The sequence below is a fragment of the Mucilaginibacter oryzae genome (assembly GCF_003148845.1).
GTDB lineage: Bacteria > Bacteroidota > Bacteroidia > Sphingobacteriales > Sphingobacteriaceae > Mucilaginibacter > Mucilaginibacter oryzae.
This window is the reverse complement of the sequence record NZ_QGHA01000002.1, coordinates 197586-312928: the sequence shown is the minus strand read 5'-3', so window position 1 is coordinate 312928 and position 115343 is coordinate 197586. Positions and strand designations below refer to the sequence as shown.

Below are 115343 nucleotides of genomic sequence, written 5' to 3'. Positions count from 1 at the left end.
AAGCGGAAGATATTTAATCATAAAGCATTGCCAAGGCAATGCTTTATGATTTTGATGCGCTTCAGCCCCACCTTCAGGTGGTGGGAGGGGTTCTTTGCCTCACTGCCTCATACAAAATAATCCCCGTGGATACCGATACGTTCAACGATTCGATCTCGCCGAACATAGGAATTTTAGCCAGGTGATCCGAAATGCGGATAATTTCGTTGCGGATGCCGTCCTCTTCTGAGCCCATTACTATTGCAGTTGGTACGGTGTAATCGGGTTTATAAATATTATCGCGGGTTTTTTCGGTACAGCAAACCAGTTGCAGGCCCGATTCCTGTAAAAATCTTACCGTTTGCATAAAGTTATCATGACGGCAAACCGGGATTTTATATAACGCGCCGGCCGACGTTTTAATAGCATCCGGGTTAATCTGCGCCGAACCTTTTGCCGGGATCACAATAGCGTGTACACCCGCGCACTCGGCTGTGCGGGCAATAGCGCCCATGTTACGTACATCGGTAATGCTATCCAAAACCAATACCAGCGGGGTTTCGCCTTTTTCAAATACATCCGGAATGATGTTCTCTATTTTCTGGTACACTATGGGCGAAATCACCCCGATTACTCCCTGGTGATTTTTCTGGGTGATCCGATTTAATTTTTCAACCGGTACCTGCTGGGCCGTGATCTGGTATTCGGCCATCAGTTCTTTAAGCTCCTGGATCAACCCGCCGCTTATGCCCCGTTGGATAAATAATGCCTCAATCTCTTTTCCGGAGCGAATAGCCTCCACTACCGCCCTGATACCAAAAACCATCTGGTTGCTTTCGCGCTGAGGTCTTGAATTAAATGCCATTTTATTAACTGAATTTTAGCAAAAGTAGCTATATTAATCGATTAAGCACTTATTGAACTGGTAACCCTAATCGGTTTACCGGCTATTACCCATCTGCACTATTAACATTGCAAAACTTTATTAACAAAGGTTTAAAATATTGTAAATCAGCTTAAAAAAAGTTAAATTAACATATTTTCCACATCAAGGTGTTAATTAAAAAGCTTCAAATTATTGTGCTGTGTATGATTATTTTAAATTATCGATACACTATGTTGATGGTTTACTTCGCCCCTTAAAACATTTTTTGTATATTTTTGTACCCTTATGAGTTTTGATAATAACAACCAGTACAACAAGCCTAACACTTTTGAACGCCGGGGCCGGATAGCTAATCCAAGTCCTTTCCCGGCAGGCGCCAAGCTCCCGCCGCAGGCTACCGATCTGGAAGAAGCCGTTTTGGGTGCGCTGATGCTGGAAAAGGATGCCCTTTCATCAGTTATTGATGTTTTAAAGCCGGAGGTTTTTTATCAAACCAACCACCAGAAGATCTTCTCTGCCATAAAAATACTTTTTGAAAAAACACAGCCGGTAGATATCCTTACCGTTACTGCCGAATTACGCAGGCAGGGCGAACTGGAGATGGTTGGCGGCGCTTATTATATTACCGAGCTTACCAGCCGTGTGGCGTCGGCTGCCAATATCGAATTCCACTCGCGTATCATTATCCAGAAATTTATCCAGCGCGAACTTATCCGCATTTCTACCGAGGTGATCAATAATGCCTACGAAGAAACCAGCGACGTATTCGACCTGTTGGATATGGCCGAGAAAAACCTCTTTGAGATAGCGCAAAGTAACCTGCGCCGCGATGCCCGCAATATGGACGATCTTGTGCGCGAGGCCCTGCGTGATATTGAGGCGCTGAAGGATAAAAAGGATGGTTTAACGGGTGTCGCATCCGGGTTTACCAACCTTGACCGGATGACCTCGGGCTGGCAAAAATCCGACCTGGTGATCATCGCCGCCCGCCCTGCGATGGGTAAAACGGCATTCGTATTGAGTTGCGCGCGTAACGCGGCGGTTGATTTCGACAAGCCTGTTGTGGTGTTCTCGCTCGAGATGTCGTCTGTACAACTGGTTAATCGTTTGATTGCCGGCGAGGCCGAAATTGAGCAGGAAAAGATTCGTAAAGGCACTTTAGAAGAGTGGGAATGGCAGCAGGTTCACTCAAAAATTGGCCGGTTAGAAAAAGCCACATTTATTATTGACGATACCCCGGCCCTTAACATTTTTGAATTCAGGGCGAAGTGCCGCCGCTTAAAATCACAATATGACATCCAGCTCATCATTATCGACTACCTGCAGCTGATGCATGGAAAGGCCGAAGGTAAAGGAGGCGGAGGTAACCGTGAGCAGGAGATCAGCAGTATCTCGCGTGCGCTTAAATCGGTTGCTAAGGAGTTGAACGTGCCGGTGATCGCGCTTTCGCAGTTAAGCCGTGCCGTTGAGAGCAGGCCGGGCAACTCAAAACGGCCAATGCTTTCAGATTTACGTGAATCGGGCGCTATTGAGCAGGACGCGGATATGGTATTGTTCCTGTACCGTCCGGAATATTATGGTTTAACCGAAGATGAGGAAGGCAACCCAACGCAAGGTGTAGGTGAAGTTATTATAGCCAAACACCGTAACGGCGAAACAGGTACCGTCCGGTTAAAATTTGTTGGCAAATATGTAAAATTCACCAACCTGGAAGAAGACATGAGCGGCTTCCCGCCGCTGGCAGGTAACGCCTTTTCTGGCCTCGCCCCATCCCAGGATTTTGATAAGCAAAGTAATTTTATTATCCGCCCATCAAGGATGGATGATATAGATGATGAAGCGCCGTTTTAGCCCCCCGGCTCCCTAAAGGGGGTGTTTATATACATGGGGACCTATGCGGTCAGAAAGTACAATCCTTGCGCTCGTTTTCAACGAGTGCTTAATATGGTTTGGCGATTGCATCGCCAGTCGCGTTACAAACGCGAAGCCGGGTTAAGCACTCGTTGAAAACGAGCGCAAGTTTTTCAGTTGAAGTATTCGGTTAAGCTCCCCCTTCAGGGGGCCGGGGGGCTAAAAAATCATTCCCAGCACCACACCGATAATAATCACTATCGGTGTTTTTATTTTGGTAAAATGCAGTAGCAAAAAAGTTGCGGCCATTAGTAAATAGTCTGTCCAGTTTAATCCAAAAGGGCGCACCAATAAAATGAGCGCCGTTGCCATAAAACCTACCGCTACGGCGTTTATACCGCTCAGGGAATTTTTTATCCGGGTAATCTTTTTCAAATCTTCCCAAAACGGCACTATAAACAGGATCAGGATCAAACCCGGCGTATTGATACCAATAACCGCTACCAGACTCCCGATTATCTGCCCCCAAACATTATAGCCTTTATTACCGAGTGTTATTCCTCCTAAAAAAGAGGTAAAAGAAAATGTAGGCCCGGGTAAAGCCTGCTGTAAGGCGTATCCGGAAAGAAATTCTGACCTGCCCAAATAGTGCTTCACTTCCACAAACTCGGTATACATCAGCGGAACCAAAACCTGTCCGCCTCCAAAGATCAGGATACCGTTGCGGTAAAAATTCTCAAACAAACGGATAGGTAAACTAAATGGCGAGGTTTGATTCACTACCGCGCCTAAAGCGGCAAAAAACAGCAGGATACCGATAAAATAGGCAACCTTATTAGGGTTAACATTGGCATAAAGCTTTACGCGCAACTCGTTTTCCTGCTGATGGGTTTCCATTGCCGATGATATGATGCCGCCAAGCAATATCAATATCGGGAAAGCATAGGCATTATGCAAAATCAGCGTAACCAGCAACGAGCCGATGGCCAGCATCCGGCTTACCCTGGTTTTTAAAAATTTATTGGCAAAATTATAGGTAGCATAAGCAACTATACCTACTGCCATCGGCTGCACATAACTGATAACGTGGGCAAATTTGGCTTTGTTGGCAAACATGTTATAGCTGATAGCAGCCGCACACATGATAGCCGCCGATGGCAAAATCCAGATCAAAAAAGTAATGATCGCTAACCTAAGCCCACCAACCTTCCAGGCTATACCAACCAGTGTTTGTGTTGATGATGGCCCCGGCAACACCTGCGACAAGGCATTGAGTTCCATCAGTTCATTCTCTGTGATGTATCCGCGTTTTTCTACAAATTCGCGCAACAAAACGGCAATATGGGCCTGCGGCCCGCCAAAAGCCGTGAAAGTATAGATCAAAACATCCCTAAGGAACAGGAGCTGCCGTTTTTTCATTTGCTAAAAAGGTTCATGGATCATGGTTGATAGTTCATAGATCATGGTTCATAGTTGATAGATTATAACAGATAGTGCTTATAAAGCTAAAAGCCGAAAAAGCTACTCCGCAGATACCATGAACTAAGAACCATCAACTATGAACAAAAGATCAATAATCGTCATCATCGTCTTCAAAACCAACGGCCTGGCGGTAAACTGCCAAAAGTTCTGAAAACGCGTGATTATCGCGTTTCTCTTTAGTGATCTTCATGCCTGTTTCGTAGGTTTTAATGGCATCGTCTTTACGGTTCAGGGCTTCATAAAGTTTGCCGAGGTGATAATAGGTACCCACATAATTGGGGTGATTGTTTACCAGGTCTTCATAATAGGCCAGTGCCTTATCTGTCTCATTTAAACGCAGATACTCCGTTGCCAGCGCGTATTTCAGAAACTCATCATCCGGTTCATTTTTTATAAACTCCAACAGCTTATCCAATCTGCTTAACTCCATTTTAAACTCTCTCTTTTTTAACTAAATTTGCAAAAACCTATTGATATGAAGATTTTGGTATGTGTAAGTAATGTTCCTGATACCACCACAAAAATAACTTTTACCGATAATAACACGCAATTTAATACAAACGGGGTTCAATTTATCCTTAACCCTTATGATGAAATAGCTCTTGCCCGGGCCATCGAATTAACCGATGGCGGTAAAGGTACGGTAACTGTAATTAATGTTGGCGAGGCTAATACCGATGCTACAATCCGCAAGGCACTGGCTATTGGCGCTACCGATGCTGTACGCGTTAACGCTAAACCGCACGATGCCTGGTTTGTAGCTTACCAGATTGCCCAATACGTAAAAGCTAATCCTTTTGATCTCATCCTCACCGGGCGTGAATCTATCGATTATAACGGTTCGAAAGTTGCCGGTATGCTTGGCGAATTGCTTGATCTTCCATCGGTATCCATCATCAAAAAATTAGAAGCGGGTGACAGTGAAGCTACGGTTGAACGTGAGATAGAGGGCGGCAAAGAAGTATTAACTATCCCCTATCCTTTTGTGGCAGGCGCTGCCGAGGGTGTTGCCGAACCAAAAATCCCCAATATGCGCGGTATTATGGCAGCCCGTACCAAACCGCTAACCGTTATTGAACCGGCCGAAGTAAAAACCCTTTCGGAAATTGTGAGCTACGAAACTCCTGCCCCTCGCGGCCAGGTTACGTTAGTGTCGGCTACCGATACTGCAAAACTGGTAGAGTTGTTGCATGCCGAAGCGCGGGTTATATAATCTCATCTACTTAAAAATAAACAGATAATATGTCAGTTTTAATATATGCGGAAAATGCCGGGGGCAAATTCAAAAAATCGGTTTTCGAAGCCGTTTCTTATGCCCGCGCCATTGCCGATCAAAATAACACTACCCTTACCGCCGTTTCGATAGGCAACGTTGATACCGCCGAACTTGCCGCATTGGGAAAATACGGGGCCAACAAAGTATTGAATGTATCGGGTGATAAGCTGAAAAATTTTGTAAACCAGGCCTATGCTTCGGTTATTGCCGAAGCTGCCAAAAGCGAAGGCTCGGACATTGTTGTATTGTCCAATACCTTTTCGGGCCGCGGTTTAGCGCCCCGCGTTGGTGTTAAGCTCGAGGCAGGTGTTGCAGATAGCTCGGTGGCGCTCCCGGTACAGGATGGCGGCACATTCAAAGTAAAAAAAACCGCCTTTTCGGGCAAGGCTTTCGCCACAGTCGAACTTACTTCGGCAATTAAAGTGATCTCGCTTGTGCCTAACTCCTACAAAGTTGTTGAAACCGGCGAAATAGCCGAGGTTGTTGACTTTAAAGCAGAAACTAAAGATTCGGACTTTAAGGCGATGATCAAAGATATTGTTCGTGCAAGTGACAAGGTTTCTTTACCGGATGCGGAAATCGTGGTTTCGGGCGGCCGGGGCATGAAAGGCCCGGAAAACTGGGGATTGATTGAAGAACTGGCATCAATTTTAGGTGCGGCTACGGCCTGTTCAAAACCTGTATCAGACGCCGGCTGGCGACCGCATAGCGAACACGTTGGACAAACCGGCATAGCTGTAAGCCCAAATTTGTATATTGCAGTCGGAATTTCGGGCGCTATCCAGCACCTGGCCGGGGTAAGTTCATCAAAAGTTATTGTAGTGATAAACAAAGATCCCGAAGCGCCGTTTTTCAAGGTAGCGGACTATGGGATAGTGGGCGATGCGTTTGAAGTATTGCCACAACTAATTGCAGCCGTTAAACAATATAAAGCTTCGGCATAAATACTGGTGATGGGGAATAACATGAAAAAAATTAAGCTGGATATTGTTGGATTATCGTACAGCCAAACGCAGTCCGGCGCGTACGCGCTTGTATTAGGCGAGGTTAGCGGCAGGCGGCGGTTGCCTATTATTATCGGTAGCTTCGAAGCCCAGGCGATAGCTATCGAGATAGAAAAAATGACACCAAGCCGTCCGCTTACGCACGATCTTTTTAAAAGCTTTGCGCAGGCTTACCACATCGAGGTGCAGGAAGTGATCATTTACAACCTTGTTGACGGCATATTTTACGCCAAGTTGATTTGCAGCGACGGTAAACGCAATGTAGAGATTGATGCCAGGACATCTGACGCTATTGCCGTAGCTGTACGTTTTGATTGCCCTATTTTCACCTACGAGTTTATTCTTTCAACAGCGGGTATTGTAATTGAGGGCAACGATTTTGTTTATCTTGAAAACATTAACGATACCCCGGAAGAAAAAACAGCAACTTCATCGGTAAGCGGATATTCATCCATCAGTACCGACGAGCTGAAAACCAAATTACAGGAAGCTTTAGCCGAAGAATCGTACGAGAAAGCCGCTAAAATCCGCGATGAACTGAACAGAAGGAAGGCATCCTGATTTCAGCTATTGCATTTGGGACGTCGGATTTTGAATCTCCTTTTTATTAAAATTTATTATTTAGTATTCTCAATTAAATAAAATAACAGAATCTGTGGACAGGTTTCTATTTATCGGGTGTAATTTCTGTAAGTGTAGTTTTCTCATTTACATTTATTTCACTACTTTCCGCTTTTAATTTAACACTGATCTGAATTTTTAAACCGGGTACCATATGAATATTAAGTTCCGCTTAATACTAATGAATTTTATGCAGTTTTTTATCTGGGGGGCCTGGTTGTTAACCGTGGGTGCTTACTGGTTTCAAAACAAAGGCTGGTCGGGCGCTCAATTCGGGATCATATTCTCTACAATGGGTATATCATCTATCTTTATGCCTGCCATAGCGGGTATAGTATCTGACAGATGGGTACATGCCGAAAAGCTATACGGCACCTTACACATTTTAGGTTCCATTGTATTATTTTGCGTGCCATTGGTAACAAGCCCGGGTGTATTTTTTTGGGTGATATTGCTAAACATGATCTTCTACATGCCAACCCTATCCCTATCTATAAAAGTTGCGTATTCGGCATTGAAAGAGCAGGGCAAAGATGTAGTTAAGGTATACCCGCCCATACGTGTTTGGGGTACGGTTGGTTTTATAGCCGCCTTGCTGGTGGTTGATGTTACAAAAAGCGAAACAAGTCCAAATCAATTTTATATTGCCTCTGGTGTAGCTTTGGCTTTAGGCTTATTTTCGTTTACGCTGCCCAAATGCCCTCCGCTGTTGGGTAAAGGCGGCACAAAAACATTAAAAGACGCCCTTGGCCTTAACGCGTTCGAATTATTCAAAACATCTAAATTTGCTATTTTCTTTGCGTTTTCGTTGCTTTTGGGTGCGGCCCTTCAGCTTACCAACGCTTACGGAACCACCTATATTTTAGATTTCGCTAAAAACCCGGCTTACAAAGGCCTGTTCGCGGTTGAGCATTCGGGTGCCATTATCTCCATCTCGCAGGTATCAGAAACCCTTTTTATTTTAGCGATCCCTTTCTTTTTGCGCAAATTTGGTATCAAGAATGTGATGTTATTTAGTATGATTGCCTGGGTGCTGCGTTTTGGCTTATTTGCATTCGGCAATCCCGACAATAGTTTGTGGATGATTATTTTATCCTGCATTGTTTACGGCATGGCCTTCGATTTTTTCAATATTTCGGGTTCGCTGTTTGTTGAAACGCAAACCACGCCCGAAATAAGGGGCAGCGCGCAGGGCTTGTTTATGATGATGGTAAACGGTTTCGGCGCCCTTTTCGGAAGCATTGCCAGCGGTTTTATTATTGATAAGTTCTTTATCCATGCCGATGGAAGTAAAGACTGGCATGGCATCTGGTTAACCTTCGCGGCCTATGCTTTGGCTATCGCTATTGTTTTCCCATTTGTATTTAAATATAAACATAATAAAGCCTTGGAAGAGGCTATCAGGCATGCATAGCTGAACCTGGATTTTTGGGAGATTTTTGGAATAGTTGGATTCTTTTAACCCCATGACATAAAAAAGAGGGCTTTCGAAATATCGAAGCCCTCTTTTTTATTTTTTACAAAAATCCGGTACCTAAACCAAAATCCTGGTTCTCATTACCTTTTTCGTCCCATAGCGTATTTGATCCCGCCTAACAAATGCTCCAAATACAGCGGTTCTGAGTAAGATGCATCAGTATGTCCAAGCGCGGTATAAAAAGCCCGGCCACCATCAAAATTGTGATACCAGCTCATGGGATGATTTTCGCCGTTTTCGCCTCCTTCATAGCTTTTCTCATCTATTTTGATGAGTACGTGCAGGTCATCGCCAATCCATTTGTAGTTGTACCATTCGTCGAGGCGTTTCCAGGTTTCGGGCAAGTGTTTGGTGGCAATAAAATTTTTATCAACAACATTCAACACGGCTTCCTGTTGTTGCTTAGGATGGCTTTTAAAATAAGCCCCTACCAGTTTGCCATACCAGGGCCAGCCGTATTCAGTATCGGTTGCCGAGTGTACACCTACAAATCCGCCGCCGTGTTTAATGTATTGTTCAAACGCTGTTTGCTGGGTATCGTTCAATACGTCGCCGGTTGTACTTAAAAATATTACGGCTTTGTATTGCTTCAAATTATCGGCAGTAAATTTCTCAGCATTAGCTGTAGTATCAACATCAAAATTGTTCTCCTGGCCCATTTTTATAATGGCTGGTATGCCCACCTGTATTGAAGCGTGCTTAAATCCAGCTGTTTTGTAAAATATCAGTACTTTATCTTTAGCCATTGCCTGGCTTAAAGCTGTGCCTATTAAAAGGCATATGGTTAGTAGTTTTTTCATGGTTAATTATTTTGTAGTGAGTGGCTGCTTGGGTTAATAAGTGAGTCGTTGTCGGGCAAATGGAACTGAACCACTCACTCAATCAACCACTCACCTAATCAACTCATCTATATATTCCCTTTTTTTAATTCATCTACAGCGAAATGTGCAGCGCGCGCGGTCATGGCCATATAAGTTAATGACGGGTTTTGACAGGCCGATGAAGTCATAGCGGCGCCATCGGTAACAAAAACGTTTTTGGCATCCCAAACCTGGTTATTGCCGTTTAGCACCGAAGTTTTAGGGTCGCGGCCCATGCGCGCGGTTCCCATTTCGTGAATGCCGTCGCCAACGTTATGTCCGCGATCATGTGTTTCAACATTTTTAACCCCGGCGCTTTCCAGCATCGCTTTAGCCTCGCGAACAATGTCAAAACGCATTTTCTTTTCGTTTTCCTTGATTTCGGCATCCATGGCCAAAATGGGCAAGCCCCATTTGTCTTTACGGGTTTTATCAAGCGTGATCTTATTTTCGTGGTAAGGTAACAGTTCCCCGAAACCGCCGATGCCGATAGTCCATGGACCGGGTTCCGTTAGCGCTTCTTTATATTGAGCCCCTATATTTAATTCGGCAATTTCCCGGCTCCAGCCCATACGGCTTGCCGCGCCCTGGTAGCCAAAGCCACGCAGGTAATCTCGCTTATCGCCAAACAAGTTGGTGAAACGCGGTATATAAATACCGTTAGCCCTTCGGCCATAATAGTATTTATCCTCAAAGCCTTCAACCAGGCCGCTTGCACCAAGGTTATAGTGATGATCCATAATGTTATGACCCAACTCGCCGCTGCTGCTGCCCAAACCATCGGGCCAGATGTCGGTAGCCGAGTTCATCAGCACCCAGGCACTGTTTAAGGCCGAAGCATTTACAAACACAATTTTTGAATAAAACTCATAGGTATGATTGGTTTCGGCATCCAGCACCTCCACTCCTTTTGCCTTCTTCGTATCTTTATCATACAAGATTTTCGTAACGATGGAATATGGCCTTACCGTCAAATTACCTGTAGCCACAGCGGCAGGTAAAGTTGAAGATTGTGTACTGAAATACCCGCCAAACGGGCACCCCTCCCAACACCGGTTCCTGAACTGGCAAGCCGTACGGCCCGGGATAGCCGCCGTTAAATTAGCCGTACGACCAATGATCATGTGCCTTGTGCCGTTGTAATTTTTCCTGATGCGGGCAGCCACATCTTTTTCTACCACATTCATATCCATGGGCGGCAGGTAATGGCCATCGGGCAGTTGGGGCAACCCCTCCAGCGAACCGCTGATGCCCGCGAACTTCTCCACATGGTCATACCATGGCGCGAGGTCTTTATAGCGGATAGGCCAATCTATCGCCCACCCGTCCTTGGCGTTGGCTTCAAAATCAAAATCGCTCCAGCGGTAACTTTGCCTTCCCCATAAAATGGAACGGCCTCCTAACTGGTACGATCGCCACCAGTTAAAAGGTTTGATCTCGGTATAAGGAGCCGCCTGCTCGTCTGTCCAGTAATCCATAATAGGCTCGTAGGCGCCCCAGTTACGTGATATCACGGGGCGCTCTTTACGCTGGGCCTGCGTTGGCGAACCCGCATGATGGCGGTCCCACGGATCCTGGCTGGCAGTTTTGTAGTCTTTAATATGCTCAAAATTTCGCCCGCGTTCAAGCATAATGGTTTTAAGGCCCAGTTCGGTGAGTTCTTTGGCAGCCCAGCCCCCGCTGATGCCCGAGCCTATCACAATCGCGTCGTACGTGTTGTTTTCTTTAGCCTTGCCGTTTATATTGGTTGATGGCATAATATTACTTTAGGTTATTTAATTAAAAAGATCGGTTTGTAGGAATTGGTTAAAACAAGTATATCAATTTAAATTAATTATTGCAATCGATTGAGAAAATTAACAAATCCATCATTTTGTCTGAACTCGAATTTATAGAATTTGAAAATTAACAGAATTGATGGATGTTCGGGTATTCTAAAATTCCATAATTCTGTAAATTCTGATTCAGACAACAAACCACAAATCATATTTTTGCACATGCTCCAGATCAGCCAACTCTTCATCTATCCCATCAAATCCCTCGGGGGTATATCCCTGCAAAGTGCAGAAGTCACCACCCGCGGTTTACAATACGACAGGCGCTGGATGCTGGTGAATGAACACGGCCATTTCATGACCCAGCGCGAATTTGCCAACATGGCTTTGCTTAAAACGGCTATTGAAGAAGCAGGTATTCGGGTTATCGCTCAAAGTGGCAATAATGTGTTAGTTCCTTTTGATATCGAGAAAAAGCCCCTCCATCAATTTGCTGTTTGGGATGATATCTGTATGGGTCAATATGTTAATGACGAGATTGATGATTGGTTCACCGAAACCCTCGGAATCAAATGCCGACTGGTTTATATGCCCGATGACAGCGAGCGCGAAGTGGATCAGCGCTATGCCCAACCCGGCATGATCACCTCTTTTGCTGATGCTTACCCTTTTTTACTGATAGGCCAGGCATCCTTAAACGACCTGAACAAACGCATGGCGTTGCCCCTGCCGATGGATCGCTTTCGCCCCAATATAGTTTTTACCGGCGGCGGGGCATACAGCGAAGATTTAATGAACCGGATAGAAATAGCAGGCATTACCTTTTACGGAACCAAGCTTTGCGCACGCTGCGTGCTGACCACTATTGATCAGCAAACGGCGGCAAAAGCTAAAGAACCTTTAAAAACCCTTGCCTCCTACCGGATGAAGAACAACAAGATCATGTTCGGGCAAAACCTGGTGCATGAAAATACCGGAACAATCTCGGTAGGCGATGAACTTAAGGTACTGAGTCAACATACCGAAGAGCGGTTTATCATTAAATAAAAAACCAGCCAAAACAGCGTGAAACCAAACATCACCATAGAATACTGCCCTAAGTGCAACTGGATGATGCGGGCTGCCTATATGGCGCAGGAATTGCTTACTACCTTTACTGATGATGTGCATGGCGTAACGCTTGTACCCAGCGAAGTAAGCGGCAGATATACCATCAGCGTTGATCATGAGATCTTGTTCGACAGGAAGCGCGACGGGTATTTTCCCGAAATAAAAGCGTTAAAACAGGCCGTTAGGGATAAGGTTGCACCGGGCAAAAGTATTGGCCATTCCGACCGTTAATTTTATCATTTTGATAAAATTAAGTCTGTATAAAATATGCTTTCTATATAATCTATAATATTACTCGAAAAAATCGTTAGTTTAGTAATATCTTTATTTAACTTTGTAAGTTTTATTATAGAAAATGCTTTCGAAAAAAACTAAGTATGCAATAAAGGCGCTTGTGGTATTGGGTAAAAACATGGATCAGCCGCCTATGCAAATATCCAGGATCGCCGAGTTAGAGCGCATCCCTAAAAAATTCCTCGAACAGATCCTGCTTGATCTTCGTAACGCCGGTTTTTTGTACAGTAAAAAAGGCGCGGGTGGCGGCTACAGCCTAAACCGCGACCCAAAAGAAATATTCCTGGTAAGTATTATGCGTATTACCGATGGGCCAATAGCCATGGTTCCCTGTGCGAGCTTAAATTTTTACCATAAATGTGATGAGTGCCACCAGGAAAGCACTTGCGGCATAAGGGATGTATTTGTTGATGTAAGGGATGCCACACTCAAAATATTAAGCGAAACCAGCATCGCCGATATCATCAAACGAGAAAGTACCCTCATCAGCGTTTAAATTTCAAAACTTCAGCAAACTGTCATAACGCAGTTTTTTTTAATAAAATGCTACCATTTCCGTATACTATATATATATTTGGGAAATGAATAGTGAGAGAATTCATCAAATTTACGTTAACCTGTTGATCTGTTGCTGCATGTGCAACAAAACTCAGGGGCTATAAACGTAACTTTTAACCATATACGCCTCTTTAGCTATTGCCAAAGGGGCTTTTTTATAAAATATTAATACATTCAGTATGCAAAGCTTCAGAACCGAACTGGAGAACCCCATTGTTGAGAAGGATATCATCGATCTTGAAAAAAAGATCCGTGCTTTTCGTGAAGGCAAAATACATGATGAAAAGTTCAGGAGCCTGCGTTTGGCGCGCGGCGTATACGGGCAGCGCCAGCCGGGCGTACAAATGGTGCGTATTAAACTCCCGTTTGGTAAGGTTAGCTTTAAGCAATTGCTCAAAATAGCAGAAATATCTGACGAGTTTGGCAGCAGCAACCTGCACCTTACAACCCGCCAGGATATCCAGATCCATTATGTTAGTCTTGACCGTACGCCCCAACTTTGGGCAAAACTTGAGCAGGATGATATTACCCTACGCGAAGCCTGCGGCAATACCGTACGTAACGTAACAGCTTCACCAACCGCCGGCATCGACCCAAAAGAACCATTTGATGTTTCGCCTTACGCCTATGCTACGTTCGATTATTTTTTGCGCAACCCTATTTGCCAGGAAATGGGCCGTAAGTTTAAAATAGCCTTTTCATCAAGCGATGAGGATACCGCTTTCTCTTATATTCATGATATTGGCGCCATCCCTAAGGTAAATGCTGCAGGGGAGCGGGGCTTTAAAATTATGCTGGGCGGCGGTTTAGGCGCGCAGCCTATCCTGGCCAATATTGTTGAGGAGTTTTTGCCCGAGGATCAACTGATCCCTTACATCGAATCGGTGATCCGTGTTTTTGACCGGTACGGCGAACGCAACAACCGTAACAAGGCCCGGATGAAATACCTGATCCAAAAACTTGGGTTGGAAGAGGTATTGCGCTTAACCCGGATTGAACGCACCGCCAACAAAGTAAAATCTTACCCTATTAACCGCGATGCCGTTGATGCCCCTGCCCTGCCACCTACCGATACCTATCCGGAAGTAACTATAGGCAACCCGCTGCGCTACGAGCAATGGTTGGCTACCAACGTGTTTGAGCAAAAGCAAAAAGATTTTTACGGCGTATATATTAAAGTGCCTGTAGGTGATATCTCATCAGACACCGCCCGCGCTTTAGTTAAAACATTGGAGCCATTGGTTGGTAACGAAATCCGCATTACCCAAAACCAGGGCTTGCTGTTAAAATATGTTCGTAAAGAAGCGTTGCCTGCTTTGTACGAAGGTTTGGCCAAATTAGAGTTGGCCGCGCCAGGCTTTGACAGCATTGCCGACGTTACCACTTGCCCGGGTACAGATACCTGTAACCTCGGGATCTCGAACAGCATGACCATGGCCCGTGTGCTGGAAGACCTGATTTACAACGAATATGAAGATTTTATATACAACCGCGAGATCAAGATCAAAATCAGCGGCTGTATGAACTCGTGCGGGCAGCATGGTTTGGCCCATATCGGTTTCCACGGAAGTTCATTAAAAGCCGGCACCAAAGTATTGCCCTCTGTACAGGTAATGCTGGGCGGCGGAACCGTAGGCGATGGTGTTGGCCGTGCTGCCGAGCGGGTAATTAAAGTGCCTACCAAACGTGCTACTGATGTGCTTCGTTTGTTATTAAATGATTACAAAGCGTTTTCGCCGGAGGGTGAAACTTACCACCAATATTACGACAGGCAAGGTAAAGATTATTTTTACCGCCTGCTGAAACCGCTTGCTGATCTGACCACCCTGACCGACGATGAATATATTGACTGGGGCCACCAGGAAACCTTTGTTACCGCTATCGGCGTTGGCGAGTGCGCCGGCGTTGTGATAGACCTGGTTGCTACGCTGCTCTTCGAATCTGAAGAGAAAATGGGTTGGGCCAATGACGCCTTTGCTGACGGCCGGTGGGCTGATGCAATTTACCATGCCTACAACGTATTTGTAAGCTCGGCCAAAGCATTGCTGCTGGATAAAGGGGTAAACAGCAGCACACAGATCGGTGTGATTCGCGAATTTGATGCCCAATACGTTGAAAAAGGCGAATTTGAACTGGCGGGTACATTTAACGACCTGGTACTACAGATCAACCAAAACGAGCCCTCGCAGGAATTTGCCACAACATACCTGGCGCAGGCCACAGATTTTTTAAGCAGAAGTAAGAATAAGAGAGAGGCGCTTGTACAATAATGACAGATACTAATAAAAACATAAAAGAACCACGCATAACCTTAGTAGGCGCAGGCCCGGGCGATGCCGACCTGATCACTGTAAAAGCCATTAAAGCATTAAAAACGGCCGATGTAGTTTTATATGATGCCCTGGTTAATGAAGAAATATTGGATTATGCTCCCGAAACAGCTACCAAGGTTTACGTAGGCAAACGTTCGGGCGACCATTCTTTTTCGCAGGCAGCTATCAACAACCTGATGGTTGATTACGCCCTGAACTACGGGCATGTAGTGAGGTTAAAAGGCGGCGATCCCTTTGTATTCGGTCGGGGATATGAGGAGCTGATTGTTGCTGCCGAATATAATATCCCGGCGTGTGTTGTTCCGGGCATTTCAAGCTCCATAGCCGTCGCCGAATTGCAGCAGATCCCGCTTACCCACAGGGGCTTAAGCGAAAGCTTTTGGGTAGTAACGGGCACTACTGCCAGCGGTAAGATCTCTGACGACCTGATCGAAGCCTCGCGTTCAAACGCTACCGTGGTAGTGCTGATGGGGATCCATAAACTTGCCGCGATTGCCGAAGTATATAAGTTGCAAGGCAAAAATAAACTGCCCGTAGCCGTAATTCAAAGCGGGTCGACCGAGAACGAAAAAGTTGCTGTCGGTACCGTTGATACCATCGTCAGCGCTGCTCAAGAACACAATATCTCATCACCAGCCATTATTGTTTTGGGTGAAGTGGTATCGTTACACCCTAAATTTCAACTGATAAAAGAGGTTTATGACGTTGTTACCCAGGGATAATAGTTTAACCAATATTCAGGACCAGAAACGGGATGGCAACCAGCTTTTCCCGGTTTTTTTGAAGCTGAATAACCTGCACACCGTGCTTATTGGCGGCGGCAATGTGGGTTTGGAAAAACTTACCGCGGTGCTCAATAACAGCCACCATGCCAGGGTAACCGTAATCTCGCGCGAGTTTTTGCCCGAAGTTCATAGCCTCGCGGCCCAATATCCCGGCATTCGCATTGTGCAAAAATCATTTACCGATGATGATCTGAACGATGCAGATATCGTTATCGCTGCTACCAACGATAGTGAGCTGAACAACTACATACGCAACGCGGCTCACGACCGCAAATTACTGATTAACGTAGCCGATAAACCCGCGCTGTGCGATTTTTATTTAGGATCGATTGTGCAAAAGGGCGACCTGAAACTGGCCATATCAACCAACGGTAAATCGCCAACCGTAGCTAAACGGTTAAAAGAAGTACTGAATCAAAGCCTTCCTGCTGAACTTGATACTACCCTACAGCAAATGAGCGAACTGAGAAACACCCTTGAAGGCGACTTTGCCGACAAGGTAAAAAAACTGAATAATGTAACCGCCGTGCTGGTTGAGCCCAAAGCCCCCAATAAAAAAGGCCTCATCTGGTTAATCTGGTCAACCATTGTTTTATCCTTAGCCATCGGGATTACGGCGCTGTACTTTAAAGAGCCAAACTTTAAGGCCTTTGTAAGCGGCATTGACCCAATGTTTTATTACTTTTTAGGAGCGGGATTTTTGTTTGCCATGATAGATGGGGCCATCGGTATGTCGTACGGCGTAACCTCAACCTCATTTTCGTTAACAATGGGCGTACCTCCGGCAGCGGCAAGTATGGGTGTACACCTGTCTGAAGTAATGAGTTGCGGTATAGCAGGCTGGATGCACTACCGTATGGGTAATATCAACTGGAAATTATTTAAGCTTTTGGTTGTACCGGGCATCATTGGCGCATTTTTAGGAGCCTACATCCTTTCATCACTTGAACATTATGCCATGTATACCAAACCGGTTGTATCGCTTTATACATTGATACTGGGCATTGTAATATTCAGAAAAGCATTCAACACCAAAAAGAAAAAATCGGCAGATAAAGTAAAACGCATTTCACTGCTTGGCTTAGGCGGCGGTTTTATTGATGCTGTTGGTGGCGGCGGTTGGGGATCAATCGTGTTATCAACGTTAATTGCCGGGGGCCGTAGTCCCCGTTTCTCGCTGGGCACAGTTAAACTATCCCGTTTTTTTGTGGCGATGGTTGGTTCTATAACCTTTGTGGCCATGGTTAATGGTCATAACTGGCATTCTGTGGCAGGCCTGGTATTGGGCAGCGCTTTGGCCTCTCCTATCGCAGCGCGCATCTCTAACAAAATCTCGGCTAAAACTATTATGGTTGCTGTATCTGTGATTGTGATCCTCATCAGCATCCGTTCTATTCTTAAATTTTTCGTTAAAATTCCATGAGTTTCGCTTTAGAAAATATACAGCAACAAATAGGCGGGCTTGGCCCCGTTGAGGCACTCGCCAAACTCGCTGAACTATATCCGAAAGAAGTGATCTTCTCCACCAGCTTTGGCTGGGAAGATCAGGTGATCAGCCATATGATCTTCGCAAATAACCTGCCGATTAAGGTATTCACGCTGGAAACCGGCCGTCTTTTCCGCGAAACCTATTCGGTTTGGGCCGCTACCCTAAACAGGTACCAAAAGCCTATCCATGCCTACTACCCTAACAACGAATTGCTGGAAGAAATGGTAAGCAAAAAAGGCCCGAACAGCTTTTATGAATCGGTAGAGAACCGTAAGGAATGCTGTGGCATCCGCAAAATAGAACCGCTTAAACGCGCTTTAAAAGGCAACAGGGTCTGGATTACCGGTATCCGTGCCGAACAGTCAGCCAACCGCCACGATATGCACGATACGGAATGGGATGAGCAAAATCAACTGGTAAAGTTCCACCCCATTTTTAGCTGGACTTTAGATGAGGTAAAAGCTTATATTAAACAATATAACATCCCCTACAATTCGCTGCATGATAAAGGTTTCCCGAGCATCGGCTGTATGCCCTGCACCCGTGCCGTAGCAGAAGGCGAAGATTTCAGGGCCGGAAGATGGTGGTGGGAAGATCAATCCAAAAAGGAATGCGGATTGCACGAAGTGACCGCCAAGTAAGTTAAAGACGCTTTTTTTATACGTAGGTCAATTGGTTGAGAGATCGGTTGGCCTTTTTTATTTTGTTGTTTTTTTTGATTAGAGTGATTTCACCGATTTTCTTGTCTGAACCCGAATTTGGGAATTATGAGAATTGATAGAATGTCAATCGTGTACGGCCAATTTGATTTCAATTAACTTCCATTAATCCCAAAAAACAAATAAAAAAATCGGAGTAATCAAATAATCAGTGTAATTCTAAAATAAATCGGTGTAATCAAAAAAACGAAATCGGTGTAATCAAAAACCGTGTAATCCCGGAAATAAAAAAAGGGATGAAGCATATCGCCGCATCCCTTTACAAACTAATATAAAACGTAATAAAAGCGCTTATTTATTGTTATCGCCCGCTAACAACCCATCAAGTGTAACCGATACATAGTACAGGCCGCCGATGGTTGGTCCGCCTGCATACTGGTAATATCTTTTGTTAAAGATATCGGTAGCGCCAACCTTAAATGTTGCGTAGTATTGCGGTACCCGGTAAGTAACCTGCGCATCAACCGTTTTGATAGACGGCACGGTACCGGTAACCAGCGGACTTTCCCACAGATACGATTGCTGCCATTTATAAACTACGTTAAAGCCGAAGTTTTTTACCACCTCGCGATTACCGAATGATATGTTGCCCGACCACTCCGGCGTGTTAAAGCCCGTTACGAAAATATCAGAAGCTTTTTGGGCTTTCAGCTTGTTAAAACTCACGTTGCCCGAAATGGTGTAGTGTTGGTAAAAATTGTAGGTAATACCCGCGGATGAGCCGTAGTTGTGATAAATGTTTTTGGCATTGGTGTACACACGGTAACGGCTCTGGCCCTGGCTGGCCGCGTTACTGGAAGTGCCGGTTGTCGGGTCGCGGTTAATATCAAGCATGGCCAATACAGCGGCGTCCGACCCCACGGTAACGCCATTAGGTACAAACACCTGAACCTGGCCAAGGAAACCATCGTACCGGTTGGTATAGGCATCAATATCAATAAACACCTTATTATCTGCAACAATGCCTTTATAGCCGATCTCGTACGAGGTGATCTGCTCCGGGCGGGCGGGAGGCAAATCAGCAACCTGCAACAGGTTACGGTTAGCCAACGCGGCCTGGTCGCTACCTCCTGCAGCATTTACGGCGGCATTAAATGCTACCACGGATGTTTGGGTATAGCTGTTGCCTAAGTAACCCAAACCTTCGTTAATAAACGGCAGGCTGCCTACACGTTTTACCCTGCCGTTATTTACGTACGATAACGCCTCGAACAATGACGGGAAACGGTAGCCATTCTGGAAGGTAAACCTGAAGTTGTGGTTTTGGTTAACAGTATAAACCGCAGCCAAACGCGGTGTAAACTTAGGATCGAAGTATGGGTTACGGTCCCAGCGGATAGAGCCGAATAGTTTAAGTTTTTCATCAAAAAAGGTTTTGGTAACCTGCGTAAAAGCGCCATACTTTTTGTAGATCACGTCTTTACCAAAACTACCATCAGCAAGCGGTGTATTACGGTCGGCTATCGGGCGGGTAAAATCAACAAAGTTGTTACCATCCGGCGTGATGCTGTACACGCGTACATCGGCACCCACCAACAGGTCGACAACTTTTACTTTATTACTTAAATCCCATTGGGCTTCGCCATTGTACATATGGCTTTTTTGCCATAAAGCGGCACCACCGGTTGCAGGCGCGTTCGGGATCAGGCTCGATTTGATATCCCAGTTGTTAATGCCGATAATCTTTTTGCGCAGGGCATCAAATTCAGGCGTACCCGGCTCCACGCGGCCTTTATCAGCAGCTGCACGGGCGGCTTGCTCGGCAGCAGCCAGGTTGGCCGATGTTAAAACGCCACCATTATAAGCTTTTAATGCATTGCCATATAAAGTTGCCCAGGCCGAGTTGCTCGCATGGTTCAGGTCGAGATTATCGGCCAGTGGTTTTACGTTGAACGAATTGCCGGTATTTTCTATCGATTCATATCCACGCACCAGGAAGTCCTTCCCTTTCAACTCTACTTTATGGTTTTGTACGGTAGCGCCCTGTAACGAAATTTTATTACCGCGCTGAAATACGCCATCCAGCTTACCATAACGGTAAGTATATGATAGCGTAGTGGTTGGCGATAGTTTATAAGCCAGAGTACCATCCAGTTTCAGGTTTTTTACGTGCGGATCAACCAGGTCAACCTCGTTATATCCTGTGCGGGCCACCAATAAATTGGGGCGGGCTTTACCATCAACTGTTATACCTTTAATAGTAACGGTATTACTGCCTGCAAGAGCGTCATCACCGTACTTATTCCAGCCATCGTAAGCCGCGTTGCTTGTTCCGGTTAATTCAGGATAGGCAGGGTTGGCCGATTTCAGATTGGTTGGATTTTGATCGTTACGGGTGTCCGACTGCCAGTCCTGGCCTTGCATGTAGCTGAAATTCACTTTAAAGGCAAACTTATCATTAAATGCTTTGGCATATCTGAAAGCATCCTCTGTTAACGTGCTCGCACCCAACCTGTCTTTACCAACGTGGTTTAAACCCTGCCGATGGTAAACGCTTAGCCCCTGGTATTTGAAAGGATCTTTAGTAAACAAATTTGATAAACCGTTGATAGCGTTGGTACCATAAAGGGCGGCGGCAGCACCGGGTGTGATTTCCAAACTGGCAATGTCCAGTTCGGTTGGCCCAATGGCGTTACCCAGCGGTACACCTAAGGTTGCCGACTGCATATCCACGCCATCAACCAATTGCATAAACCTAAAGTTGTTGGGACTGTTGAAGCCACGGGTATTGGGCACTTTGAGGGTGATACTGGTGGTGGTCATCTGTACGCCTTTCACATTCTCCAAAGCATCATAAAAACTCGGGCCGGGCGATTGCTTCAGCGCTGTAATACTCAGCTTTTCGATTGCTACCGGCGAGCGGAGCAGCTTTTCCTCCTTGCGCGAGGCGGTAACCACCACCTCGTTAACCAGTAATGATTGCGTGGTTAATGTGATATTGACCGCGCTGTTAGCATTTTTAATATAAAATTCCTGTGGTTGATAGCCTATGGCGCTAAAAACCAGAGTATATGGCAACTTGGCGCTGGTGGTTAACGAGAATTTACCCGTTGTATCGGTTGATGTTTTATTGGTAGTACCCTTAATGGATACGGTTGCCCCTACCAGCGGCTTACCCTGGTCGTCGTTTACCTTTCCGCTTAAAATGTATGAGCCGTTTAATTGCGCGTAAGCCAGGCCCGGTAACAGTACCAGGAAAAGCACAATTATCTTAATTGAGTTTGTAAAAATCTTCATGAAACAAGTTAGTGTGGTGGTTATTTAAAAAGTGATGTGGTTTGTTGTGTTATTGTGTGATGAGGGTTGGTTTCAACAACAACACATGGCAGTTAGGCGCTGCATTGGATACATGGATTGAATGGCAATTGCATTAATACGATACATTGTCTATAGAATAAGTAGACAAAAATATAAATTAAAAGCTGACTGTCAATACATTTTTCAAAAAATCTATAATATCTATGATTTTACTCTATTAATTTCAATTTAACAGGCATATTTCGCCGCCAAATTTGTAATATTGAGGCTTCAACCTTCTGCAATTATAATGGCTTTCAATTACCGGCGTATTATTATTAAAATCGGCTCGAACGTATTAACTCAAAAAAACGGCCTCCCCGATCAGCAACGGATAGCGCACCTGGTAGATCAGATCTCGGCCATCAAAAAACAAGGTAAAGAAGTAATATTGGTTTCGTCGGGCGCTGTGGCATCGGGCCGGAGCCTGATTACCGTATCTGAAAAGGCCGATGCCGTGGCCGCACGCCAGTTACTGGCATCCATAGGGCAGGTAAAACTAATCAATACTTATTCGCAGCTATTTGAGAAGCATCAGATCCTGTGTTCGCAGGTATTGGTTACTGCCGAGGATTTTCGCGACAGGAAGCACTATCTCAATATGAAAAACTGTCTCGAAGCGTTATTGCAGCACGAGGTGATTCCGGTAGTGAATGAAAATGACGTGGTATCGGTAACGGAACTGATGTTTACTGATAACGATGAACTGGCAGGATTGCTGGCCTCCATGCTCAATGCCAACGCGCTTGTTATTTTAACCAATGTTGATGGCATTTATAACGGCGATCCCAAAGCCGAGGGGTCAACCGTAATTGATGAGATAAGCGGCAAGGAAATTGATTTTTCTGCCTTTGTTTCCTCTGGCCGCTCGCAGTTTGGGCGCGGCGGCATGATCACCAAATCAACCATGGCGCAAAAAACCGCTCAGTTGGGCATCAATGTACATATAGCCAACGGAACAAGGGAGAATGTACTTACTGATCTTTTAGATAAAAGTGTGATCCATACCCGCTTTGTACCGAGCAAAACCGCATCAGGCAGAAAGAAATGGATTGCACATTCAGAAAAATCGGCCACCGGCAGCGTTTTGATCAACGCCGGCGCGAGGGAGGCCCTGCTTTCCAACAAAGCGACCAGCCTGTTGCCCATAGGTATAGTTGGCATAGTTACCGATTTTAAAAAGGGCGATGTTATCAAGATTATTGACGATAGCGATAAACTGATAGGGCTGGGTATTGCCGAATATGGGGCAGATAAAGCCCGGGAACGTATTGGCCATAAAAACCAGAAGGCCCTGGTACATTATGATTATCTTTACCTGCAAGGCTAAAAAAACATGGAATACAACAGTTATTTTGATAAAGCCCGTGAAGCCGGTCGCAAGCCCGCGCTTGCTACTGCTTTGATAAACGAGGTACTGGAAGATGTGGCGGCCGAAGCCATAGCCCAAACAGCATACATACTGGCCGAGAACCAAAAAGACCTTGACCGCATGGACCCGGCCGACCCTAAATATGACCGACTGAAACTTACCGCCGAGCGGATTAAGGGTATAGCTGCCGACATGATCGCCGTATCCAGACTGGATAGCCCCCTTGGCAAACAGCTTTCCGCAACCGAGATGCCTAACGGGTTATCAATCTCGAAGATCAGGGTGCCGCTTGGCATTGTGGGGGTAATTTATGAGGCCCGGCCTAACGTTACCTTTGACGTATTCGCGCTTTGCTTTAAAACAGGCAATGTCAGTGTACTAAAAGGCGGCAGCGACGCTGATTTTTCAAACAGGGCCATTATATCGGTGATTCATCAAATATTAAAAAAGCATGGTATAGATACTAACGTGGTTACATTGCTTCCGCCGGAACGCGAGGCTACCGCGGCTTTATTAAATGCCATAGGTTACATAGATGTATTGATACCACGGGGCAGCCAATCGCTCATTGATTTTGTTCGCGATAACAGCAAGGTTCCGGTTATTGAAACCGGGGCCGGTATTGTTCATACCTACTTTGACAAAAGCGGGGATCTTGAAAAAGGCGCCCAAATCATCGCCAACGCCAAAACCCGCAGGGTGAGTGTTTGTAACGCCCTGGATTGTTTAATCATACATTCGTCGCGTTTAAATGATCTGCCCCGCCTGGCGCATATTCTCAAACAAAAAGAAGTTGAGATTTTTGCCGATGACAAAGCTTTCAAAGCCCTTGAAGCGCATTATCCCGCCACCTTACTATACCAGGCCCGGCCCGAACATTTCGGCACAGAATTTTTATCCATGAAAATGGCCATTAAAACCGTCGCCTCTTTTCAGGAAGCCTTAGGGTACATTTCCGCAAACAGTTCAAAACACAGCGAGGCTATTATTTCGGAAGATGAGACAAATATCGCGCGGTTTTTGAATGAAGTGGATGCAGCTGCGGTTTATGCCAATGTATCAACAGCTTTTACAGATGGCGCGCAGTTTGGGCTTGGCGCCGAAATCGGGATCAGCACCCAAAAGTTACATGCCCGGGGCCCTATGGGGCTTGAAGAGCTTACCAGTTATAAATGGCTGGTTAGGGGCAATGGCCAAACACGCACCCCATAACAAAATTACTTATAAAATTACTGCATAAAAAAGGTGCCTGCTACGTATAGCAGGCACCTGAAACGTGTTATTCTATATTGTCTGGCGTTACTTTATCAAGTAGTTGGCTGCGGCAATAAAGCAAATAATCACTAAAATCACGCCCTGTAATTTTTGTTCTAAAGTTAGTTGAGTTAACATCGTTTTATTAATTAGGATAAAGCAAATTTATAATGTAATGGGTATGTTACAATAGGCTGGCTTACTTTTACATTATTTTTAATAAATAATGTAACACGTTTTTATAATAGTCACATGTACATTTATAATTTAAATTTTTGTTAAAAAAAACGCACATTCTTTAATTAACGTGTATCTTCTACACTCCATTTCCTGTACAAAAATTCTATTAAAAACGCGGCCAGAGCGCCGATTTTTCTGTTTTTAAAATCCACCTCGTTTAAAAACTAAATTCCCGTTCCCGTTACACTAACCTCCCGATGTTTCGGTGCTTTTTAAAGTAGTTATCAGGCATATTAATATAATGTTAATCATATCTCGACTTAATCGTTTAAAACATATTAGCAAAACATTAAAAGCCGGATTTGACATTTACCACAGCTATAAGTTTTTCTTTATATAGCCTATACAAAATTCTGATTTTCAAATTTTATTAACTTTAGATTAAATCAAAAATCAACCCGTTACATTTTACCCAAACCTGACCAAGCATGCATTAACTTAAAAATCAAATAGGTATCTTTGCAAAATTATGAGTAAGCACGGCAGGATATTAGTAGCCATGAGCGGCGGAGTTGATAGTTCGGTAGCGGCAGTGATGCTGCATGAGCAGGGTTATGAAGTTATCGGCCTTACTATGAAAACCTGGGATTACGCCTCATCAGGCGGTAGTTCTAAGGAAACAGGTTGCTGCAGCCTTGACAGCATCAATGATGCGCGTGCGCTCGCGGTAGGTTATGGCTTTCCCCACTACATTCTGGATATCCGTAACGAATTTGGCGATTATGTGATCGATAATTTTGTTGATGAATACCTGGCGGGCCGTACGCCCAACCCGTGCGTTTTATGTAACACCCACATTAAATGGGAAGCACTACTCAAACGCGCCGATAAACTGGATTGCGAATTTATAGCTACAGGACACTATGCCAACATCCGTTTGCAGGATAATGGCCGCTATGTGATTTCGAAAGGTAAAGACGAAAATAAAGATCAATCTTATGTACTTTGGGGGGTATCGCAAAAAAACCTTGCCCGAACCAAATTTCCTTTAGGCAGCTTCTCGAAACCCGAAATAAGGCAGATGGCTTTGGATATGGGCCAGATTGAGCTTGCCGGCAAAAGTGAAAGCTACGAAATTTGCTTTGTGCCGGATAACGACTACCGCGCCTTTTTAAGGCACAAGGTAGAAGATCTGGACGAACGCATAGGTCCCGGCAACTTTGTGCTTACAGATGGCCGCGTAGTAGGCAAACACCAGGGATATCCTTTTTATACAATAGGGCAGCGCAAAGGATTGGGTGTGGCTTTAGGGCACCCGATGTTTGTAACCCGGATCGATCCGCAAACCAACACTGTAGTTTTGGGCACCGCCGAAGAGCTTGAACGTAAACAAGCATGGGTAAAAAACCTCAACCTCATTAAATATGCATCCATAAATGAACCGCTTGAGGCCGTTACCAAAATCCGCTATAAAGACGCGGGCGCTCAAAGCACTATCTTACAAATGGGCGAGCATATGAAGGTTGATTTTCATCATAATGTTTCGGGCATTGCACCGGGCCAATCGGCCGTATTTTACGAAGGGAATGACCTGCTGGGCGGCGGTTTCCTGATGTGATTTTTTGCCGGAAGGCGGGAGTGTTGGAAGGTTGAAATATTGGAAGGTTGAAAGGTTGGAAGGTTGAAAATTGGCTTCCATAATTTCAACGCTATAACTTTAATAACCTTGAAACGTTACAACTTTCCAACCTTCCAACATTACAACATTACAACATCAAAACCCCTCTCCAAAACATTACATTTTTTTCACTTTTAGCGCGGTGAAACAACCAACTTTGTAACATTTCAACTTTCCAACCTTTCAACTTTACAACATCTTTTATAACATCTTTGCAAAAAACAAATTGGCGTTTCGGTTACTTTATGTTTTATTTGCAAAAACTAACACTGCTTAAATGGCCAAAAACTTACTTATAGTTGAATCACCGGCGAAAGCGAAGACCATTGAAGGGTACCTTGGCAAGGACTTTACCGTAAAGTCGAGCTACGGTCATATCCGTGACCTGGTTAAATCGGAAGACGCTATTGACATCGCTAACAACTTTAAACAAAAATACGAGGTACCTGCAGATAAAAAGCAGGTAGTAAGCGAATTAAAGAAGTTAGCTAAGGAGGCTGAGATGGTTTGGCTCGCATCCGATGAGGACCGCGAGGGTGAGGCCATTTCGTGGCATTTATATGAGACCCTTGATCTGAAAGAGGTAAGCACCAAACGCATAGTTTTTCACGAGATTACCAAACCGGCTATTTTAAAAGCGATAGATACCCCGCGCAAAATAGATTATAACCTGGTTAACGCCCAGCAGGCCCGCCGTGTGTTAGACAGGCTGGTGGGTTTCGAGCTTTCACCCGTTTTATGGAAAAAAGTTAAGCCATCGCTCTCCGCAGGCCGCGTGCAATCAGTAGCGGTACGTTTGATAGTTGACAGGGAGCGCGAGATCAACAAGTTTAAATCTGAAGCGGCCTTTAAGGTTGTTGCCATATTTGGTAAGGGCAAAGAAGCCTTTAAAGCCGAGTTGCCCGAACGTTTCGCCAAACAGGAGGATGCGGAGCAATTTTTACAGGATTGCATCGCCGCCAATTTCGATGTTAAATCGTTAGATACGCGCCCAACCAAACGCTCGCCGGCTGCGCCATTCACTACCTCAACCCTGCAGCAGGAGGCCAGCCGCAAGCTTGGCTACTCGGTTGCCCGTACCATGCAGGTAGCGCAGCGCCTGTATGAATCAGGGTATATCACCTACATGCGTACCGACTCGGTAAACCTGTCGGAGCTGGCTTTAAACTCGGCAGCAAGTGAGATCGTATCAGCCTACGGCGAAAAATATCATCAGCAAAGAAGATATAAAACCAAAAATGCCAGTGCCCAGGAGGCTCACGAAGCCATCAGGCCAACGTATTTTAACAACCATACCATCGACGGCGAATCGGCTGAGAAACGCCTGTACGAACTGATCTGGAAACGCGCCATCGCCTCGCAGATGAGTGAAGCGCAGTTTGAGAAAACCACTGCAAAAATCAGTATTTCAACCCGTAGCGAAGATTTAGTTGCCAACGGCGAAGTGATGAAGTTTGACGGTTTCCTGAAAGTGTACCTCGAATCGAACGATGACGAGGACGATACGCAACAGGATGGAGAAAACACCATGCTCCCTCCCCTAACCCAGGGCCAGCGCCTTGCTTTACAGGAAATATCCGCTACCGAGCGTTTTTCACGTCCGCCCGCACGATACACTGAGGCGAGTCTGGTTAAAAAACTGGAGGAATTAGGGATCGGACGCCCTTCTACCTATGCCCCTACCATCTCCACCATACAGAACCGCGGTTATGTGGTTAAAGAAGAACGCGAAGGCAAGCAGCGTAACTTCAAGGTAATGACCCTTAAAGCAGGTGAAATTATAAAAGAAACTCGTACAGAAAATACCGGTGCGGAACGCGGTAAACTTTTCCCTACCGATATTGGCGCTGTGGTAAACGATTTCCTGGTACAATACTTCAAGGATATTGTAGACTTCAACTTTACCGCCAGCGTTGAGAAACAATTTGACGAGATAGCCCAGGGTTTGAAAGAGTGGACCGATATGCTCCACAATTTTTACAACCCTTTCCATAAAGAGGTTGAAAACACCATCGAAAAAGCCGACAAAGCCACCGGTGAGCGGGAATTAGGCTTCCACCCGGAAAATGGCAAAAAAGTATCGGTACGCATTGGCCGTTTCGGGCCATTTGTACAAATAGGCGAAACAAGTGAAGATAGCGATGAAAAGCCGCTTTACGCGAGTTTACGCAGCGGGCAGAGCATCGAGACGATCAGCCTTGAGGAAGCTTTGGAACTATTCAAGCTGCCAAAAGTTGTAGGCGAGTACGAAGGTAAAGTGATGAAGGTGGCTATTGGCCGCTTCGGTCCCTACATCAGCCACAATAGTGCTTTTGTATCCTTGCCAAAAGAGATCGATCCGCATGATGTTACGGAAGAGCAGGCTATCGAACTGATTAACGCCAAACGTAAAAAAGATGCGGAAAAACTGATCAAAGCGTTTGACGAAGACCCGGAAGTTAAGGTATTAAACGGCCGTTGGGGGCCCTATATAGAGTTCGGTAAGCTTAACGTTAAGATCCCGAAGGATAAAGACCCTAAAACCCTTACCTACGAAGAGTGCAAGGCATTAGCCGATGCCACACCTAAAGATGCCAAAAAAGGCCGCTTTGGTAAAACTGCGGCAGCAGCCAAACCAGCAGCTACAAAAGCACCGGCTAAAAAGAAAGCACCGGCTAAGAAGAAATAACTAAATTTTTTGTAAGGTTGAAATGTTGGAATGTTGGAATGTTTTAAAGTTGGAAAGTTAGAAGGTTAAATGAGCTTTGTTTGCTGATTTCAACGTTTCAACATTTAAACGTTGAAACATTCCAATTTTAAAACATTCCAACATTCCAACTTTAAAACATTCCAGCTTTAAAACATTCCAACTTTAAAACATTCCAACATTCCAACTTTAAAACCTTCCAACTTTACAACAACTAACAAAATGAAAAAAGACCTGCCCGAAAATGATGTAAAGGATATCGCGGTAGCGGTAGCGCTGGAGAGTGAGAGTGTGGAAAGTAAGGTATGGTATGTGTACCTCATCAACCTTAAAAATGAACCTATTGAAAATGTGCTCATCACCTCGAAAGGTTATGGTGAAAAGGATGGCGAACAGGTAAAAACCTCAACACTGAGGCATATGATCCCGGCTATTGAGGGTAAGGCGTATAAGCTTATAGAACCTATAGATGAACAAACCTTTGGCCTTAACAATGAATATTGGGTAAGCTATTATATAGGTAAAACTATCTTCGATAAAAAATTCATTTTCCTTCCGGAGAGCATTGTAGAGATGAATTTCATTAAACTCCCCGTTATCAATAAACCCGGCGTTATGATAAAATAATTTTCGGCAAAGCTTATTTATTGTCATAAAATGTCTAATTTCATCGCAATAAATAAGCCTAACCCATGGAAAACGGATACAGTCATTTCCGCAAGCGCCGTACTTTAATTATTGTAATAACCGCTGCCGTACTTGCCTCACTTATAGCATACCTCGTATTTGCAAAACATAAAAAAACTGCTGTCGATCCCGCTTTCGGCAAGTATATCGAATCATACACCACAGGTGTAATTTCCAAACACAGCAACATAATTATCAAGCTCGCCGGTGATGTGCAGGTAACACACCGCCAGGACGAAGAAATCAACGGCGATGTTTTTAGTTTTTCGCCTTCAGTAAAGGGGAAGGCATTCTGGGTTGATACGCGCACCATCGAATTTCGCCCGGATGAGAAACTTGAGGCAGGAGAAGATTATACCGCCGATTTTAAGCTGAGTAAACTAATTGACGTACCGGGGGATTTCGAACATTTCAAGTTTAATTTCCAGGTAATCCGACCCGATTTCACAGTGTCATTTATCGGCCAGCAAACAGCCAGCAGCACTTCTACCACCGAAATGAAGCTAACCGGCGATGTACAAACTGCCGACGGGGAAACACCGGCGGAAGTAGATAAGATCATATCGCTCAACTATCCATCGCCGGTAAAAATTAACTGGGAACATGATGCCGCCCACAAAAACCACCATTTTACCGTTACCGGCCTCACCAGGCTACCCGGCAAAGCCAACCCGCTTACCGTAAACTGGGATGGCGGCAGCATCGGTGTAGATAAAAAAGGTACACAAAACTTTGATGTACCCGCCATAGGCGATTTTAAGGTTTTGAACATCCGCGCCGTGCAGGATAACGACCAATATGTTGAGGTGCAGTTTTCAGATAATATCATGGTTGGGCAGGAGCTTAACGGCCTTATAGGCGTTAACGACGTTGCCGATCCTGCCTATAGCATAGATGGCAGCCTGGTTAAGATTTATGCTGCCGAACGCATGCAGGGTAATTACAGCGTATTTGTGCATGAAGGTATAAAGAACATATCATCAAAACGCCTAGCCAAAGGCTATACAGGAAACGTATTTTTTGAAAACCGCCTGCCTGCGGTAACTATTCCGGGCAAAGGGGTAATTATCCCCGATTCAGGCCGGATCACCATGCCGTTTGAAGCCGTTAACCTGAACGCGGTGGATGTTACCATCATTAAGATATTTGAAAATAACGTACCCCAATACTTTCAAAACAATGGCTTTGATGGCAATACAGAACTAAGGCAGGTTGCCCGGCCAATAGCACAAAAAACCATCCGCCTGGATGTGGATAAAGGCCTGGACCTTACCAAAAAGAACCGTTTTATGCTGGATATAGACCAGATGGTACGTACAGAGCCGGGGGCCATCTACAGAGTGGTTATCGGTTTCAGACAGTCATATTCATTATTTAACTGCAAGCTGCACAGCGGGAAAGCGCGTAAGGATAACGGCGAAGAAACGGATGAGGAAGAAGGAGGTTATGATTACGATTACAGCGACAACCATTCGAAGGTGAGCGACGAGGACGATGAGTTTTGGAGAAAATACGACAATTACTACACCGAGGGTTTTAACTGGCAGGATCGCGATGATGCCTGTACCCCATCCTATTACAATAAGCAACGCTGGGCCACCCGCAACATCATCGCCTCAAACATCGGCCTGATAGCCAAACGCGGCAATGATAACAGTATGGTGGTAGCGGTAACCGACATTTTAACCGCCGAGCCGATGGATAAGGTTGACGTGGAGATACTGGACTACCAAAAACAAGTGATCTACAAAAACACTACCGATGGCGATGGGTTGATCAAGTTCGACCTGAAACGCAAGCCTTACCTGCTGGTGGCCAAAAAAGGACCACAGCGAGGCTATCTTAAACTGGACGACGGCAGTTCGCTTCCCCTATCGCGCTTTAACGTGGGCGGCGAAGAAGTGCAAAACGGATTGAAAGGTTTTCTTTATGCAGAACGTGGTGTATGGCGCCCCGGTGATTCTATTTATACTTCATTTATTTTAGAGGATAAACTCAAAACACTGCCACCAGACCATCCGGTTGAATTTGAATTGACTGATCCCAGCGGCAAACTTTACAGGCGTATCACGCAAACCAAGGCTTTAGATGGTTTTTATAGCTTTCACACCGGTACCGAAACCTCATCGCCTACCGGCAACTGGACGGCCACGGTAAAAGTTGGCGGGGCAACTTTCAGCAAAAACATAAAGGTAGAAACCATTATGCCCAACAGGTTAAAACTTAACCTATCGTTTGGCGGGTCTACCGAATTAACCAAAGGCAATAATGCCAATGGCAAACTGAGCGCGCAATGGTTGTTTGGCGGGGCGGCGCAAAATCTGAAAGCTAAGGTAGATGCCTTCTTATCGGCACAAAACACCACGTTTAAAAATTACGAGGGTTACGTTTTTGATGACCCTACCCTTGCTTTTAACACGCAAACACAAACCATTTTTGATGGCAAACTGAGCGAAACCGGCACCGCCGATGTAGACGCAAATGTAAACGTAGAGAAACAGGCACCCGGACAATTACGGGCCAACTTTTTGGTAAAAGTATTTGAGCCAGGCGGTAACTTCAGCATCAACCAGGTAAGCATGCCGTACAACGTTTACCCGGCCTATGTGGGTATCAAAACCCCGCAGGGCAGTGATCTGTCGGGCATGCTGGTTACCGATAAAGATCACCTGATTGATATAGCCGATGTTGACGTAAACGGCAAGGCCCTTCCCGGTACCCGCGATGTGCAGGTTGAGCTGTACAAAGTGCAATGGCGCTGGTGGTGGGACCAGACCGGCAACGAGATCAGCAACTTTACACAGGATAAATATAATAAGTTGATCCGCACCGAAACCGTTAAACTCAGCAATGGCGCCGGTAAATGGAAGCTGCACATTGATAAAGCCAACTGGGGCCGCTACCTGATCAGGGTAAAGGATGAACAGACAGGGCACTCAACCGGAAAAATTATTTATGCAGACTGGCCTAACTGGTCGGAAAGGCTGCAATCAAGCAACCCAACCGAAGCGGCGATGCTATCATTTACCTCGGATAAACAAGCATATAAGGTTGGCGACGAAGCTACTTTAACAATACCAACCGGCGAAAAAGGTCGCGCGCTGATCAGCTTTGAAAACGGCAGCAAAGTTTTAAAAACCGTATGGATAGATACCAAAAAAGGGCAAACGCAGTATTCCTTTAAGGTTGATGAACAGATGGCACCCAACGTTTTTGTGAACGTTACGCTGCTGCAGCGCCATTCGCAAACAATTAATGACCTGCCCATCCGCATGTACGGCGCTATCCCGCTGAAGGTAGAAAACCCCGAAACAATCCTGAAACCGGTGATCACCATGCCTGATAAGATCAGGCCCGAAACACAATCGGCAATTACCGTATCCGAAGCGGCAGGCAAGGAAATGACCTATACCATTGCCATCGTTGATGAAGGCCTGCTCGACCTCACCAACTATAAAACCCCCGATCCGCATGATACCTTTTACGCGCATGAAGCATTGGGGGTAAAAACCTGGGATTTGTTTGATTATGTGATAGGGGCTTTTGGCGGCGGGCTGGAACGCATTTTAAGCATTGGCGGCGACGGCAGCCTGGGCAATAATAAAAACGTGCAGGTAAACCGCTTTAAGCCGGTTGTTAAATTCATGGGGCCGTTTCACCTTAACGCCGGTGAAAAACAAACGCTGCGCTTTACCCTGCCGCAGTACATTGGCTCGGTTAAAGCGATGATAGTAGCAGGCCATAACGGCGCTTACGGCATTGCCGAAAAAGCAGTAGCGGTCAAGAAGCCCTTAATGATCCTGGCTACACTTCCTCGGGTACTTGGCCCGTCGGAGAGCATACAGCTTCCGGTTACCGTGTTCGCGATGGAAAATAACATTAAAAACGTGAACGTGCAGGTACAAAGCAATGCCTTCAGCAACCTGGGCGGCAATAATCAAAAAACACTCACCTTTGCCAAACCCGGCGACCAGATGGTGACGTTTGATTTGAACGTGAAAGATTTTGTAGGTGTTGGCAAGGTAAGAATCATTGCCAAAAGCGGATCGGAAACGGCGGCTTACGATGTTGAACTAAATGTGCGTAACCCCAACCCGCCGGTAACCCGCATTATTCAAAAAGAACTGGCCCCGGGCGAGATCTGGAATAGCGCTTACCAGCCGGTAGGCATTAACGGCACCAATAAAGCCACCTTAGAGGTTGCCTATATCCCGCCTTTAAACTTATCAAAACGATTGGATTACCTGATCGAATACCCGCATGGCTGTGTAGAGCAAACTACCTCATCGGCATTTCCGCAGTTGTATTTAGGCCAGTTGCTCGACCTGTCGCCAAGGCAACGGGCCGAAACCGACCGGAATATCAAGGCCACTATTAACAGGTTGAATGGCTTCCAGGTGCAAGGCGGTGGCTTAAGCTACTGGCCCGATGAAGGCGAGCCTGATGAATGGGGCACTAATTATGCCGGTCATTTTATGCTGGTTGCGCAAAGCAGGGGCTACAGCCTGCCGCTGGGCTTTATTGACCGCTGGAAAAAATTTCAGAAACAGCGGGCTCAAAACTGGGCGCCACGCAAAGAACCTTACTATTACGAAGATGATTTGACCCAGGCTTACCGCCTGTACCTGCTCGCTTTAGCCAATTCGGCCGAGTTGGGTGCGATGAACCGTTTGCGCGAGTTCCCGCTGTTAAGTGATGCCGCTAAATGGCGGCTGGCCGCGGCCTACAAACTTGCAGGCAAGCCCGAGGTTGGAATGCAACTGATAGCCGGTTTATCAACCACTGTAAAACCTTATAACAGTATGTGGGGCACTTACGGTTCAGACCTTAGGGACCAAAGCATGATTCTGGAAACCCTCACCCTGCTTGGCCGGAAACAAAAAGCGGCAAGTCTGGTCAATACGGTTGCAGCACGCCTATCGCAGGATGATTGGTACAGCACACAAACTACGGCCTATTCATTGATAGCGCTGGCACAGTTTTACGGGCAAAATAAGCCTACCGGTAAAATGCAGTTCAGTTATCAATCGGGCGGCGCCAAAGGCAATATCAGTTCCACCTCGTACGTATGGCAGGGCGGCCTTGCCCCTAACGGCGGCAACATATATCTAAAAAACACCAGCAGTAATAAACTGTACATCCGTTTAATACAAAAAGGCCAGCCTTCATCAGGCCAGGATGTTGCCAGCAGCATCAATCCGGATGTGTTGGAGCTGCGCGTAGGTTATTTTACGCTGAACGGCAAACCTATAGATCCGTCGGCCTTAAAACAGGGTACCGATTTTGTAGCGCAGGTGAATGTGAAAAATCCGGGCAAACGCGGCAGGTACGAAAACCTCGCGCTTACCCAGATCTTCCCATCGGGATGGGAGATCCTGAACAGCCGGATGCTTAACGCTGAAGCCTTTAAATCTTCAGCCTCCGATTACCGGGACATTAGGGACGATAGGGTGAACACTTATTTCAGCTTAAACGAAGGCCAGGAATCAACCTTTTACGTAATGCTGAATGCCGCTTACACCGGTAAATATTACCTGCCGGCGGTGTACTGCGAGGCCATGTACAATAACCAAATCACTGGGTTACTGAAAGGGCAATGGGTTGAAGTATTGAAGTAATCTCATTTGGAGACTTACGAAGTTTTTAGAACTTCGTAAGTCTCGATTACAACCAAACGGATATCTATAGCTTATTAAATTTTGTAGAAATAAAAACGAATGTCTAAGCCACCCGGATTTTGTTCAAACAAAAAACCCCGCCGTTTACGGCAGGGCTTAATATCGTTTTAAAATCAATTCTTACAACGAGAATAATTTATAAGCCACTGCTAAACTAAATAAGCTAACGCGGGTGTGCGAATTATCATTACCGTATGCAATCTTGTTTAAACCGCCTTCATAACGTAAGTCAATAGAAAGGCTGCTTATATCGACGCCTGCACCTATCTGAATGGCGTAGTTGGCATCTTTATATTTCAAACGGGCAGCTTCAGCTGTGGCACCGGATAGGCTTTGATCTTTATTAACAGTGAACGACATTACCGGCCCTCCGTAAAACCGGCCGCCCAAACCTAAAGCCCCTACTTTACCGCCTAATAACAAAGGTACGTCAACACTGGTAAAATTAGCTTTCGCGGTACCTGTACCATCGTTAGTATTAACAGTTACGTTTTTACCGGTTACATATAATTCAGGCTGAAAAATAAAGCCTAAGCCGCCAATCCGGGCCCATGCACCGGCCTGGTAACCTGCTTTATTGTCATTATTAAAAATACCGTTAGAAGGGAAGGTTGTATAATTTAAACCGCCCTTAAGGCCAAAAGAAAAGCTGGGGATAACCTGCGCTTTGCTAATGTCTATAGTGAATAAAAAAATAACGAATGAGAGTAAAACTACTTTTTTCATTTTCATTACGATTAGTGGTTGATATATGGACTTTTTAAGCCCTGGTTAAAATTAGAATTATCCGGTTAAAACAATAACCACTATGAGTGAATAAAGTTTCAACCGGATAAATCAACGGATTGTCTATAATAAAAATATAACTTTTTACCGTTCTCTCAATGTTACAAGGCTAATTTACCCTGGTAGTAATCTAAAATTTTGTTGTAAATATAACAGTCGTAACGGGCATTGATAAGATTAATTCGCGCCCGGTCGAGGTTATTTTTAGCCACCACATAATCAACCGAAGTTAACACGCCCGCGTTAAAACGGATCTCGGCAGTGCGGAACGACTCAGCGTACGATTTAACCTGCTCAACCAGCACACCCAACCTTTCATAAGCCGATGTCATGTTCAGGTAAGCCGTTTCAACATTTTGCTTCAGCTTAATTTTGGTATTCTCTTCTATGTATTTGTAATTCAGCAGATCAATTTTCGCTTTGGCAACTTTGTTATGATTTTGGAAATAATTTAAAATCGGGATCCTGAGGCTTACACCAAACTGGGTACTGTAGTTGTTTTTAAACTGATCGTAGTAGCCTATGTCTTTATTTATATAGTTGGCTTGCGTAGTTAAAACAGATTGCCTGCCGCCGGGAGTATTGATATATCCCCCGGTACTGACGGTTGACGAATCTTTAAAAACCGAAGTTTGCGCCGCGCTCGAATAATTGGTGTATAAACCGCCATATAGGTTGATGCTTGGCAATAAAGCGCCTTTGGCAACGCTCACGGCTTTTTCGGCGCTTTCCCGGCGAAGTGTGGCAGCTTTTACCAGGGCAAGTTCCTGCAGGGCTGTTTCGTAAATCTGATTAGACGATAAGACGCTTTGCTTCGCTACATCCTGGGCGTTAATGGGCTGCAATACAAAATTTTTGCTGTAAGGTATGTTTAAAATCTGCATCAGGCTTAGTTTGGCATTTTCTAAAGCGCTGTTGGCGTTAACTACGTTCAGCTTGTTATCGCCCAGGGTACCCTGCAAATCGTATAGGTCTGACGGCAGTTTATTGGCGCCATCTTTCTCCAATATAGTTAAACGTTCTACCTGTTTTGCCGATACATCTACCTGGTTTTTAACCGCTGCCAGCAATTCAGTATTATCCAGCACCAGCAGGTAAGCGGTAATTACGTTAATAGTAACCAGATCTTTTGCCTGTTGCAGGTCCATTTTACCGGCCTGGTAAGCCAGCGAGGCTTGTTTAATGGCATTTACATTCTGCAAGCCGCCAAATAACGTAAGGTTTGATTCGAGACTGTAATTACCGTAGGTTAACGATTGATTTACATAGGTATTGGTAAATGGGTTAATGTTACGCCCGTTATTAATACCATGGTTAACGGTACCATTTAAAGTAGGCAGCAAATTTTCTTTAGCCTGGTTAAAATCAATTCGTGCGCTTTGCGCTTTCAGTTCGCTTTGCTTAACATCGAGGTTGTTTTTTATGGCGATGTCGATGCATTTTTGCAGTGTGTATGTAGAATCTGACTGCGCGTAAGCCTTTGCCGAGGATAGCGCAACCAAACCAAAGAATATAAATTTATAGTATCGCATTTTATTAATAAGTTCAGAGATTTCTTGATGATTCGATCCTGCCGTCCAGCAAATCGATAATGCGCGAACCGTATTCGGCATTTTTTTCGGAGTGGGTAACCTGTATAATGGTTACGCCATCCTCTTTATTCAGCTTGCGGAACAATTCCATAATCTCTTCCCCTTGTTTGGAGTTGAGGTTACCGGTAGGTTCGTCGGCAAGTAATAATTTAGGCCTGGCGATCAGGGCACGGGCTATACCCACCAGTTGTTGCTGTCCGCCGGATAATTGCGCGGGAAAAAGATCCTTTTTACCAACAATATTAAAGCGGTCGAGCATATCGGCCACCATGGCTTTACGTTCCGCGCTTTTAAAGTCCTGGTAAATAAGCGGCGTTTCGATGTTTTCATAAACGGTAAGCTCATCAATTAAATGGTAAGCCTGAAAAACGAAACCGATATATTGCTTATATAATGCCGAACGCTGCTTTTCTTTAAGCTGATGCACCGCATGGCCCTCAAAGTAATGATAACCGTCAGACGGTTCGTCGAGCATTCCGATGATATTGAGCAGGGTTGATTTACCCGAGCCTGAAGGCCCCATAATTGATATGAATTCGCCTTCATCAACCTCAAGGCTCAAATCATTCAGGATGATATTTTTGTTGCCCCCTACCTGGAAATACTTTGAAATATGCTGCAGTGATAACATTTTTAATTATTGAATTAGTTTGTTCGTAAATAAATGAGTTAAACAATAATACTCATCATTTGGCGATTAACATATCAATAACATACCAAAGTTATATAACATTAAAAATCAACACATTAAATGATCTTATCAAATTATTACTGTTCGCTTATGTAACAGAATGCGTACGGTTATGATACAGTGCTTTGTGAGGCGAAAGGCGAAGGGAGAACGTTGAAAGGTCTGTAGTGGCTTAATAAAAGCATTTAAACAGCGAAAGCCGAAAGCATCCCAACAATTTGCATTTTTGAGCTACCTTTCAGCTTTCACCTTTTACCTTTAACCTTATAAAATCAGTCTCCCGACCGCAGGCTCTTTACCGGGTTGGCCAATGCCGCTTTTAGCGATTGCACACTAACCGTAACAAACGCTACCAGCAAAGCCGTGGTACCTGCCGCGATAAAAACCCAGATCTGAATACTGATTTTGTAGGCAAAATCCTGCAGCCAGCGGTGCATGGCGTACCAGGCAATTGGCGAAGCGATGATAACCGATATGATCACGAGTTTGAGGAAATCGCCCGAAACCAATCTTACAATACTGAACACACTTGCACCCAATACTTTGCGCACACCAACCTCTTTCACCCGTTGTTTTGTTGAGAATACCGCGAGGCCAAACAGGCCGAGGCAGGAGATGAATATGGTAACCAAAGTAAACGCGGTAAGGATAGAACCTGTACGCTGTTCGGATTTATACATCTCATCAAATTCCTGGTCGAGGAAATGGTATTCAAAGGGCGCCGAGGGTTTAAAGTCGGCCCATTTTTGCTTGATAGCTTCAATGGTTTTGGTAATATTTTGCCCGGAAGTTTTGATCAATATCTTCCCGAAATAAGAATCTGTAAATATTACTATTGGTGTAATTTCTTGGCGGATGGATGCAAAATTAAAATTATGTGCAACCGCGCGAATCTCACCATTCCTGCCGTTAAGGCTTATACGCTTACCGACGGCCTCTTCGGGCTTCCATCCTAAAGCCGCGGCGGCTTTTTCGTTAATAATAAAACCGTAAACACGCTGATTTTCATCTTTCACAGCCAGTTGCTGTTCATCTGCCAGTGTAAAGTCGTGTCCCTGTATCAGCTGAATGCCCAGCGTTTTTATAAAATTACGTTCAACGGGAAGCGCGGTAACAGAGAGCGTGTAATTACTACTTTTACCGTCGGCCTTATTGATGCTGTATCCGCCGCCCACATTTAAAGGCGAATCATAAGACGCGGTTACGTTTAGTACACCCGGCAACTGGCTAACCTCACTGTTAAACGACCGCATTTCATCAAGGGATTGCCAGCTGTTTAACACCATCACCTGGTCGCGGTTAATGCCCACGTTTAAATTTTGAATATAGTGTAACTGACTGCCCGCAATAACCGTACAGATCATGAAAAACACCGAAACCACAAACTGAAAAATAACTAACGACTTGCGCAGAAAACTGCTGCTTTTTGAACCCGACATTTTACCCTTCAGCGTAACCACCGGATTAAATGAGGATAAGTACAACGACGGGTAAGTACCAGCCAAAAAAGTAACTATTACCAGTAGTACAACAGAAGCAATTACCAGCCATGAGGTATTCCAGGTATTAAAACTCAACTGCTGCCCGGAAAAATTGCTAAACCAGCCGAAACTTGACTGAGCCATTAAAAAGCCAACAATAATTGATACGGTTGTAATCATGGCGGCTTCTATCATAAACTGCGTAAACAACTGCATTCTTCCGGCACCCATCACTTTTCTAACACCTATTTCGTGGCCTCTTTCAATGGCTTTTGCTGTAACAAGGTTTAAAAAATTAACACATGCAAGCAACAGCATGATTATGGCTACTACCCCCAAAATATAAAGGGCCTTAATGTTGCCCTGGGGCGTAAGGTTATCAGAAGCCGTTGAATATAAATGAACACGTTTTAATGGCTCGAGGGTGTACCATACATGATATCCCTGCCTGGCGGCATCTTTAAACAGGTTATTTAAAAAACTATTCACCTTATTTTGAACAGATGCCACACTTACACCCGGTTTTAATAACAAGTAGGAATAATCGTTTGCAGAATCCCAGACAAGATTTTTTGACCTTGACGCAATGGCGTATGATCCGAGCAGATCAAATTTGATATGTGAGTATTCCGGTACATCCTCAATAACACCGGTAACCATCATGTTATTATTTCCTTTAACCTTAAGTACCTTCCCCAACGGATTTTCGCTGCCAAAATATTTTTTTGCCGTAGATGCAGTGATCACTACAGCCGATGGATCATTTAACGCGGTAGCAGGGTCGCCCTGCAAAAACTTAAAGCTGAACATCCGGAAAAACGGCTCATCTGCAAGCAAAAACCTTTTTTCGTTAAAAAGTTTATCCTGGTATTTTACACCTACTCCCCCGCTCGAATAATCGTATACCCTTACCGCTTCGGCAACATCCTGAAACTGTTGTTTAAATACAGGAGCCGCTGCTGTAGGCGTTACCCCAACCGATTTTGCCTCGCTATCATCTGCCGATTTGTAGTTATATACTATCCGTACAATACGATCTGCATTAACGTGGAAAGTATCATACCGTAACTCGTTCAATAAGTAAGTAGCCAGTAACATAAAGCAGCCAATGCCAACTGCCAATCCCGCAATACTTATTAACGATGTAACCCTATTCATAACAAGGTTACGCCATGCTGTTTTTATATAGTTTTTAATCATTAGCCCCTCCTTACCTCCCCGGCAGGGAGGAATTTTGAATATTTAATAATGTATTATCGTTTTCCTTTTAAGCCCTCTCTCCGGAGAGGGTTTGGGTGAGGTTTTACTCACTCCGTAAACTTTTAACAGGGTTGGTCACCGCCGCTTTAATAGCCTGGAAGCTTACTGTTGCAAAGGCTATAAGCAACGATACCATACCTGCAATGCCAAATACCCACCAGTTGATCTCGATACGGTAGGCAAAATCCTCCAGCCACCTGCTCATGGCATAAAAAGCTATTGGCCATGCTATTACGTTGGCTATTAACACCAGTTTTACGAAATGACCCGAAAGCAACAGCACAATATTTTGTACTGAAGCGCCCAGCACCTTGCGTACCCCTATTTCCTTAACCCGTTTTTCGGCCGAATAGGATGCCAGGCCGAATAAACCGAGGCAGGATATGATAATAATTAGCCCGGCTAAAATGCTTACCACGGTACTTACCTGATTATCAACGCTGTAAACTTCGTTAAAATGATCGTCCAGGAACTGGTATTCGAAAGGTATGCCCGGAAATTGTTTCATCCAGGTTGAACGGATAAAGGCAACCGCCTCTTTAGCCCTGGCGCCATTAATTTTAACCGACATCAAACTGAAATTTTTCCCGTTTACCATGAAAAGGGTTTCAATTTTGTAATGCAGCGAATTAAAGTTGAAGTCTTTAGCAATACCGGTAATTACCCCTAACGAATCAAACCCGAACCGCTGGCCCAGCAACGATTCCATGTTTTTTCCCTTATGATCTTTCAGCAGTTCTTTCGCCAGTGCTTCATTAATGATATATTGTTTCCAAACGGCCGAAGTATCCTTAGAAAAGTTATCACCCATCAGCAGTTTAATCTTGTACAGATCAAGGTAATTATTATCAACTACCAGTAACGTAGAAGAAAGCTGGCGCAAAGGGGAATCGCCCAGTTTAAACGATACGCCGGTTTGATCAAGGTGGCTGCCCAAAACATCCTGTGATGCCGTAACACCCTGAACAAGGGTATTCGATTGAAGTTCCTGCTTAAACAGATCGTATTTACTCTGCGGGATCAGGTTTAGCGGAACGTTCACAATTTGATCGCGGTTAAAACCCGGATCTTTTTGCTGCATAAACCTCAGCTGTTTAATTACAAATACTGTAGCAATCATCAAAATTACCGCGCTGGTAAATTGCCCCACCACCAAAATATTACGGAGCGGCACCTTGTTGCCCCCCACAGAGGCAAACGCCCCCTTCAATACCTTAACCGGCTGGAACGACGACAGGAACAGCGCCGGGTAAATACCTGATACAATACCTACCAGTACCGTATTGATCAATATCAAGCCAGGCAGCATGCGGTTGTTATGCAGTGGTAGACTAATATCCCGCTGGCTCAAAGTATTAATAAACGGAATGGCAAAGGCTACCAGTACACACGCGAAAACCAGCGCTATAAGCGAGAGCAGCACCGTTTCACCCAAAAATTGCATAGCCAGTTGAAAACGCCCCGCGCCTATCGATTTACGAACGCCAACCTCCTTAGCCCGCTCAGACGAGCGTGCCGTTGACAGGTTGATAAAATTGATACAGGCTATCACCAAAACGATAATGCCAATAACGGTAAAGAGATTGGTGATATGCTTATCAAATTTTTGGTAGTTGATGTAATCCAAGCCGATATCAGCCGAATTTGCATGAACATCTTTAAGGGATAACAAAAACAACTCGTAATTTTTTGAACCGCCCTTGCCCCTGTATTTTTCAAGATAGGCCGGAAACTTTTTTTCGAGTGCAGCCACATTGGTACCCGGAGCCAGTTCAAGGTAAGTATTGAGCCAGTTGCCGCCCCAGTTGGTGAACATCCAGGGTTTATAAATACTGCTGAAGGAGAACAGGCAATCAAACTGTAACTGCGAGTTTTTAGGTGTGTTGGCCAATATACCGGTAACGGCATAACTTATAGTATCTTTACCGTAATTGGTAATGGTTTTTCCCATCGGGTCTTCATTACCAAACATGCGCTTAGCGGCATCCTCGGTTAATAAAACGCTGCGGGGCCTTAGCAAGGCGGTTTCCCTGTCACCCCTGATCAGCTTAAAATCAAACATCTTTAAAAACACCGAATCCACAAAAAACACCTGCGGCATGTACACCCGTTTCATGCCATTATTAAGCGGAAACTTTTGCTGCCAGCGCACGCGGGTAAAATTTTTGATCTCGGGGAAGTCGGCCTTCAGGGTTGGCCCCATGGGAAACATCGATAAGGCTACTTTTTGCGATGCGCCCATCCCCTCAAACTTCTGCACCTCGTTTAAGCGATAAATATTTTTTGTATGCAGGTTATCGAAGCTTTTTTCATAACTCACAAAAAGTACGATAACAATACAGGCTGCCATCCCCACGGCCAGCCCAAAGATGTTAATAGCCGAAAAAACCTTGCTTTTCCAGATATTCCGCCACGCGGTTTTGAAGTAATTTCTTAGCATATTTTATATCATTGATTCATTTGCTTTGCGTCATAGGGTCATTAAGTCATTTTTGCCAGCGCTCAATGACTTAATAATGCGCAGCAAAATGACCTAATGACTATTTATTCGCTCCGTAAACTTTTAACCGGGTTAGCCATTGCCGCCTTGATTGCCTGGAAACTTATGGTTAACAAGGTGATTGCGATAGCAACAACCGCAGATATGACAAACACGCCCGGTCCAACCTTTACCCTATAATCATACTTTTGCAACCAGCCTTGTAAAAAGTAGAATGCCAACGGCGATGCAATTACGCAGCTAATCAACACCAGCAATACAAAATCTTTAGATAATAAAAACCATAGCTGGCTTACCGTTGCGCCCAGTACCTTACGTACGCCAATCTCTTTGGTACGCTGCTCGGCTATGTAAGCCGCTAAGCCAAACAGGCCGAGGCAGGAAATGAAAATCGCCAATCCTGCAAAAATACCCGACAGCTTACCAACCAATACCTCCTGGCCAAACTTGCTGTTGTAATCATCATCAACAAAACGGTAGGTGTAAGGATAAGCAGGGCTGTATTTTGAAAATATCTGCCCTATTTTATCGATGGCTGTATGCGGGTTTACTTTAGCTGATAAACGGTAGATCATGTTTTGATGCGGATCATTGTTATAGATAAACATGGTTGGATCGGCCTCGGCAAAAGGTGATAACATCAGCGCGTTTTTAACTACGCCAATTATTTTAACAGGCCTGCCAGCATAAGTAATTATCTGACTTATAGGATCGCCTTTTAAGCGAAGTCTTTTAACAGCCGCTTCGTTAAAAATAATATTCAACGAATCGGATCCGGCATTACTAAAATCTCTCCCGGCCAGCATTTTCATGTTGGCCGTTTTAAAATAATCGTTGGCAATGGCAACCACGCCCATCTCAACTGTTTCGCCAGCCATTTTACCGGGCCATTGGTCGAGGTTGTTGTGCATATTAATATCCGTAACAGCGCTTGATGCTGTGGAGATGCTTTCTATTGCGCCGCTTTGCAGTAACTCGGTTTTAAATGCCTGAAAATGTTTACCAAGATCTTCATTAGCATTGCTAGCCATCAACCTGTTGATATCGTAACCTGCCGGTCGGTTTTTAGCGTATTGTATTTGCCGATAAATAACAACCGTGCTAATGATCAGCGCTATTGAACAGCTAAACTGCATCACCACTAAAACTTTTCGCGAGTACGATGCCGAACGGCCAACCTGTATGGTGCCCTTCAATACTTTAACCGGATTAAATGATGAAAGATAAAACGCGGGACGGCTTCCGGCGATTAAGGCGGTTATTAATACGCAACCAATAGCAAGCAGCCAAAAGGTTATGTTATTAAAAGGAATGGCGATAGTAGTACCGGTAAGCGCATTGAACGGGGCAAGTGCTATTTGCACAAACAGTATCGAACAAATAAAAGAGATCAAAGTGATTAGGGTTGATTCTGTTAAAAACTGGAAGATGAGATGTTGACGTTGCGAACCGATGGCCTTACGTACACCAACTTCGCGGGCACGCTTTTCGGAACGGGCTGTGGTGAGGTTGATGAAGTTAATGCAGGCTATCAGTAATACCAACACGCCAACAATGCTAAAAGTGCGTACATAATCAATAAAGCCGCCGCCGGCCACACCGTTTTTATAGTCGGAATACAGGTGCCAGTCGGCCATGGGTTGCATAATCACATCCGAGTTTTCAGCATTGATATTATCCTCACCCTTTTCGATATTTTTGATTTTGGGGGCAAGCTGCGCGTAGGTTACGCCCGGTTTTAGTTTGGCAAAAAGTTCGTATGCGTTATTACCAAAACTATCATGGGCCCCTTTCATGTAAGGTTGCTGCTCCATGAGGCTAAACGGAATAACATATTTAAACTGCAGTGTTGAATTTAGGGGCACATCCTGTATTACACCGGTAACTTTCAAATTGTAGTTATTATCAACCTTAACCACTTTATTAATAACGTTCTCCGTACCGAACAGCGCTATAGCGGTAGCTTTGGTCAGTACAATTGAATAAGGATCGTTCAATGCTGATGATCGGCTTCCCTGTAAAAAGTTGTATTCAAACATTTTCAGAAAATCGCTTCCGGCCTGTACCCCATCTATCGATAGCTTTTTATCGCCAACCATCAAACCATGGGTACCACCCCAATCTGTAGATGCCACATATTCTACCTCGGGTAGGGTTTTCAAAACATCAGCAAGCTTTAACGATGTTGTATTGAAGGTAAGCGTTTCGCCGTTACTGTTAAAATTACGGCGAACCTGGTATACCCTATCGGCATTAGGCAAAAATTTATCGTACGAGTATTCGTTGCTAACCCAAAGGGCAATCATCAGGGCAACGGCCATACCTGCGGCCAGTCCTAAAATATTAATCGCTGTATAAGCCTTATTGTTGATGATGTTTCGCCAGGCTATTTTGATGTAGTTTCTAAGCATCTTTTATATCATTGAGTGATTAGGTCATTAAGTCATTTTATGCTTTGCGCTTTTGCCAATGATTTAATGAGGCGAAGCAAATGACTCAATGACAAATTTATTCGGAACGTAAACTTTTAACCGGGTTAGCCAATGCCGCCATCGAGGCCCTGTATCCTACCGTGATCCACGCGATAATAAATGTTGAGAGGATCGACATCACAAATATTTCGGGACCGATACTGATATGGTATTGAAAATCTTTTAAATAATTGTGCATTGCCCACCAGGCCAGTGGCGCGGCTATTACAAAGGCAGTTAACAACAGAATGCTGAACTCTTTACCAAACAACCACAAAATGCTGCTGATATTGGCGCCTAATACCTTGCGCACCCCAATCTCTTTGGTTTTACGTACCGCCATAAACGATACCAGGCCATACAAACCCAAACAGCCGATAATAATAGCAATACATGCAAATGCTTCAACAAGCGTTAACTGGATGTTATCCATTTCATAAAAATGGGCGATTTTATCATCCATAAACTCGTACTTATATAATTCCTGCGGGAAAGTCTGGTTCCAGATCTTATCCAACGCCGCCAATGTGGATTTGGCGCTCCGCATATTTATTTTCACCGCAATTGTTGAAAGATCGCGGTAATTTGGCATAATACATACCGGGGTTATTTCTGTGTGGAAGGAATAGTTATAAAAATCTTTCATCACCCCTACAATAGTGCCCTTGTACGAGCGGCCGTTAACGGCCATTTGCTTGCCTAACACATCCTGCGGTTTGAGGTTTAGCTTTTTAACAAACGTTTCGTTAACAAGGAACTCATGCACCGAATCACCCTTAAAAAAATTCCGCCCTGCAATCAGTTTAATTTGAAATGTTGAGATATAATTTGCATCAGCCTGCTTGGTATTCACACTCCAGTGCTCATCCTCCGTGCGGTTATCAAATTGAACACCCGTATTATCGTTGGAACGCGAAGCCGGCGGGTTTGAGCAAAAAGTTACGTTTTCTACACCTTTTATCTCGCTGATGCGATTGCTGAGGGTGCTCATTTTCATCTTGTCATCCTGCGGAAGCGGCACCAACACTATGGCTTTCTTATTAAAACCAAGATCGGCCGTTTGCGAGTAATGCAGCTGTGATATGATAATGATAGTGCCAATAATCAATACCTGCGATATGGTAAACTGTGTAACAACCAGTACCCTGCGCAAAGAAAAGCCCCCAACATCTTTTTGCGAAAGCTTGCTCTTTAAAGCCTGGATAGGCTGAAACCTCGCGAGCACCAAACCCGGATATGAACCGGACAAAAAAACCACCGCTACGCTGATCAGCACGATAAACAAACTTAACGCCGACCAGTTAAAGGTCATTTGAGAGTGAAAAAGGTTATTGAGCGGGTTTAACGCCAATTGCGATAAACCAACCGCCACTATTACCGCTATTACACTTATGATGGCAGTTTCGGCAATAAACTGCCAGAATAACTGCCGGGGCAAACTGCCTAACACCTTGCGCACCCCTATTTCCTTTGCACGGTTAAGCGCTTGGGCGGTAGCGAGGTTCACGAAATTTACACAAGCCGTTATAATCAGGAACAACCCGATGAAAAATAACGCCCAGAGGTATTTTTTATCCGCATACCCACCCAGGTCACGATCAAAGTGCATTTGGGCAATGGGTTGCAGCTTAAAACGCCATACCTGTAAATCCCTGCCGGTATAATTTTTTTTAACTAATTGCAGCATCCCCTTTTCGGCCTGGGCCTGTGTAACGCCGGGCTTTAGTAAAGTAAACGACTGGCAGCCACTGTAAACCCCTCCCCAGTTATTTTCACGGTCCTTACCGCCATACTCTTCCATACTGGCGTACGAAAGAAAAATCTCCGAACGGCGGTCGGTATTGTTAGGGATATCTTTGAGCACCCCGGTTACCGTAAAATTCATTTGGTTATCCAAGCGAAAAACTTTGCCTATCGGGTCATCATTGCCAAAAAACTTATGCGCTATTTTATCGGTGATCACCGCTTCGTTAACACGCGAAAGGATAGTTTTACTATCGCCTTTTAACAACGGGAAATTCAGGATACTGAAATATTCCGGTTCTGTAAAAGAGATGCCCCCGTCTTCAGCAAACTTTTTAACATCGTTGCCTTTGGTAACGGTAATAAGCGTTCGGTTAAAATCAATTACCCTGGCTGTTTTCTCGCCATAGGGCAGATCATTGCGGAAACCCTTGGCCAGAGGCTGTGGCACAGCACCTATCCGGCTAATGCCATCCTCATGAAACTCGGTATAAAAACGATAAATCCTATCCGAATTGTGATGAAAAGTATCAAAGCTAAGGTGATAGTTAATCAGCGTAAATATCAATACACCGCAGGCCATACCCAAAGCCAAACCAATAACGCTGATACTTGCGTAAGCCTTGTTACGAACTAAATTTCGCCAGGCGATTTTTATGTAATTTCTAATCATGAACCCCTCCTAACCTCCCCAAAGGGGAGGAATTGTTAATTGTGAGTGATATAATATATTTACCCTGTGTTTTTTTAAAGCCCTCTCCTCCGCAGAGGGTTGGCTCAGGCCTTATTCAGACCTCAAACTTTTAACCGGATTAGTCAACGCGGCCTTTATCGCCTGGAAACTTATGGTAGCCACGGCCACTAAAACTGCCAGGACACCGGCCAGTACAAACACCCACCATTGTATATCAATACGGTAAGCGAAATCCTTGAGCCATTGATGCATAAAATACCAGCCTACAGGCATGGCTATTAAACAGGAAATCAATATCAGTTTCAAAAAATCTACCGACAGCAGGTTGACAATACCCGGTACTGAAGCACCAAGCACCTTGCGGATGCCTATTTCGCGGGTACGTTGCAGCGTACTGTATGATGCCAGGCCAAGCAGGCCCAGGCATGAAATAAATATGGCGAGCACGGCAAAATTGAGGAACAGTTTGCCAAAACGCTGCTCGGCACGGTATTGCCTGTCGAAAAATTCATCTAAAAAATAATAGTTATATGGCCTGTTAGGAATAAATTGCTTCCATTTATCCTCTATCCGGGCCAGTGTAGCACTTAAGTTTTGGAGGGATACTTTGATGGTAATGAGATCAAGGTTTTTAAGCTCGATGCGCATGGTGAGCGGCTTGATCACCTCCTGTAATGAGCGGAAATGAAAATCCTTCATTACACCTACTATCTTACCTTCACGCCCCCACTGTTTAAACCGCCTGCCGATAGCTTCTTTAGGCGAACTATAGCCAAACAACTTAACTGCAGCTTCATTAATAAGCATAGCCTGGGCGGTATCGGTACTAAACTGGCGCGAGAACGCCCGACCTGCAACCATTTTTATTTTAAATTGATTTACGTAATCATAATCAACAAAATACAGATCAAGATTGGCAATTTGCAGGTCGCCCTTTTTGTTTTCTATCTCCGAATAAGCGCCACTATTCCCCCCGCCCGGGATACTTGAAGCCGAGGCAGTGGAAACAACGCCGGGAATAGCGTTGATGGCATTTTTCAATGCATCTTTGCCCGCATCACCATTGGTATTCAGCACCAACATCTGATCTTTGTTAAAACCAAGATCGCGGTTTTGCATAAAGCTCATCTGGTTGTACACCACTATTGTACCGATAATAAGCGCGATAGAGATGCTAAACTGTGCAATTACCAGCGTTTTACGTAACGCCCCGCCTTTTTTGCTCCCGGCAAACCGCCCTTTTAAAACCATTACCGGTTTAAAGGATGATAGCACAAGCGCGGGGTATAAACCAGCAACCAGGCCGATACCTACCGATGTTGCAAACAGAATAATAACGTAGCTCAAATTTGAAAAGATACCCGTACTAATGGTTTTACCCGCCAATTGGTTGAACATTGGCAACAGCAAAACTGAAATGACAAGGGTGAGCAAAAAAGCGATGATACACAACACCACCGATTCGCCGATAAACTGGCCTGCAAGCTGACCTTTTTCGGCACCCACAACTTTGCGGATCCCTACCTCCCTGGCGCGTTCAACCGAGCGGGCAGTAGTAAGGTTGATAAAGTTTATACAAGCAATTAACAAAATAAAAGCAGCTACGATACTGAATATGTACACATTACTGATACTGCCAACTTCTGGCCCACCCCTTTTTGAATAAAGATAGGTTGATTTTAAAGGCTCGAGGAAGAGGGTATAAAACATCTGGCTTTTTTTCATGCCTTCGCCATCCCTGTTTTGCAAAAAGGACGGCATTTTAGCCTCAAACGCTTTTGGGTTGGTGCCAGGCTTTAATAACAGATAAGTTGTTGCGCCAAAATTACCCCACTGATTATCGATGCCGGTGTTAAACTTTTGTGTTAACGTAGTCATGGATATAATCATATCGGCTTTAATTTGGGAGTTAGCCGGAAAATCCTTCACTACACCGGTTATCGTGGCCGGGATACCATCTCCTGTCACCAATACGGTTTTACCTACCGGATCGGCGGTACCAAAATATTTTTTTGCAGTTGATTCGGTAAATACGATACTGGCCGGGGCGTTAAGCGCGTTGTTTGGGTCGCCTTTCAGCAACTTAAAATCAAAAACCTTAAAAAATGTCGAATCGGCAAACATCGAGTTTTCTTCCTGGAACTTTACATCCCCCTTGCGCACCAAAAAACTACCTTCACTCGTGCGTACAAAGGCTTCCACCTCGGGCATATCGGCCTTAATATTAGGCGCAAATGCCCACGATGTGATACTGGTATTGATGGTTTCGCTCGGGGTTTTAATATCGGTTACCAACCTGTAAATCCTATCGGCTTTGGTATGAAACTTATCGTAGCTCAACTCAAAGGCAACATACATAAAAATGAAAAAACAAGCGGTTATCCCGATAGAGAGGCCCGTAATATTAATAAACGAAAAGCCCCGGTGCCGCCAAAGGTTCCGGAAGGCTATTTTGATGTAGTTCTTTATCATCTTATTATTTCATTTACTTCGTGTCATTCGCTGCGCGTCATTGAGTCATTAGGTCATTTTGGTTTGTGCGCCATTCAGCAATAACTTAATGACGCACAGCAAATGGCTCAATGCCCTATTCTGATCGTAAACTTTTAACAGGGTTTGCCAAAGCAGCCTTAACCGCCTTGTAACCAACAGTTATCCAGGCAATCACCAACGATGATGCTATGGCTAATACAAAAATCCACACGCTCATGGAAATCCGGTACACAAAGTTTTGCAGCCAGCCGTTCATGATATACCAGGCAGCAGGCATGGCAATGATGAACGAGATACCGATCAATATCATAAACTCTTTAGAAAACAGGAACACGATACTGGTAACTGAAGCGCCCAATACTTTACGTACGCCCACCTCTTTGGTACGCTGAACCGCCATAAATGATACCAGGCCATATAAACCAAGGCACGAAATAAATATGGCTATGCCGGCAAATACCTTGTATACAAGCGCCATCTTATTTTCCTGTTCGTAAAACCTGGCTATGCTTTCGTCAAAAAAATAGCCGTTGTAGGCATACTCCGGGTAGGTACTTTCCCAAAGTTTCTTGAGTTCGGCTACTGTTTTACTTAGGTTACCGGTTTCAATTTTAATACCTACCTGTGCTTCATAACCTTTGGAAGATGATATGACCATGGGCTTGATGGCATCCCTAAGCGAATTAGTTTTAAAATCCTGGACAACCCCTACTATAGGTTTCCAATGGCCGCCCCCAAGGCGCACCATTTTACCAATCGCCTCTTCGGGGTTTTGAATCCCCAATTTATGAATAAACGTTTCGTTAACTACATACTGTTTAACGGTATCACTAACATCATACCCTTTTCCTGCAACAAATTTCAGCCCGTAAGTTTTAAAGTAGTCAGCGTCGCCAAACTTCATAAAAGTGCTGAAACCAATATCCTTATTGGAGTTATTGAAGTAGAAATTGGTGCCCCAGTTATTTTCTGAAGAGGGCACATCCGATGAAAAGCTTACCGCCTTTACATTTTTATTTTGCAACAATTGATATTTGAAAGATTCCATTTTTCCCAGGCTCACACTATCGGTATAGCCGGGGATAATGAGTAAAGCATTTTTATTAAAGCCAAGATCAGCGTTGTTCACAAAATCCATCTGGTTTACAGCCACTATTGTACCTATAATAAGCAGTTGCGAAATAGCAAACTGCGCGATAACCAAAGCCCTGCGTAACGGGATGCCCCCTATTGATGCTGCGGTGATCTTGTTTTTTAGCGCCAGCACCGGCTTAAAGCCCGACACCACCAAAGCAGGGTAAACGCCGGATAACAGGATAATAGCCGCTACACTGATGATTAAAAACAGCACACTGCCGGCGCTGAACAGGCTGATATCATCCGGTACGTTAGCGATATTTTTCAATTGCGGGATAACCAACCTGGCAACGCCGATGGCGAATAATGCCGATATGATGACGATAATGGTAGTTTCGCCGATTACCTGCAAAATAAGCTGCGGGCGGGTACTGCCCAATACTTTACGGATACCAACTTCTTTTGAGCGGCCAACGGATTGCGCGGTAGAGAGGTTGATAAAGTTAATGGATGCCATGATGATGATCAGCAAACCGATAAATGACAGTGTGCGCAGGGTAGCCATGCTGGTGCTATGATCACCAAGCGGGTTACCGATGGCCTTATCAAAATGCATATCGGCCAGCGGCTGCGGAACCAGAACCCTTTCTGAATGATTGTCTTTTTTAAAATGTTTTGCCGAAAAGGCTTTGAACTGTGCATCGATATTTGCCTGGCTCATGTCCGGAGGGAACAGCATGAAGATTTCGTGGCTGCTGCTGGTGGAGTGCCAGTCGTCGTTATAATCATAAGCTTTGGCATGCTGTTTCCAGGTAACGAAGGATATCATTACTTTAAATGGAAAATCAGAGTTGGCCGGTGCATCTTCTACAACACCGGCAACTTTAAGGGTTAAAACATTATCCATGCGGACGATTTTGCCCATGGCACTGTGCCAGTCGCCAAAATATTTGGCAGCAGTAGTCTTATCCAAAACTACCATATCCGGGTCTACAAGCGCTGACGCGCTGCCGGCCAGCCATTTATAGCTAAAAATATCAAAAAACTGGGGTTGGATAAACAGTACGCCAATGCTCTCAATAAACTTCTTATCCCCGGCGTTGCTTCCAGCCGCCTCGGGTACAGTTAGCTGGCTGCCGTAACTACTATTTAAAGCAGCCACCTTAGCCTGCGGAAAATCTAATCGCAGCGCCTCGGTTGCCGGAACAGCCGCGCCGGGGTTGGTAGTGGTTTCCGCTTCTGATTTACTTCGGGTGGTAATCCTGTATATGTTTTTATAGTTCGGATTAAACGTATTAAAACTTAACTCAAATTTTATAATCACGAAAATGAGTAAACAGGCGGCAATACCAACAGTTAAGCCTGCAATATTTATGGCCGAATAACCTTTGTGGCGGATAATATTACGCCATGCTATTTTGAAGTAGTTTTTTAACATATCCAACTATAAATTTCTGCCAGTAATGTAAAACCTATACCAAAATATAAAAACTCTGATTATCAACAATTTAAATCATTACAAAATCAAAAACTGTTCGCAAGTGTAACACTGTGTGTTCGGTATTGATACAGTGTTTAATCCCGATCCGGAAGGTTTGATTTCGACTTTTTTATGGGAGACTAAAGGGGGTAACTATCGACAGGATAACGGCTAAAAACAAGTAAACCCTAATTTTCATGAGGATAAAGTAATTACCCGTAACTTTTTTGAACTGAGCGGTTGTTTCATAATCAACACCATGTTTACTTACTTTGCGCTTGAGTTGCTTTGTAATAGTTAGCAAAACATTTTCCACAGATTCGGTATTTACAGTTGCAGATATGTTATAGTAGGCAAGTCCTGGAGTGGTTTCTATGTTGACATCGTATTTCCTGCATATAGCCGGAAGTACATCTTTTCTTTTCCTTAAGCGTCCTGCTTATCGAGTTTACCGCGGTCTCTTTTGAACAAGGTGGTAATCGTCAGCCATAAAAAGTTATGCAAAAACTACTCAATTTACTTCTTCTATTTTTGCCCGGTAAACGCTGGGCGATGTGCCGGTAATCTTTTTAAAGATCCTCGAAAAATAAGACACGCTTTCGAAACCCGTTGCCGCGGCTATTTCCGTAAATGTCATCTGTGTGGTTACGATCAGATACTGCGCCCGCTCCACTTTTTTGGTAATAATATAATCGATAGGCCTTGCCCCAAGGTGGAGCTGGAAAAGCCTTGAAAAATGATCTACGTTTTGATTAGCCTGCTCAGCAAGCATCGTCACCGTAATTTTCCGATCCAGATTCATCAAAATATAGCTTAGGGCATGGTGTATTTTGCAAGGCATATTCCGGAATTTTTTCGGCTTAAAGATATCAGCTGTCAGGAAGCGCGATACCAGTTGAAGTATTATGGCATGTGTTTCAAAATAATCGGCAAGGCCCTGCCGGTTGTTCAATTCCTGATACTCTTCGTAATATATTTTTTTTTCATAAATCCTGGGATTATCAGAGCGGTTGATACCGCGGCCGGGGTTAATTTGCAGCAGGCGGTTAAAGTTCATAATATCCAGTTGGGTAACCGGCACCTTATATATCGACCTGTTATCGGCGAAAAGAGAGACGCCATCGGTCGATTCTTCAAAAAACTGGATGAAATACTGGCTTAAAAAACTGCTGCATCTCAAATCGCATGGCGTAAAGCTGGGAATAAGGTAGAGGTAACCGGCTTCCAGTTGATGAACGATTCCGGTACTCACTATTTCGCCAAAACCAGCGTCAATGTAGTACAGCCGGTAATAAGGACTCATTACCCCGCTGTAATTCCACTTTTTTCCGAGTTGAACATAATCAACGTTCAGTAATGAAAAAGTATGTCGCAGTACCCTCCTAACCATGTTTTGCATTTTGCCTGTGTCAAAGTAGCACAACAAATTTCAATAACAAAATCCTTTAGCTTTAAATTCTGCTTTATTATAACGCAACTTATTTACGCACCAAAAGGCCGCATTTCAACCAGGATACCAGTAACAGACAACGCCAGCTGCTTATGGCCATCATTGTCTGTTATTGAAAAAGCGAGCGCTACATACAGTTAAATAAGGTAAATTATTATTCTATCACACACACAAAACCACCCCTGGCTAAACACTTCACATTGGTTTTCTGATTTGCGGATACCTTTTGAACGTCAGACCTGAATGAAGTGTCATTTTCGCCATCGCTTATAATGAACATCTTAGCTGATTTTTGCTTGATGAAGCTCAGGTTAAATTGTAAATTCTGTGCGGTATCTTGTCCGTTCAAACCGCCGATATACCATTTTTTGCCGTGGCGGCGGGCTATGACCACCTGTTTGCCGGGATAGCCGCTCAGCAGGCGGGTTTCATCCCAGGCGGTTGGTACTGTTTTCAGAAAATTCCTGGGCGCATCCGGCAATGCATAAAAGGCTTCCGGCCGGTCGGCAAAATTTTGCAGGGCCGATTCAAACACTACCGACAGCGCCAGCTCGTGCCCGTAAGAGGTAATATGCGGGTGCTGACTGTTAGAGAAGGTTACAGGAGTATAATCCATCGGACCAATCACGTTGCGGGTAAACGGAAGCGTGGCGTTGTGCGCAGCCGCTTTTTTAGTCAGATCGTCATTATTGTTATACCACTCGGCACCGCGCACAGCTTCTACAGTCATGAGGTTGGGATACGTACGTGACCAGCCGCGGGGGATGGTTGCACCATGAAAGTCAACCATCAGATGATGCTCGGCTGCATCTTTCAAAATATCGAGGTACATTTTGATCATGTCCTGCTGGTCTCCGGCAAAAAAGTCGATCTTTACGCCATAAACTTCAATTTTATTGAGCCATTCAAACTCTTTTAAACGTTTATCCCGTGTACGCATCCGATCAACCGGCGTAGAGGTGCACCATTCGGTAGTACCCGAATTATACCACAGCATAGGCTTAATGCCTTTAGAACGGGCGTACTTCACGGCATCCTCCATTTTGCCGCCATTAGCCATCTCATCCCATTCCCAATCAATCAATACGTAAGGCCAGTTCATTTTATAGGCCAGGTCTACATACTCGGCAACCTTTTTATAATCTTTAGAACCATGATTGTAAGCCCAGTATACCCACGCAGCCGGGCCCGGAACAACCCAATCTGGGTTAGCAACTTTGCTGGGCTCACTTACATCAGTAATCAGGGTTGACTGAACTACTGTGGCCAGCGAGCCTAATATCAGCGTATGCCATTGCGAGGCCCACGGTAGCAGCGCCACATCCCCCTGTTGCTCAAACCCTTTACGTGGCTCAGGGTAAGTAACCCGGTAAGTATTCAAATTTCGGGCATTACTGAGCCTGGCGGCACTATTTTGCCCGGTATTCCCCGCTTCTGATATTAAGTAATATAACTCATGGCCGTTTACTTTAAACAGCGCCGGATATGCCCACTGCTGCAATTGCTCTCCATGGCCATCCGTGCTGTATGGAAAGTAGTTCTCGTAGCCAATATCGTATTTTTGCACCCAACGCCCGGTTTGTTCGGGTATGTGGTAAGCTGTATATTCATCTTTTACATTAACGGGCTGATCAGTCCATTTAGGTAACAAGTACCTGAACGCGATGCCATCGTTATAAACCCGGAAGATAACATTAAGCTGCCTGCCTGCGGTATTCGTAAACGTAAACGAACGTTCGATGGCGGCATTGGTACACAGGCTTCGTTTGCCGGTGAGCATCTTATAGCTTTCACTTATTCTTTTTATTGCTCCTGCACTCTTCAGATCAATGTTCCTGAATTCCTCCTGAGCGGTTGATAAGCCTAATTTATTACCCTGCATTACCGTTGTAAGCCGGTCGCCTGTTTTGTAATAAACGTCAAAACCCGCCGATACCACCGAATCGTTACCGGCCTGGTAACGGTTGTGCAAAACCAGTTTAATATTGCCGTTGGGTGATGTAAGCTGGTACGTAGTGTGTTTTTGACTATAAGCATTGCCATAACCAATCAGGCAAAGCAAGGCTGCAGCGACCGCGTTCTTTTTAGGGGATAAAATTTTCATTATTTGAGTAAATATTCGATTGATATAGATTAATAATTGTTATTGGGTTACTTCATGCCAGGTAAAAACAGTACCGTCTTTTTTGCCGGGCAGGGTTCCGGCCCAGTCGGCGCCATAAAGCTCGCCGGTATTGGGGTTGAGGCCTATAAAACGGTTGGTGTGCAGCGATAGCAGCATGCACTCGCCCCGCAGCATATCCTGCCACATCAATAAACTGGCGGTAGTTTCCTGCTTGGCAAGCCGCACATCGGCTGCCATACCCCGGCCGCTAATGGTTACAAAGCCGGTACCGTTCAGGGCCTGCAGCACCACAAGGCCGTTGCCGCGGTCGAGCACCTTAAACCGGTAGCCCGCATCTTTTTCGTCAGCGTTATACCTGTCGCCCGGAACAAGCATCCCATGTGGATCGGCCCACACCATGCGCTGGTCGGCCAGGTTGGTTAAGGTGATTATTTTACCTATGGGCAGATTTTTTGAACGATCGGCCATCGGCTCTTTCAACTCAAATTTACTGAAAGCCGCGTAACCACCTTCCTTATCAAGGGTGTTATAAGCAAACAGCGCGAAGCGGGTACCCTGAAACGTTTTTAACTGGTAAGGCAGCCGGATACTATCGCCAATGCTTTCAAAACGGGTTGCGCCGGTACTAAAACTCAATTGGGCAATATCATGATCAAAATCGCCAAAGGCACGTAAACTTACCCGCGGCGATTTTAGTGGTATATTTATTGTTTGATGTTTATACTGGTCAAAAAAGCGCAGCGTATACTGTTTGCCCTGGCGCAATACTGCTACCCAGGCGTAAGGTATGTTCATCAACCCTAAACCGGCTATATCGCCATCTTCCAGTTGCGAGGCATCCAGGGTAACTGTTGCTTCGCTTTGTGGCCCTACGCCGCGCTGTGTAAGGGTATTACGGGCCCATAAAAAGTCTTTGGCAGGCAGGGTATACAGTTGCAATTCGCCGTGTTTAAGCTTCCAATGCGTATAGACGGGGTTGTGGTTCCATTGCCAGGCATTGGATAGCCGCCCCGACTTGAAATCATCGCTGCGCAGGTAAGGAGCATGAGGCGTAGAGGTATTGTTGGGCTTAAACCATGTTTTGGGCGAGCGACCGGGATTGCCTGGTATACCAAAGTAAGGCCAGCCATCCGCCCAGGTAACAGGCGATAAAAACGTGGTGCGGCCCACCGACCTGAAATCCATCATCGAAAAACCCCACCACCCGCCATCGGGCGTATCTACTATACCTCCCTGATGCATCGGCACCGACCCGAAAACCTGTCCGTTGAGTTTGGTCATGGTTAAACTATCTGAAGCAGAAGGTAAGGGTGTTTCCTGGCCCATATTATTGGTAAACCACCCCAGCGAGGTGCCCATTGTTTCTTTGGCGCTTATAACTGTAGTTTCGTACGGACCGTAAATATTGGCAGAACGGGCGCACTGTAAACGGCCGCCATCGGCATTGGTGATGTAGTATTTACCGTTGATTTTATAAAAGTGGTTACCCTCGCCCATAGCCTCACTTTTAGGGATGAGGAGCCTGTCGCTATTCGGCACGAAGCCGCTCAGATCAGGCTTCAGCTCAATCATCCTGATTTCGGATTGGCCGTAAACGATGTAAATCCTGTCGACTTCAAACAGCGCCGACAAATCATAAATCGGCTTTGCCAGATCGTGCCGTTTCCAGGGGCCTCCCGGATTTTTGGCAGTAAATACCTGCAGGCCGTGCCGGTTGATATTGGAGAAAATGTAGAAATTACCGTTATGATACCGGATGCATGGCGCCCAGATGCCCTGCCCGTAAGCTTCCTTGCCGTTACGCAGGTTAAAGTCATCACTGTCATCAAACCGGGGCAGCGCATAGCTCAGCAGCTTCCAGTTCACCAAATCGGTTGAGTGCAGCACCGGCAGGCCGGGCACGCTGTGCATGGTGGTGCCGGTAATGTAATAATCGGTACCAACCCTGATCAGGTCGGGGTCAGAAAATTCATCATAAAACAACGGGTTGGTGTAGGTGCCGTTGCCGTTATCCGCAGTCCATGACTGGGCCGCGGCGGTGCGCATGGTTAACGCGGCGTAAACAAAAAGGACTAATAAGTAGTACTTGAAGCTGATCATCAGTTCTGGGAAGCTTTGTTAAACGATTTTGAACGTGTTTATCTACTATTAAAATGTCACACTTGTTAGTTAGTATACCGGTAGTGCATATAGTCTACATCAATATAACCGGCCTCCTGCTCATTATTAAAGCTGTAAATGGCCAGCCTGTCGCCACGATACGATCCCCAATTTAACTGGTATATTTCACCAAATTGCTCAAAATCTTTTCCATTAGTGCTGTAGCTAAATTTACTTTTTCCGTCAAGCCCCCAAACGGTGCGCAGCCAAAGGGTACGCGCTTCTATTACCGGTCCTGCAATGGTACTATCTTTGGTAAAAAACTCGAGTTGTTTAACCGTACCTGTACATTTCAGGCCTAAGGCCGCGTAATTGGGGGAACCGAAGTGTGATAGCCCTGCGCGCTGTCCGTTCGCCATGCCGCTCACATCAATTTTTATGGTGGCATTGTTGGTAACGCTACGGTAGCACCGCTGGGTGATGGTGTTGCCTGCTTGCAGCAAATCGTTTTTAAGCGGTTTGAAGGCCTGCAGCCTGAGCCAGCCCTTTCTTTGGATTAACGACCATTTGCCTGCGCGGGGCTGGTAGTTCCATTCCCACTGCGGCCCGGGCGCGGTACCCTCAAACTCATCCGAACTTTGTGGAACTACCCGACCGCCACCCTTTACCGGCATAGGTGCCTGCCAAACCATTTCGCCAATACCGGCAGCGTTGGGTTTGCCAATGATGGGCCAGCCATCAATCCAGGTCACGGGGAGCAGGCTCATGATGCGGCCAGACCAGTCGCCCGAGCCGTGGTGGGTTAAAAAGTACCACTTACCTCCCGGCGTTTGTATTAATCCGCCCTGGTTTGGTTCGTTAAATTGCGGCTGCCCCTCGCTCAACTGCCGTGGCCCCTCGTACGGCCCCCAAATGTTTCTGGCCCGTTCCATCATCAGCACACGCACGTGGTTTCGCACCTCGCTAAACAGGTGGTAATAATAACCGTTAAATTTATAAAGCTTGTTGGCTTCGCTGCCTTCCGACCGGTATATTACTTTATCCGACTTTAAGTTGAGCGATGCGCCATCGGCAGACATTTTAAACAAATGCACGTTGTAATTATCGGCAAATCTGGTGCCCACCAAATATCCCTGCCCGTTGTCGTCCCAAAAAGGGCAGGGGTCATCCCATCCCGTTTCGGCCAGTACATGTTTTAAAGGCGTCCAGGGGCCTTCGGGCTTCGCTGCCGAACTCATGAAATAGCCTTCGTCCGGGTCGCCGAAATAAACCCAAAAACGCTTGTTATGATAGCGGATAGCCCCGGCCCAGATGCCGCGGCCATAGCGGTCCATCCGGGTATAATTCATGGCTGGCGATATGACCGAAATATCATTGACTACGTGCCCCTTGATGCTCCAGTTTACCAAATCTTTAGAGTTCAGGATGATAAAGCCGGGCGAATACTGAAACGTAGACGATACGGCGTAATAGTCATTTCCCAAACGTATACAATCTATATCCGCATAATCGCCGGGTAATACGGGGTTGCAGTAAGTACCGTCAAGCTGGTCGCCCCAGCGTACCCAGTTGCCCCATATCGGGGCGGCCGTTTGTTTAATTTGCGAATTAGCTTTGCCAAAACAAAGCAGGGTAACTATCAGGAAAGCAGTAGCTATTGGTCTCATCATGATCTGTAATTACGGGAATAGGATATGTTACCTGAAACCATTAAGCAATAGCTCCGTTTATTTTAAAAACATACGCAATATCGCCGGGGCGACTTTGCGGTAAATTGATTTTTAAGCCTTCGGTAGTTTGTTCAAAATGCAACGGGGCATCACTACCCGGCATACTCACCCGCTGTACTTTATGTACATTATTGAGCGCGAGTGTTTTAATGAGCGCCTTATTGTTGTCAGGCCAGCCCATCATCGTAGCGTACAAAACCTTATCCTTTTTTACAAACCTGAAATCCGTAGCCCCTAAAGGCTTGCCGCGTCCCTCATTAAAGCCCTGCATGTTTAGTGGCGGCGCGTCAGCCATAGCAGGACCCTCACCAAGTACTGTCCATGGCCGGGTGCCGTAAATGCTTTCACTATTCGTCTGCATCCAGGCCACAATGTCTTCCACCACAGCACGCTCTTTACTGTCGATAGTGCCATTGCCGCGCACCGGGACGTTCAGCATAAAGTTGCCGTTTTTACTCACTACATCAACCAAGGTTTGGATCACGGTTTTAGCGGATTTATAGCCATTGTTATCGTACAAAGAGCGTTCGTAATGCCAGTTGCCCAGGCAGGTGTCGGTTTGGCAGGGCTCCGGTTCTATCGTATTGCTCTGGCCCCGCTCAATATCCCATACCATGCACTTGCGCTGCTGTTCATCAAGCACTTTACCAAACAGAACAGCCTCTAACTTGCCATGCCGTTTAATGCTTGTATTATACATATGCGCGGCTATGCGCAGTCCGGCATCGCTTACTGGCCATAAGGGTAATACGGTATCGTCAAAATAAATTACATCCGGCCCGTATTTATCAATCAGTTCGATGGTTCGCAGGTAAAACTTTTCGCAGTAAGCCTTGGTTGGTACTGATACGCCGTTACCCCACCCCCACTGACTGTGGATCATGCCGTTATCCTGGCTGTTTTTGCTTAAAGAGTGGTTTTGAGCGTACAATTCCTGCGGATCTTCACCATCCCACCATTTACCCTTTCCGTCGGCCCTGGTCACAATACCATCGTATGGCACCCCGGCCAGCGGGCCGGTTTTATCTGCCCGTTGCGCGGTTTCCATCCAGCTCCAGGCATGTGCTGCATGTACGCTTACGCCAAAACGCAGATCGTTATTTTTTGCCGCCCTGGCCCAACCGGCAATGATGTCTTTTTTTGGGCCCATGCGCATGGAGTTCCACTTCTGGTGTTTGCTGTCCCACATGTCAAAGTTATCGTGGTGGTTAGCCATGGCCATGAAATATTTGGCGCCTGCCTTTTTGTATAAACCTACCAGTTCATCAGGATCCCACTGTTCGGCCTTCCATTCGTTAATAACATCCTTAAAACCAAATTTAGACGGGTGCCCGTATTTCTGTAAGTGGTAATTGTACTTCCATCCACCCTCCATGTACATTTCGCGAGCGTACCAGTCGCCGGCTTCGGGCTGGCACTGCGGCCCCCAATGTGCCCACATCCCAAACTTGGCATCGCGGAACCATTCAGGTACCTGGTATTGCGCTAACGAATCCCAATTGGGTTTAAACGGTCCGGCGGCATAATCTCTATTTAACAGGCGGCCTGCATAACTTTTTGACAGGTATAACGAGGATAAACCTAACGCCATACCTTTTAGTACATTTCGTCTTTCCATATAAGTTCAGATAATCAAGCAAAAAAAGCCAGGCAACTATCCATCATTAAATTTATGTTTTGATGTTTATAATCGGTATCGCTACAAGGCTGTGATGATACATTTGACAAATGTAAAAGGCCGAAATGCTAAAACTTTTGCCAAATAAGACTTTCTTTTGCACAAATCCGACATTTATACGTGATCTGAATTTGTTTAAGGCTAAGAAAAGTGATGATTTTAATCCGTTAATCCTAATTACGGGCCAGGTACCCGCTTTTAAAATACATGGAATTTTCTGGAATTGTAGGTTCGATTTGTTGTGATACTTTTGCAGTTTTGATTTAGATCGGGCGTTATATTTTCAGCAAACCTGTTTTGCAAAAAGCCAGGGTTGTAATAAAAAAAACAAACATCGGCTACAGGTTTAAATCTATTAGCAAACGTCAATCAAACAGAAAACAGCTTCGGTTTCAATCGCCGGGACTCATCAGCAAATGTCTTTATTTCCTTAACATCCAGAGCTCGTAGTCAACCGTGCTGATAACTTTAAGCTTAATTTAATTATAAATTGACCCCGTCTGTAACTGCCTGCAACTAAACGAAATAAATTTCCTTCGTAAAAATAAATTTGCTTTATTGTATTTTAATTAGAAACTTAGATTATTACACCTGCCAATTAGTTTCAAGATTTTGTTATGTCTTTACCGGAGTTGACAGGCCCGTTTTACTCAAATGCGTTTAATGTCAAAATCACACTTAATACATTCGCCCGTTAATAACCTGATTGGCTTCAGGCAATGGCTGTTGTTCATCAGGTGGTGTGATTTTTTTGATAACTTAAAGAATCCGGATGACCAGGTATAATACACTAAGTGATTCTGAACTAACAGATCTTCTGGAGGCAGATGACCGGCTGGCCTTTGCAGAGATTTACGACCGCTATTTTAGCCTCTTGTACCTTCACGCCTTTAACCGCGTAAGGGATAAAGAAGAAGCGAAAGATGTGGTGCAGGAACTATTCGCGTTTTTATGGGCCAATCGTCAATCCATCGAGTTTAAAACCAACCTGTCAAATTATTTATACACCGCTACCCGAAACAGAATACTGAATGTTATAGGCCGTAAACAGATTCACGAAAGATATCGGTTAAAGCTCCCGGCGGAGATCGCCGCCCCTGCCGTGACAGATCATTTGGCGCGTGAACGACAGCTAACCGAGATTATCAATAAAGAAATACAGGCCTTACCGCCTAAAATGCGTGTAGCTTTTGAGATGAGCCGCAAGTATCACATGACCTATAAAGAGATAGCTGGTAAGCTGGATATTACCGAACAATCTGTAAGGAGCCATGTAAAAAATGCGCTTAAAGTGTTGAGGGTTAAGTTAGGTATCATCATATTTTTATTTTTTATTTTATTTAATCAATAATTTTTACCCCCATGGCTACGGTGCTATTTGTCTATAATTTAATAAGCCATTAGCCAGTTGAACCCAAAAACCAATCTTCAGGAGTTATTAAATAAATATTACGCGGGTACAATAACCGACGAAGAGCGTATTTTATTGGAGGAGTGGTACACGCGATGGAACCCGGAACAGCAGGTTGTTTCGCCCGAAGAAATTGACCAGCTAAAAGCGGATGTATGGCAATCGCTAAACGTTAACGAACGCCCGGCTGCAACCAAATGGCTATGGCCCAAAATAGCATTGGCGGCATCTGTAATACTTTGTTTAACGGCAGGCATTTACAATTATCTTTCAAGTTCAAAAGCCCAACAACAGCCGCTTAATGCTAAAGCCAGGAAAACAGACATTGCGCCCGGTGGTAACAAAGCCGTGCTGGTATTAAATAACGGCGTAAAAATTGATTTAAACAGCCAGACAAACGGAACTGTAGCGAAACAAGGCAATGTTAAAATTGTAAAAACTGCTAACGGCAGGTTGGCTTACGCTCCAGACGACATAGATGCTTCTACTGTAGTTTACAATACCCTGAGTACGCCGCGCGGGGGCAAATATGATTTGACTTTAGCTGATGGTACAAGGGTATGGTTAAACTCAGCCTCGTCCATCACCTATCCTACGGCCTTTAAGGGAAATGAGCGCACGGTAAATATTACCGGAGAAGTTTATTTTGAGATTGCGCATAATCCTAAACAGCCTTTCCGGGTAAATTTCAAGGGACATACTATCGAAGATATCGGCACGGAGTTCAATATCAATGCCTACGATGATGAACCGGTGGTGAAAACTACCCTGGTAACAGGCAGTATCAAATTATCAAGAAATTCAAAAAGCGTAACACTCCGTCCGGGGCAGCAAAGCATTACCTCTTTATCCAACACTGATATAGCGGTTCAGGAGGCTGATATTAATGAGGCGATAGCCTGGAAAAACGGCCTGTTTAAATTTAAAAAAGCAAAAATTGAGGATGTTATGCGGCAGTTATCACGCTGGTACAATGTTGATGTTGCCTATCCCTACGGCGTTCCTAAAACTGTTTTTTCCGGAGAAATGATCAAAGACGCGAACGCTTCGCAGATACTGGATATGCTGACTTATTTTAAAGTGAACTATGAAATTGCACAGCAAAACAATGGCCCCGAAAAGAAAATTATAATTAAACCTTAACCTGATAATTAAATAACCAATTACTTACAAACTAACCTAAAAACCATGAAAAAATTATTACGTCAAATAACCTGATCAGAAAACAGGGTTCTTAAAAGAACGCAGAAGTGGTTCGAAGCACTTCTGCGATAAATGTTTGAGTCAACCCTTCCGAGTAAATCGGTAAAACAATTTGGAGTATTATCTTATGTATGAACCTCAAACCCAACAAATGTAATGAATTTTACAGGTGTCCTGACAGTGTTATGCCCCAAAAAAGGCTCGCTGATCCATAAACTTATTATGGTTATGAAACTAACCACCCTCCTACTCATAATTACGCTATTACAGGCGCACGCTAAAAGCTATGGTCAAAAAATCAGCTTAAGCGAAAAAAATGCCCCTTTAGAAAAAATACTAACCCAGATCAAAAACCAATCAGGCTATGTTTTTTTATATACCGATCAAGACCTGGCCAACACCTCCATCAGCGTCAACGTTAAGGATGCTTCGATCGAGGAAACTTTGAATGCCTGTTTTAAGGATGTGCGGATCGGGTACAAAATCACGGGTAAAAATATCCTGCTGAAAGCAACCGACCCTCCAACAGCAACTGCAGTAACTTCACCTCCGCCGCCTATTACCGTTAAGGGAAGGGTAGTGGATGAAACAGGGAAACCCCTGATGGGCGCTTCGGTAAAAATAAAAGGTGGAAGTTTGGGTACACAAACCGATGCCGAAGGACGATTTACATTGAATAATGTTCCGGATGATGCCGTTTTGGTTATCTCCTTTGTGGGATTCAGCAGCCTGGAAGTACCTGCGAAAAAGAACCTCGATAACATAAGGCTCACCCCTTCTGCTTCAGATCTGAGCCAGGTGGTTGTGGTTGGTTACGGCACGCAGAAAAAGGTGGTCGTTTCTGGAGCGGTATCTGATGTAAAAGGCTCGGAACTTGCCAAATCGGCATCCGTTAACCTTTCCAACTCCCTTGGCGGCCGTTTATCCGGCGTAGTTGCTATCCAGTCAAGCGGCGAGCCGGGTGGTGATGGCTCTACGATCAGGATCCGGGGTATTAACTCTTTATCGGGAGGTAATACCGATCCGCTGATTGTAATTGACGGGGTGCCGGGGCGCGCCGGCGGTATTGACAGGATCAATCCAAACGATGTGGAAAGCATATCGATTTTGAAAGATGCATCAGCGGCAATATACGGTTCAAGGGCAGGTAACGGTGTAATTTTGGTCACTACCAAGCAAGGCAAATCAGGCAAGCCGCAATTCAGCTATGATTTCTATTACGGCTTGCAACGCCCCACCCGTACACCTAAAATGGCAACCGCACCGGAATATGCCGAAATTATGAACGAATTACAAATATTCGATTCCGGATTAGATCAAAGCAAGTGGAACGATGCCTGGCAGGCTTTAAAAAGCACGGGCACTTACACCCGGCCCGACGGCAACGGCACAATAAACGCGCCTTTCTCGCCGGAGGCCATGCAAAAATTCAGGGATGGATCTGATCCGCTGCGTTATCCAAATACCGATTGGTTTGGAACGGTGTTTCAAAAATGGTCGCCGCAACAGAGGCACAACCTTCAGGTTACGGGCGGTAACGATTATACCAAATACCTTGTTTCGTTAGGATATTTAAACCAGGATGGCTTTTATAAAAATTCGGCCACCCGGTACAAGCAATATGACCTGCGGATCAACGTAGAATCAAAGGTTAGTAAATACATCACTACCACTTTAAATGTTACCGGCAGGGAAGAAAACCCCAACTACCCCACTGTAAGCGCCGCCAACATCTTCAGGTTTATTATGCGCGGCAGGCCAACCGATGTAGCCATCTGGCCCAATGGTTTAGCCGGTCCGGATATTGAAAACGGTATTAACCCGGTTGTAGCTACCACCAACCAAACCGGGTATGATAAAAACACCAAAGATTACCTGCAAACCACCGGTAAAATAGAAATTAAAGTGCCCGGCGTTGAGGGCCTGAAGTTAACAGGAACCGCATCACTGGATAAATTCTGGGACAGGCAAAGCACCTGGAGAACACCGTACGAATTGTATTCGTGGGACAAAACTACCCTCAACAGTGATGGCAGCCCGCAATTACAGGTTAAAAACTTTTATCCCGACCAGTTTCATACACCAAACCTTACAGAAATAAATATCAACGAGCTGGATATAAACCTGACCGGTATGATCAATTATGACAGGAATTTTAATGGTCATGCCGTATCATTAATGGCAGGTGTACAGCGCCAAACTGCTAACAGCAGCGGCTTTACGGCTTTTAAAACCAACTTTATATCCTCACAAATTCCGCAACTATCATTTGGCCAGGAGTTGGGGCAATCAAATGGCGCTAACAACGTATTTAAAAGCGCGCGCTTAAGCTACTTCGGTTCGGCAAATTACAACTACAAAGAAAAATATATTGCGCAGTTTCTTTGGCGTGTAGATGGCTCGTACATATTCCCGCCCAGCCACCGGTTTGGCTTCTTCCCCGGCGTTACGGCAGCATGGCGTATATCGGAAGAGGGGTTCTTTAAAAACAACATTCACTTTGTAGATAATTTAAAGTTAAGGGGATCATGGGGCCGCATGGGCGCAGAGGCATATTACGGCGGCGCGCTTAAAGAATACCAATACTTAACCTTATTGGCCACCAGCAACAACATGTTTAACGGGCAGCCAGTCGCTACTGTTTACGAAGGCACCGTACCCAACTACGATTTTACCTGGGAAGTTGCCAACAACACGGATGTTGGTTTGGAAGCAAGCTTTTTAAACAGCCGCTTATCCGTAACATTCGATTATTTTTATAACCTGCGCTCCAATGTATTGGCGCCTAAAACCGGGTCGATACCGGCCAGCGCGGGTATCCCGGTGTACAACTTCCCTCCTGTTAACCTTGGCAGGTTAAAAAACTCGGGATATGATTTCAGTGTAAACTACACTGACCGTGCCGGTGATTTTAATTACAGTGTTAGTGTAAACGCGGGATACGCCAAAAACAAAGTATTGTATTTTGACGAAACGCCAGGTGCGCCGGACTACCAACGCGCTACAGGCCACCCTACAGATGCCTGGCTGTTATATCAATATGACGGCGTTTTTAAGGATCAGGCAGATATCAACGCCAATAAACTTGACTACAGCGGATTAGGCATTTCAAACTCCAGCTTAAGGCCAGGGGATATGAAATTTAAAGACGTAAACCACGACGGTAAAATTAACGGCGACGATAAAATAAGGATGGATAAAAACGGTACGCCAACCTTTACCGGCGGTGTTAACATTAACCTGGGTTACAAAGGATTTGACCTGAGCGTACTTATTCAGGGAGCTACCGGCGGCTTACAAAAAATCGGGCTTACCGAATCAGGAAGTATAGGTAACTACCTGCAGTGGTCATATCAAAAACGCTGGAGCATTGATAACCCCAACAGTCTCTATCCAAGGTTATCCGACTCTAACAGCGGCGCTACCTACTTCACTTCAAGCGCGTCAGACAATAGTTATTATGTTATCAACAGCAATTACGTGCGGATAAAGAATGTTGAGCTGGGTTACACGCTTCCGAAAGAATGGATCCAGAAGCTGGGCCTCAATTCATTCAGGATCTATGCAAACGGCATCAACCTGGCCACTTTTGATAAGATCAAAATCTGGGATCCCGAATCTACCAATACCAGCGGTCAATACTACCCGCAGGCCAAAGTAATTAACATGGGTGTTAAAGTTACTTTTTAAGCACGTCTGCTAACTCATTATGAAAGGAATTGATATGAAAACGATTAAAAAAAATATAAACCTGTATACGCTTTTGCTCATCATGGTTTTGGGTACGGCTTGTAAAAAGGATTTTCTGAATGTAACTCCCCCCAACCAGCTATCGGCAGATGTGGTTTGGAGCGACCCAACTTTGGCCGAAGCTTATATGAACGACGCCTACAAAGGCCTGGTTAACGGCGGGTTATCAGAACAGATGCTCGCCTCAGTGTCTGACGAGTCGTTATTTAACCACACTGGTCGTGGTATCGATATCGTTAATACGGGCAACGTGAGCCCAACTACCACCGGCTGGATAGATGATTCGTGGAACTGGGACAGGATGTACCTTTATATAAGAACCTGTAATACGGCTATCAACAGGATTGTGAGCGGTAACAACAGCATTTCGGACCAGGCCAAAAAAGACCAGTTTTTAGGTGAAGCTTATTTTTTGAGGGCTTATTACTATCAGCAATTGTTACGCTTTTACGGCGGCGTTCCCCTGATTACCAAAGTATATAACATTACCGATGATCTTAAGGTAAAGCGTAATACCTATGAGGAGTGCGTAAATTTTATTTTAAAGGATTGCGATGAAGCGAACAGGTTGTTATCCGGTAAAACAATGGATCAGGGTCGTGCTACGGCGCTTGCGGCCCTCGCCATCAAATCGCGGGTATTACTTTACGCGGCAAGTGATCTGCATGATAAAGCCAAACTAACGGCGAAAGTTGGCGGTATTCCTGATCAAACTCTTCCGCTGCTGTGCTATACATCAGGCAACCAGGCCGACCGCTATCGCCTGGCGCAAACCGCGGCAAAGGCGGTAATGGATGCTGATGCGCGTACGGGTTATAAACTTAATTTATCCGCACCTGTTTCGGCCAGCCAGGGAACAATCAATTATGCAAGCATTGCAATGGGAGGAGGCAGCAAGGCGCCAAACATTGATCCATCTGCTGCTTCTGAAATCATCTTTGCAAAATATTTCCTGCTGCCAAACTACGCCGTAACACCCAATCTTTATAATGGTCCTAATGGCTACCATAACTGGGGTGGAAATTCGCCCATCGGTTTATTGGTTGATGATTATGATATGCAGGATGGCACACCGTTCAGCTGGTCGAACCCGTTAGAAAAAGCTAATCCTTATCAAAACCGCGACCCCCGTTTTTATGCCACAGTTTTATACGATGGCGCTGACTGGAAGCCCCGCGATAAAGTATCCGGCAATGTTGATCCGGCCAACCAGATTCAAACCGGAACTTATGATTTGATGGTGAGCGGCAAACTAACATCTTTTAGCGGACTGGATACCCGGAACAGCTCGTTAGAAAACTGGAACGGAACCTACACCGGCTATTATTATCATAAATTCACCGACCCTGATCCTAATATCATCGATCAAAACATGCCGCAGACTATTCCTTGGCCTTTTTTCAGGTATACCGAAGCAGTGTTGAATTATATTGAAGCTTCTATTGAACTTGGAGATACCGGCCCGGCTGTAGCCTGGTTAAACAAGATCCGCTTTAGGGTTGGTATGCCTGCCGTTACCACCACCGACCAGGCAAGCCTCAGAACCATTTACCGCCATGAACGCCGGATTGAGATGGCCTTTGAAGAACAGCGATATCATGATGTGCGCAGATGGCTGATAGCCAACGAAACTGTTGGCAGGAAAGTAACCATCGTAACTGTTTCCGGAAAGTTTAAACCAGGAAAAACACAGTCCGCTCCGTATCATTATGATCCGTCGGTTTATGATTACACCTACACCCCATCCGAATATAATGTATTGGAGAACAGGGCATGGAACAACGCGCTCTATTTCAGACCAATCACCCGCGACGAAATGAACAAAAACAATTTACTGGTGCAAAATCCGGGATATTAAAATAGCTGAAAGAAAACCCCTTAAGCTGGGTTAAACAGTTGTTAAAAATAAAAGGGGCGTCCGGCGGGATGCCCCGTTTTTGTAAGCTACCCCACCATTTTGAATTAATGAGATCAACATGCGGTCGGTGATATGAAAAGATTATCGTCCATAATTTATTAAGCAAATACCTGCCGTACGGAAAATATTTTATCTTTAAACGTTTTTTCAGTGTAATAACTTGCTGATGTATTAAATACAGGGCTGGTTACCTTTCCACCAATATTTTTACCTGTAACAATGACTCTAAATATGATATTTAAGCGATCATTCGCCCTGTTTACAGCCATCCTGATCAGTATTGCAGCACATGCCGAAGTGAGCCTGCCCGTAATCATTAGCGATGGCATGGTGCTGCAGCGTAATCAAAAAATAAAAATATGGGGATGGGCTTCCCCTGCGGAGCATGTAAAAGTTCAGTTTAGGAACAGGAAATTTGAAACCATCGCATCGGTTGACGGCAAGTGGCTGGTCACGCTTCCGGCAATCGGCGCGGGTGGCCCATATAGCATGACTATAGATGGCTCCAATCATATTGAATTAAAAGATATACTTGTTGGCGATGTGTGGCTGTGTTCGGGCCAGTCAAATATGGTGCACCAGATGGAGCTGCATAAAATACGTTACGCAAAAGAACTTGCCTCTGCCAACAATCCATCCATCAGGCAATTCGCCGTAACCAATAAAGCCAACATGCAAAATACACAGGCTGATATTCCGGGAGGTAGCTGGAAAAAGGCCGATTCAGCTAATATCGGCGGGTTTTCTGCAGTAGCCTATTTTTTTGCCAATAAACTTTATGAGAGGTATCATGTACCTATAGGCCTGATCAACTCGAGCTGGGGAGGAACGCCTATCGAGGCCTGGATGAGCGAAGAAAGCCTGAAGAATTTCCCCGATATTGATCGTATCGTTAAAAGAAACAGGGACACTGCTTTTCTAAACAGTTTGCAAAAAAAGCTCTCGGCAAATAAAGACGTGCCCCGGCAGGAAGACAGGGGGCTTACGGAAAAGTGGTTTAGCACGGAATACGCGCCCAAAGGATGGCGCAGAATTGCAGTTCCGGGTTATTGGGAAGACCAGGGAATTAATAACCTCGACGGAGTAGTGTGGTACCGCCGGGAAATCAATGTACCTGAAAATATGCTTAAAGAGCCAGCCAAAATATTTTTAGGCAGGATAGTGAATGCAGATGTGGTGTACATCAACGGAAAACAGATAGGCGCTACTACTTATATGTACCCGCAACGGCGGTATAATATCCCTCCAAATGTACTTAAACCTGGTAAAAACCTGGTTGTGGTGCAAGTTACCAACTATGCCGGCAAGGGCGGTTTTGTACTTGACAAACCTTATCAGCTTATTTCGGGCCTTGACACTATCGATTTGACGGGGTATTGGCAATATAAAGTTGGTTTTGTTAGCAAGCCGCAAAATCAACCGGCCGATGTGGGTTTAACTGTTCAAAATCAACCGACGGCCCTGTTTAATTCAATGATCAAGCCTATATCCAACTACAGTATAAAAGGCTTCGTATGGTACCAGGGCGAGGCAAATACGGGCAGACCGGCCCAATACGCTAAGCTTCAGCCGGCAATGATTGCCGACTGGCGGTTAAAATGGCAAATGCCGGATGCCCCTTTCCTGTTTGTGCAGCTTCCCGGTTATATGGATATGAATTACCTGCCTTCTGAAAGCCAGTGGGCTGCTTTTCGTGAAGCACAGGCAAATTCCCTGTCGTTACCGAATACAGCGATGGCTGTAGCGATTGATTTGGGTGAGTGGAACGATATACACCCGGACGCCAAAAAGGACGTAGGCGACCGCCTGGCGATAGCCGCCGAAAAGCTTGCCTATGGCGACAAAAAAATTGTGGCCTCCGGCCCGGTTTTTCAATCAGCAACCATTAACGGCAACCAAATTATTGTAAGCTTTGATGCTACAGGCTCAGGCCTTACTACCAAAGATGGTGAGCCACCGCAGGAATTTGCCGTAGCCGGAGCCGACAAAGTTTTCGCCTGGGCTAAGGCCGTAATCAGCGGCAATAAGATAATATTAAATAGTGCAGAAGTACCCCATCCGCTATATGTTCGTTACGCATGGGCGGATAACCCGGTCAACCCCAATTTAATCAATAATGAGGGGCTTCCGGCAATGCCGTTCAGAACAGATAAACCGGAAGTAGCCCGTTAAAAAAGTTACTGTATCCAACGACGGCCGTTCTAACACAGGCTCTACATGCTTTTTTAAGACCTTTTCCTAATATATAAAGCCAATTGAAGACGCTTTCAATTGGCTTTATGCATTTGTTTGATAAGCAGGGTATTTACCCAGGTTCTATCAACTGTTTTTTTAATACATGATCTATAAAAATGGATCGATCAGTTTAATTGATCCGTCCGCATTATGCTCAAGGGTTGTTACTTTTACGTTACGCAGATGCGTTTTGCCGGATAACTGGGTATCATGATAAAAAATATACCACTTGCCTTTAATCTCGATGATGGAATGGTGTGTTGTCCAACCCTGTACCGGTTTCATAAACACGCCTTTATAAGTGAACGGGCCAAGCGGGCTATCGCCTACAGCATAGCAAAGCAAATGCGTATCGCCGGTTGAATAGGTAAGGTAATATTTGCCATTATACTTGTGCATCCACGAGCCTTCAAAGAAGCGGCGTTCATGATCTTTGGTCAATAAGGGTTTGCCAAGGCTATCCACAATTACAGCATCTTTAACAGCGCCCTCAAACGTTTTCATATCTGGTTTAAGCAGGGCTACCTTACAGCTTATTGCCGGGGCGTTTTCCTGTTTCGAGTCGGTTTTTGAGCCGTTGGCATCATATTTCCCGCTGATCCAGCGCTGAAGCTGTCCGCCCCAGATACCGCCGAAATACATGTATGTTTTGCCATCGGTATCGGTAAATACAGCCGGATCGATGCTATAGCTTCCGGGTATAGGTTCAGGTTCGGCTTTAAACGGCCCTGTCGGGCTGGCGGAGGTTGCCACGCCAATGTGAAATACATCTTTTTTATCTTTTACCGGGAAGTACAGGTAGTAAGTACCATTTTTATAAGCCGCATCCGGCGCCCAAAGCTGGCGACCGGCCCAGGGAATATCTTTTATATCAAGCGCTACACCATTATCGGTAACTTTACCGCCTATACTGTCCATCGACAAGATATGGTAATCCCTCATAGCAAAGTGATCGCCATTATCATTCTCAGGGATCCCGGCATTAATATCGTGCGATGGATAGATGTAAATTTTACCATTGAACACGTGCGCCGATGGATCGGCCGTATAAATGGAGCTGATAAGCGGCTGTGAAAGATATTTTGTCTTTTTGCCGGTATCAACCTTCGCGCTATCTGTAGTTTTTGCTGATTTTGAATCTGGCGAGTTACATGCGCCCAAAAGGCATAATGGGGCAAAAAGCGAGATAACTAATTTGGGTGCTGAGAGGTGCTTGCTCATTGACGTTGGGTTTATGGTGATTTTTTAATTGGTCATGTAATTATTGCCACCTATGCCGGGCACATAGTAAAACTTCATGTTTTTGTAATATGCTAAATCATGTTCAGGTTTAGGGTACCCTGGCCCGATGGGCATTTTTGAAAAGGTTTGAAAATACAAAACACAGGCATCCCTCCAGGTGGTGGCTTCTTTAAGCTGAAGCGCCATTAATTGTTTTACTTCGGCAAAACGTTCGGGGTCTGTTTTACCGCGAAGTTTATCCCAGGCTCCTCCCATTTGTTTAACCGATTCAACCCCGGCGTAATAATGCCAAACCACATCATCCCATAAGGTCCTGCCCGATCGCATTTTATACGTCCAGCTTAAGTGATGAAACCAAAGCAGGTATTCGTCAGGACAGCTTTTCAAATTTCCCCAATTTGCTTCAACCTCCGGTGCGTATTGTGCTAAGGCATCGCTCCCCTTATTAGTCCGGTCAAAACCAACCCCTACCGAATCGGCCCTGTGGTAATAAGTGGCGTTCCAATCGGGCCGCCCGGCGTTGTCTACCCATGGGCCCGGACCGTAGTGGGTTGACTGGCCCATAATGTGGTGCAAGCCTAATGGCGCCATGTAGTTCACCGTATTTTCGCGGGATTGCAGCATGATCTTTTTTACCGGCGATAGAAAGCTTTCGTCATTGTTAAAAGTCATCCTGAGCCAGTCGGCAGCAATGTTTGCCGGTGATTGATCCGGGTTCCAGGCCAGGCGGCCGAAGGCATACCAATTGGCTTGTGCAAACGGATGGCCGCACCAGTTTAAATCAGAACCTATATTGGCAACACCTGTCATCCCGGTTATCAGTTTCCTGTTAAAATCGCCTTTAATGATCCTTGATACGGTTGTACCTTTGCCATACCTGTAAGTATCAGCCTGCAGGCATTCGGCAAACAGCGGCGCTTCATAAACCAGGTGTGTAGAAAAGCCGAGGTATTCCTGCGTTAACTGGAACTCCATCATCAGCGGGGTATTGGGCATAGCGCCGAACAAAGGATGAAAAGGCTCGCGGGGTTGAAAATCAATAGGCCCGTTCTTAACCTGGATAATTACGTTATCCTCAAACTTTCCATCCAAAGGCTTAAACTCGTTATAGGCCTGTTTAAACCGGTCGTCCGGAACTTTGTTATCATACACAAAAGCGCGCCACATCACTATACCGTGATGAGGCCCCAAAGCATCGGCCAGCATATTGGCGCCATCGGCATGGCTACGGCCATAACGCTGCGGACCGGGCTGCCCCTCCGAATTGGCTTTCACCAAAAAACCACCAAAATCCGGGATGTAGCGGTAAATTTCATCGGCTTTATCCGCCCACCATTTTTTCACTTCAGGATCAAGCGGGTCGGCAGTTTTTAACCCGCCGAGCTCTATCGGGCTACTGAATTTAACCGAGAGATAGATCCGGATCCCATACGTTCTGAAAACATCGGCCAATGCCTTTATCTTTAACAAATATTCATGCGATAGTATCAGCGCGTCGGCATTTACGTTATTAACAACCGAACCATTAATACCTACCGAAGCGTTGGCCCTGGCATAATCAATATACCGTTGATCGATGATGTCAGGCAGTTTATGCCAGTTCCAGATGGATGATCCGGCATAACCACGTTCAACCGTGCGGTTCAGGTTATCCCAGTGATCTAAAACCCGGTACATTAAACGCGGGCGATCCGCAATGTTGAGCTCATTAATTGATCGATGGGTTTGAATGAGTTTCAGGAAGTTAAAAACACCATAAAGAACACCAACATCTGTATTGCCGACTATAAGGATACATTGATTTTTATTAATGAGCGTTTTTTTGATAAGGTACCCCTCCTTGCCTATGCTATCAGGAACAGTTATAGCCAAAGCCTTTAACGATTGCGGTGTACCCACTACAACCGTTTGCCCGCCCTTGATATCTTTAACCTCCGCCGGTTTCAGGTCAAGCATCGCGTTAAGCCCCGTTAACAGTTCGGCCCTGGCGGCATTAAGCTGAACGGATGCGGCCGGGAATATCAAATATCGCAGTTGTTGCCTGTAAGTATCTGTCAGTTGCCGGCCGGTCACTTTGCTGTAACCGAGCCATAATTTATAGCCGTTATCCGCCTGAGCTTTATTCGTCATCATTAACAAAATCAGCAGGCACAGGTATGAATATTTGAGTAGATATTTAGGCATAACATTTTCCATAAACAATCCATTTACCTGTATAACTTAAGCCGAAGGGCTTATTTCCGGCTATAAGATAAATAAATCCATCAGCGAAACTATCCACAAGATTTGCAAGCATCTATAACATTTCGTCAAATTCATACCAATAATGTTAAATTTGATCAACGCGCTTTCGTTATTTTAAATTTACAGGTTAATATGGTAAAATCACCATAACAACAAAACCGCAGGTACTGTATACTTGCGGTTTTGTTGTTAGCCTCCCTGCTATCAGTTTATTTGGTGGCTATACTTATCACGCCGCCGTTTTTAAATACATCATGCGATACAAAGTAGCCCTTATTTACTTTTCCGTTTACTTTTATAGTTGTAACACCCCTGCCCTTACCCGGCTTCCTGATGAGTAAGGTTTTACCGTCGGCGGTTGTCCACTTTACCTCGTCAAACAAGGGCGCGGTAACAATATACTTAGGATCGGTGGCCGAAAAGGGATACAGTCCCAAAGCGCTGAAAACATACCACGACGACATTTCACCGGCATCGTCCATGCCGCTTAGCTCCAGCCCTTCATTACCGATACCATACAGGTTATTCAAAATATAGTCGATTATTTTTTGAGATTTTTCGGGTTTATTGATAAAGATGTAGGCAAATGGCGCTTCATGATCGGGCTGGTTCCCCTGGCAATACTGGCCAATCATGGTTTCCACATTCCGGGCTATGTAATGGGGATTCCAGGGCAGTGAAAACAACGAATCGAGCTTAGATTCAAATCCTTTTGGCCCTCCGTATAGTTTAATTAATCCGGGCATATCATGCGGCGCGAAGAAAGATACCTGCCAGGCGTTTGCTTCTCGGTACATGTATTCGTAATAAGGATGCTGTGGATCGAAGTTTTTAATCCATTCACCATTTTCCAGTCGCCCCCGCATAAAGCGGGTAGACGGATCGAACATGTTTTTGTAGTTTTTTGAGCGGGCCATTAAAATCCGGTAATTGGCCGTATCGCCCAGTTTTTTTGCTATTTGCGCTACCGAATAATCATCATATGCGTATTCAAGCGTTTTTGAAACCCCGGCTTTAGCCTTGGTTTCTACCTCCGGTTTGGGTATATCAGGATCAGAAATATACCCTTTCTTAATATATTCAGCTATATAAGGGCGGGCGCCGCCTTCCACATTGGCATTGCGCAACAGTATTTGATAAGTTCCGCGAACATCAAACTGATCGATACCGCGCAGATAGGCACCGGCTATAGACGAAGCGCCGTGATCTCCGTGAAAAAAAGTGGGAATGAACCCGGTTTTGTCGCCTACGTCCTTAAGGGATTTGATCACATCAAGCGTAACGTCAGGGCTAATTAGCCCCAGCAAAACATCCTTGTTGCGGTAGGTATCCCATAAAGAAGGTTCGGTATAATACCTGAAGTTGCTTTTAACCACATTTCTTTTAGCATCGGTAAATTCACCATTTACATCGCTGCGCAACGCGGGCCATAAAAATGAGCGGTAAAGGCAAGAGTAAAACATGCGCTTCTGCTTTTCGGTGCCACCCTTAACCTGTATGTTGGATAATAGTTTCTCCCATGTTTTCGTAGCCTCATCGCGGATGGTGTTAAAGCTTTTATCTCCTATTTCTTTTTCGAGGTTTTCCTTCGCGTTCTTTTCACTTACAAACGAAAGGCCTATCTTAATTTCAACCGGGGTAGTGTCATCATCAGCGAGGTACAACATCGCGTAGCCGCTTTGCTTTCCTTCGTCAGTTCTCTCGAGCTTACTGATTTTGGCGTTGATAACAGCATAAAAATAAACATTCTCTCCGCCCTGGAAGCCTTGCACCGCATTGGTACCGGCCTGCTCTATACGCCAGGTTGAAACCCTGCTGTTGGCCTTGCCGAGATCAAAAAGTATTTGCCTGTTGGTATTATTTTTAAACCGGTATTGATGGTAACCGCAGCGTAAGGTTGATGTAAGGCTAACGTTTACCTTATAATCATCAAGGTAAACCTGGTAAAACCCGGGTGCCGAGCTTTCATTTTGATGCGAAAACTTTGAACCGAATTTACCTCCCTGCGGATTTTGCGCCGTTAGCCGGCGCGGATTGGAAACCGGCAGGATAGGGATGTTACAAAGGTTCCAATGCCCTTTATTGGTATGTGTAAAACCGTAAATAACCGAATCTTCGTACTGATAACCAGCACCGGAGCCGTAAGCCGTCATCGGGCTTAACTGCACCATCGCGTTGGGCAGCGAACTTCCGGGGAAGGTGAGCCCTGCCCACGATCGCCAGCCTTTTGGCAACTCGTACCCCAATATTTTAGGATCATTAAGCGGCGCGGTGCCAATAAAGGTGTTTACATACCGGGTGTATACCGGTCGGTTTTGCGCGCAGGCAAAACCCGTTTTAAATAAAATAAATAAAGTTAAACTGATCAGGATTTTAATTGGCTTATTCATAGATAGGTTTAATAGCGCTGTAATGATATGCTAAATTGATTTAGGATAAGTGCAAATTATATTTCAGGTTGTTTTTAATTGATATTGAAAAAACGAATAACGGTAATACCGCCTATCAGCTAAAGCTGGTTCGGAACTATAATGCCGGATTATTTAATAACTTCCCAGTTTTTGATCACATACCTGCTGTTTTTAAAATTGCCTGTACGCTTAACAATACCCTTATTTTTATTCCATGCCAGGCTTAAATAGTTATAAGCTCCGTTTTCATAGTTAAAGGTTATGCCGTCATCCTCAAACAAAGCGGCTTTGGCTGCCTGTCCGTAAACAAAACAGGTAATTTCAAATTTGGTGTCGGGGCTTACATATTCTACGGGTTTGGCCAGCGGCAAAATGGTGCCCTCCTTAATAAAAATCGGTAACTGGTTCAGATCCGGCCTGATGGTATAATATTTACCGCCCTCGTATTTCTGCCTGGTGTTGTAATCATACCAGTTGCCTTCGGGCAGATAAACCTTACGCTCATCCATTTTTTCGGTTAACGGCGCCGCCAGGATGGATTCGCCTATCATGTACTCGTCAGACAAGTTGAAAGTATTTTTATCCTGCGGATAATCCATCACCAAAGCCCTGAAAGGCGGGATGCCTTTAAAATGATAATCGGCAAAGGCATTGTATAGGTAAGGGATCAAGCTCATCCTGAAGTTTAGCAGCTTGCGGATGTCGGCTTCAACCTGTTTGGCATCGCCCATCAATTCTCCTTTGTTGTTTTTTTCTATGTTGATCTGTAACCAGGGCGGGTTTTGCAAATACCATGAATTATATAGTGTTTGGGCAGATAACACCGCCGTTTGGCTGCGGCGCATAAAATCCTTAATGGTATTGGATTCCCGTACCTCGGGCGACCAGATCATGCCGGCAAACCCCGAATTCAGGATCATGCGGATGTATTCCTCATGCAAATACGTATCGCTGTACAAGGCCGCGGGGTACGATGAGGCAAACGCGTTAGAAGCCCGCACGTCAAGATAGGTGCGCTGATTAAGCTTTTTGTAAATACCATATATCGTTTTTTGGTATAACAAACCAAAAAGCTGGTGCATTTGCTCGCCATCAATGCCGGATGGAAACTGACTGAGTTCGGGAAAACTCCAGGTTGCATTGCCCATTGCGAGGTTCGAGTTATCGCACTCATCCATTTTAAAGCCGGAAATACCTTTTTTTACGAATGTTTGCCGGTGATAATCGGCAAAAATATTAGCGGCGGCCGTATCGGCAAAATCGGGTACCAACCCGTTCCATACCAGGTAGTTACCGGCCTTGTTTCTCAATGGCTGATAAAGGGGTGATTTAGGTGAAACGAAGGCATGTTCCCACAAATTGATATGAAAGCCTTTATTTTTCATCGAATCCACAAACAATTCAGGGGAAGGGAAAAAGCTTTTATTCCATACATATGAGCATGAATATGAAGCTGTTTGCCAACGCGGTTCCAAGCCTAAAACATCGCAGGGGATATGATTATCACGAAAATAAGCAGCCATTTTATCTACCTGGTACTGGTTAAAATCAGCCTTAACCCTGTACTTTACGCCAAGCCCCCAAATGGCAGGCAATGCTCCCCCGCCCGAAAACAGATTATAGCGCTGCATGGCTGTTTTAATATCCGGGCCTTCAAACACAAAAACCTCAATACCCTTTGCCCCCGGAATATCAACGGTTACTGAGCCTGATATTTTACCGTCGTTTTTATACAATTCCTCTACCGAGTTACCGCCATTGGTTGCCTTTGTCTCACCGGCGCTTTGATCAAGCTTTGCTGTATTGCCGCAGTAAAACGTTGTGTACCGGGCGGTGTTAATTAAAACACCATAACCCTTATTGGATACGTAGAAAGTTGTTGGCCCGTGTGTATAACCCAGATCGTTTAGCGGGTTATCATTTACAATGGGGCGCTTTTTTAAGCCGCGCTGGTTAAATGAGCCAATCTGCATACCGAAACCGTATAATTGCTCGGTATCATCCAGCGGAATTTGAACCACTGTGCCCCTGCCGTTCACACTAATTTTTATCTCGCCGATGCTAAAAGGCAGTTTAGCAGCCGGCAGTTGGGTTAAAGCACCGGTAAGCGGTAACGCGCCGCAAAAGCTGTAAGGCGTAAACTGATCAATGGTTCCGGAGGTTATTTTTTGAACTCCCGGCGCAACCTGTATGGTTTGACCGGTGGCAAATAAAAAAAATAATTGAAGAATGATGAACAGCGAACTGTTGAAAATAAAACGTTTTACCATAATAATTACAGGCTATAACAGGTTTTCCATAGTTAAGGGAGAGCACCGCAATATAGGCTATAATTACCAATTTGAAAAGACAATCGATTTTAAAAAATATGACAACTTACCTCACCAAAATCATCCCCAAAGGACTTTAAGAAACAAACCCCGCACCTCTCCAAAAGAGCAGTACGGGGTGAAGCCTTTTAAAACAGGTAGTGCTAAACCTTTTTTAAGAAGCCATTTCCCTAATCAATTTGATCTGTTTTATCAACCAACTCCGGTTTAAACCTCTACTATAGCCTTTATTACGCCGTTAGCGGGGTTAAGCCAGCTTTCAAAATTATCTTTCACTTCATCAAATTTTACCCGGTGGGTAATGTAGGTTTGCGGATTGACCAACCCACTTTTCATAGAGCTGATCACGTGTTCAAAATCTTCGCGGGTGGCGTTACGGCTGCTCATCAGCGTACTTTCACGTTTATGAAACTCAGGGTGGCTTACGATCAGTTCATCCCGCTGCAAACCTACCAACACATACCTGCCGCCATGTGCCAGGTACAAAAACGCGCTGTTAATAGCTTTTTGGTTGCCGGTAGCATCAATAATTACTGTAGGCATATCACCGTTAGTGATCTCTTTCAGCCTTTCGGTTACATCCTCACTTTTTACGTTGATCGTATAATCAACTTTTAGGTTATCGCTGCAAAAGGCAAGCCGCTGTTCGTTCACATCTGCCGCTATTACCTTTGCACCGGCTATGCGGGCAAACTCCATAATGCCGAGCCCGATGGGCCCCGCCCCTATTACCAGTACAAACTCTCCGGGTTTTACGTCGGCGCGCCGTATACCGTGCGCACCTATTGCCAGAGGTTCAACCAATGCCAGTTCATCAAAACTCAAACCCTCGCCATGCACCAGTAAATTGGCAGGCACCTGCAGGTATTCGGCCATACCGCCATCGGTATGCACACCGCAAACCCGGATATTCACACAGCAATTAGGCTTCCCCGAACGGCAGGCAATGCAGTGCCCGCAATTAAAATACGGAATAAAAGTTACCGCTTCGCCTTCGGTAAAACCTTCGGCACCGCCGGCATCAATCAATTCGGCCGCCAGCTCATGCCCTAACACCCGCGGATAGCTAAAAAAAGGTTGTGTACCTTCAAAAGCGTGCAAATCGGTACCACAAATGCCTATACGTTTTATTTTCAGCAACGCGTTACCGGGATTTAGCGTTGGCATATCGGCTGTGCCGTATGCCAATGTTCCGGGCGTTGTACAAGTTAATATTTTCATCGACTCAAATTTATAAGGAAATCCCGCTTTTCTGCAGAACAAAATTATCCTTCAAATGCATTAAAGCGTATGTTTTCTTATCGCTGCAGGTTATTTAAAACATCATTTAAAATAGATTCGCCCGTATGCCCTATGGTTTTATTTTGGTTTAAAAAATGCGGATATACCATGTAACAACCCTGGTGAACTTTCAATTTTGGTAAGTGTATATACAATTACCCGGTAATTAAATCAGGTTTACCCTGTTTAATAATCAACCCGAACTGTTCAATCACAGCTTCAGCAAAACCATTAAGCGCGGTTAAATCAGCATCCCATAGCTCTTTATTTTTAAGGATGGTGTTAATAGCGGTTGCCGGGTCGGCGCCTGCCCAAATCTTACTGAAATAGGGTGCCTGATCGTCGGTTACAATATACGTATCACCACCATCCAGCTTGCCAACGTATTTGCCATCGTCGGTTTGGGTAACCTGCATAAAGCGCATAAACGCGGCAAAACCAAGCACCATAGACGGCGGCGCTTCATTATTATTTTTATAATAGTTGAGCAACAGCGGAATCACCCGCATTTTAACCTTAGTTACATACTGCAGCGAAATGCTGAGCCACTCGTGCCTGATATTCGGATTGCGGAACCTGTCCAGCACCTTGCCCGCAAAATCGGCAGCCACGGTTTCATCAATTTTGTAGGGGATAGAAGGCAATATCTCTTTGAATACCAGTTTTGTTATAAACCGGGTAAAATCGCGGTCATCCAATGCTTCCTTAACCGTTTTAAAACCACTGAGATAAGCAACCGCGCAACTCAATGTATGCGTACCGTTAAGCAAACGCAGTTTTAACTCCCTGAACAATCCGATGTCGGGCGTAATCACCACCCCCTTATCGGCCTGTGCAAAAGTTAACACTCCGGCTATGTTTTCATTACCCTCAATGGCCCAAAGGCTGTAAGTTTCGCACATGATGCTGAGATTATCTGTATAGCCGCGTGTTGTTTCCATCGCATTACTTAAAGCGCTGTCGGGCCTGCCGGGTACAATTCTATCAACCAGCGAACTGCAGAAACTGTTGCTATCGTTCAGCCAATCTATAAAAGCCTGTTCCAACTGATTAAGACGAGCCAGTTCGGTTACAATGGCTTCCAGCTTTTTGCCGTTATCAATAATCAGTTCTGTGGGAATGACAACCAACCCGGCGTCCTCACTTCCGTTAAAAGCGAGGTAGCGCTCATATAAAATGGCCAGCAGCTTGGCGGGGAACGACGAGGGCGGGCCATTGCGTACATCTTCCTGTACCAGTTGGATACCAACCTCGGTAGTGTTGGATATAATTATCTGCAGGTTTTCGCTCCGGGCTATATCCAATATCTTGTCCCACTCACCGGTAGCTGACAGTACCCGGCTGATAGCCGAACAAATTACCTGCTCGCTTACTTCCTTACCGTTTTCAACACCCTTCGCGTAAATAGTGTATAATCCATCCTGCGTATCGAAATCGGCGGCCGACCCTTTATCTGTGGATTTAATTACCGCCACCCTGCCATTAAAAATACCCTGGCGGTTGGCTTTATCAATAAAATAATCGGTCAAACCGCGCAGCAGTACTCCTGTACCAAACTGTAATACTTTTTCGGGCAGGTCGAATACATTTACCGGCGGCAGTTCTGCAGCCGGTACATTAATTTTATCGAGGTTGTATCGTGATAATATCATGTTTTGATGATAATTTGCTTATGATAAGCAAGAATAAAGGCGGGGGTCTATAAATAAAAACTTTAAGGCAATAAAAAACACGCAAACGTTCCCAGAAAAGTTTAGACGAATTTGAACCGGAATAGTTTTGAGGGAAATTTAGCGTACGCAAATCTTACCCATCCATCAAATGCCGGAGGTATAGTTCCGGATTATTGAGGAATGATTTGGTAAGATGATAATGCTCCGTATCCTGATAATTGGTTTCACGGATCCCGCTTTCATCAAACTGGTAAATGGCCGCCCCCGGATAACAGATGAGCATTGGCGAATGGGTTGCTATAATAAACTGCGCACGCCCACTGCGATCTAACTGGTGAATTACCGACATAAAGGCAAGCACCCTTGCAGGCGATAACGCAGCCTCGGGCTCATCAAGTATGTAAATGCCTGCCTCAAATTGGTTTTGAAACAGTGCCAGAAACGATTCGCCGTGCGATTGCTCATGAAGCGACCGGCCACCATAAGCGTTATAAATGCGACGGTTATCGATAGCCAGTTCATCAATGTACGAGGCGAAATTGAAAAAGCTTTCGGCCCTCATAAAAAAGCCTTCGGTAACCCGGCGGGGTGTCCAACCCAACTGGATTACCCGCGCCAACGGCGATTCATAGCCTTCAAACAGGTGCCCGGTGTTTAAATTATGGTTACGGTTACCGCCCCTCAGGCTAAATCCGCACTGCTCGGCTATACCTTCCAACAGGGTTGATTTTCCCGATCCGTTTTCGCCCACAAAAAAAGTGACATTGGTTTGCAACCTAAGTTGCAGCCCGTTTTTAAGGCTTTGGATGTTTTGCAGGTAACCACCCGATAAAGCAGGTAATGAGATATGAGATAAAAACGGCATAGGCGGGCAATAGATTTAAGCAAAATTACGCTTAGGGATGATAAAACTATTGGCTGAAGTTAATTTATAAATTTTGAAAACCTGCTATGTAAACAGTAAGCATTCAGCTATCCTCCTGCAATTTTCACCTTGTCATAGCCATCGTCATACCGGCCGTTTTATGGTAGTTAAGTTTTTTTAACCTGACCGGGGTGATCGTCGCGCTTCCTTCTGTAATATGGTAAAACCCGTTCACCTTCAAATTATGAAACCGCTGAACAGTATGGCTACCGGCCCAGGTTATCTCAAGTTCTTCAACAACGGCGGCATCCCCTACTCCTATTTCGGCCTGCATGGGCGATGAGCCAAAACTGCCGCCGGAGTTGATATCACGGTAAACACTTCTTGTTATGCCATTGTCATTAAATGTTATTTTCAATTTACTGCCTATAGCTGCTTTATTGCATTTCAAGCCTTCTGCTTTTATACTGATCCAGTTATGATTATTCTGACCGGGGTTAACATACAGCAGGCTGGCATAAGCGTCACCGGCATAAGCGCCGCCCATTTCAATAAATATATCCTGCAAACCGCAATTCCTGAAATCGGCAAACGCTACCCCATGGCCTTTTTGCAGGTTGCCTGTCTGCGAAACTCCCGTAACATCCTCAAACCGTTTGCCTCCCGCGTTCCGGAACATTTTATTGGGTATAAGCGACCCGAAATCAGGGTTACCTGTGCCAAAATACAGGTCGGGAAAGCCGTCATTATCAATATCGCCAAAGTTGGCGCCCATGCTAAACACCACCTTATCAAGTCCCGTTTGCTTGGAAACATTGATAAAAGTGCCGTTGTGGTTGTTTTTATATAAATAGATAGTTCCGGCGTCAGGTACCGGCTTTCCAAGCGCCTCGGCAGCCGAATAGTAGCCAAGCGGGGCTTCAAATTTATAATCCGCGATAAGCAGATCCTGCCAGCCGTCGTTGTCGTAATCAAAAAACCAGGTAGTAAAGGTACTGTTGGTATTTGCCAGTAACCCCGATTGTTTGGTAACATCATCAAAGTCGGGCACATTCCTGCTGTTGCCTTTATTTCTTAAAAGATATTTGTGGCCATCCATGGTGGAAATAAAGATATCCGGCCACCCATCACGATCAAAATCTGCCGATGTAACGCCCTTTACGTACGACATCACATCGCAATGGGCCTTACGGGCAACCTCGGTAAACGTGCCGTTATGGTTATTGAGGTAGAGCATACTCCGGTGAACGTTAACACTATCACCATTGTTAAAACCCTCGGCCCCTACAAAAACATCAAGCCACCCGTCGTTATTAAAATCGACCCATACAGCCGCCTGGGTAGGATGATAAAAAAGCAGCCCGGCAGGTATAGTCACATCTGTAAATGTACCATCGCCATTGTTTCGTAACAGCGAGGGCGGCTGGTTGCCGAAACCGTTCTTTTTCCAGGCGCCGCGCAGCACAAAAATATCCATCCGGCCATCGTTGTTATAATCTGTTTGCTGGATATTCAGTCCACCTGTAAATCTGAGCAAACCGCTTGTCTCACTTTTATCAACAAAAGCTCCGTTCTGATCGTTTTGAAAATAATGCATCCGGTCATCAAGCTCGGTTCCCGAGGTGATAAGATCTATATATCCGTCGTTATTAAAATCCTCGGCAATAGCGCCGCCTGCCCTGCTGCTTAGCTTGATACCCACGTCGGCAGCCATATCGGTAAACGGTTTTATTGTTGCCGGACCGGTTTTGTTGAGGCCGGGGATTAAAAACGGCGCGGGTACGCTGTCGGGATATTTACCCAGTGTCATATAAGCGATATTGAGCATCCACCTCGATTCCAGGTCGGCAGGGTGCTTTTTCAAAATTCGCTCATAAACGGCAATCGCATTCTGCGACCCTGTTTGATTGACGTGAATAGCATTATCCCTTATCGGATAAGTGCATGACATCCTGTTGTGGTTCATTACACAATTAGTCCGTTCGCCCAAACGCATATAGGCAAGGCCCATATCCGGCTCAAACAAATCCCCTTTTGAGCTATCAGCGCCGGTTGCCATTTTCTGGTAGATGGCGACCGCCTGTTTCTCGTCGCCGGTTTGTAATAGCAGCTTAGCCTTGGCATTTAAAATATAAAAGTCGTTTTCGCGGCCCGGCAACTTTAACAGGCTATCGCACTGTGCCAGCCTGGCTTCGGGGCAAAACGGGTTGCGGCTATCGTAGTCTTTCCGGTTCAGGTTCGCTATGATCCGGATCATCTTCAAATCTGATGATTCCCGGCATGATGAAACCACGGAGGCGGATAGCAAAAGGAGCAAAAGCTTTATATAAGTATTCATCTGGTTTCTGCGATTTCCTGACAGAAGCATAACCGCATCCCGGTTTTAACATCTGTTCAGTTCATTATTATTGAACTTTATATGTTGATTTCCGGCGTGGCATCAATCCGGGTCACCCAAACATACCTTGCTGGCCGGTACCACTAAAGCCTGATCTCCCTGAACCTGCCATCTCCGGATACAATTTTCACCTTCTGTACCCCCGGGCTTAATTTCAGGAACCTTGCCGATTGAGATAAAAAAGATGAGCCATAATAAAACTCCTCCCTTGTAACCCGGCCATCTTTGGCAAAAACCTCGGCATATACATCCTGCGGTTCTACTTTTATAATCTTTGCCGGGGTATTAAGCTTTAATAACTGTAAGCTACCGTTACGCTGGCTGGCCGAGAGGTAGTAGCGGTTATCTTTACCCTTGAGTTTTACCAAAGCCTTTCCATCGCCGGGGAAACAGATCCCGCTTTGTAAAATTGACAATGGCTTAAAGCCGCCCTTGCCATCGCCTTTTAAAAGCAAACCGTTCAGGGCATCGTACCGGCCTACCGAAACATTGGTACCATAATCGTTTCCATTAATAGCTACGTCTAAATTGCCATCGTTATCAAAATCATCAACAACCATCCCGTTAAGGGCCGAAACCTGGGCATAGTTAGGCAGCGGATGCATTTTAAACTTACCGTTACCCAAATTTTCGAGGTAGCACGAGGTAAGCGTATTGGCTTTTAACCGCAGGGAGCTTTTAAATTGCTGGGGCGAAAGCAGATCCTGCAGGGTTGCATGCCCGAAAGAGCGATAGTTCACAAACTTTTTGCGGAGACTGATCATCTGTTTCACAGCATCGTCGCGAACAAAAGACGGGAATTCGCGCCTTACGCCATCAGTATCCTGAAGAAAGAGCGAAGGTAAAGCATCTGTAGTTCCGCGTTTATCAAAATCACCCGCGGTAATGTAAACAGGCTCTTTGTCGCTGGCCTTGAAAAAGCTGTTGTTGCCAAGGTTACCAACAATGTAGTCCATCCTTCCGCAATGCCTGAAATCGCCCGCCGCGATTGAGTTCCACCAGCCTACCTTACCGGCTATCCCCGACGCAGCGGTAGCATTGATAAATTTACCCTGTACGTTTTTAATAAAGGTTACCGGCATCCATTCGCCTGCAATGATAAGGTCAGGCCAGCCATCATTATTGTAATCGGTAACCAGCGCGTCGCAGGTTAAGCCGAGGTTCTTCAAACATGGAGCAACCGATTGTGTAACATCGGTAAATTGGAGTTTCCCGGGCTTGCTGTCATTACGCAGAATAAAACATGATACCGGGTTTGGATAATGCCACGGATCGACACGGCCGGTTACCAGCAAATCGGTTTTACCATCTTTATTATAGTCAAACGCCCGTACACACAGCTTGCTTGTCAGGTTACCGGGCAGGGCACTTTTCTGTTCGCTGAAATGCCCGCGGCCATCATTAAGGTAAATGCAATCAGCATAATTTTTCGAACCCGAAGGGCTTTCATATCCCCCGCGTGCGATGTAAAGATCGGGCTTCCCATCGCCATCGGCATCAAAAAGCAACAAACTTTCATCCTTATAATTCAAGCTATCCGGTTTTCCCTCTACTAAATTCCGCTGATTAAACCTGCCATCCGTTTGCTGCAGGAAAACCTGTGCCGGAAATTCGCGGTTACCTCCAATTACAATATCATCAAGCCCGTTGCCATCAACATCCCCGGCTGCAAGTGCCGGTGTGTAAGCTGACAGTTTATGAGGCAATAATTTTTGGATGGTAAAATCAGGGAAGTCGTTTTCATGGTGCCGGTAATGAATGCCGGCGGCACCGGTAATTTCTGTAAACAACGCGCTTTTATTTTTCTGCGGAGCCAACCAGTTATAGGGCTGGCGGGCATTATTGATACTGACTGTAAGCGTTTGGCTGGATTTTACGTTTTTTAAAACCTGCTTATAATTATTGGGCCATTTAACTACCACAGAATCCAGAACCTTGAACTTCCCCACACCGAAATGTGCCATTTTCTGAATAGAAGATAAATATCCCCGATAGGGATTATTTTCATAAACCTGGTGATTGCCCTGATAATAAATATCCACCCATGCACCGATACCATCTTTATTAAAACCATCACCGTTAAATTTAATCCGCAAGTAGTTTAATGGCCTGGCATTAACCACGGGGCTGTTGTTTTTATAAATAAGCGCCTGGTCGTTGATGTTATTGATCACCAGGTCCATAGCGCCGTCATTGTTCAGGTCGGCATACGCCGCTCCGTTCGAAAATGTAGGCAAATCCAATCCCCATTGGTCTGAAACATCCTTAAAGTTTAAGTCGCCGTTGTTTTGAAAAGCGAAATTGTGGATCTTAACCGTAGGGATCTGGTCTAAAATAGTTTTTTTTGAAGCAGTAGAATAAGGGTTGTTCCGGAAAACAATAAAGTCGTGATCGGTGACATCCTTCGGAAACCCGTTGGTCACGATAATGTCGCGGTAGCCGTCGTTATTAAAATCGCTGATCAGGGGCGTCCAGCTCCAATCGGTTTCGGTTACTCCGCTTAAAAATCCCGTTTCGCTGAATACCGGGCTTTTAACAGAATCGTTTTGCCCTAACCCCGGACCCTGGTTTATCTGTAAAGTATTACGGGCATACTGATATTGATAAGCATAATGATTAAACAGCTCGTACGATTGATAGGCATCCGGCATCGACATCATCTTTTTGCGATAATTATCAGGCGGCGACATATCCAGTTCAAAAACATCGGCAAGCCCATCGTTATTTAAATCTTCAATATCCTGGCCCATCGAGTTCATTGAAGTATGCTTAAAATACTCCTTTGACCGGTTGGTAAATGTGCCATCCCCATTATTGATGTACAGGATATTGGGCGATATAAAATCGCTGGTAACATAAATATCCTTCCAGCCGTCCCTGTTTATATCCACTATGGTTGCGGCGTGCCCGTACCCTTCAATGGATATTCCGGCTTTTTTGGATACATCGCTAAATACCGGGTGCTTCAGTTTGTCATCCCATCTGTTTTCATATAATCTCCCGGTGCTTTTACCGCTGCCATCGGTAATTAGCGGGCGAAACTGATTGGCATAATAACCATCGCCGGGGCGGTTAACGGTGAGGTACATATCCAGTTTCCCATCATTATTATAATCAAAAAAAGCGGCCATGGTAGAATAAGCCCTGATGTCAAGGCCGTATTCTTTACCCTCTTCTTTAAAGCGGGGGATTCCCTGTTGATCTGTTCCCTGGTTAATGTAAAGCAAATTTTGCCGTTTAACACTATCCTGCAGCAGCGAATTACATACGTAAAGATCCTGTAAACCATCATTATTGATATCAATAACCGCGACTCCCCTGCCCCATTTCCCCAGGCCGTTTACCCCTGCCTTATCAGTAATATCCTCAAATTTAAAATCACCGCGGTTAAGGTATAACCTGTTCGATACCATATTGCCTGTAAAATAAATATCCGGCAAGCCATCGTTATTAAAATCACCAATTCCTACGCCGCCGCCGTTGTACACATTGGCATTATCTATCGGGTTGATCGAATCGTTTTCTGTAATTAAATTATTAAAGGTAATGCCTGTATGCGATGAGGGTATTAATTCAAAAAGTGGCGCCTTCTTTTTTGCACACGAAAAAGCAAGCGAACCCAGCAGCAATAAAAGGTAAAATTTCTTCATCTGTAAATTAGGCTTATACTGAAAAGATAGGCTGTTAGCACAGCCTATCTTTTTTTAACAGGTATGGAATTTGGCAATCCATAACCTCTGATTATTTCTGCAAGATAACAATCAATAACCGGGATTTTGATGCCCGCTTACTTTGGGGTTATTATCCAGCTCGGCCTGCGGAATGGGCAACAGTTCATCCCTGCCTTTTTTGAAATAAGTGAGCGGATCTGTTGTGAAGTATTGTTTCTTCCTCCAGCGCAGGATATCGATATTCCTTGTTTCCTCGCAGCCCATTTCCACTATCTTTTCATGCATAATGGCCTTTACAACATCAGCTTTCGAGCCTACAGGATATTGCGCAGTTGGGTAAGGCGGCATATCAACATCTGCACGTGAACGGATCATGTTAAGGTAGTTAACCGCAGCAGCCGTGTTACCCAATTCATTTTCGCATTCTGCCAGCATCAATATCACTTCGGCGTAACGGATAATGCGCTGGTTATTGCCTCCCGGATGGAAACTTGCGGCGGGTAAGCCTTCCTTGTAAATGATCATAAACTTACGGAAACTGATCTTTTTGGTAACCCCGTTCATTACCGATGAGTTGCCGTTTTGGTCGCCGTCTGTTAGTACCGACGCGCCTTTGTTATAGGTATCGCCGGTTTGATAGCAGGTATAATGGAAGCGTGGATCAGATTTAGCCGCGCCTGTCGCGGTATTCTCAAACTCGTTGATCAATTTATTTGAGGGGATCAGGTTTCGCCAGGCTATAGGGTTATATTCCTGGTTACGTACGGTAGATTGCGCTGAGGTGGGGCTGTCGCCGCCCCAGTTAAAGCCGCCATCGCCTTTATCAACAAACACAATCTCGAAGATAGATTCGCTGTTAAACTCGGTTTCTTCTTCAAAGTTATCAAGGTATCTGCCGGTGAGCGAATAACCGTTAACCCCTGTTGTAGGAATTTTTAAAAGCGCGGCTTTTGCCCCAGCGTAATCGCCGTTTTGCATCAAAACGCGGCCCAGCATGGCGTTCGCGGCAGAAGCGGTTGCCCTTCCCTTATCAGTAGCGGATTTTTCGGGCAGAACGGCCGCGGCATCCTGCAGGTCTTTAATAATCAAAGCATAAACCTCAGCTTCGGACGAGCGGGGCTGATAATCGGTTACTGCCTTAGGCGCCGATGTATAAATAGGAACTCCGCCCCACTGCGAAACCAAATCAAAATAAGCCCAGGCACGTAAAAACTTGGCCTCGCCTACCAGCCTGTCCCGCAGGGCTGTGTTATCAGTTACATTAGGGCCGTTTTCAATAACCACGTTAGCCCTGAAAATAACGGTGTACCAGGTGTTCCAAACAGAACTCACAACTGGGTTGGTTGGGTTACCGTTGCCATTAAGCAGCTGCCCTCTCGGGGCCTCCAGCTGCCCGCCGCCACTTGCTACATCATCACTCCTGAGGTCGTGAATAAAAAACCACTCTCTTGATACGAGCCCCAGCGAATGTACGGCAACATAAATAGCGTTTACGCCCTTGGTAAGCTGATCGGAGGTTTTATAATACTGGTTGATTGTTACGTTATTAGGGTCGTTGGTGTTAAGGGACCCTTTTTTACAAGAGTTCACCGTCGCCGCTACAATAATAGCTGTAAGGGCCGACCACACGAATATTTTCTTAGTTTTCATCACTGTATCTTTTTAAATTAATCATTAAAAGGTGGCTTGTAACCCCAACTGAACTGTTCTTGGCTGCGGATATTGGCCATAATCAATACCATTGGTCAGGGTACCGTTACGCGAGCCTATTTCGGGATCGAGACCTTTATATTTGGTGAATGTTAAAAGATTGGTGGATGCTACAAACACCCTGAGCCGGTTAAGCGCGTTATCGGTTTTTGATCTTAACCAGGCGGCAGGGAAATTATAACCGATCTGCAAATTTTTAACACGCAGGTATGATCCGCTCTCGATCCACCTGGTTGAAGGCCGGACGTTGCTGTTAGGATCGCCGGAGAAGGCGCGCGGGATATCGGTAGCGGTATTGGTAGGTGTCCAGGCTTTTAAAACATTGGTGCCTGCATTAAAAAGCCTTGGCATACCTTCCAGGATAATACGCTCGGCGTTGAAAATCTTATTACCGTAAACGCCCTGGAAAAATACCACCGCATCGAAGTTTTTGTAAGAAGCGTTGAAGTTTAACGAATAGGTAAATTTAGGCAGGTAGCTACCGATAAACGTACGGTCGGCATCGTTAATCACCCCGTCTTTGTTTATATCCCTGAATTTGATATCGCCGGGAGCGGCACCGGTTTGCGTGGCCGAGTTGGCTACTTCGGCAGCGTTTTGGAAGATCCCGTCAACGATATAACCGTAGAACGACTGCACCGGCTGACCGGCAACCGTATTGGTTATAGGGCCGCCGCCGCCATAGTCAGCATCGCCTCCTGAAACAATTGACGCGTTGGGGGAACTAAGCGATAAAACCTTGTTCCTGTTTAAGGCAAAGTTTCCGTTAATATCGTATTTAAACTCACCGTTTGCTTTGTGATAGCCTAATGTAATCTCAAAACCCCGGTTGCGCATCGCCCCAACGTTAGATAGCGTACCCGCGCCGTTATACCCGAGGCTGGGCGACGTTGGTACGGTTAACAAAAGGTTATCGGTTTTCCTGGTGTAAACCTCGGCAGAAATGGTAAAGATATCATGAAATAAGCCCAGATCCAGGCCTATGTTGGTTTGCTTGGTTATCTCCCACTGTAAGTTGTAATTACTTAAACCGCTGTAAAATGAAGCGTTCCCGAGGTCAGCTAACGAACCGTTAAATGGATAGGTTGCGATGTTAGACTGTATTGGCTGCAAATAAGGGTAATTGCCCAATACCGTACCGTTAATACCGGTTACGCCATAACCGGCCCTAAGCTTTAACGAAGATATGGACTGGATGCCCTTCATGAAATTTTCCTGGTCTACCTTCCAGCCTAAGGAAGCAGCGGGGAAATTTTCGTGCTTGTGCCCGGGCGCGAACACCGATAAACCGTCACGGCGGATTGAACCTGAAACAAGGTATTTGCCTTGAAAATCATACCCAACGCGAGCCACTTCCGAAATGAGAACGTTGGTGCCATAGGTGTAGTTGGTATACAGATTGGTTGCCCCATTTAATGTTCTTACAGTATTGGTGTTTTGATTGCCCGAAGATACCTGGTTATCACCCCGCGATGTTTGCGCTTCATAAACCAGCACGGCGTTTACGTGGTGCGCGCCGCCAAATGTCTTGTCGAAGGTTAGCTGTTGCGAAAACAGTTGCGTTGTACTGGTTGTACGGCCATAATTGATAACCGCCGTTGTAGATTTGGAGGTACCACCATCGTCATAGATAGGTGTATAAGTATTGTTTTGATTGGTGTTGTAATCAATACCGTAAATTGATTTAAAGTTTAACCACGGCGTAAATTTAAGAGTGGCGTAAGCGTTACCGTGTACGGTAAAACCATGGTTGGTATTATCAATCAGTTTAGCAGCCTCGATAGGGTTGGTTGGATCAGATCCGTCGAAACTGTTGAGCGGCCCCATGAACCCGCCGGCGTTGTTGGGGTTATAAACAGGCAGATAAGGCTGCATCCTCACCACATTGGTGATGGCGGAACGGTTACCGGCATCCACACCATATCGCTGGTGGTTGACTATAACGTTGAAGGTTTCACCAAATGACAGTAGTTTGCCTATGGTATGGTCAGAGTTAGCACGAAAGGCCTTGTGATAAGCACTTAAGCCCTGTGCAATACCCTGCTGATCAAAATAATTGGCAGAGGTATAAAAACGAGACACCGCGTTACCGCCGGTCAAAGCAATATTGTGCTGTTGTACGGGTGCGTTGCTCCTGAAATAGGCATCCTGCCAGTTGGTATTGGTTTGGGCAAAGGTTTGAGACGCGCCATTGTAAACAGGCTTATTAAAGTTGTCAGGTTGCAACCGGGGCGGTAAACCAATACCTGCCGAACCGTTAAGCGCGCGCTCATATTGCAGGTATTGCTGGGTATTGAGCAGGTCGAATTTTTTGATAACGTTTTGCAGACCGTAATATGAATCGATAATTACTTCGGTACGGCTATTATTACTGCCTTTTTTGGTGGTGATGATAATAACGCCGTTTGTACCGCGCGAACCATATATGGCCGCCGCGCTGGCATCCTTCAGCACGTCGATACTTTGGATATCTTTAATATCAACACCTGTAAGGCTGCCCGGGTAACCATCCACAATATAAAGCGGATCAGATCCGTAGTTTACCGAACTGATACCACGCAAAGATATGATTGCCCCTGTACCCGGACCACCGTTATTGGTTACCGTAAGACCGGAAATACGGCCCTGTAAACCTTCAATACCACCCACAGGTAAGGAAGCGAGCGTTTTACCGCTAACGGAGGATACCGCGCCCGTTACCCTGGCACGCTTCTGCGACCCGTAACCAACCACAACAACCTCTTCGATGTTTTTGGTATCTTTTTTCATTTGAACGTTAAGCTCGGCGCTGCCTGATACCGTAAACTCCTGCTGCGCGTAACCTATCAGTTTAAAAACAAGTACCGCAGTATTTCCGGGCACCGATATTTTAAAATTACCGTTCACGTCGGTACTAACGCCCTGGGTTGTGCCCTTTATAGATACCGCTACACCAGGCAGGGGCATATTATCTTCGTCTGTTACCTTACCGGTTACAGTGAAGGCCGGCTTGAGTTTTAAAGTCCCGCTTTCGATGATGATGCCCCCGGTTACCAAACCTGCCGGGTTACCGGTACCGGCCATTGCCACCGATGGCGCCACTAACGTGCATCCTGCAAGGATGAGCGTAGCATACCGCCACCTTTTATTATAAATTTTTTGTAGAGAATACTTCATGTTGTTTAAGGTTAAAATCTTCAATTCGACAGGAAAACGCAGATATATTTAATATTTCCACCTAACATTTTCATACATCGTTTAAGCTGCAAACGCCTAAAAATTATCCTGATATTACTTTGAGGATAAATGTTTGTGAGGGATTTGCCCGGATTGGAATGTTGCGTACTTGTCGCAAATCTGAAAATCGTTGTGTTGTCTTTCCATAATTTTCTGTTAATGGTTAATGGTTGATAATTGATATTTAGGTGTTATTAAATTTTAATATAATCGTACCGCCGCATCCTGTCGGAGTTACTATCTAAACAATTTTATTTAGGGCGTATCCGGGCTGCCATAACCTGGCAACCAGAGCCTTAACATCAGTGTTATGATTTCAGCAAGTATATAATTGGTAGTTTGTACGTCGTTATGTTAACGGTACCTGGGTTGCGGTACCCGCCCGTGCGGGTTTAACAACAGGAGTAAAAGTATATTTCACGATTGGCGGAATAGCGCAATATTTATCTTAATCTTACAACATTTGTTTAACCGGAGCTGTTAAATTTTGTTGTTTAAGCGGTTACATAGCTAATAAGGCGCTATCCATTAATGCACCGGCAAATTATGATGTTCAAAGCATGGCTTAGGAGAATACGTCATCATTGTCATCTCCTGCAAAGATACATTGATGAGTTTTGTTACACGTTTAACAGGCTTAAGTACCCCGGTAGTCTGTTTCACAATCTGATCAAAATAATGTTAGCAAACGTCGCAATATGTCTTCAAAAATCATGGATTAGGTAAGCGCCTTATTCTATAAAATTTATCGCTTTTTGAACCCCAATTATTTGAAAGAAATTTCGTTACGGCTTTATTTAGTGTATTTTCTGTTTTACTTGCCTTGTATACCTCAATTTACTTAAAAACAGCGTTTTAATCAATATTCCAAATAACTATATAGTTTCCCCTTAGTTATCAACGGTCACACAAATACGGAGATAGGTGGCGGGCGCAGCAAAGCCGGGGTGAGTAAATCAACAAAAAAAGCTACCCCAAACCGGGATAGCTTTGTATTGTATCTAATTATAAAAGTTTATTGTCCGCTACCCAGCACAGCGCGGAATTTGGTTTCATAATCCTTAAGCTGTTTATCAAACTGATTAGCGAGGGCTGTTTGATGGTTATCCCTGGCAAACTGGGCGAGGCCATTAAGCACCTGCATACCTATTTGAACATCACGGCCATTAATACTGTTGATATCCTGCGTAAGCAGATAGGCATTGTAATCCAGCTGATCCTTCAGGTAGTTGTCAATATTGGTTGCCAGTTTGTTGCCAAGCACTACATCGTGCAGTTGATAAGCCAGTTGAGCAAGATATAGTTTCCTGCCGGCCACATCAACATACGGATACAGGTCGGGCAGTTCGGCATCATATTTCTGAACCACTTTAAGCGCTTTATCATTTTTACCTTCCTGTACCAGGCTTTGGGCCAGATCAAGGAAAGTTGTTACCATTACCGGGTAAAACATCGATGTAGACTCGTGATCAAGGTACTTCGCAGTTTTGAACTTACCAAATTTAAACTTGGTCATTACGTTGGCATACATCACATCCGTATTAACCTTACTTAACTGATCATGTATTGTGGTATCTTTTTGAAACGGGATGAGATGATAGGTAAAGCCCTCTTTATACAAATACGGCTGCAAACCAATCAGGTTTTCATTACCAATGGTAGTTGTAAAACAGATGGGGCGTTTCCAGTGGTTGTGGGCTAAAATATCAAACATGGCCAGGTTTTCCTTGGTTACGTAGTTTGATGTATATTTCCACTCCATGGTTTTTGCCAACCTGCTTTTTTGCTCAGGGGTTACTACGCCGTTGGCAACAACCTCATCCGCATTAATATCCATTTTAAGATTTTTGGTTGGCAGGTAGTTGCCAAAATCTCCGCTTTGATATTCAACCTTAGCAGCCTTATCATCAGAAGTAATAAAATCAAAAACCTCTTTAATATCCTGCGAGCCGGGCAATTTTTGATCGTTAAAATAAATCACATCCCTAACGCCCTCTTTATATTTATCAAAAGGCATGGTAATAGGCAGCGGCGCCGAAGCGTTCATTTGCTTCTGCATCTGGCGGATGTACCAATCGCCGGTAAATAAACTCAGGTTAACAATGCGCACATCCGGGCGGATGCCTTCCACTTCCTGATCGTACCACAACGAGTAGGTGTCGTTATCGCCATAAGTAAACAAAATTGCGTTTGGCGGACATGATATCAGGTAATTGTAAGCCATATCATGCGGGGTCATTTTGGTTGACCGGTCATGATCGCCCCACTCTTTGGCCGCCAGTAACACCGGGCAAGCTAATAAACAGATAACGGTTGAGCCTATAGCAGCCGTTTTAGCATTAACATACTTACGGGCAAATTCGGCTATGCAAATAACCCCCAACCCTATCCAGATGGCGAAAGCATAAAACGACCCCACGTATGAGTAATCACGTTCGCGCGGCTGCACCGAAGCCTGGTTAACATACAGTACAATAGCTAAACCCGTAAAAAAGAACAAGAGACCAACAATCAGTGCATCGTTACCACGTTTATTAACGTGATAAAACAACCCTATTAAACCAACAAGCAAAGGAATGCCGTATAGCGGCGTGTAAGTATTTGCAGCGGTTACCGATTTGGGCAGGTGTTTTCCGCCGTCAAAAATACCGCTTGTCCAGTTGCCGTCAATACCTTCGGTGCTTTGCTGCCCGTCGGCGTCATTATAACGGCCAACAAAGTTCCAGAAAAAATAGCGCCAGTACATCTGGTACATCTGCCAGCTAAACATCCATTTCAGGTTATCACCCATTGTTGGGGCTTGTCCTTCAGGAATGCGGAGCCATTGTTTATAAAATTGTACATCGTTTGGATCTGTACTGTACATACGCGGCAAAGCGGTTGTATGATCATAAACATAATCGGTTTTTCTGCCGGCATTTTCGTATTGGGTTTTCCCTTTGCGGTAAATAATGCTGCCTTGTTTTTGATCAACTACCTGGGCATCATAAAAAGGACCGCTTAGTAAAGGTACTTCGCCGTATTGGATCCTGTTAAGGTAGCCATATAGCGTAAAGGCGTTATCAGGATGAGAGTTATTCAGATTGGGATTAGCAGTGGCGCGGATAGGAATGTACGCGAACGATCCGTAACCGAAATAGATAAACGCCACGCACAGCAGCGCCAGGTTAAGTACAGGTTTATTTTTGCGGATACTGTAAATAATACCGAAAACCAGCGCTGCCACAATAAGCAGCAGTAAAAAGAATGCGCCGGTACCAAAACCCATCCCCAGCGAGTTAACAAAATACAGGTCAAAATAGGCGGCGAATTTTACGGTATATCCCCTGATGCCGTATTGTACCAGACCAAGTATTACCACGCCGGCCAAAAACGCCAGGATACTGCCGCCAAGAGTAATTTTTTTACTGCGACGGAAATAATATACCATACCGATAGCCGGAATGGTTAGCAGGTTAAGTAGGTGGATCCCGATGGATAAACCAATAACATAAGCGATGAATACGATCCATTTATCGGCTCCGGGCTCGTCGGCATGCTCTTCCCATTTTAAAATAGCCCAAAATACAATAGCCGTACACAATGATGATAAAGCGAAAACAATAGTTTCCACAGCCGAAAACCAGAAGGTATCGGTATATGTAAATGCCAGCGCGCCTACCAAACCTGCTCCCATTATTACGTATAATTTATAATCGTCAATAACCTCGTCGCGTTTTTGGGTAATCAGTTTTTTGGCGAAAGCGGTGATCGTCCAAAATAAAAACATGATGGTAGCGCCGCTGGCCAATGCCGAACCCATATTGGTAAAGAAAGGTACCTTGGTATTATCGCCAAATGAAAGCAGCGACAATACTTTACCAATCATGGCGAAAACCGGGTAACCAGGCTGGTGCGATACCTGCAAACGGTATGCGCATGATATAAACTCGCCGCAATCCCAAAAACTTACAGACGGCTCCAGTGTTAAGATATAGGTTACCGAGGCTATAACAAAACATAGCCAACCCAACAGGTTATTAATTTTTTTATACTGCATTTAAAGGTGTATCAATTAATTTAATAGCGCGGCAAATATCATGATTTTTATAACTTATTAAAAAAAAACACCCTGGTATGACAAAATTTAACAATAATTAACTTTTATATTATTGGTTTTAATGAAAACAAAGCTTTCGGCTTTTAGCCTAAAGCAAAAAGCCGAAGGCTGAAAGCCTAAAGCGGGGGGCTAAAAGCAAAGGTGTGAAACCATTAAGTTCTGCTTTAGGCTTTGAGCCTTCTGCTTTCAGCCTAAAGAAAAAGCCCGAAGGCTGAAAGCCAAAAGCGGAGGGCTAAAAGCAAAAGGGCTGAAACCATTAAGTTCTGTTTTAGGCTTTGAGCCTTCTGCTTTCAGCCTTTAGCCTTCGGCTTTAAGCTACCTCTTTTAAGCAATCAAATTTTTAACTTACAACAAATAATCATTACTTTGTTGCGATGCAAAAACTCTACTCGCTAAACTTGCCCAAAAAAACTTTTTTAATTGCCGCGGGGATTTTTCTTACCGCGCAGTTAAGCAAGGCCCAATCGGTTTATTTGCCTAATTCATACCAGCTGTATCAAAAATTTAACGCTGATGTATATTCTGTAAAAAGCGGCATGCACACGTCATTAAGGCCGTTTTTAATTGACAGCACCATCAGGCACAGCTATGACTCGATCATGAACGTTGGCGTTAAAGAGCGTAAAACCTGGGGTGGACGTAAATTATTTAACGAGCACCTTTTTGACGTAAAAGACAAAGAATATACTTTTTACGCGGATTATATAACCGACCTGCAGGTTGGGCGCGATTTGAGCAACAGCAAAACCACCAACTTAAACACCCGCGGGTTTCAGCTTGGGGGCACCGTAGGCGATAAGTTTTCGTTTTACAGCAGCGGCTTCGAAAACTCGGCCAAGTTTGTTTCATACTATAATGATTATGTAAATAATAATGTATTTGTACCGGGCCAGGCTTACGCGCGGCACTATAACGGTCAGCCTCAAAACTCGCAGGATTGGTCGTACGTTACCGCGATCTTGTCTTACTCCCCTACCCAAAAGTTAAATATTACCCTAGGGGAGGACAAAATGTTTATTGGCGATGGTTACAGGTCTGTACTGCTGTCTGACTTTGCCGCCAATATGCCGCTGCTAAGGGTTACCGCCGATTTAGGGCCTGTGCGTTATATGATTGCCTGGGCTTATCTCCAGGATTCGAAGCTTGAAAAATATGATTCGTTCGGCAATAACCGCCGCAAATGGGCTTTATTTCATTACATCGATTGGAGCATCACCAAAAGGGCCTCGCTTGGTTTTTTTAATGCCCTCATAACACCCGAAGCAGATGCCAAGGGCAACAAATACGGCTTTGACGCTAACTTTGTAAACCCGTTATTTTTCAGCGGTTCGTTGAGCCGGGGCGGCGATGTAAAGGATAATATCATATTGGGTTTTAATGCCAAATATAAAATACTTGATAAAACCGCGCTTTACGGGCAGTTTGTGCTTGATAAAGTTAAAAATAATGACTTGGGCATTAGTGCAAGTAATACCAATGGCTGGCAGGCCGGTGTTCGCGGAGCTGATCTTTTTGGTTTGAAACATTTAAATTACCTTTTTGAATTTAATACCGTAAATCCATATACCTATGCCAGTGACAGGGTATTAACCAACTACGGTTTTTACGGCGATCCGTTAGCGCACCCACTCGGGGCCAATTTCAGGGAGATGTTGGGTATCCTCAACTACTCAGTAGGGCGATTTGACTTCCAGGGACAAATTAATTATGCCAAATATGGGCTTGATGCCAACAAACCTGACAACAACGGCAAGGTGATCAATAAGCTGTTTATTCCTTCAGGCAATGTTAAAGGTATAGTTGGACAAGGGTTAAGTACTCAATTATACTATGGTGAAGGAACAGTAGCCTATATTTTAAACCCGAAATATAATTTGCGTTTTGAACTGGGCGCGCTTTATCGCCAGGAAAAGAACGCCCAGAAAGACTCGAAAAACACCTTGATCACATTCGGTCTCAGAAGCTCGTTCAGGAACTTATATCATGATTTTTAACAATCAATACATTGGAATATAAAATAAATAAAGCGGCGAAGCCGCTTTATTTATTTAGTGGTTTTATTATTTCACGCTTTTTCTTGAGCCCAGGGATAACCCAAATGCAACGCCAATTGCAATGCCCACAGCAACGCTATGCAAAGCGGTGCCGATGGCAATACCAATAACTAAACCGCCAATAAAATATTTTGTATCTATCCTGTTCATACTTTGCAAACGCGCGCTCAATTTAAAACATTTCAACGCTGTTACAAACGGGCTCATCTGTGAAATTTGTATCTTGGATAGGTTTATATATTGCAGGTTGAACAACAGCTAACCAAACCTTCTTTTTCAGAATCGAAAATTGAACGTTATTGAAGCAAAACATTAACAGCAACGTTATTTAATTATAAACAAAATATTATGCCCGAACTACCCGACCTACAGGCGTTTAGCCATAACCTGCAAAACAAACTGAGTGGTAAAAAGGTAATGCAAGTTACCGTTACCAACGCTAAAAAGCTGAACGTAAGCGCATCCGTTTTAAATGGTACCCTTGTGGGGCAAAAAGTTGAAAAAGTTTATCGCGAAGGCAAAGAATTGCATATCAAATTTAATAAAGGCGATGTGCTGGGGCTGCATTTGATGCTGCATGGTAAACTGTTTTTATTTGAAGGGAAAAATGACAACAAATACTCTATCATTGAGCTGCACTTTGAGGATAACAGCAGCCTGGTATTAACCGATTTTCAAGGGATTGCCAAGCCTACCCTCAACCCCGAACCAAAAGATGTACCAGACGCCCTTGAGGTAGATGCCGCCTTTTTCACCAGGCGCCTGGCTAAAACCAAAACCAATATTAAAACCGTATTGCTTGATCAGAAAATTTTGCGGGGAATAGGTAACGCCTATGCCGATGAGATCTTGTGGCAGGCGCGCATCTCGCCTTTTTCAATAAGTAATAAAATCCCCGAAGCTAAACTTGCCGACCTGGCTAAAGCAATTAAAGAAGTATTACATGATGCCGAAAAAAGCATCCTTCATTCCAACCCTGATATCATCAACGGTGAGGTTCGCGATTTTATGAAGATTCATAACGCCAAAAAGAAACAAAGCCCTACGGGCCATGATATCATTATAAAAGAAAGTTCGAGGAAGACGTATTATACAGAAGAGCAGAAGTTATTTGAATAGGAAGGTGCCTTTGAATACAAAACTTACGAAGTTCAGATGACCTCGTAAGTTTTTAGTATGCGAGTTATCAATTCATTTTTTTTACCTGTACACTGAAGTCGGCGCCTACGATGGGAATTTTTTTCCAGCCTGCCGCTTCACTGTCGCGGTAAAAAGTACCGCCATTAAAAAGGCCGCATGAAAAACTGATATCTGAGCCTTGTTTTGTTTCCAAAAACTCGATAGCTACCACAATATCGCCCGCAACTTTAATATTGTATGGTGATAGGTCGACGGTAGTTAATTGATGGCTTCCATCGCGGTATTTTTGGATATAACCTTTAACTTCATCGGTCACCAAATTAACATTGTTAGGATACTTACCGGCCATCTGGTAAACGTTCACTTTAAACGCAATGCTATCCTGCGAGTGGTTTTGGGTATGGAAGCTTAATTTTAATAACTGTACCTGCCTTTTACCGGCGTTCATTTCAATGCCAACAACCTTGCCTTTAACGGCATTAAAACTATTGTTAGACGATCCGGTGCGGGGTTTATTTCCTATGGTTTTTATTTTTTCCTGGCCAAATGAATTAAGTGCGGCAAAACACGCCAAAAAAACAAGTAATAACCCGCGGGGAATAAGATTCAGATTTAACATAAAATTCAATTTTGATGATGTACTAAACAGAAGATGCCGCGAACGTTGAAATGGTTGCAGCATCTTTCAAATATTTTAAAATCGGGTACGCCGTTATTTCTTCACCATTTGATAATGTTTAATACCGGCTTCCTCAAATTCAGGTCCGCTTGTTTCAAAACCTAACTTTTTATAAAAGGGCACAGCATGAGTTTGTGAATTAAGATACACGTAACCGGCGTCTGCCGGTAAATCGGCAAGTACCGTTTTAACCATTTCCTGCCCCAGCCCATAACCCCTAAAGTTTTTAAGCACAGCAAAACGCTCCAGCTTACAACCTTTTTCGGTTTTTCGCCAGCGGCAGGCGCCGGCGGGCTCTCCGTTAACGGTGGCTAAAAAATGAACGGATTCATCATTATATTCTACCTCGAGGTGAGGCGGGCAGTTTTGTTCAACCACAAATACTTCGTACCTGATCTGGTTGATCTTATCCAGGTCGGCCTGTTCAGTTGCTTTTTTTACCTTGATTGCGGGCATTGATATAATGCGGTTTGGTTTTGTAACTATTAAGCTTGCTGGTATGGTTTTCTTTTGCGGCATCTATGGAGTGCGTACAGGTAATATCATCCTCCTCTTCGGCCAGTTCGGAGAGCTCAACATAAAATTTGTGCAACTGGTCCAGCTCCTTTTCGGTGATATCCTCAATATCAACCATCCGGTTACTTGCGCCCTGGTGCGATGCCAGCAATTCATTTAACTTTAAATGGATAGCTTTCGAGTCCTTGTTCTGCGATTTTTGGATCAGGAAAACCATTAAAAAAGTTACAATCGTTGTGCCCGTATTGATCACCAGCTGCCAGGTATCCGAATAATGAAACAATGGCCCTGTTACGCCCCATATAATTATAATTGTAAAAGCGATAATAAATGCACCGGAGCTACCCGTTGCTACAGTAGCCCAGTTGGCAAAACGTTCAAACAAGTTCTTTTTCTTTTTACGAATCTCTGTCATTTTTAGTAGATTTTTAACTTTTACGCTCAACCTTGCTGCCTGTAAACAACAAAGCGCCTATACAACAAATGTACAGGCGCTTTTGTTAGCTTTTGATGAATATTATAATTTGCTGTGAACGTCGATGCAGTTCAAATCTTCAAAGGCTGCTGAAAGGCGTTTTACAAAGTTTTCTTCGCCTTTGCGTAACCAAACGCGAGGATCGTAGTATTTTTTGTTTGGAGAATCATCGCCATCAGGGCTGCCGATCTGGCTTTGCAAATAACCTTCTTTTGATTGATAATAATCTTTAATACCTTCCCAGAAAGCCCATTGCATATCGGTATCAATGTTCATTTTGATAGCGCCGTAAGAGATAGCCTCGCGGATTTCTTCCTGGGAAGAACCCGAGCCGCCGTGGAAAACAAAGTTGATCGGCTTTTCATCAGCCAAACCAAATTTTTGTTTTACATACTCCTGCGAGTTATGTAAAATAACAGGCTGTAATTTTACGTTGCCCGGTTTGTAAACGCCATGCACGTTACCAAAGGCAGCTGCTACTGTAAAACGGTGGCTCACTTTTGATAAATGCTCGTACGAATATGAAACCTCTTCGGGCTGGGTATATAAACGTGAGCTGTCAACATCAGAGTTGTCAACACCATCTTCTTCACCGCCGGTAACACCAAGCTCAATCTCCAGTGTCATGTTCATTTTAGCCATACGTTCAAGATATTTGGCAGAGATCTCGATATTCTCTTCCAAAGGCTCTTCCGAAAGATCAAGCATGTGCGAAGAAAAAAGTGGTTTGCCTGTTTCAGCAAAAAACTGCTCACCATGATCTAATAAACCGTCAATCCATGGCAATAGCTTTTTGGCGGCATGGTCTGTATGTAAAATAACCGCTACACCATAGTGCTCGGCCAGCAGGTGCACGTGCTTTGCAGCAGATACGCCACCTAAAATGCAGGCCTGAAGTTTTGAATTATCCAATGATTTGCCGGCGTAAAACTGTGCACCGCCATTTGACAGCTGAATAATAACCGGGGAATTAACAGCCTTAGCTGTTTCCATAACCGCGTTGATAGTGTTAGTACCAATAACGTTTACCGCCGGTAAAGCAAACTGATGCTTTTTTGCTGCTTCAAATAGTTCCTGCACCTGATCGCCGTGCAGAACACCTCTATAATTTTTTAAATCCATTAGCGTTTATTTGGGCCTCGAAGTTATAAAAATTCTTTAAAAAGGCTAATTATTCTTAAAAGTATATTAAAACGGTAGTAAAAATAGGCTTATCTTAGTAACATATTGTGGTTTGTTAATTAACGGGCGTTTTTATTGCCAATTTGATACCAAAACGGTGTTTAAAGTTTGAGTAAACCATTTAGCCGTTTACATCTTTTTGAATACAAACCCCACATGTTTAATATTTTTTGTTTCTTTGTAGCCAATTGAAAGAGTTAGACACAGATATGGCATGGTTTAAACGAGAGTTGAAAGGGATAATTACGACCACCGAGGAAAAGAAAGAAGCCCCCGATGGTATCTGGAATAAATGCCCCAATTGTAAAAAGCCCTTACACTATTCAGAACAGGTAGAAAATCAATATGTGTGCCATTACTGTGGCTTCCACCTGCGCATAGGATCAAAAGAATATTTTTCGGTACTGTTTGACAATAATGAATTTACAGAGCTTTTCGCCGACCTTACGTCGGGCGATCCGCTGCATTTTGAGGACACCAAAAAGTACACCGACAGGCTTAAAGAAACTCAAAAGAAAACAGGCTTAAAAGACGCGATCCGCTCGGCGGCAGGCAAAATTGAAGGCCAGGATATTGTTATTGCCTGTATGGATTTCAACTTTATAGGCGGTTCGATGGGTTCTGTTGTTGGTGAAAAGATAGCACGCTCTATCGATTACGCCCTTGAACACAAGGTGCCGTTCCTGATGATCTCCAAATCGGGGGGGGCGCGTATGATGGAGGCCGCGTTTTCGTTAATGCAAATGGCCAAAACATCGGCTAAACTGGCTTTGTTATCACAGGCCAAAATCCCTTATATTTCATTACTTACCGACCCTACCACCGGCGGTGTAACAGCATCATACGCTATGTTAGGCGATATCAACATTGCCGAGCCAGGCGCTTTAATTGGCTTTGCAGGCCCGAGGGTTATTAAAGAAACCATCAAAAAAGACCTCCCGAAAGGTTTCCAGACTGCCGAATTTGTGCAGGAACACGGTTTCCTTGATTTTATTGTAGACAGAAGAGAAATGAAAGAGAAACTGGCTTCGTTTATCAAAATGATGAAGAATTAAGAGTTTGTTATAATAAGAGCATAAAAGGCCGCATCCTAAAAGATTCGGCCTTTGTTTTTATGCAGAAAACGGGCCTATCGTTATTGCAACGCAGCCCGTTTTGGGTTTAGGTTTCGATTTTTGTAAATACTTATCGCATCAGGCATCCTTTACTGATGTGCCTTAGTGTAACTGTTTTTGTAAAATAATTGCTTTACCGCTGATCTGGATCTTCGCGGCACTATCGATACGCTCGGCAAAATAGCGTTGGGCAGGGTTTTCGTCAACACTAAGCAGGCTTTTATTCTGCAGGGAATAGCTAAGCACACCGATCTTGTTGCTTTGGCTGATGTTTACATACGAACTATCTTTGGCAATTACAGCTAACTTTTGCAGGTAAAGGTTTCTAATATCGCAACCACTTAAGTCTCCGATAAATAGCTTCAGGGAGTCGGCAACATCATGATTCCTTTCAACAGTTACATTTGCATACTTAATGCTTATGGATTTAACCGCTCTCGAATAGATTCTTAATATATCATCCGCGCGATTCCAGACAGGCGTGATGTTATCATATTTTCCGTTTGTATGGAAAGAAATGAAGAGGGTATCATTTTTTACTATAGCGTTAAGGTTATCCTTCAATTCCTTAACAATGCTTAATCTGTTCGCGTCTTCCCGGTTATTATTGATCGCCCCTATAGCTACATCTATATGGGGTTTCCAAAGTTGAAAGCCTCCGTTGCCTAAAGCTAACGAACCATTTATAACAACGTGCCTAAACCCGGTCAAAACGGTCGTGTCAATATAGATGTTGTTGTCGTTGGGCCTGAATTCGCGTACAAAATTCCCTTTATTGAACTCAGCTTTCAAAATTAAATTATAAGCAAGCAATGATGTGGGGATACACATTAAAAATATGATGATAAGCTTTGTGCTGGTTTTCATTGTATTGATGTTAAAATATTAACTAATTCTGGTTATCTATAAAATGTTGGTACTGTTGCTCCAGTTCACTCACAGGTATGCCTAACAATTGCATTTTTTTAAATAGCAAGGGCAACTCTTCGTCCATAAACCGCGCCCGCCTTGTTTTCAGGATGTTTTGCGCAGCATTAGCCTGGGCAAAATATCCCATGCCGCGCCTGGTATAAATTATTTCCTGGCCCTGAAGGTATTCATAAGAGCGCGCTACCGTATTGGGGTTAACCTCCAGCGTAACCGCAAGCTCACGCACCGACGGAATTTTTTGATCGGCCAGCCATACTTCAAGCTGTATCTTATCGCATATATAGTCTGCAATTTGCAGATATATAGGTTGTGTGTTGTTAAATTCCATATGCAGGCTACAATTGTTTTTCCTTAAGCTTAAAGCAGCTGATAAGCCCAAAAAAGGGGATACTCATTATAAACAACAATACAAACACATTACTATACGGATTTATGATTACAGCAGCGTAAGCCGTATAGTCAACTCCGTTAATATTTTTATTGATTACCCAATTATTGATTTCCAAAGTAGAAAAAGGCATACCGGCGCGGATTTTAGGCCATATTAAATCTTTATTTACCCTGCGTTCAACTACATTTTCCTTAACATCATAATAAATTTCTGTAACCGTTGAATTTATGGGTTTACCCGGATTTATTTTTATGATTTGTTTTACTAAGAAAGAGTTTGAAACTAAAACGCCGAAAAATATAACCATCACCAATATTACCCCTTTTACTAAAACGTAACGTTTAAACAATACGGTAGAAAATAAAGCCATACTTTGCACCAGCAAAAATGTTAGTAAAAAATATAAGGCGTTCTGATCACCCTTTACTAAATACAACGAATTTGGGCGCCCTATGAGATGATGATCTATATAAACCCCTAAAGCTAATAAAGGATAAACAACCGCAATAAAACACACAGGAAATATAATCATGCTATAAATCGCAGCCATGGCAAGCTTTTCTAAAGCAGATGCCGGCAGCATTAACGTGCTTATGCCGGTAAGTTTTTGATTAAGCGGACCTAATATTGTTGTGGTGAATGCGAAACCTCCCCCTATTAAACCCATAAAAATAATGTTGCCCTGAACCCTCTCATTAAGGCCCTCAAATTCTGTAAGGTTATATATGATAATGGCCGCTATGATCCCCGCATATGCTAATAAACCTAAAGCGTATAGTTGTTTATTTTCGCCCCATTGTTTACGCACCAGGAGCCATAACCTTTGTATTGAAAATTGCATGATAGTTATTAATTAAATTGTGATAAGATTTGTTGCTTTTCGGTTTGTACAGCGTTAAAAAACATTTCCATGTCTAACCGCGATTGTTCGTGTTTGCTATTAACAGCCACCACCGCGTAGCCTTTTAAAGCGCCTTCGCTGTAAATTGGCGCGGCCACTTCCTCAAGGTTCATCACCTGCTTAAAAACCAGTTTTTCAGTTATCTGATCAACTGATTGGTGCAGAATGATCTTCTTATCCTCCAGTATCAGTACTGAATCTATCAAACTATCCAGGTCCTTAACCTGGTGTGTGCTGATGATCATCAGCTGATCATCATTTACATTACCGGCTATTATTTTACGAAACTGTTTTTTTGAGGGAATATCCAAACCATTGGTTGGCTCGTCCATCAGCAATACTTTCACCTGGGTAGCCAGGGCAAAGCTGATCATCACCTTCTTTTTTTGCCCGTAGCTCAGGCTTTGAAGCTTACCATTTGCCAAAATTTCAAACTCCGTTAAAAATTTAAAAAACAAATCGTGGTTAAATTCGGGATAAAAAGGCGCATAAATGTCGATGTAGCTTTTGATAGATACATTGGGCAGGTAAACATCCTCAGGCAGTAAATAAACCTGTTGCAAAAATTCGGGCGAGCGATCAGCCGGATTTTTATCTGCCACGCGGCAGGTACCTGAGTTGGGAAACAGTAAGCCGCATATATGATGCAATAAACTTGATTTACCCGCGCCGTTACGGCCAAGCAGACCATAAATGCCCCCGGGTTTAAGATGAAGGTTGAGGTTTTCAAGTACCACTTCTTTTTTGTGGTATCCGAAGATAAGGTTTTCGATAGCAATCATAACTGATTTGTGATTTAGTGTACTATTTAATTAGTACACTACAATAATAAACATGCGATCTTACATTTCCAAATTTTTATTGAAAATTATGGAACAGACAAAAAAATTATCGAAGATTTCGCTGCGTTGGACTAAAGCAGTTAGAGGTGTATCACTAATTCCCTATCGTATCGTGAAAAAATATCAGTAGCAATATTTTTATAATACCGGCATAAATTGCAAGGCTCACTATAACCAGGATCAGGTAATATAGCCATCCCCCTACCCGGTTACCGATCAGTTTTTTTAAAACCGGCTGGGTTAAAGCGGCCGTAATCAGGATAAAAGGCAAATGATATAAAATTTCCCAACTCATTTAAAAGCATTTGCCTCAAATATAAAAAGCAGCCCGGTTTCGGACTGCTTTTGAAGATAAAGTTTTTTTAATAAAAAATCAACCGGCACCTACTGTACCATCGCCGGATCCTGTTCCTTCCTCGTCATTGTCAGGTAGATCAGCAAGGCTGCCATCTTCATGTAAAACCTTAAAATCCTTTTTTTGAGGCCCTTCTGTTTCGAGGTGAGCGGTTGGTTTGCTTTCTCCTTTGCTTACAGCATCATTATTACCGCTTTCACGCTCCTCTTTGGTCCGGCTTTCATTAGGTTCGATATCATTATAATCGCTCATGATAACCTCCTGTTATTAAATCCCTTCTGTTCCGGGCTCGTGACCAACCATCCTGCCTGTGGTACGGCCCTGCGGACGGCTTTCAAAATCGGTTTTGGCGGGACCAACCGAAGGAAATTCATGTTTATTTGGCGGAGTTACATCGGTTTGCTCGCTGAATGAGGTATCGGCACTCCGGTCTACCTGGTTTACCTCCGGTTGGCTGTGGGTGCCTATGCCCTCTTCTTCCGGGCTTTCCACTTCGGTATTTTCATCTATATCATCATAATCATCTAAAAGATCATCACTTTCTTCCAGGCCGTCGGTATCATCGGTCAAGCTTTCGTCATCTACCGTATCATCAGAAGTATAGAGATCGTCGTCTTCATTATCCGGTGCGTTGTTATTAATAGCGCCTTCGCCATTTACCGAAAATGAATTCGTGTTGTTCGCAAAATCGTTGCGCTCGTTATCCTGGTTATTCCAGTTTTGGTTGTTGGTATTCATAGGTTTTAATTTTAGTTGTTATTGGTTAAACCCATGAAACATGAGGATTGTTTTATTTAATTTCGTTATAAGAAATTAAATTCCATAAAACAAAAACACGATAGCTAATTCGCATGAATAACCTAACGCAGGTTAAAACTTCGATGCTTAAAAAGTGTGCTGCGGGCAGGTAACTTTATAACGGTTATTCAACAGGATGCCCAGCACAATTTCGTGAGAGCCGTGGCTTACCGTATTCAAAGCAGAGGTAGTAAAATCGTAGGAATAGCCGACGTTAATGAGCGAGCTTAAATTAAAACCAACCAATGCCGCGTACGAATCATTGCGTCTGTACGAACCGCCTATCCAGAATTTATCCTGGAACGACATTTTCATATTCACATCAAACGTAACCGGAACCGGCGCTATGAATTTTAACAGTGCCGATGGCATCAGCGTAATATCATCAGATACAAAGAGCTTCACCCCACCGGTTACAAAATAATGGGGTACAGTTTTATTTTGGTTTGCCGACTTTGATCCGTTAACATATAAATCCTGCGGCAGGATTTGTTGCGCGGATACGCCGAAAAAATAATTTGATGAATAAGCCCAGATTCCAACTCCCAAATCGGGTTTCCATTGACTTGGAACAAGATTCAATATGGTCGGATCTGCAGGGTCATTCAGAATAAGTTTCGACTTATCAATCATATTATGGCTAAGTCCTCCTGATACGCCAACAGCAAGGTTAAGCGTCTCGGTTAAGCCGAGGTGGTAAGCATAGGTAGCATCGATATTGGTTTGAGATATCGGGCCTGTTTTATCAGACATTACGGTTAAGCCGATACCGTGATGTGGTTCGGCAGCCATATAATTTTGCGTATATGCCCTGCTTGACGGGTTAAGGCCGCCACCAGCCGGGAAGGCTGTAGCATCGCCTTGTAAAAAATTACGGCCTATAGGCGCGTTTATGGTAAAATAAGAGGTAACCGGCGCCCCGTCAAGCCCCGTCCACTGGCTTCGGTAGCCCAGTTTAACATCGGTATAGTTTTCAATGCCGCTCAGGGCAGGGTTTAACAGGTAATTATTGAAAACGTACTGCGTGTACTGCGGTCGTTGTTGCGCCTTTGAAAATTGCGCGGTTAGTAGAATTGTGATAATGTATAGCGTTCTTTTCATTATTATCTGATAATGGTTACGTTGCCCGCAATAACCTCCCGGCCATTTTTGGGGTCGATAATATAATAGTAAGTTCCGGGAGGCAGATCGGAGCCGTTTAACCGGCCATCCCATGGCTTACTATAACCAATTGACGAATATACCCTTTCTCCGTATCTATTGTATACATCAACCTTATTATTTGGATAAGTTTGCAAATATTTAACATCCCAAAAATCATTTACCCCGTCGCCATTGGGGGTAAACACTTTCGGGATCACCAAAAACTTTAAAACATGCACCGCTACAGAAGCCTCGGCCTTACACATATGCGCCGATGTAACCGTGAGGTGATAGGTAATATCCTCCGTGGGGCTGGCCGTAGGATTGGCCACATCGTTATGATCCAAACCCGTTGCCGGGTACCATTTGTAGCTTAAGTTTTGATCGTTAACCTGGGGTTTTAAAATATGTTTGGTACCCTCCAGCATGGTGAAACTATCACCTAATGAAACAAAAGGAGGCGAATCTACGGTAACCTGCTGGGTTACCGTATCTGCACAGCTATTCTGCGTAGTGTAAATATACCTGATATCAAAAGTACCGGGCCCTGAAACAGCCGGGTCAAATATACCTGTGCTACTTACCCCCTTGCCCGAAAAAACGCCGTTCCCTGCCTCGCCGTCTAACTTCGGCATTAGGGTATACGCCGGCGATTCGATGCAAAAAACCGGGGCAGGATCAAAGGTCACTACCGGCGATCCTTTTAAAACCACGGGAACCTCGGCAACATCAAAACAGTTAGCGCCTGAATAAGCTACCACTCTCACCGTTACGTTACGGGTGCCCCGGGTAAACGAAGGGTACGTGTGCCTTAATTGCTGCCCATAAACAGGGTAATCATAAATTACCTTAGTTGAGGCATCCGCGGCATCATAGGTAACCTCAAGCCTGGTGATCTGACCATAATTAGCAGTTGAATAATTTTCAAAAAAAACTTCACGGTTGCTGCACAAATCAGCAGGATTTAATACGTTCAGGGCTGCTTTTACCTTACTGCCGTTTATAGTTAAGCTTTTTGGGGCCGATGTAACCGAACAGCCATATTTTGAAGTTACCGTTAAACTCACCTGGTAAATACCGGCGACATAACGATGCACCGGATTTTTTTGGTTGGAAATATTTGGATTGCCGGGCGTGGCGGCCGGGTCGCCAAAATTCCACTGGTAAGTAAAATCAGCCCCTGTGCCGTCATCAATACTGCTTTGGTCGGTAAATTGGGCAAAATCGCCCTCGCAGGCTTCCGGCAACAAAAAGTCAGGTACGGGCACAGGATAAACGGTTACTACCCGTGTAATAACATCGCCTGTACAACCATAGGTATTGGTCACCGTTAATTTAACCACGTAATCGCCCGCTTTGGTAAACAAGTGCTTAAACGGAAAATGATCGGTCCGGGTTTCAACCGGCAAACCATCGCCAAAATCCCATTGCCGGCTCACGATATCCCCTTCTTTCGATGTAGAGTTATCAGTAAAAATAACATCCTGCCCCACACAAGCGGTCGAAGCGTTAAAAGCCGCTACCGGGGGGATACTAACATGGACTTTTACGGGGTCGGAAAGCGAGGCGCAGCCATTCTCGTTAGTGGCAAAAAGGCTAACCGTATAGTCGCCGGGTTTTGAATATTTATGCGCAGGATTTTGAACTACATCTGTTATACCATCACCAAAATCCCAGTGCCAGGTTTTGATCTGCCGTGTACCCGAAGTTGTATGGTCGGAAAATTGTACTGCGCTGCCAAAACAGGTATTTGCAAAACCAAAACTTACCACAGGCGGTACAGAAATATTAAAATCGAAATTGATTTCCTCGTTCGAGCCGCATTCGTCGGCAACCGGGTTAAATACAGTGGCAGTTACGCTGTAGTCTCCATCCGGATACATCCTTTTAACAGGGCACTCATAGGTATAAAGCACCTTCGAATCTTTTATCACTGAACCGGTTGGTGTAGGGTTGTCAATCACGATAGGTACCGAACCGTCTTTTAAGTCCCAGGTAATTTTAGGGGTTTGATAAGGCAGCGTGAGCTGTAGCTTATAATCGGTATTGGTACATCCGTTTAACGTTGAGGCTTTATTGACAGGGTTAATCAGCGTTATAAACTCATTTAAATCTTTAAGATTAGTACCTGCTGCATAACCGTACGATTCCTTCCGTCCAAAACCATAGGCAATAGCGTTAAAACCATCTGATGCTTTGATGTTATGTACACCGGCGCTTACCACAATTTGCGCGTATGAATAGTCGCCGGTACCTGGCATCGGTGTAAAATTGGTATACGGCTTTCCATCAAGCGAAAAAGTTGGCACCGCGGCCGACTTGATAATGACGTTTATATAATTTGTTAAAATATTAAAATTACGGGTGGAGTTCAGCGTAACATGATCTAACGTTTGCTCAATGGGTGTCAGATAGATCATTTCAGGATCGCCAACATCGCCGGGAGCCAGCTGGCAATCGCTGGTATTGGTCTCGCCTTCTGT

At 44.6% G+C, this 115343-nt stretch carries 73 protein-coding genes (1 of these 73 only partly in view); 27 read left to right on the top strand and 46 right to left on the bottom strand.

Features of this window, described 5'->3' with window-relative positions; translation table 11 throughout:
• Window positions 1–73: 73 nt before the first annotated feature.
• Window positions 74–844: a 23S rRNA (guanosine(2251)-2'-O)-methyltransferase RlmB gene (rlmB, locus tag LX99_RS06690; RefSeq protein WP_109607161.1), complete on the bottom strand. Its 771-nt coding sequence runs from the start codon at window positions 842–844 to the stop codon at window positions 74–76.
• A 306-nt stretch (window positions 845–1150) separates the two neighbouring features.
• Here rlmB and dnaB point away from each other — a divergent pair, with 306 nt between their 5' ends.
• A complete protein-coding gene (gene dnaB, locus LX99_RS06685; protein ID WP_109607160.1) occupies window positions 1151–2716 on the top strand; it encodes a replicative DNA helicase in 1566 nt (521 codons plus the stop codon).
• A 219-nt stretch (window positions 2717–2935) separates the two neighbouring features.
• Here dnaB and chrA read toward each other — a convergent pair whose 3' ends face one another.
• Both chrA and LX99_RS06675 read right to left on the bottom strand, forming a co-directional pair.
• Entirely contained in the window at window positions 2936–4135 is a 1200-nt protein-coding gene (chrA, locus tag LX99_RS06680) for a chromate efflux transporter (protein WP_109607159.1), read from the bottom strand.
• 151 nt (window positions 4136–4286) lie between these two features.
• Complete coding sequence (locus LX99_RS06675; protein WP_109607158.1) at window positions 4287–4628, bottom strand: tetratricopeptide repeat protein; 342 nt, start codon at window positions 4626–4628, stop codon at window positions 4287–4289.
• A gap of 45 nt (window positions 4629–4673) precedes the next feature.
• Here LX99_RS06675 and LX99_RS06670 point away from each other — a divergent pair, with 45 nt between their 5' ends.
• The 4 genes from LX99_RS06670 to LX99_RS06655 all read left to right on the top strand — a co-directional run bounded on the left by LX99_RS06670 (window position 4674) and on the right by LX99_RS06655 (window position 8513).
• On the top strand, window positions 4674–5411 hold the full coding sequence (locus LX99_RS06670; protein ID WP_109607157.1) for an electron transfer flavoprotein subunit beta/FixA family protein: 738 nt from the start codon (window positions 4674–4676) through the stop codon (window positions 5409–5411).
• Between the two features lie 29 nt (window positions 5412–5440).
• Entirely contained in the window at window positions 5441–6418 is a 978-nt protein-coding gene (locus LX99_RS06665) for an electron transfer flavoprotein subunit alpha/FixB family protein (RefSeq protein WP_109607156.1), read from the top strand.
• Between the two features lie 21 nt (window positions 6419–6439).
• Window positions 6440–7039: a bifunctional nuclease family protein gene (locus LX99_RS06660; protein ID WP_031266909.1), complete on the top strand. Its 600-nt coding sequence runs from the start codon at window positions 6440–6442 to the stop codon at window positions 7037–7039.
• Window positions 7040–7253: 214 nt separating this feature from the next.
• Window positions 7254–8513 carry a nucleoside permease gene (locus LX99_RS06655; RefSeq protein ID WP_109607155.1) on the top strand — a complete coding sequence of 420 codons (1260 nt, stop codon included), beginning with the start codon at window positions 7254–7256 and terminating at the stop codon, window positions 8511–8513.
• Between the two features lie 143 nt (window positions 8514–8656).
• On the opposite strand, the gene LX99_RS06650 is transcribed toward LX99_RS06655, so the two are convergent.
• Together LX99_RS06650 and LX99_RS06645 are read right to left on the bottom strand one after the other, a co-directional pair.
• Entirely contained in the window at window positions 8657–9376 is a 720-nt protein-coding gene (locus LX99_RS06650; RefSeq protein WP_109607154.1) for a ThuA domain-containing protein, read from the bottom strand.
• Window positions 9377–9483: 107 nt separating this feature from the next.
• Window positions 9484–11193 (bottom strand): GMC oxidoreductase, encoded by a 1710-nt coding sequence (locus tag LX99_RS06645; protein ID WP_109607153.1) that lies wholly within the window; start codon window positions 11191–11193, stop codon window positions 9484–9486.
• A gap of 240 nt (window positions 11194–11433) precedes the next feature.
• On the opposite strand from LX99_RS06645, the gene LX99_RS06640 reads away from it, so the two are divergent.
• The 7 genes from LX99_RS06640 to LX99_RS06610 all read left to right on the top strand — a co-directional run bounded on the left by LX99_RS06640 (window position 11434) and on the right by LX99_RS06610 (window position 18421).
• The gene (locus LX99_RS06640; protein WP_109607152.1) at window positions 11434–12258 is read left to right on the top strand and encodes an MOSC domain-containing protein; all 825 of its coding nucleotides are present in this window, start codon (window positions 11434–11436) and stop codon (window positions 12256–12258) included.
• A gap of 18 nt (window positions 12259–12276) precedes the next feature.
• Window positions 12277–12552 (top strand): SelT/SelW/SelH family protein, encoded by a 276-nt coding sequence (locus LX99_RS06635; RefSeq protein ID WP_109607151.1) that lies wholly within the window; start codon window positions 12277–12279, stop codon window positions 12550–12552.
• Between the two features lie 124 nt (window positions 12553–12676).
• Window positions 12677–13111 (top strand): RrF2 family transcriptional regulator, encoded by a 435-nt coding sequence (locus tag LX99_RS06630; protein WP_022831755.1) that lies wholly within the window; start codon window positions 12677–12679, stop codon window positions 13109–13111.
• Window positions 13112–13352: 241 nt separating this feature from the next.
• Window positions 13353–15443 carry a HEPN domain-containing protein gene (locus tag LX99_RS06625; protein ID WP_109607150.1) on the top strand — a complete coding sequence of 697 codons (2091 nt, stop codon included), beginning with the start codon at window positions 13353–13355 and terminating at the stop codon, window positions 15441–15443.
• The gene (cobA, locus tag LX99_RS06620) at window positions 15443–16228 is read left to right on the top strand and encodes a uroporphyrinogen-III C-methyltransferase (protein ID WP_109607149.1); all 786 of its coding nucleotides are present in this window, start codon (window positions 15443–15445) and stop codon (window positions 16226–16228) included. The genes LX99_RS06625 and cobA overlap by 1 nt, the downstream gene beginning before the upstream one ends.
• On the top strand, window positions 16206–17714 hold the full coding sequence (locus tag LX99_RS06615; RefSeq protein WP_109607148.1) for a TSUP family transporter: 1509 nt from the start codon (window positions 16206–16208) through the stop codon (window positions 17712–17714). Before cobA ends, LX99_RS06615 begins: the two co-directional genes overlap by 23 nt.
• Entirely contained in the window at window positions 17711–18421 is a 711-nt protein-coding gene (locus tag LX99_RS06610) for a phosphoadenylyl-sulfate reductase (protein ID WP_109607147.1), read from the top strand. Before LX99_RS06615 ends, LX99_RS06610 begins: the two co-directional genes overlap by 4 nt.
• A 369-nt stretch (window positions 18422–18790) precedes the next feature.
• Here the strand turns inward: LX99_RS06610 and LX99_RS06605 are convergent, their stop codons facing one another.
• Entirely contained in the window at window positions 18791–21736 is a 2946-nt protein-coding gene (locus tag LX99_RS06605; protein WP_109607146.1) for a TonB-dependent receptor, read from the bottom strand.
• Between the two features lie 310 nt (window positions 21737–22046).
• On the opposite strand from LX99_RS06605, the gene proB reads away from it, so the two are divergent.
• From proB to LX99_RS06575, 6 genes are all read left to right on the top strand, one after another.
• Window positions 22047–23126, top strand: coding sequence for a glutamate 5-kinase (gene proB / locus LX99_RS06600; protein WP_109607145.1), 1080 nt, complete (start codon window positions 22047–22049; stop codon window positions 23124–23126).
• 6 nt (window positions 23127–23132) lie between these two features.
• Window positions 23133–24380 carry a glutamate-5-semialdehyde dehydrogenase gene (locus LX99_RS06595; protein ID WP_109607144.1) on the top strand — a complete coding sequence of 416 codons (1248 nt, stop codon included), beginning with the start codon at window positions 23133–23135 and terminating at the stop codon, window positions 24378–24380.
• 751 nt (window positions 24381–25131) lie between these two features.
• On the top strand, window positions 25132–26220 hold the full coding sequence (mnmA, locus tag LX99_RS06590; protein WP_109607143.1) for a tRNA 2-thiouridine(34) synthase MnmA: 1089 nt from the start codon (window positions 25132–25134) through the stop codon (window positions 26218–26220).
• Window positions 26221–26557: 337 nt separating this feature from the next.
• Window positions 26558–28948 carry a type I DNA topoisomerase gene (gene topA, locus LX99_RS06585; protein WP_109607142.1) on the top strand — a complete coding sequence of 797 codons (2391 nt, stop codon included), beginning with the start codon at window positions 26558–26560 and terminating at the stop codon, window positions 28946–28948.
• Window positions 28949–29188: 240 nt separating this feature from the next.
• The gene (locus tag LX99_RS06580) at window positions 29189–29593 is read left to right on the top strand and encodes a hypothetical protein (RefSeq protein WP_109607141.1); all 405 of its coding nucleotides are present in this window, start codon (window positions 29189–29191) and stop codon (window positions 29591–29593) included.
• 65 nt (window positions 29594–29658) lie between these two features.
• Window positions 29659–35271 carry an alpha-2-macroglobulin family protein gene (locus tag LX99_RS06575; protein ID WP_109607140.1) on the top strand — a complete coding sequence of 1871 codons (5613 nt, stop codon included), beginning with the start codon at window positions 29659–29661 and terminating at the stop codon, window positions 35269–35271.
• 180 nt (window positions 35272–35451) lie between these two features.
• Here the strand turns inward: LX99_RS06575 and LX99_RS06570 are convergent, their stop codons facing one another.
• The 14 genes from LX99_RS06570 to LX99_RS06505 form a co-directional block, all read right to left on the bottom strand.
• Entirely contained in the window at window positions 35452–36057 is a 606-nt protein-coding gene (locus LX99_RS06570; RefSeq protein WP_245927863.1) for a porin family protein, read from the bottom strand.
• Window positions 36058–36218: 161 nt separating this feature from the next.
• Window positions 36219–37649, bottom strand: a complete 1431-nt coding sequence (locus tag LX99_RS06565; protein WP_109607138.1) for a TolC family protein — start codon at window positions 37647–37649, stop codon at window positions 36219–36221.
• A gap of 13 nt (window positions 37650–37662) precedes the next feature.
• Window positions 37663–38340 (bottom strand): ABC transporter ATP-binding protein, encoded by a 678-nt coding sequence (locus LX99_RS06560; protein WP_022831531.1) that lies wholly within the window; start codon window positions 38338–38340, stop codon window positions 37663–37665.
• Between the two features lie 332 nt (window positions 38341–38672).
• A complete protein-coding gene (locus LX99_RS06555; protein ID WP_109607137.1) occupies window positions 38673–41081 on the bottom strand; it encodes an ABC transporter permease in 2409 nt (802 codons plus the stop codon).
• A gap of 103 nt (window positions 41082–41184) precedes the next feature.
• A complete protein-coding gene (locus LX99_RS06550) occupies window positions 41185–43581 on the bottom strand; it encodes an ABC transporter permease (protein ID WP_109607136.1) in 2397 nt (798 codons plus the stop codon).
• 104 nt (window positions 43582–43685) lie between these two features.
• Window positions 43686–46052: an ABC transporter permease gene (locus LX99_RS06545; RefSeq protein WP_109607135.1), complete on the bottom strand. Its 2367-nt coding sequence runs from the start codon at window positions 46050–46052 to the stop codon at window positions 43686–43688.
• 97 nt (window positions 46053–46149) lie between these two features.
• Window positions 46150–48528 (bottom strand): ABC transporter permease, encoded by a 2379-nt coding sequence (locus LX99_RS06540; protein ID WP_109607134.1) that lies wholly within the window; start codon window positions 48526–48528, stop codon window positions 46150–46152.
• Window positions 48529–48639: 111 nt separating this feature from the next.
• Window positions 48640–51021 carry an ABC transporter permease gene (locus LX99_RS06535; RefSeq protein WP_109607133.1) on the bottom strand — a complete coding sequence of 794 codons (2382 nt, stop codon included), beginning with the start codon at window positions 51019–51021 and terminating at the stop codon, window positions 48640–48642.
• A 115-nt stretch (window positions 51022–51136) separates the two neighbouring features.
• Window positions 51137–53557, bottom strand: coding sequence for an ABC transporter permease (locus LX99_RS06530; RefSeq protein ID WP_109607132.1), 2421 nt, complete (start codon window positions 53555–53557; stop codon window positions 51137–51139).
• Between the two features lie 553 nt (window positions 53558–54110).
• Window positions 54111–54989, bottom strand: a complete 879-nt coding sequence (locus tag LX99_RS06525; RefSeq protein ID WP_109607588.1) for a helix-turn-helix domain-containing protein — start codon at window positions 54987–54989, stop codon at window positions 54111–54113.
• Between the two features lie 214 nt (window positions 54990–55203).
• On the bottom strand, window positions 55204–57153 hold the full coding sequence (locus LX99_RS06520) for a glycoside hydrolase family 97 protein (protein WP_109607131.1): 1950 nt from the start codon (window positions 57151–57153) through the stop codon (window positions 55204–55206).
• Between the two features lie 39 nt (window positions 57154–57192).
• Window positions 57193–59274, bottom strand: a complete 2082-nt coding sequence (locus tag LX99_RS06515) for a glycoside hydrolase family 43 protein (protein WP_211318967.1) — start codon at window positions 59272–59274, stop codon at window positions 57193–57195.
• A 65-nt stretch (window positions 59275–59339) separates the two neighbouring features.
• Window positions 59340–60944: a glycoside hydrolase family 43 protein gene (locus tag LX99_RS06510; RefSeq protein WP_211318966.1), complete on the bottom strand. Its 1605-nt coding sequence runs from the start codon at window positions 60942–60944 to the stop codon at window positions 59340–59342.
• A gap of 40 nt (window positions 60945–60984) precedes the next feature.
• Window positions 60985–62622, bottom strand: a complete 1638-nt coding sequence (locus LX99_RS06505) for an alpha-L-fucosidase (RefSeq protein ID WP_109607130.1) — start codon at window positions 62620–62622, stop codon at window positions 60985–60987.
• Between the two features lie 832 nt (window positions 62623–63454).
• On the opposite strand from LX99_RS06505, the gene LX99_RS06495 reads away from it, so the two are divergent.
• From LX99_RS06495 to LX99_RS06475, 5 genes are all read left to right on the top strand, one after another.
• Window positions 63455–64033 (top strand): RNA polymerase sigma-70 factor, encoded by a 579-nt coding sequence (locus tag LX99_RS06495; RefSeq protein WP_022830489.1) that lies wholly within the window; start codon window positions 63455–63457, stop codon window positions 64031–64033.
• Window positions 64034–64090: 57 nt separating this feature from the next.
• Window positions 64091–65236, top strand: coding sequence for a FecR family protein (locus LX99_RS06490; protein ID WP_109607128.1), 1146 nt, complete (start codon window positions 64091–64093; stop codon window positions 65234–65236).
• A 288-nt stretch (window positions 65237–65524) separates the two neighbouring features.
• Window positions 65525–68986, top strand: coding sequence for a TonB-dependent receptor (locus LX99_RS06485; RefSeq protein WP_109607585.1), 3462 nt, complete (start codon window positions 65525–65527; stop codon window positions 68984–68986).
• A gap of 34 nt (window positions 68987–69020) precedes the next feature.
• Window positions 69021–70904, top strand: a complete 1884-nt coding sequence (locus LX99_RS06480) for a RagB/SusD family nutrient uptake outer membrane protein (RefSeq protein ID WP_109607584.1) — start codon at window positions 69021–69023, stop codon at window positions 70902–70904.
• A gap of 291 nt (window positions 70905–71195) precedes the next feature.
• Complete coding sequence (locus LX99_RS06475; RefSeq protein ID WP_109607127.1) at window positions 71196–73136, top strand: sialate O-acetylesterase; 1941 nt, start codon at window positions 71196–71198, stop codon at window positions 73134–73136.
• Between the two features lie 171 nt (window positions 73137–73307).
• Here the strand turns inward: LX99_RS06475 and LX99_RS06470 are convergent, their stop codons facing one another.
• The 4 genes from LX99_RS06470 to LX99_RS06455 all read right to left on the bottom strand — a co-directional run bounded on the left by LX99_RS06470 (window position 73308) and on the right by LX99_RS06455 (window position 81366).
• Window positions 73308–74420 carry a glycoside hydrolase family 43 protein gene (locus tag LX99_RS06470; RefSeq protein ID WP_109607126.1) on the bottom strand — a complete coding sequence of 371 codons (1113 nt, stop codon included), beginning with the start codon at window positions 74418–74420 and terminating at the stop codon, window positions 73308–73310.
• 24 nt (window positions 74421–74444) lie between these two features.
• Window positions 74445–76625 (bottom strand): alpha-glucuronidase family glycosyl hydrolase, encoded by a 2181-nt coding sequence (locus LX99_RS06465; RefSeq protein ID WP_109607583.1) that lies wholly within the window; start codon window positions 76623–76625, stop codon window positions 74445–74447.
• A gap of 269 nt (window positions 76626–76894) precedes the next feature.
• Window positions 76895–79075 carry a GH92 family glycosyl hydrolase gene (locus tag LX99_RS06460; protein WP_109607125.1) on the bottom strand — a complete coding sequence of 727 codons (2181 nt, stop codon included), beginning with the start codon at window positions 79073–79075 and terminating at the stop codon, window positions 76895–76897.
• Window positions 79076–79224: 149 nt separating this feature from the next.
• A complete protein-coding gene (locus LX99_RS06455) occupies window positions 79225–81366 on the bottom strand; it encodes a glycoside hydrolase family 31 protein (protein ID WP_109607124.1) in 2142 nt (713 codons plus the stop codon).
• Here LX99_RS06455 and LX99_RS25590 point away from each other — a divergent pair.
• The gene (locus LX99_RS25590) at window positions 81344–81637 is read left to right on the top strand and encodes a hypothetical protein (RefSeq protein WP_170122649.1); all 294 of its coding nucleotides are present in this window, start codon (window positions 81344–81346) and stop codon (window positions 81635–81637) included. The two genes, LX99_RS06455 and LX99_RS25590, sit on opposite strands and share 23 nt — an antisense overlap.
• Here the strand turns inward: LX99_RS25590 and LX99_RS06450 are convergent.
• The 8 genes from LX99_RS06450 to LX99_RS06415 form a co-directional block, all read right to left on the bottom strand.
• Entirely contained in the window at window positions 81634–82647 is a 1014-nt protein-coding gene (locus LX99_RS06450; RefSeq protein WP_109607123.1) for a zinc-binding alcohol dehydrogenase family protein, read from the bottom strand. The genes LX99_RS25590 and LX99_RS06450 overlap by 4 nt on opposite strands.
• Before the next feature lie 215 nt (window positions 82648–82862).
• Complete coding sequence (locus LX99_RS06445; protein ID WP_109607122.1) at window positions 82863–84359, bottom strand: tagaturonate reductase; 1497 nt, start codon at window positions 84357–84359, stop codon at window positions 82863–82865.
• 154 nt (window positions 84360–84513) lie between these two features.
• Complete coding sequence (locus LX99_RS06440) at window positions 84514–85245, bottom strand: AAA family ATPase (protein ID WP_022831489.1); 732 nt, start codon at window positions 85243–85245, stop codon at window positions 84514–84516.
• A gap of 124 nt (window positions 85246–85369) precedes the next feature.
• A complete protein-coding gene (locus tag LX99_RS06435) occupies window positions 85370–87502 on the bottom strand; it encodes a CRTAC1 family protein (protein ID WP_245927862.1) in 2133 nt (710 codons plus the stop codon).
• Window positions 87503–87726: 224 nt separating this feature from the next.
• Entirely contained in the window at window positions 87727–91293 is a 3567-nt protein-coding gene (locus LX99_RS06430) for a VCBS repeat-containing protein (protein WP_109607120.1), read from the bottom strand.
• Window positions 91294–91404: 111 nt separating this feature from the next.
• The gene (locus LX99_RS06425) at window positions 91405–92964 is read right to left on the bottom strand and encodes a RagB/SusD family nutrient uptake outer membrane protein (RefSeq protein WP_022831493.1); all 1560 of its coding nucleotides are present in this window, start codon (window positions 92962–92964) and stop codon (window positions 91405–91407) included.
• A gap of 24 nt (window positions 92965–92988) precedes the next feature.
• Complete coding sequence (locus LX99_RS06420) at window positions 92989–96180, bottom strand: SusC/RagA family TonB-linked outer membrane protein (protein ID WP_245927861.1); 3192 nt, start codon at window positions 96178–96180, stop codon at window positions 92989–92991.
• A 1075-nt stretch (window positions 96181–97255) separates the two neighbouring features.
• Complete coding sequence (locus tag LX99_RS06415; RefSeq protein WP_109607119.1) at window positions 97256–100279, bottom strand: DUF2723 domain-containing protein; 3024 nt, start codon at window positions 100277–100279, stop codon at window positions 97256–97258.
• 434 nt (window positions 100280–100713) lie between these two features.
• Here LX99_RS06415 and LX99_RS06410 point away from each other — a divergent pair, with 434 nt between their 5' ends.
• On the top strand, window positions 100714–102333 hold the full coding sequence (locus tag LX99_RS06410; RefSeq protein ID WP_109607118.1) for a gliding motility protein RemB: 1620 nt from the start codon (window positions 100714–100716) through the stop codon (window positions 102331–102333).
• Between the two features lie 66 nt (window positions 102334–102399).
• Here the strand turns inward: LX99_RS06410 and LX99_RS25585 are convergent, their stop codons facing one another.
• Window positions 102400–102543, bottom strand: coding sequence for a hypothetical protein (locus tag LX99_RS25585; protein WP_170122648.1), 144 nt, complete (start codon window positions 102541–102543; stop codon window positions 102400–102402).
• Window positions 102544–102741: 198 nt separating this feature from the next.
• Here LX99_RS25585 and LX99_RS06405 point away from each other — a divergent pair, with 198 nt between their 5' ends.
• Window positions 102742–103512, top strand: coding sequence for a DNA-formamidopyrimidine glycosylase family protein (locus tag LX99_RS06405; protein ID WP_109607117.1), 771 nt, complete (start codon window positions 102742–102744; stop codon window positions 103510–103512).
• A gap of 32 nt (window positions 103513–103544) precedes the next feature.
• Here LX99_RS06405 and LX99_RS26540 read toward each other — a convergent pair whose 3' ends face one another.
• The 4 genes from LX99_RS26540 to fbaA form a co-directional block, all read right to left on the bottom strand.
• On the bottom strand, window positions 103545–103640 hold the full coding sequence (locus LX99_RS26540; protein WP_456238147.1) for an SAP domain-containing protein: 96 nt from the start codon (window positions 103638–103640) through the stop codon (window positions 103545–103547).
• Window positions 103641–104245: 605 nt separating this feature from the next.
• Window positions 104246–104668, bottom strand: coding sequence for a GNAT family N-acetyltransferase (locus LX99_RS06395; RefSeq protein WP_109607115.1), 423 nt, complete (start codon window positions 104666–104668; stop codon window positions 104246–104248).
• Entirely contained in the window at window positions 104637–105143 is a 507-nt protein-coding gene (locus LX99_RS06390) for a low affinity iron permease family protein (protein WP_109607114.1), read from the bottom strand. The genes LX99_RS06395 and LX99_RS06390 overlap by 32 nt, the downstream gene beginning before the upstream one ends.
• A 102-nt stretch (window positions 105144–105245) precedes the next feature.
• Window positions 105246–106325, bottom strand: a complete 1080-nt coding sequence (fbaA, locus tag LX99_RS06385) for a class II fructose-bisphosphate aldolase (protein WP_109607113.1) — start codon at window positions 106323–106325, stop codon at window positions 105246–105248.
• A 269-nt stretch (window positions 106326–106594) separates the two neighbouring features.
• Between fbaA and accD the strand changes: the two genes are divergently transcribed.
• The gene (gene accD / locus LX99_RS06380; RefSeq protein ID WP_109607112.1) at window positions 106595–107440 is read left to right on the top strand and encodes an acetyl-CoA carboxylase, carboxyltransferase subunit beta; all 846 of its coding nucleotides are present in this window, start codon (window positions 106595–106597) and stop codon (window positions 107438–107440) included.
• A gap of 162 nt (window positions 107441–107602) precedes the next feature.
• Here the strand turns inward: accD and LX99_RS06375 are convergent, their stop codons facing one another.
• The 9 genes from LX99_RS06375 to LX99_RS06335 all read right to left on the bottom strand — a co-directional run.
• Window positions 107603–108367: a hypothetical protein gene (locus LX99_RS06375; protein WP_109607111.1), complete on the bottom strand. Its 765-nt coding sequence runs from the start codon at window positions 108365–108367 to the stop codon at window positions 107603–107605.
• A 22-nt stretch (window positions 108368–108389) separates the two neighbouring features.
• Window positions 108390–108758 (bottom strand): GntR family transcriptional regulator, encoded by a 369-nt coding sequence (locus LX99_RS06370; RefSeq protein ID WP_109607110.1) that lies wholly within the window; start codon window positions 108756–108758, stop codon window positions 108390–108392.
• Between the two features lie 7 nt (window positions 108759–108765).
• Complete coding sequence (locus LX99_RS06365) at window positions 108766–109488, bottom strand: hypothetical protein (RefSeq protein WP_146203072.1); 723 nt, start codon at window positions 109486–109488, stop codon at window positions 108766–108768.
• Between the two features lie 182 nt (window positions 109489–109670).
• Window positions 109671–110504, bottom strand: a complete 834-nt coding sequence (locus tag LX99_RS06360; RefSeq protein WP_109607108.1) for an ABC transporter ATP-binding protein — start codon at window positions 110502–110504, stop codon at window positions 109671–109673.
• A 154-nt stretch (window positions 110505–110658) separates the two neighbouring features.
• Window positions 110659–110859, bottom strand: coding sequence for a hypothetical protein (locus LX99_RS06355; protein ID WP_109607107.1), 201 nt, complete (start codon window positions 110857–110859; stop codon window positions 110659–110661).
• A 78-nt stretch (window positions 110860–110937) separates the two neighbouring features.
• A complete protein-coding gene (locus tag LX99_RS06350; RefSeq protein WP_109607106.1) occupies window positions 110938–111171 on the bottom strand; it encodes a hypothetical protein in 234 nt (77 codons plus the stop codon).
• 15 nt (window positions 111172–111186) lie between these two features.
• Window positions 111187–111657, bottom strand: a complete 471-nt coding sequence (locus LX99_RS06345) for a hypothetical protein (RefSeq protein ID WP_109607105.1) — start codon at window positions 111655–111657, stop codon at window positions 111187–111189.
• A 147-nt stretch (window positions 111658–111804) separates the two neighbouring features.
• Window positions 111805–112818 carry a PorP/SprF family type IX secretion system membrane protein gene (locus tag LX99_RS06340; protein WP_109607104.1) on the bottom strand — a complete coding sequence of 338 codons (1014 nt, stop codon included), beginning with the start codon at window positions 112816–112818 and terminating at the stop codon, window positions 111805–111807.
• Between the two features lie 2 nt (window positions 112819–112820).
• Window positions 112821–115343: the 3' portion of a PKD domain-containing protein gene (locus tag LX99_RS06335; RefSeq protein ID WP_146203071.1), read on the bottom strand. The gene runs 1029 nt beyond the window's last position; only the last 2523 of its 3552 coding nucleotides appear in the window; its start codon lies beyond the right edge, outside the window; it ends in the stop codon at window positions 112821–112823.

What these genes read in the sequence shown, in the direction of transcription:
- rlmB (WP_109607161.1), bottom strand. Translation starts at nt 844, where the DNA reads ATGGCATTTAATTCAAGACCTCAGCGCGAAAGCAACCAGATGGTTTTT.
- dnaB (WP_109607160.1), top strand. Translation starts at nt 1,151, where the DNA reads ATGAGTTTTGATAATAACAACCAGTACAACAAGCCTAACACTTTTGAA.
- chrA (WP_109607159.1), bottom strand. Translation starts at nt 4,135, where the DNA reads ATGAAAAAACGGCAGCTCCTGTTCCTTAGGGATGTTTTGATCTATACT.
- LX99_RS06675 (WP_109607158.1), bottom strand. Translation starts at nt 4,628, where the DNA reads ATGGAGTTAAGCAGATTGGATAAGCTGTTGGAGTTTATAAAAAATGAA.
- LX99_RS06670 (WP_109607157.1), top strand. Translation starts at nt 4,674, where the DNA reads ATGAAGATTTTGGTATGTGTAAGTAATGTTCCTGATACCACCACAAAA.
- LX99_RS06665 (WP_109607156.1), top strand. Translation starts at nt 5,441, where the DNA reads ATGTCAGTTTTAATATATGCGGAAAATGCCGGGGGCAAATTCAAAAAA.
- LX99_RS06660 (WP_031266909.1), top strand. Translation starts at nt 6,440, where the DNA reads ATGAAAAAAATTAAGCTGGATATTGTTGGATTATCGTACAGCCAAACG.
- LX99_RS06655 (WP_109607155.1), top strand. Translation starts at nt 7,254, where the DNA reads ATGAATATTAAGTTCCGCTTAATACTAATGAATTTTATGCAGTTTTTT.
- LX99_RS06650 (WP_109607154.1), bottom strand. Translation starts at nt 9,376, where the DNA reads ATGAAAAAACTACTAACCATATGCCTTTTAATAGGCACAGCTTTAAGC.
- LX99_RS06645 (WP_109607153.1), bottom strand. Translation starts at nt 11,193, where the DNA reads ATGCCATCAACCAATATAAACGGCAAGGCTAAAGAAAACAACACGTAC.
- LX99_RS06640 (WP_109607152.1), top strand. Translation starts at nt 11,434, where the DNA reads ATGCTCCAGATCAGCCAACTCTTCATCTATCCCATCAAATCCCTCGGG.
- LX99_RS06630 (WP_022831755.1), top strand. Translation starts at nt 12,677, where the DNA reads ATGCTTTCGAAAAAAACTAAGTATGCAATAAAGGCGCTTGTGGTATTG.
- LX99_RS06625 (WP_109607150.1), top strand. Translation starts at nt 13,353, where the DNA reads ATGCAAAGCTTCAGAACCGAACTGGAGAACCCCATTGTTGAGAAGGAT.
- cobA (WP_109607149.1), top strand. Translation starts at nt 15,443, where the DNA reads ATGACAGATACTAATAAAAACATAAAAGAACCACGCATAACCTTAGTA.
- LX99_RS06615 (WP_109607148.1), top strand. Translation starts at nt 16,206, where the DNA reads ATGACGTTGTTACCCAGGGATAATAGTTTAACCAATATTCAGGACCAG.
- LX99_RS06610 (WP_109607147.1), top strand. Translation starts at nt 17,711, where the DNA reads ATGAGTTTCGCTTTAGAAAATATACAGCAACAAATAGGCGGGCTTGGC.
- LX99_RS06605 (WP_109607146.1), bottom strand. Translation starts at nt 21,736, where the DNA reads ATGAAGATTTTTACAAACTCAATTAAGATAATTGTGCTTTTCCTGGTA.
- proB (WP_109607145.1), top strand. Translation starts at nt 22,047, where the DNA reads ATGGCTTTCAATTACCGGCGTATTATTATTAAAATCGGCTCGAACGTA.
- LX99_RS06595 (WP_109607144.1), top strand. Translation starts at nt 23,133, where the DNA reads ATGGAATACAACAGTTATTTTGATAAAGCCCGTGAAGCCGGTCGCAAG.
- mnmA (WP_109607143.1), top strand. Translation starts at nt 25,132, where the DNA reads ATGAGTAAGCACGGCAGGATATTAGTAGCCATGAGCGGCGGAGTTGAT.
- topA (WP_109607142.1), top strand. Translation starts at nt 26,558, where the DNA reads ATGGCCAAAAACTTACTTATAGTTGAATCACCGGCGAAAGCGAAGACC.
- LX99_RS06580 (WP_109607141.1), top strand. Translation starts at nt 29,189, where the DNA reads ATGAAAAAAGACCTGCCCGAAAATGATGTAAAGGATATCGCGGTAGCG.
- LX99_RS06575 (WP_109607140.1), top strand. Translation starts at nt 29,659, where the DNA reads ATGGAAAACGGATACAGTCATTTCCGCAAGCGCCGTACTTTAATTATT.
- LX99_RS06570 (WP_245927863.1), bottom strand. Translation starts at nt 36,057, where the DNA reads ATGAAAAAAGTAGTTTTACTCTCATTCGTTATTTTTTTATTCACTATA.
- LX99_RS06565 (WP_109607138.1), bottom strand. Translation starts at nt 37,649, where the DNA reads ATGCGATACTATAAATTTATATTCTTTGGTTTGGTTGCGCTATCCTCG.
- LX99_RS06560 (WP_022831531.1), bottom strand. Translation starts at nt 38,340, where the DNA reads ATGTTATCACTGCAGCATATTTCAAAGTATTTCCAGGTAGGGGGCAAC.
- LX99_RS06555 (WP_109607137.1), bottom strand. Translation starts at nt 41,081, where the DNA reads ATGATTAAAAACTATATAAAAACAGCATGGCGTAACCTTGTTATGAAT.
- LX99_RS06550 (WP_109607136.1), bottom strand. Translation starts at nt 43,581, where the DNA reads ATGCTAAGAAATTACTTCAAAACCGCGTGGCGGAATATCTGGAAAAGC.
- LX99_RS06545 (WP_109607135.1), bottom strand. Translation starts at nt 46,052, where the DNA reads ATGCTTAGAAACTACATCAAAATAGCCTGGCGAAACATCATCAACAAT.
- LX99_RS06540 (WP_109607134.1), bottom strand. Translation starts at nt 48,528, where the DNA reads ATGATTAGAAATTACATAAAAATCGCCTGGCGAAATTTAGTTCGTAAC.
- LX99_RS06535 (WP_109607133.1), bottom strand. Translation starts at nt 51,021, where the DNA reads ATGATAAAGAACTACATCAAAATAGCCTTCCGGAACCTTTGGCGGCAC.
- LX99_RS06530 (WP_109607132.1), bottom strand. Translation starts at nt 53,557, where the DNA reads ATGTTAAAAAACTACTTCAAAATAGCATGGCGTAATATTATCCGCCAC.
- LX99_RS06525 (WP_109607588.1), bottom strand. Translation starts at nt 54,989, where the DNA reads ATGGTTAGGAGGGTACTGCGACATACTTTTTCATTACTGAACGTTGAT.
- LX99_RS06520 (WP_109607131.1), bottom strand. Translation starts at nt 57,153, where the DNA reads ATGAAAATTTTATCCCCTAAAAAGAACGCGGTCGCTGCAGCCTTGCTT.
- LX99_RS06515 (WP_211318967.1), bottom strand. Translation starts at nt 59,274, where the DNA reads ATGATCAGCTTCAAGTACTACTTATTAGTCCTTTTTGTTTACGCCGCG.
- LX99_RS06510 (WP_211318966.1), bottom strand. Translation starts at nt 60,944, where the DNA reads ATGATGAGACCAATAGCTACTGCTTTCCTGATAGTTACCCTGCTTTGT.
- LX99_RS06505 (WP_109607130.1), bottom strand. Translation starts at nt 62,622, where the DNA reads ATGGAAAGACGAAATGTACTAAAAGGTATGGCGTTAGGTTTATCCTCG.
- LX99_RS06495 (WP_022830489.1), top strand. Translation starts at nt 63,455, where the DNA reads ATGACCAGGTATAATACACTAAGTGATTCTGAACTAACAGATCTTCTG.
- LX99_RS06485 (WP_109607585.1), top strand. Translation starts at nt 65,525, where the DNA reads ATGAAACTAACCACCCTCCTACTCATAATTACGCTATTACAGGCGCAC.
- LX99_RS06480 (WP_109607584.1), top strand. Translation starts at nt 69,021, where the DNA reads ATGAAAACGATTAAAAAAAATATAAACCTGTATACGCTTTTGCTCATC.
- LX99_RS06475 (WP_109607127.1), top strand. Translation starts at nt 71,196, where the DNA reads ATGATATTTAAGCGATCATTCGCCCTGTTTACAGCCATCCTGATCAGT.
- LX99_RS06470 (WP_109607126.1), bottom strand. Translation starts at nt 74,420, where the DNA reads ATGAGCAAGCACCTCTCAGCACCCAAATTAGTTATCTCGCTTTTTGCC.
- LX99_RS06465 (WP_109607583.1), bottom strand. Translation starts at nt 76,625, where the DNA reads ATGCCTAAATATCTACTCAAATATTCATACCTGTGCCTGCTGATTTTG.
- LX99_RS06460 (WP_109607125.1), bottom strand. Translation starts at nt 79,075, where the DNA reads ATGAATAAGCCAATTAAAATCCTGATCAGTTTAACTTTATTTATTTTA.
- LX99_RS06455 (WP_109607124.1), bottom strand. Translation starts at nt 81,366, where the DNA reads ATGGTAAAACGTTTTATTTTCAACAGTTCGCTGTTCATCATTCTTCAA.
- LX99_RS06450 (WP_109607123.1), bottom strand. Translation starts at nt 82,647, where the DNA reads ATGAAAATATTAACTTGTACAACGCCCGGAACATTGGCATACGGCACA.
- LX99_RS06445 (WP_109607122.1), bottom strand. Translation starts at nt 84,359, where the DNA reads ATGATATTATCACGATACAACCTCGATAAAATTAATGTACCGGCTGCA.
- LX99_RS06440 (WP_022831489.1), bottom strand. Translation starts at nt 85,245, where the DNA reads ATGCCGTTTTTATCTCATATCTCATTACCTGCTTTATCGGGTGGTTAC.
- LX99_RS06435 (WP_245927862.1), bottom strand. Translation starts at nt 87,502, where the DNA reads ATGATCCGGATCATAGCGAACCTGAACCGGAAAGACTACGATAGCCGC.
- LX99_RS06430 (WP_109607120.1), bottom strand. Translation starts at nt 91,293, where the DNA reads ATGAAGAAATTTTACCTTTTATTGCTGCTGGGTTCGCTTGCTTTTTCG.
- LX99_RS06425 (WP_022831493.1), bottom strand. Translation starts at nt 92,964, where the DNA reads ATGAAAACTAAGAAAATATTCGTGTGGTCGGCCCTTACAGCTATTATT.
- LX99_RS06420 (WP_245927861.1), bottom strand. Translation starts at nt 96,180, where the DNA reads ATGAAGTATTCTCTACAAAAAATTTATAATAAAAGGTGGCGGTATGCT.
- LX99_RS06415 (WP_109607119.1), bottom strand. Translation starts at nt 100,279, where the DNA reads ATGCAGTATAAAAAAATTAATAACCTGTTGGGTTGGCTATGTTTTGTT.
- LX99_RS06410 (WP_109607118.1), top strand. Translation starts at nt 100,714, where the DNA reads ATGCAAAAACTCTACTCGCTAAACTTGCCCAAAAAAACTTTTTTAATT.
- LX99_RS25585 (WP_170122648.1), bottom strand. Translation starts at nt 102,543, where the DNA reads ATGAACAGGATAGATACAAAATATTTTATTGGCGGTTTAGTTATTGGT.
- LX99_RS06405 (WP_109607117.1), top strand. Translation starts at nt 102,742, where the DNA reads ATGCCCGAACTACCCGACCTACAGGCGTTTAGCCATAACCTGCAAAAC.
- LX99_RS06395 (WP_109607115.1), bottom strand. Translation starts at nt 104,668, where the DNA reads ATGCCCGCAATCAAGGTAAAAAAAGCAACTGAACAGGCCGACCTGGAT.
- LX99_RS06390 (WP_109607114.1), bottom strand. Translation starts at nt 105,143, where the DNA reads ATGACAGAGATTCGTAAAAAGAAAAAGAACTTGTTTGAACGTTTTGCC.
- fbaA (WP_109607113.1), bottom strand. Translation starts at nt 106,325, where the DNA reads ATGGATTTAAAAAATTATAGAGGTGTTCTGCACGGCGATCAGGTGCAG.
- accD (WP_109607112.1), top strand. Translation starts at nt 106,595, where the DNA reads ATGGCATGGTTTAAACGAGAGTTGAAAGGGATAATTACGACCACCGAG.
- LX99_RS06375 (WP_109607111.1), bottom strand. Translation starts at nt 108,367, where the DNA reads ATGAAAACCAGCACAAAGCTTATCATCATATTTTTAATGTGTATCCCC.
- LX99_RS06370 (WP_109607110.1), bottom strand. Translation starts at nt 108,758, where the DNA reads ATGGAATTTAACAACACACAACCTATATATCTGCAAATTGCAGACTAT.
- LX99_RS06365 (WP_146203072.1), bottom strand. Translation starts at nt 109,488, where the DNA reads ATGGGTTTAATAGGGGGAGGTTTCGCATTCACCACAACAATATTAGGT.
- LX99_RS06360 (WP_109607108.1), bottom strand. Translation starts at nt 110,504, where the DNA reads ATGATTGCTATCGAAAACCTTATCTTCGGATACCACAAAAAAGAAGTG.
- LX99_RS06355 (WP_109607107.1), bottom strand. Translation starts at nt 110,859, where the DNA reads ATGAGTTGGGAAATTTTATATCATTTGCCTTTTATCCTGATTACGGCC.
- LX99_RS06350 (WP_109607106.1), bottom strand. Translation starts at nt 111,171, where the DNA reads ATGAGCGATTATAATGATATCGAACCTAATGAAAGCCGGACCAAAGAG.
- LX99_RS06345 (WP_109607105.1), bottom strand. Translation starts at nt 111,657, where the DNA reads ATGAATACCAACAACCAAAACTGGAATAACCAGGATAACGAGCGCAAC.
- LX99_RS06340 (WP_109607104.1), bottom strand. Translation starts at nt 112,818, where the DNA reads ATGAAAAGAACGCTATACATTATCACAATTCTACTAACCGCGCAATTT.